This window comes from Vibrio sp. 1978, assembly GCF_033344345.1.
Window position 1 is genome coordinate 69,799 of sequence record NZ_JAWPOP010000004.1, and the last position, 115,343, is coordinate 185,141.

Here is a 115,343-nt window from a genome sequence, read left to right on the forward strand (position 1 = left end):
GCAACAATCGGTACCGTTCTTTACATCGTTGCGATGTGGATCTCTGGTGTAATGCAAGGTCTTATGTGGCGCGCGGTTAACTCTGACGGTACGCTAACTTACAGTTTTGTTGAATCTGTAGAAGCGTCTTATCCGTTCTACTTTGTACGTTTCCTAGGCGGATTTATCTTCCTATCTGGTATGTTCCTAATGGCATACAACACGTACAAAACGGTAAGTGCACCTAAAGAAAGCCTAAAAGCTATCCCACATCCGGCATAAGGAGATTTAAGAATGAGTAATAATTCTAATAATCGCCATGAAATCTTAGAACGTAATGTCGGTTTGTTGGCTATTTTTATCGTGTTTGCTATCAGTTGGGGTGCTCTTGTAGAGATCACTCCTCTGATTTTCCAAAAGCAAACGACTGAACCTGTAGAAAATCTGCGTGCTTACACTCCTTTGGAGATGGAAGGCCGTGATATCTACATCCGTGAAGGTTGTAACGTTTGTCACAGCCAGATGGTTCGTCCTTTCCGCTCAGAGACTGAACGTTACGGTCACTACTCTGTTGCTGGTGAGAGTGTTTGGGAACACCCATTCCTTTGGGGCTCTAAGCGTACAGGCCCGGATTTAGCTCGTGTTGGTGGTCGTTATTCTGACGAATGGCACCGTGTTCACCTGTTAGATCCTCGTGAGCTTGTACCTGAGTCAAACATGCCAGGTTTCCCGTGGCTAGCTGAAAACGTTTTAGACGGTAAGTTAACTCAGAAGAAACTTGAGCTATTTCGTGATCAGTTCGGCGTTCCATACACTGATGAAGAGATCGCGAATTCGGCTAAAGAAGTAGAAGGTAAAACAGAGATGGATGCAATCATCGCTTACCTTCAGTCTCTTGGTCATGCAATGAAGTAAGGGGATCATATGGATTTCGGTACAATTCATAGTATTTATACCGTTGTACTCTTCGCTAGTTTTATTGGCATCGTATGGTGGGCATTTAGTAAAAAGCGTAAAGCACGCTTTGAAGAAGATGCCAACTTGGTGTTTGCTGACGAAGAACAAAAGACCCCTAATAACCAAGGAGTGAAGAAGTAATGACTACATTCTGGAGTCTCTGGATTATCGTGATTACTGTCGGTACGCTAGTAGGCTGTGCGATTCTCCTGACTTGGTGCGCTAAAGATAAAATGGGCGTCGAGGAAGGGGAAGACATGGGCCACGAGTACGATGGTATTCGCGAGCTAAACAACCCTCTACCAAAGTGGTGGACTTACCTGTTTGTAAGCACATTTGTGTTCGCAGCAGTTTACCTTGCCCTATTCCCAGGTCTAGGTAGCTTCAAGGGCTTTTTAAACTGGCAGAGTTCGGCTCAAACCGTTCGCTCACTAGAAGAGTCAAAAGAAGCCATCGCTGCAGCACAAGAGAACAAGCAACTAAACCAATATGCAAAAGAACTGGATGATGCCGACGCTTACTTCGGCGAAGCATTCCGTAAACTTGCGCACAATGACAGTGGTCTACGCCCAATTCCTGAAATTGCGCAAGATCCTGAAGCATTAAAAGTTGGTCAGCGTTTGTTTTTGCAAAACTGTTCTCAATGCCATGGCTCTGATGCACGTGGTCAGAAAGGCTTCCCTAACCTGACTGATGATGCATGGCTATATGGTGGCGAGCCAGCAGCGATCGTTACAACCATCATGCACGGCCGTATTGGTCAAATGCCAGCATGGAAAGATGCCCTTGGTGAGCAAGGTGTTCAAGAAGTTGTAAGTTACACACTTAGTCTATCTGGTCGTAAAGTAAATGCTCGTGAAGCCGCGGCAGGTAAAGCACGCTTCGTAGTGTGTGCAGCTTGTCATGGTACCGATGGTAAGGGTAACCCTGCAGTCGGTGCGCCTGACCTTACAGACCAAGACTGGTTGTTTGGTGACTCTCGTGCAGCTGTAACAGAAACCGTAATGAACGGACGCTCAGGCGTAATGCCTGCGTGGAAAGACATTTTGGGTGAAGATAAAGTTCAGCTTGTTGCCTCATATGTCTGGAGTTTAAGTAACTCAGAGAGTAAGTAACTGAGATATTACGTAACATAGCAATAACAGCCCCTTTCATAGGGGCTGTCTTTCCTTTAAATTTAACGCCTTACATTTTTTCATTTAGCTGTTGAGAACTTTTTTATGGTAAAGCCTTGGTATAAACAATTTTGGCCGTGGTTCCTAATCATCCTTCCTCTTACTGTCGTAGTTTGGACTGTGATTACTGTGGTCGTTTTCTCGAACAACTCTGTTTCTTTAGTCGCCGAGGATTACTATAAAAAAGGCAAAGGCATTAATATCGACATTAGTAAAATGAATGTCGCTCGTGACCTAGGTCTTAACGCTGAGATTTCCTCTGAAAATAACAATGTTGTGATTGTTTTCGCTAAAGGGAAGCTACCTCATTACCCTGCTCTAACGGCCACTTTCACTCATCGTACTCTTCCTGATCGTGACTTCACAAAGCTTGTAACAGCGGATGCATCTGGTAATTACCGACTAAAAGCTGAGGAATCTATTCAAGGACCATGGTTTGTTGAACTACAACCACACGACAAGCAATGGATGATCCAAGGTAAAGTTGAGTTTCCTGCCTCTTCAACACCGTTAATGAAGTAAGCATATGTGTAAATCCTGTTATCACTGCGGTGAAGATGTACCAGCCAACACGGATTTCAAAGTAGAAATATTGGGTGAAATTCGCGACATGTGTTGTCCGGGCTGCGAAACTGTGGCGCAGACTATTGTCGATAGTGGTCTTGTATCATATTACCAATACCGCACTGCGCCTGCAGAAAAGGCAGATCTAATACCAGAGCAACTCCAAGCTTTAATTCATTATGACAATGCGGATGTACAATCTGAATTCGTACGAAATCGCGAAAATGTTTCTGAAGTAACCCTTTCTTTGGAAGGCGTTTCATGTGCCGCTTGTGCGTGGTTAATCGAAAAGCAAGTTTCTAATACGGCCGGGTTGGTATCTATCCGTGTTAATACAACCACCAATCGAGCGTTACTAGCCTGGGATAAAACTCAGGTACGGTTAAGCGAGCTCCTTTCCGTTATTCATAAACTTGGTTACAAAGCTGCACCTTTTGAAGCAGATAAGCAAGAAGCCTCTTACCATCGAATGATGAAGCAATATCTATATCGGCTAGGTATTGCAGGTTTAGCAACCATGCAGGTCATGATGCTCGCCGTTGCACTGTATCTCGAAGTCTTTGGTGATTTAGAGCCAGAGTTTAAAAGTTACTTTCGTTGGGTAAGTTTGATTTTTGCTACTCCTGTTTTGCTTTATTCCGCTCTTCCATTTTACTTAAACGCATGGCGCAGTATCAAAGGCCGAACCCTTGGTATGGATGTCCCGGTTTCTATCGCGTTGATCTTTGCCTATGTTGCAAGTTTAGTTGCAACAGTAACTGAACAAGGCGAAGTCTTCTTTGAATCTATCTCGATGTTTACCTTCTTTTTGTTAGTAGGTCGATTCTTAGAGATGCGCGCTCGTCGCAAAGCTGCTGCAGCGAGTGGTAACCTTCTTAAGTTGATTCCTGCAATTGCTACAACGCTGGACGGTGATCAGATACCCGTGAAGACGCTAAAAGTTGGCGATCGTATTCGCGTTCTACCTGGTGAACATATCCCCGCTGACGGTAAAGTTATTTCAGGCCGTATTCATATTGATGAATCCATGTTAACGGGTGAGTCAGTGCACGTTGTGAAACGAGAAGGCGATGTCGTCTATGCGGGAACGCTAAACGGAGACGAATCATTTGAACTTGAGGTAGTAAGCTCAAAGGCCGATTCAATGATTTCTAACATCGTGCGTTTACAAGATGAAGCTCAACACTCCAAACCTAAAATTGCGGAAATTGCAGACATTGTCGCCCGTTACTTTGTTGGTGTGATTCTTATTATCTCTGCTGGTACTTGGTTTTACTGGCATCAAACAAAACCAGATGATGCGTTTTGGATCATGCTGTCTGTGTTAGTCGCTACATGCCCATGTGCGCTATCTCTGGCTACTCCGACCGCTCTCACTTGTGCTACCTCTAGAATGGGTAATTTTGGCATTTTGCTTCGTAAAGGCCATGTGTTTGAGACACTATGTAAGATCAACCACTTAGTTGTAGATAAAACAGGCACTCTAACGAAAGGTGATATTGAGATCTGTGAAACAAAGGTACTTAGTGATCTCCCACAGAAAGATTGTCTATCACTAGCTGCAGCTTTAGAGGCTCATGCAAACCACCCTATCGCTCGTTCTTTTGCAACTTACACCAATGATGACTTTATCGTGTCTGACGTGCAAAACGTGATTGGTTCAGGGATTGAGGGTATGTGGAATGGCAAAATCGTTAAGATAGGTAGTGCTGCTTTTGTTCAAGGCAAAGAAAGTGGTGAAAGCCAGGCGGTCTATCTGTCGGTTGATGGCAAGCATGTCGCTAGCTTTTACTACCGCGACCCTATCCGAAAAGAAAGCAAAGCCTTTATTCAACGTTTTGCTGACGCTGGAATTAAGACAACCCTGCTAACTGGTGATTCTCTCTCAAACGCCCAACCAGTGGCGAATGAAATTGGTATCGATCACATCGTCGCGTCAGCAAAGCCAGAAGATAAGCTTGCATACCTTAATAGCTTGGACGAAAACAGTATCACTATGATGGTTGGTGATGGAATCAATGACGCGCCGACTCTCGCCGGAGCTCACCTTTCTGTCGCAATGGGCGGTGGTACAGATGTCGCTAAAGCTTCTGCAGATATGACGTTACTTGGGGATAATCTCGAAAAGCTACTAGAAGCACGTTTGCTTGCACTGCGTACAAGAAAGATTATTCGAGAAAACTTGGCTTGGTCTTTGGGTTACAACCTGTTAATTTTGCCTTTGGCGGTCGCAGGTTTAGTGGCTCCCTACATTGCAGTAGTTGGCATGTCTGCAAGCTCAATTATCGTTGTATCTAACTCTTTGCGCCTGCTCAAAGAGAAATAAGTAGAGAAAGCAAACATGGAAAGTCTTTATATATTGATTCCCATCGCTATCGTTCTCGTTTGTGTTGCTGTCGCCGTTTTTCTTTGGGCGGTAAGAAGCGATCAGTTTGAAGATCTTGAACGGCAAGGGCACAACATTCTTCTCGACGAAGAAGACCAACCTAATAGTGATAAAAAGTAGCGACCTTTATGACTCCTGATTTTATCGGTGCGTTGATGATCGGCTTAGTAGGAGCCGGTCATTGTATGGGTATGTGTGGTGGTATCGCGTCTCTACTTACCATGGGCTCTTCTGCTAAAAATAAAACTACCCCTCTTATCCCCCTCTTCTACAACCTCGGACGATTGATCAGTTATACCTTAATAGGTGCATTAGTGGGTGGTGCTATATCAGGTTTATCTGAGCTTAGTGGGTTAACGCACTCTCTTGCTTGGTTAAGGCTGATTGCTGCGTTATTCATGATCCTGGTCGCGCTGTATATTGCTAAATGGTGGCAAGGCTTACTTTTAATAGAAAAGCTAGGGCAGTATATCTGGCGCTTTATCTCGCCGGCAGGGAAGAATCTGTTGCCACTAAAGCATCCTCTTCACGCGTTGCCATTTGGCTTTATTTGGGGTTGGTTACCATGTGGCTTAGTTTATTCAGCGCTTACTTGGTCGGCGGTTTCTGGTAGTGCGATGAACGGCGGCCTAATTATGCTTGCGTTTGGGCTTGGAACGCTACCTGCAATGCTTATTATTGGATATGGTGCCAATCATTTTCAGAAATTACAAAAATCATTAATATTTAGAAATATTTCAGCATTAATCCTTATTGGGTATGGTACGTATACCGCTGTAGGAGCCTTAGCGTTACTCGGTTTCATATAACGTTAAACTCTATTGAGGTGACATTTTTGCTACCCTTTAGGATTAAGCGATGCTAAAATATTGATGTATATCAAATAGTGAAAGGTTGTTATGATTTCTGAAAAACCTGCAACAAAGCGTATCCAATCAGGCGGTTGCGCCATTCATTGCCAAGATTGTAGCATTAGTCAACTGTGTATCCCGTTCACTCTAAATGAGGCAGAACTTGATCAGCTTGACCAAATCATCGAACGTAAGAAGCCTATTCAAAAAGGACAAGAGCTTTTTAAGGCCGGTGATGAGCTAAAATCGCTATACGCTATCCGCTCTGGTACCATCAAGAGCTATACGATCACAGAGCAAGGTGATGAGCAAATCACAGCGTTTCACTTAGCTGGAGACTTAGTCGGTTTCGATGCTATCACTGGTGACTCCCACCCTAGCTTTGCTCAAGCACTCGAAACGTCGATGGTATGTGAAATCCCATACGAAATTTTAGACGATCTATCGGGTAAGATGCCTAAGCTTCGCCAGCAAATCATGCGTTTGATGAGTAACGAAATTAAAGGTGATCAGGAAATGATTTTGCTTCTTTCTAAAAAGAATGCAGAAGAGCGACTAGCTGCTTTCCTTTACAACCTATCAACGCGTTTTTCTCAGCGTGGCTTCAGCCCTAGAGAGTTTCGTTTAACTATGACTCGTGGTGATATTGGCAACTACCTTGGTCTTACAGTCGAAACGATCAGTCGTTTGTTAGGTCGTTTCCAGAAATCAGAGATCCTAAGCGTAAAAGGTAAATATATCACTATCTTAGACCACGATGCATTGATGGAACTTGCTGGTGTAACTAAAGAATAATACACCCTAATTATTGATGTAGCTCGAAAATGAGCTACATCATATTTCTCATAAATTCCTTTCGAAAGTCCTCAAAAAGTTCTCCAAACTAAGCTACAGTAAAAATGTACGGTGAGTACTCCAAAATACTGATTTAATTTACATTCAGTATCTGGTTTTGCAATAGAAGTGGGCTTAGTTATGAGTATATACAGTAAGATCCTTGTTGTCGCTGACATCAATAATGATGAGCAGCCCGCACTTGCAAGAGCTGTTCAATTAGCTCAGAAAAGTGTATCTAGAAGCCGAATCACTTTCTTTTTATCCATTTACGATTTCTCGTATGACATGACGTCAATGCTGTCAGTGGATGAAAGAGATGCTATGCGTCGAGGTGTCATTCATCAGCGTGAGCAGTGGATGCGTAAAATTGCTCAACCATACCTAAACGATGGCTTCGACTTTGATGTTTGTGTTGTCTGGCACAACCGCCCTTATGAGGCGATTATTGCTGAAGTCTATGCAGGCAATCATGACCTAGTCATCAAAGGCACACGTAAGCATGATGTTTTAGAGTCTGTCATTTTCACACCGACAGATTGGCACTTGTTGCGAAAATGCCCTATTCCAGTGCTTCTTATTAAGAATGCTGCTTGGCCGGAACAAGCAAGTATCCTTGCCTCAGTACATGTGGGCTCAGAAAACCCGACTCATATTGATCTCAACGATACGATGGTCGAGCGATTAAAAGAAATCACCACTCGGCTTGAGGCCAAGCCATATCTTGTTAACGCCTACCCCGTTACACCGGCGAACATTACGATTGAACTTCCTGAATTTGACCCAACGACTTATACCGATGCGGTGCGAGGTCATCATTTAACGGCTATGAAAGCACTACGCCAAAAACATGGTCTTGATGAAGAACAAACGATAGTTGAGCAAGGTTTACCTGAAGATGTCATTCCGGCAGCTGCAGAGCGCTTGAACGCAGCAATGGTTATTTTAGGTACCACAGGGCGAACAGGGCTTTCTGCTGTCTTTATTGGTAATACAGCGGAGCACGTAATTGATAAAATAAATTGCGATGTGTTGGCTCTAAAACCAAAAGGCTACATTAGTCCTCTAGATCCAAATACAGCAACCTAATCTCTCTTTAGTATTGTTATGTATTGAGCGCTTTCAAATAAGCGCTAATAAATCCCCCCAATACAGGGGGATTTTTGTTTGGGAACAGTTAAAGCATTGGGTACAAAAAAGGAGGTCTAATTGACCTCCTTTTTTACGAGTTAGATGTTCGTAACATCGATGAACATTGATTCATCAATATTCGTCGAAGAAACGACAGCCTCATTAAATTCATACTCTTCGCGGTTACCTTCACGATCTAGCGGTAAGTTAACAAAGTCGAACAATTCGCGGTCTGCTAGTTGGCTTGGGCTTACGTTTTGAATTGATTTAAAAATTGCTTCCACACGCCCTGGCGTCTTCTTATCCCATTCAATCAACATTGCTTTTATAGATTGACGCTGAAGGTTCTCTTGAGAGCCACAAAGGTTACACGGAATTATTGGGAAATCCTTGTGCTCAGCGTATTTGATCAAATCTTTTTCACGACAGTAAGTCAATGGACGAATGACCACGTTACGACCATCATCAGAGCGTAGCTTTGGTGGCATCGCTTTAAGGCGAGAGCCGTGGAACATATTCAAGAACATTGTTTCGACGATGTCATCCATGTGATGACCTAGCGCAAGCTTAGTTGCACCAATCTTCTCTGCAAATGAATACAGCGTACCACGTCGCAGGCGTGAACACAGACCACAAGTGGTTTTGCCTTCTGGTACCTTCTCTTTTACGACGGAATACGTGTCCTTATCGACGATATAGTAAGGGATATTCAGTGTTTCGAAATACTCTGGCAGAATGTGCTCAGGGAAGCCCGGTTGTTTTTGGTCTAGGTTTACCGCAACCACTTCAAATTTGATCGGTGCGGCTTTTTGAAGATTCAGCAGGATATCAAGCATCGCGAATGAATCTTTACCACCGCTAATACATGCCATTACAACATCGCCTTCTTCGATCATGTTGTAATCAGTAATGGCATTTCCAACATGTCTTCTTAGGCGTTTCTGAAGCTTGTTGAATTCTAGGGTTTCTTTTCTTGTATCTATTTGGTTCATTGCGGGCTCTCACATCGCCGATAAATCGACTAGGACTTCCTAACATGGGTTTCTTTGGGGCGTGGATTATACGAGCTTTTTACGCAGGATTAAATGTTTGTCTTATTGAGTCTTTAAGAAAAGAGTGTGAAAGATACTTTAGTTACGGTCAAAATTAAAAAAGAGCTGCGATTGCAGCCCTTTCTAAACGTTCAGTGTTCATTTCTTTGCGTTAGGTAGATAAGGTAACACTCGCATCGTCGGTTCTGGTAGTGTCATTGTGCCACCTTGCCCTATTTCACTTAGTGCGACTTGTATCTTGCCATTGACAATTGGCTTTTCGGTTCCGTTTGAGAAAATCACTTTATCATTCAGTTGATTTGCAAACTCCATCGTCACACCTTGAACCTCCGGTGTAAACCAACCCGCAAACATACCGCCTAAATCTTCCAGCATCGTCTGCATTTGAGGTAAAAGAGGCTTAAGTTGGTCGTAAGAAACGTTACCCTGTAATGGTTCTTTGGTCATCACAACAAGTGAGTAATCGCAACGTGTATCTTTTGGGGTATCGACAAAAACCAACGGATTCGCTGACTTTAAGTTTTTATCAACAGGTAAAGGCAACTCTTGTGAAGCAGGGATAACAAACTCTTCATAGTGCTCTTCTTTTTCCATCCAAGCTTTTTCTATCATACAAATTTGTTTAGTTTTTGCGTCCACAAAAAAGACACCAACTTTCACATCGTCATGCCCTTCTTTATTGTTGTTTTTTAGTTGAGTATATAACTTTGAGTACGTGAACATGTACTCTTGAGCTTGGGTTATCGGCGATGCAAGAATTAGCGCCGCACTTCCCAACAGACTTAGGCTTAACTTTTTCATTTTATCCGTTATTTTATTGCGTCCAGTAGGCGTTGTTATGACGAATCATAGCGCGAAGATCGTGTACATAGGCGATGCCACGTTCAGAATAGGCTAGCAACCCATGCGTTAACTCTGACGCGGTTGCGACCGTTAACAAGCCCTTGTTCTTTTCAGCCAGAGATGTTCTGATTTCACGCAGGTCTGCATACGCTGGGTTTCGATTAACGTTCATAAAGTAGCCATGAACAGACTGTTGTACAGAATCGAATTTTTCAACTTCATGAACTTTGTTAGCGCCACGTTGCGCTGGAACAATTCCACAGCCCTTTTTATAACACCATTGGCCGAACAAGTTGTTTGCTTGAGTAGCAAAACGAGAAGTGCCCCACGCAGATTCATTTGCCGCTTGAGTTAGAACCAAGGCTTCAGGTAAGACGTTCACTCGCACAAGCATCTCGTCTAGCCATGCTTGATCAATCTTATCGTTACTCAAGGGCAACGAATACAGAGATGATAACCGCTGAGCATACTCTTGTTGTTCTTGCGTCATTTGTCCCACCTTTAAAGAGGTAAGAAAGGCCCGCTCATGACGAATTCGTTGATTCTCAAGAGCAATTTTAGGCCTTAAAAAATCAAAAAAAGCAGCTTTTTTCTCTTTCGTATCTTTTATTGAATTGAAGTCTGGGATATCACCGATGTATGGCAAGTGTGATAAATCGACATGCTTAATCTTGCCAGAGAGTACGTCAGGATTTTCCACATATTTAAACTGTTTCTCGTAGTGTAAATATGGGCCTATAGAAATAAAAGTGGCGGCTATACAGGTTGCCGCCACTCGTAAACTTATTGATTTCAAAGAATTAGGCATCAAACACCTGTGAGTTACCATCGTGATCATTATCGTTTTTCTGTGTTGTAACGATCTTAAGCTTAATTCCAAACATTTCGCGGTAGAGTATGCCTTTCAAATGGAAGAAGAATGGCAGCACAAAAATCAAGCCAATACCGTAGAACATTGCTGCAATAATAAACATTAACATCACGCCTAAGTAAAGCCCCGCGACCACAAAAATCTTCTTGTTGATTGCGCGAAGTGATAACAGCAACGCTTGCATTGGTGGCACCCTTTTCTCACAAATCAACAAAATAGAGTGACTAAATGCCAAGGAAAGATACAGCGACAGTAAAGGAAAAATCATACCAACCACACCTTGTAGCATTAAGCTCATGAGCGTTGCTAGAATAACAGGAATGGTGAACTGCAACCCCTTTCCAACATGGCGCAACTTAGTCTTCAGGCCGGCGACATGGCTCATAGCCATCAAGCTGATCCCCGCATAAATTGGTGCGCTAATCACCTCATAACTGAAATTCGCGACATAAATAGAAGACACAATATCGTTTGTGAACGACTCTGGGTTCTCAAATGCATCAAGAATAACGCTCAAATCGCCCAACTGCAGTTTTAATGCAATATAGAAAATACCTAACTGGACAAAAAGCAATACAATAATGGCAGGAGAAAATGATAAAAAGTGCTGGATGGTTGCTCGCCAAGCTTCGTTAAAAACCGCGCCAGCTTTAAGCTCGTAGTTGCCAGACAAAGCTCGCTCTACACTCCCCCCAAGATTGAAATCTTTCTCAAAATCGTCGTTCATAGTTTATCCAAGACTAACTTGTAAAATTTTGACTGGAATTCCAGTCAATTAATGTAATCGTCATTATAAAGAAATCTTTCCACATCTAACATCACAACTCACCTACAATCCTTGCAATCTCAACTGTATGGTTGATAATTAACCACTTTCAAGGTCATGAAATTGAAACAATTGTTGAACAAAGTTTAGTGCTATCAAACTGTGTCTAGATGCCAATTAATCTCATAAAAACAGTATGGTAAGGAATGATGGCTTTTTCCTGCAAAATTATTTCTGTTTCAAGATAAGAAAATGCTTTAATTTCACACTTTTGGTGATTATGATGCGCGCCTCAAAAGTGAATGGTTAGTGTCACATCAGCTGGGATAATCCCGGCTTGAACGTGGGGGAAATACAGACGTTGAACGCAAAACCGCAAGCAGGAAAGCCAGTTATTCGTTTATCTGGTATTAGTAAAAGTTTCGATGGTAAGGAAATCATCGGTAATTTAAATCTGGATGTTAATCATGGTGAATTTCTGACGATTCTCGGGCCTTCTGGTTGTGGTAAGACAACAGTTTTACGCATGATTGCAGGTTTTGAAACGGCAGATAACGGTCAAATTATTTTGGATGACCAGGATGTAACACAGGTTCCTGCAGAGCAAAGGCACGTCAACACGGTATTTCAAAGTTACGCATTGTTTCCACACATGACCGTATATGAGAATGTCGCTTTTGGTCTTCGTATGCAGAAAACGCCTACTGCGGACATTGAACCACGAGTAATGGAAGCGCTACGCATGGTGCGCCTAGAAAAAATGGCTCAGCGTAAGCCTCATCAGCTTTCTGGCGGTCAGCAACAACGTATCGCCATTGCGCGTGCGGTTGTTAACAAACCAAAAGTACTGCTGCTAGATGAATCTCTATCTGCACTTGATTACAAACTGCGTAAGCAAATGCAAATCGAGCTTAAACAGCTTCAGCGTCAACTTGGTATTACCTTTATCTTCGTTACGCACGATCAGGAAGAGGCCCTATCGATGTCTGACCGCATTATTGTTATGCGCGACGGTGTTATCGAGCAGGATGGTTCTCCACGTGAGATTTACGAAGAGCCGAAGAACCTATTTGTTGCTCGCTTTATCGGTGAGATCAACGTATTCAACGCAACCATGCTAGAGCGTATCGACGAGAAACGTATCCGTGCAGAAATCGAAGGTGTCGAGTCTGTTGTTTACTACGATCAGGAAGCGCAAGCAGGTGAAAAACTGCAAGTACTACTTCGCCCAGAAGACTTACGTATCGAAGAGATCAAAGAGTCTGAAGAAAAAGGCATCGTAGGTCACGTAACAGAGCGTACCTATAAAGGTATGACGCTTGATTCCGTTATCCAATTGGATTCAGGCATGCGTGTAATGGTTAGCGAATTCTTTAACGAAGATGATCCTGATGTGGACCACTCACTTGGCCAGAAAGTCGCTATCACTTGGGTTGAGAGTTGGGAGGTAGTCCTCAATGATAAGCAAGAAGATTAATCTTCAAAACGCGATCATTACCTTAATCGTCGGTTGGTTAACACTTTTCGTGTTGGTACCAAATGTGATGATTATCGGTACGAGTTTCTTAACGCGTGATGAAGCAAACTTAATCGAAATGACATTTACTTTCGACAACTACTTACGTCTACTCGACCCCTTGTATGCGAAAGTGCTGATGCACTCGTTCTACATGGCGATTGTGGCGACGTTGTTGTGTTTAGTAATTGGTTACCCATTTGCTTACATCATAGCGAAAATGCCAGAGAAATGGCGCCCATTCATGTTGTTCTTAGTTATCGTACCTTTTTGGACAAACTCTCTTATCCGTACTTACGGCCTGAAGATTGTTCTGGGTACACAAGGTATTTTGAACAAATCATTAATGGCGATGGAAATCATCGATAAGCCATTACGTATTATGTACACCGAAACAGCAGTAATGATTGGTCTTGTGTACATCCTGCTTCCATTTATGATTCTGCCGCTTTACTCGGCAATCGAGAAGTTGGACAACACTTATATCGAGGCGGCGAAAGATCTTGGTGCGAACAAGTTCCAAACCATTACGAAAGTGATTCTACCTCTTACAATGCCTGGCATTATCGGTGGTTGTTTGTTGGTTCTGCTACCAGCACTAGGTATGTTCTACATCTCTGACCTTCTTGGTGGTGCGAAGAACCTACTGATTGGTAACGTTATTAAGAGCCAAGTATTGAACGCTCGTGACTGGCCATTTGGTGCTGCGACCAGTATCGCCCTCACCTTCGCAATGGCTGTGATGCTTTACGCTTACTACAGAGCAGGCAAACTATTGAATAAGAAAGTGGAGCTAGACTAATGGGACGCACAGTTAGATTTAGCTTTATGGCGCTGGTGTATGCATTTTTGTATCTGCCAATCATCGTCTTAATTGTTAACTCATTTAATGCCAACAAATTTGGTATGAAATGGGGTGGTTTCACCACGAAATGGTACGAAACCTTAGTAAATAACGACAGCCTAATGCAAGCTGCATGGCATTCATTGAACGTAGCGGTATTCTCAGCGACAGCAGCAACCATCATTGGTAGCTTAACGGCCGTTGCCCTATTCCGTTACTCGTTCAAAGGTAAAGGTGCGGTAAACGGCATGCTGTTTGTCGTGATGATGTCTCCAGATATTGTTATGGCGATTTCATTGCTTGCTCTGTTCCTAGTATTAGGCGCGCAGCTTGGCTTCTTTACTCTATTGATTGCTCACATCACCTTCTGTCTACCATTCGTTGTGGTAACAGTGTACAGCCGCTTAAATGGCTTTGATGTGAAAATGTTGGAAGCTGCAAAAGACCTTGGTGCAAGCGAATGGGTAATCTTGAAACAGATCATCCTTCCTCTTGCTAAACCAGCGGTTGCTGCAGGTTGGCTACTGAGCTTTACCCTGTCTTTGGACGATGTGATCATCAGCTCGTTTGTAACGGGTCCAACATACGAAATCTTACCATTGAAGATTTACTCCATGGTTAAGGTGGGCATTTCACCGGAAGTGAACGCCCTAGCAACGGTGATGTTGATTGTTTCTTTGGTCTTGGTAGTAATTTCTCAGTTGCTAGCAAGAGAAAAAGTGAAGTAGAATCCGCACCTGTTAACATCACGAAACAGAATGGTTACATGCCATTCTGTTTTTCTATCTATCGTCCAAAATTGGACAACGTTTGGTTTGGAGCTAACGTCAATGAAAAAATGGGCTACTCTATTAGCTGGTAGTGCATGTGCGCTTTCTCTGTTCTCTGGTACAGCGACAGCGGATGATAAAGAACTAGTATTTATGAACTGGGGTCCTTACATCAACAGTAATATCCTAGAGCAATTTACTAAAGAAACTGGCATCAAAGTGATCTACTCGACTTACGAGTCGAACGAAACTTTGTATGCAAAGCTAAAAACCCATAACCAAGGTTATGACCTAGTAGTACCTTCAACGTACTTCGTGGCGAAGATGCGTGACGAAGGCATGCTACAAAAGATCGATAAGACTAAGCTGAAAAACTTCGGCAACCTAGATAAAAACTACCTAGACAAGCCTTACGATCCAAGTAACGACTACTCTATCCCACACGTTGTTGCGATTACAGGCCTAGCGGTTAACGCAGATATGTACGATCCAAACGACTTCCAAAGCTGGGCTGACCTATGGAAGCCTGAGCTTGAAGGTCAAGTAATGTTGATGGACGACACTCGTGAAGTGTTCCATATCGCTCTGCGTAAACTTGGCTACTCAGGTAACTCAAAAGACCTTAAGCAAATCGATGAAGCGTACGCTGAGCTACAAAAGTTGATGCCTAACGTTTTAGTTTTCAACTCTGACAACCCTGGCGCACCTTACATGTCTGGTGAAGTGGGCGTTGGTATGCTTTGGAACGGTAGCGCCGCAGCGGCACAAAGTGAAGGCCTGAACCTTAAACTCGTTTTTCCTAAAGAAGGCGGTATCGGCTGGGTTGATAACTTCGCTATCTCTTCCGGTGCGAAGAACGTAGAAGCCGCTCACAAGATGATTGACTTCCTACTGCGCCCAGAAATCGCAGAGCAAATCTCTCGTGATACTGGCTACCTAACGGCGGTGGAAGAATCGAATGCTAAGTTTAAAGACGTTGCCCCACTGTTCCCTTCTCAAGAAGACCTTGACCGCGTTGAATGGCAAGATGCGGTTGGTGATCTAACCGTTAAGTACGAAGATTATTTCCTCAAGCTGAAAGCGGGACAATAATCTAGCTTGTGTAACAAGTCATCAACCATAGGAAAATAGGCAGCAATACGCTGCCTATTTTTGTCTTAGGCTGATATAATCGCGCGTTGCTAGGTTTATTTGTCTTGGTATCATAGATTTATCGTCTCATAACAAGGAGACAACGATATTCAAGCTAAATGAACATATTTGTGCTTACTGCGATTTGGCTCAAATTGATAACTCCAACTAGTATTGACTTGTCCAATCGCGAAACAAAACGGAAAACAAATGAAAAGTAAATTCTACGCAAGCGCTCTATGTGCAGCGACGCTCATCGCTACCCCTGCAATGGCTGCTGATCAAGAACTGTATTTCTACAACTGGTCGGAATACATTCCAAACGAAGTTCTTGAAGACTTTACAAAAGAAACTGGAATCAAAGTTATTTACTCTACATACGAATCTAACGAGAGTATGTATGCAAAACTAAAAACTCAAGGTTCTGGTTACGACTTGGTAGTACCGTCTACCTATTTCGTCTCTAAAATGCGTAAAGAAGGCATGCTACAACAGATCGACAAAGAGAAATTATCTCATTTTGCCGATCTTGATACTAACTTCCTAAACAAACCGTTCGATCCGAACAACAACTACTCTATCCCATACATTTGGGGGGCGACCGGTATTGGTATCAATGCTGACATGCTAGACAAGTCATCGGTTTCTAAATGGGATGATTTCTGGGATAGCAAGTGGGAAGGTCAACTAATGCTGATGGATGATTCTCGCGAAGTATTCCACATTGCATTGACTAAGCTTGGTTACTCACCAAACACGACTAACCCAGAAGAAATCAAAGCCGCTTACGAAGAACTGAAAAAGCTAATGCCAAACGTATTAGTATTTAACTCAGACTTTCCTGCAAACCCTTACCTTGCGGGTGAAGTTTCACTAGGCATGCTTTGGAACGGTTCTGCATACATGGCTCGTCAAGAAGGCGCGAACATCGACATCATCTGGCCAGAAAAAGGCACTATCTTCTGGATGGACAGCCTAGCAATTCCAACTGGCGCAAAGAACGTTGACGCCGCTCATAAGATGATCGATTTCCTACTACGTCCTGAGAATGCAGCTAAAATCGCACTAGAGATTGGTTACCCTACTCCAGTTAAAACGGCACACGATCTGCTACCGAAAGAATTTGCTAATGATCCAAGCATCTTCCCACCACAAGAAGTGATGGACAGCGGTACTTGGCAAGATGAAGTTGGCGAAGCGAGCGTAATGTACGATGAGTACTTCCAAAAGCTAAAAGTGAACAACTAATTCGTTAGTTTTAAAGATATGAAAAAGCGGCTCATGAGCCGCTTTTTTGCTCTTAATGACAAGACAAAAACTCTTCCTGTTGAAGTTATTACGCTCTTTCTTTTCCTTCTAGAGCCAGTATCTCGTCAACTAATTTTGGAACCTCAACGCTTGCTTTTCCGTAGCGTTTTTCCTCAAATTCACTTTCTACCGCACTAGGTTCTAGGTTAATTTCAATGGTATGTGCGCCGTGCATTTTTGCATCATGAACAAAACCTGCTGCGGGATACACAACGCCAGAAGTCCCAATCGAAATAAACAAATCTGCTTCTTCTAATGACGCGTAGATATCACCCATTCGCAGTGGCATTTCACCAAACCAAACAATATGTGGTCGCATTTGTGAAGGGATCTGACAACAATGACAAAGCTCGCCGGTCTTAATGTCCTCATTGTGCTCTACTACTTGGTTAGATTCACTACAGCGGGCCTTGAGCAACTCACCATGCATGTGAATCACATTCTGACTGCCTCCTCTTTCGTGAAGGTTGTCTATATTTTGAGTGATGACCGTCACTTTACCTTCTAACTCAGCCTCTAAACGACCCAATGCTTCATGCGCTGCATTAGGCTTTATCGCATTATCTTGAAGTTTCTTGCGGCGTTGGTTGTAAAAATCTTGAACAAGGTCCGGATCGCGAGCAAACCCTTCAGGCGTTGCTACATCTTCGATACGGTGATTCTCCCATAGGCCATCTTGCGCACGAAATGTTTGAATACCAGATTCGGCCGAGATACCTGCACCAGTAAGTACTACAATATTTCTATAAGGGAAATTCATAACTCATCCTTGCTGTTTTTTCATTAGCTTAACACTGAAAGAATAGCAACAGTAGTAATATGGATTAGACCATAGTCGTAATGGTCACTATTAGAATTACAATTTAAGAGGAACAGCAATGAGACAAGTATCTCTAGCGTTTATATTGCTTATGACTTTGGCAGGCTGTCAACTTACCAATGTTGAAGGCGAAGTCGATGATGTAAAGGTAAGAGTCAGCTCCAATGATGATGACCATCGAGGTAATGGTAATTTCTGTCCTCCAGGCCAAGCCAAGAAAGGCAATTGCTAAAAGAGCGGCTTTATGCCGCTCCCATATTGGCCTCAATCCTCGTTGGTCGAAGATATTTTATGAATGGCTAGGTCAGCGCCATTGAATTCGTCTTCTTCTGAAAGCCTTAGTCCCATACTGGTATTAATCGCGCCGTAGACTGCAAGTGCCCCAAGCACAGCGATGGAAATGCCCAAAAGCGTTCCTAGAAACTGAACGATAATGCTCACGCCCCCTAGCCCACCCAACGAGCTTTGGCCAAAGATCCCCGCAGCAATACCACCCCAAGCGCCACATACACCGTGTAAAGGCCAGACACCCAGCACATCATCAATCTTGGTTTTGTTTTGTAGGTGGGTAAAAAGATAAACAAATAGCACGCCAGCAATCGCACCTGTCACTAAAGCACCGATAGGATGCATTAAGTCTGAGCCCGCACATACAGCAACTAAGCCAGCCAGTGGGCCGTTATGAATAAAGCCAGGGTCATTCTTACTAGCCAACAATGACGCAACAATGCCTCCGACCATTGCCATCAATGAGTTCATAGCCACCAAGCCACTTATGCCTGACACAGTTTGAGCTGACATGACGTTGAAGCCAAACCACCCCACACATAAGATCCAAGCTCCCAAGGCCAAAAAAGGAATATTCGAAGGTGCAAAGTTGGTGTGCTTTCCTGCTCGAACTCTGCCTTTTCTCATGCCCAAAAACACGACGGCAACAAGCGCTATCCAGCCGCCAACACCATGTACAACGACTGAACCTGCAAAATCGTGGAAGCCATAACCAAAGGTATTTTCAAACCAAGCTTGAACACCAAAGTTTCCGTTCCAGATCATTCCCTCAAATAACGGGTATACGATGCCGACAGTGAAAAATGTTGCGATTAGAATCGGATAAAAACGAGCTCGTTCTGCGATACCACCTGAAACAATAGCGGGAATCGCTGCAGCGAAGGTCAGCAAGAAAAAGAACTTCACTAACTCGTAACCATTGCCTTGAGATAATGTCTCAGCATCAGCAAAGAAGGTGCCGCCATAAGCGACCCAGTATCCAATAAAAAAATACGCGATGGCGGATATACCGAAATCAACCAATATCTTAACTAAAGCATTAACTTGGTTCTTTTGGCGCACGGTTCCTACTTCAAGAAAAGCGAAACCAGCATGCATCAAAAAAACCATGATTGCGCCAAGTAGTAAGAAAAGTGTGTCGGAACTTTGCGTGAGAGTTTGTACAGCGCCGTGTACCTGATTGGCAGTTACACTCATTATAATTGTCTCCATTGATCTGTAGCGCACTTATCCTGTGCATCAAAGTTAGGCTCATCACCAATTTGGTGAACTTGATTTATAGAGCGTCTAACAGAGCAATTCTCATTCCATAATTTATATTTCTAACACTTACGCTTTAATTTATTGTTTTGTATGAACTTTAATAAAATTAGGTATTCTTGAAATGGTGTTTAACATGCTAATAAATGCACCAATGTGGTTTTAGTGCACCAACATAATGCGCACCATATAGCTCAACAAACAGCAAACTTTATACGATAAACGTAAAAGCCACCCCATGAGAGGTGGCTTATATACGGAATTGCTAACTAAAGGAGTTTATCGAGTGATCTTCCCTGCTTTTACTTCTTCTAACCAACGTCCTTCGACAAGATAGGGAGGGAGCCAACCAGTTTCAACAGATAAACGGTTACCTTTGTCATACCACATGCAAGCCATGCCAAGCAGAGGGAAAGAGATGAAAGTTTCTATAGAAATCAAGTCCTCTGACTTATCGAGCCTCATTTGGTATTTCTCTTGGAACTGAAGGTTCTTAATAAGTACTTCTTCAAAGTCATAACCGATGTCAGTTGTCAGGGCAGCAAAAGTTTCCAAAATACCCATGGCGATTTCTAACGCCCAATTATCACCCTGAGCAACTGCCGCGTCCATCGCGGCCACCAGTTTATCAGGGTAGTCCGATGTGCGGTTATGGAACGACTGGATGACATCTACTAGCATATAAGACAACTTACCCGCCCTAGTGGCACTTTGTTTCATCAGAGAAATGGGAAAGTTCGCCAATACATCCATACTTGGCCTGTCACGCACAATTGCCGATATAAAATAAGCATCCAGCCACATTGAAGGACAAATGAAGCCCATTTCTAAGATACCTTCACCATCCCATGTTACTTCTGGATAATCTAGTATCTGAACAGTTAATGGCTCATTAGGAAACATAGCCAGCCGATGATAACAAGCCCCCATTAATGAAGTTTCATAAAGGCGTAATGTACAAATTTGTTCGTCTTCATGTGAGGTTTGAAACCATGTATACCAGCGAACCTGGTCGATGGCAAAATCACCAAGACTGACTAGGTTTTCCCGCCTGACTTTAAGACCTTCTTTTCTGTTATCTAGGACTCTATTTATAAATTTTTTTTTACTCACAATTGCTTGTGTGTCAAGTTCAGGATTTGCTTTGCGTTCTACAACCTTGCTCGATTCATTACTTTGCATTTTTACTTTAATCCTTTGGAATTAATTTTAAACTCTGCCACTTCTAGCTTTAAGTCCGAGGCCTTTCCACTTTCAGGGATGCTTGCTTGCGTATGTATATATCGAATAGGTCTACCGGATAAAGCGGCGTATTGAATTTCGTCGGCAGCTACTTTTTCTGTTGTTCCTTCTAAATTTTTCGACATTAGCTTAACTATTTCCGCCGTATATTTACTTGTCCCTTGCTGATACGCCTCGTTTCCAATCTTACGGCTGCCCAGCGGGCTGCTACCCCCTTTGGCCTCAACAATTATAATTTCACCTGGTGGCGGCTCTTCCACCTCGTAAACCATATCAAAATCGCCCGGCTTCGAAATTGAGGTTCCAATATCTTTGGGATGAAGCAGCTTAGCATTAGGACGTTTACTCCGGACAAAGTCATCCGCGGCTAACTCACCAATTTTTGCGGACTGTTGGTTAATATTGCCAATTTGAGCGTTATATCCCTCTTCGCCAGTTCGAGCGTCCATTGCCTCTTGACGCTCTTTCAAGCATTCGTCAATTTTTGCTTTGTTTCTTTCTGTTAGCTCATAATCACTCGTATTGAGTTCAGAGTTTTCTTTATACTCTGCTTTATTCAGCACAAGATCTTCAGTGAAGATCGTACAACCTTCCTCTCCACCAACTTTCTCTGAGTCAAAAACATGCGCATTTACAAACTCCTCAATCCCAACAACATACTGCACTTCGTGTCTGGTGCCATCTGAGTGATTGATATGACGGTAAAAAGTAATCTCGTTTCTCTCGCAATCAATATGGTCTAAATCGTATTCATATCGAATATGATTTTTACCTTTGGGTTTGCGGATTTTGACTTGCGAGCGAACGCCATCTTCTCCGACGGATGACTCTTTTGCTGCTTCTAAAATCTGATCGCAAACCTCTTGGGGAACATCGCTTTGCGCCTGATACTCTGCCAACATTTGACCCAAGCGTTTTAGCCCTTCTTCACATAGGAAACCTGTTGGGTCAATCCATTGGATAGGGTTGACTGCATATTGGTAATGATTAATACCACCAGCAATAGATATCGGATCTTGTTGGATAAAACGTCCTAGCTTAGGGTCGTAATACCGAGCGAGGTTGTAATGTAAGTTGGTTTCTTGATCGAAATACTGTCCTTGAAAACGCAATGGATTTACTACTTTTTCAATATGTACATGAGCAAAGCCGTGAGCATCGTAGCTGGCACTCCATACAACATTCCCTTCGCAATCGATCAGTCGCTCTGGTTTACCAACTTGATCGCACTGGTACCAATAAATAACGTCATTTTCTAGCAGTGCCACTGGCGTGTAGGTTTCTGGTTGATATAGGTACCAACGGAAAGCACCTGAAGAACGTTCACCAATTAAACGTTCACCTTCCCACAGGAACTCTGTAACGCCTTGTTGTGTAATTTTCTTCGTTCTGCGCCCTAATGCATCATATTCATATTGACTGATACCATCGTCGGTGTGAACTTCAATGAGCTGATTTAACGCATCAAATACGCGAGTCTGAACGTGTCCTTGCCCTTCACGTTTTGTCTGGTTTCCTTGCGCGTCATATTTGAACCGGACATCATCGTGTACTTCAATACGATCAGCGAATACCTCTGAAGATGGCAAAGTAGGATTGCCAAAACTATCGTATTCAAACTTAGTCACTTCTCCGGAAGCATTGACTCGTTTCAGTTGCCCTAAGGTATCGTACTGATAGTGCGTTGCTCCTGCCATATTATTAATGATTGATGAAATACGGTTTTGCGCATTGTAAACGTACTTTTTCTCTCTATCCGGCCAATGTTGTTCGACCAAACGACCAACACCATCATAAATGATGCGCTCATTAAAATGTGCCGTTTCAATTTGGGAAACTCGTCCCATTTCATCGTAATGAAATTTGATTTGAGGTAAATCTAGGTTTCCAAACCGAATCGCTGAAAAACGCCCATATCGATCATAAGAGAAGTTCAGCTCCGTATTATCTGGCAGTACCTGAGATACGCGTTGGCCAACTCTGTTAAACTCCTGCGCTATCTCAAACTGGCCTTGAATGCGCTTTGTTAAATGCCCGAATGAAGAGTATTGGTATTGCAATGTGTGATGGCGATTGGATGCGAAAGTAAGTCGCCCACCAAGCGTATAATTGAAGTGGTTCTCTACAATACTGCTACCATTTCCTGCTTTGACGTGCTTGAGATAACCCGCAGCGTCATAGCGATACAGCACCGTCCTATCTGCGACTTGCTTACGATGGATTCGCCCCATATGATCATAATCAAATTGGCTTTGTAGATTATCAAACCCGACAGTTCCTGACAGCTGGCCTTCATCGTCATACAGGAATTCGAATTCTAAGCCGTCACTCCGAACTAATTTAGTCAGGTTACGTTGTTGATCGTATTCGTAAGAAATATGGCTGCCATCGGGAAAGATGACTGCTTCTTGTTGCGCGAGTGCTCCCCATTGATACGAGGTAATGCCTGCTGGCGTTCGAATCTGAGCAACACGGCTGTGCTCATCGTAAGAATATTCTTCGCTATAACCGACTTTGTCTTCGTCGTTAAAATAACGAACTGATGTACGCCTGCCAAATTGATCATAAGCGAGTTGAGCAATACACCCATCGGGATAAGCAACGCCATTCACTAAATCTTCTTCATTGTAGCTATAACGAAGTAATGTACCGTCTATTTCATTCGCGATAAGTCTTTGTTGTTCATCCCACCACCACTGACTTTTCTTACCATCTTCAGACTCTTTTTTGACGACTTGACCGTGTTTATCGTAATCATATTCCGTGACACAGCCGAACTGATCGGTATCCCAAACTCTTTGACCGAGGCTATTGTAGTAAGCCTTCTCGATATCCCCGTCAGGTGAAACCGTTTTAACTAACTTACCTAAGCCGTCATAACCATATTGAATTTCTTTGCCAGAGGAATGAAACTTAGAAACTAATTGACCATGCTGATTATATTGATAATTGACCGTTGACTGATCAGGATAGATAGCTTGCGCTTTTCGCCCTAATTCATCATATTGCCATCGCCAAGTTCTACCTGTGGGGCTTATTTTCTCGAGTAAGTTACCCTGCTCGTCATGCAAGAAAGACCATTGATGATCTAACGAGTCAGAATAAGAAGAGTGATTTCCTTGATAATGGAAGCGATAGTCATAAATTCCTGCGTCCCCAACGTTTCTGATGCATTTCGCTTTTGCACCTTCGCCATCCCATTCAAAATAATGAGTAAAGCCAGTTGGTCGTACACGTTTAACAATTAAATGGCCGCGGTATTGATACTGTTCCTTTAAGCCTAAATGATTAGTTGCACTGACCAAATCATCGTGCTCATCATAGGTATAAGTTTTCAGAACTTTTTGGGACTTTGCATTAAGCAGTTCTACAAGGCGTCCTTGCTTATCATATTGACATTCAAGAACCGGACGCTTGTTATATGCGATCTCGATCAATCGATGGTTTCGAGAATACTGCAATTGAAACGTTGAAAACGTGCCATTTCTAACTTGTTTAACAAGCCAGCGATCATCTTTTTGCTCAAACCGATATTGATGCCCATTAGCGAGCGTTACAATCCGAGTTGTTGAGCTCAGGAAATAACAGCTCGCACCAGCGTATATTTGATAACTTGTTGCTCCAATATCTACTGGCTCAAATTCTGTGATATCGGCCTTATCGTCAACAAACTCCCAAGCGATAACATTGTCTTTCTCGTTCGTCTTTTCGCGTAATTCAAACTGAAATGCATGTCGCCAACCAAAGCCCATTCCATGATTTACATCCGACTGCGAAGAGCGGTAAGTACGCTGCCAAGTAGTACCTTGTTGTAGCTCGATATCATAGAGTTCGAGAATTTCTTCACCCGTCACAAGTGATACAGGATCACCGGCTTTCTCATGTTTTTCGCTGCTTTGTTGCTGAGGCTTGGCGGATGCGGCACTTCTGCCACTCTTTTTATTCGACTTCCCCTTTCCCTTCGATGGTTTTGAATTGACGGTATTTTGAGTCGGTGGAGGCGTAACCGCCGACGAGAGTGCGTAGTTTTCGCCGGTAGGTACAATTCGAGCGACATGCAAGTCACCGTTCACCAAAGCATTGGCAAACGTTGAATTATAGTGTTGGGAAGTAAGCTCACCGTCAGGTATGTTTGGCTTGAATTGACCAATCGCATAGAACAAATCCTCGACATAGCGAAGGTCAAGCTCACCAAAGCTCTCAAGAAACTCTATTGCCTCTTGTTTGGTCACGAATGTTTTAGGTTCGCCGCTAGTAAGTAACTGACCAGAGAAGTGATAACTTTCGCCAAAGCGATTCGTGATAGGAATGACGAATTGAGGGATCATAGCCGTAACGTGTTTGTCCTTTTCTTACCTTGCCGCATCATTTAATGCTCGTTTCGCTCTTTTTATTTGTGAGAGCAAGATGCCTTAATCAAACATCCTCCGATAGAGATTCCTCTGTATGCGTAGACTGAATGTATTGATGGCAATTTTCACGTATGCAACTCTTTGAATTTCTGAGCGCAGCGTACTTTAACGGGACGATGAATCCTGAGTAAATGAACAATAGCGTGAGTGAGACTAATGTCTCATCGTGACGCGATTTTTTTACATGTTTCTTACTTAACTATGATTTTCTGCCCAGTTACGTAAATTCACTCAATAAGTTGCATCAAGTATCACCACTGCGACTCAACGCTTCATATTTGAGACAAAACAGCAACAAAAAAACCGCCTATTACGGCGGTTTTGCTTAAAGAATACTGATTAAAGGTTTGGACCTGTCGATGGTCTGTGTGGTTGGTTATTGAGCAGTTGCTGCATCCCTTGAAACATTCGCATAAACCACACCAAGATGGCTAATGCAGCAAACACCATCCCTACCCAAGGAATAAAGTAAGCGATGGTTTCAAGCAAAGTACTATGCAACCAATAATCACTCACGCCAACGAGTACACCGTTAGAAGTCGCGACGGTGACGATCAACACAACAAAAAACGTCAGGTAGAGAAAGAAGGTGCGAATTAAACCGTAGTAATGAGAAATCACTACGTCGCTGTCTTCTCCCTTATCTAATCGGTAACCCGCATAGATAATTGCGATAACGCCTGAGATCAGAAACGTAAACGGGGTCAGACAGCTCAGGATGTACGCAACCCAAATCCCGTTATGAGGTTTGTTCATTCGCTTTCGCTCCTTTTACTTCCGTTTGTGCCGTATCTGTTTCACCCATCGCTTCTTTGGACTTCACTTCCTCATACCAAAGATCGTGATGCTCTTTCGCCCATGTTTCATCAACTTCACCTGTCACCATGCCTTCTAGCGCACCTTCCATACCGAATAGACCAATATAGATGTGGAAGATAAAGCCACAGATTAGAATCAGCGCCGAAATCGCATGAACTAAGTTAGAAAGCTCCATGTCACGGCGAGTTTGGCCAAAGATAGGAAAGTCCAGAACTAAGCCACTCACTGCCGCGATAGCACCAAAGAAGATTAACAACCAATAGATTGCCTTCTCACCACCGTTTGAGAAACCAGCTGACGGATGTGTGCCTTTGTGTTTACCAACCATGCCGCCCATTTTCATAAACCAACGAACATCTGTCATGTTTGGAATCGACTTGCGCCACCATTTAAAGAGCACGAGCATCAGTAAAATGAAGAACAATGGTCCCATGTAATTGTGGTACTGCTTCGCCAACATGACGATAAAGCCCCAGAACTCAGTAGGAACGTACGGTTTTAAGAAGTGCTTACCGTAAACCAGCATCAAACCACTGAATGCCAGCGTTAAGAATGTAAACGCCATACTCCAGTGAAGCGCGCGGTCTAAACGAGACCAACGCTTCATTTTTTTACCAGTACGCGGCTTGCTAAGCATCAAAGGACCAACGAATACGTAAGCCATGATTACCATTGCAATACTGCCGAAAATCGCGACAGCACCCGCTGGAGACATCCATTTCTCTTTTAGAATGTACCAAGTCTCACCAGGTTTACTGATCAATACGCCATGTTCTGGCGATTGAGACGTGGTGTAGCCTTCTTGCCCCTCTCTGACTTCGCGCCAATAGTCTGCCCCGGCGAGTTGCGTGATCTCCTGTTGAATAACTTTAGAAGATTGTTCCTCTGCTGAAGCAGGCATTGCGAAAGTCAGCAGCAATGCTGTCATCATTGACAGCATTGCTAAAGATGCACGTTTAAGCGTGTTTAACATGTACCTCTCCTTACTTAGCTTTTCGTCGCATCGTAAGAAAGATCGTTTCCGTCTGTCCAACCTGCGTTTTTCGCGCCGCGTTCTACCACACGTTGACGGAAAATGTCAGATACTTTCTCTGCGTCACCCGCAAGCAGCGCTTTAGTTGAACAAAGCGATGCACACATCGGTAACTTGCCTTCTGCGATACGGTTCGCACCGTATTTTTGACGTTCTTCCTCAGAGCCAGGCTCTGTTTCTGGGCCGCCCGCGCAGAAAGTACATTTATCCATTTTGCCACGTTCACCAAACGCTTCTTGTTTAGGAAATTGAGGTGCGCCAAACGGACAAGCAAACAAACAGTAACCACAACCGATACACAGATCTTTATTGTGAAGAACGATGCCGTCTTCGGTATGTTCGAAACAGTCTGCTGGACAAACTGCCATACAAGGTGCATCGGTACAGTGCATACAAGCAACAGAGATAGAGTTTTCACCAGCTTCACCGTCGTTTAGTGTTACCACGCGGCGACGTTGAATGCCCCATTCAAGCGCATCGTCGTTTTCGTTCTTACATGCAGTAACACAGCCGTTACACTCGATACAGCGTTTGGTGTCACATAGAAATTTCATTCGTGCCATTGTCAGACTCCTTACGCTTTACGAATGTTACATAGGGTTACTTTGGTTTCCTGCATCAAGGTAACCGGGTCGTAACCGTAAGTGGTTGCCGTGTTAGCCGATTCGCCAACAACGTAAGGTTGTGTACCTTCTGGGTATTTAGGGCGTAGGTCTTCACCTTCGAACTTACCGCCAAAGTGGAACGGAATGAACGCCAAACCAGGTTTCACACGACGTGTTACCATCGCTTTCACCTTGATTCGTCCTTTCTCTGCACCTTCAACCCAAACATCATCACCATCTCTAAAGCCAAGATCGTTCGCGTCTTTCGGGTTCACTTCAACAAACATTTCTTGTTGAAGCTCGGCAAGCCAAGGGTTTGAACGCGTCTCTTCACCACCACCTTCGTATTCAACCAGACGGCCAGAAGTCAGAACGATTGGGTACTCGCCCGATTTGTCTTGCTCTTGAATGGATTTATACAACGTAGGAACACGGAAGATTGCATCTTTGTCTTCCCAAGTTGGGTAATCCGTTACAAGGTCACGACGTGGTGTGTAAAGTGGTTCACGATGCAGTGGCACACGGTCTGGGAACGTCCAAACAATCGCACGCGCTTTCGCGTTACCAAATGGAATACAACCGTGCTTGATCGCGACACGCTGAATACCGCCAGAAAGGTCAGTCTTCCAGTTTTTACCCTCTGCTGCCACTTTCTCTTCAGCAGTTAAGTCGTCCCACCAACCAAGTTGTTTCAACAACTTGTCAGTGAACTCTGGGTAACCGTCTTTGATTTCACAGCCTTTCGAATAACTGTCTTCTGCAAGAAGGCTCTTGCCTTCAAATTCCACACCAAAGCGCGTACGGAAGTTACCGCCACCTTCTGCAACCGTCTTAGACGTATCGTACAGAATGTGTGTACCTGGGTGTTTCATTTCTGGTGTGCCCCAGCATGGCCAAGGTAGACCATAGGTTTCACCGTTGACAGGGCCACCTTCCGCTTCCAATGTGGTTTTGTGGAACGTATGCCAGTTTTGTTGGTGCGCTTTCAAACGCTCTGGGCTTTGGCCTGTGTAACCAATCGTCCACATGCCTTTGTTGAATTCACGCGTTAGGTCTTCAATCACCGGCTGGTTGTTTTCAACACGGATGTTTTTGAACAGAAGATCGGAATAGCCCAGTTTCTTCGAAAGCAGGTACATGATTTCGTGGTCTGGTTTTGATTCAAACAAAGGTTCAATCACCTGATCACGCCATTGTAGAGAGCGGTTAGATGCGGTAACGCTGCCGTGTGTTTCAAACTGTGTTGTTGCAGGAAGCAGGTAAACGCCGTCGGTACGGTCGTTCATTACCGCAGCAACCGTTGGGTATGGGTCCACAATCACCATCATGTCCAACTTCTGCATCGCTTTTTTCATCTCAACACCACGTGTTTGAGAGTTCACTGCGTGTCCCCAGTAGAACATTGCACGGATGTTTTCGCGTTGACGAATGTTGTCTTTGTTTTCCAGTACACCATCAACCCAACGAGATACAGGAATACCTGCACTGTGCATTGGTTTCTGACCGCTATAAGCGTTGTCATCGAAACGACCTTTGATCCATTCGTAATCGATTTCCCACACTTTTGACCAATGACGCCAAGCGCCTTCAGAAAGGCCGTAGTAGCCCGGTAGCGTGTCAGAGAGCACGCCAAGGTCGGTTGCGCCTTGTACGTTATCGTGACCACGGAAGATGTTTGCACCGCCGCCTGATTTACCAATGTTTCCAAGCGCTAGCTCAAGCACACAGTAAGCACGTGTGTTGTTGTTACCAGTAGTATGCTGAGTACCACCCATACACCAAACAATACAGCCCGGGCGATTTTCAGAAAGCAGTTTTGCTGTTTGGTAAACGTCTTCTTCGCTTACGCCTGTTACGCGCTCAACTTCTGCTGGCGTCCATTTCGCCACTTCAGCACGGATCTCATCCATACCGAATACACGTTGACGGATGAACTCTTTATCTTCCCATTGGTTTTCGAAGATGTGCCACAACACACCCCAAATGAATGCTACGTCAGAACCAGGACGAAGTGAGACATAGTGATCCGATTTTGCTGCCGTACGTGTACGACGAGGATCCGCTACGACGATCTTACAGTTGTTCTTCTCTTTTGCGATCAGAATGTGCTGCATCGCTACTGGGTGTGCTTCAGCTGGGTTTGAACCAATGAATAGCATCGACTTACAGTTGTGCATGTCATTGAAAGAGTTGGTCATCGCACCGTAACCCCAAGTATTCGCTACACCCGCCACGGTTGTTGAGTGACAAATACGCGCTTGGTGGTCAACGTTGTTCGTACCCCAAAGTGATGCCATTTTTCGGAACAAATACGCTTGTTCGTTGCTGTGCTTTGCGCTTCCCAAGAAGTAAACCGAATCAGGGCCGGACTCTTTACGGATGTCCATCACCTTGTTACCGATTTCTTCGATCGCTTGATCCCAAGAAAGCTTTTTCCACTTACCGTTTTCAAGCTTCATTGGGTATTTAAGACGGCGCTCACCGTGGCCATGTTCACGCAGTGCTGCACCTTTTGCACAGTGACCACCGGCGTTAAATGGGTGGTCGAATGCAGGCTCTTGACCCGTCCAAACACCATTTTGAACTTCTGCGTAAATACCACAACCCACTGAACAGTGAGAACAGATAGTACGTTTTACTTCTGTTTTCGCTTCTGGATCGACTGATTTTGCTTGCGCTTTTTTCATCATTCCCGGTGCGAATAGACTAGCACCAACCACTGCGCCACCAGCGGCAAGCGAAGTGTTTTTCATGAATGCACGACGAGATACGCCAAGCTGGTTCGTTTCTTTGCTCACACTGTCGGAGCGTTTGACAAGTTTCATCCGTTATCTCCTAAAGTGTGTCGTAGTAATCGCGAATGTGTTGAGTTTCACGATACCCTTTCTTCTTCACGTCGTTTTCAGAAGGCTCAACCGTTTCTGAAGCAACGGCCACTTTCGTGGTTCCCGCAACAACAGCACCGGCAACGGCAGCGGTTGTGAAGCCTTTTAGGAGATCCCTACGGCTTGTGTTTATTTCTTTATTATCTTTCATCATTGCTTCCTTACCTTACGGTAGATCTTTGGAGACTCATGCCTCTCTATCGATATGACCAAGTACTGCTCGATTACTCGTAATCAGTGACGTTTTTCACATCAATTTTTAATTTGTTCTTACTGCTTTTGGTGTTCACGCTAAAGCGGACTTGCTCTAACGTTAAAAATGCATCGCAAAGCTGTGCAGCTGGCTTGTAGAAGTTCACGCTTTCGGCGCTCTCTAGTTGGCGCGTAAAAGATTGGAACCAAGGAGCAATGTGTTTGTTAAACACCGCTTGTTGAAGTTCTTCCTCTTCACCTGTCAGCATTGCCATCACTTCGCACAGTGCAGAAATATGGTCTTCAGGCTCTTTCACGTTCTCTTCTCGTTCGATGCCTAAAAGATCCAAATCGCGACGAATTTCCGCTAACGGTTTTTCCATCATCGAGCCAGTGCGATGCCAAGATCCGAATGGCACAACTTCACCACGTCCAATGCCAATAAACAGATCTTGATATTCTTCTTCTAACGCTTCTCGCTGCGCTTCGTTCGCGGCTTGTTGCAGTGCGAGCCAAGCTTTTTGCATCGCGCTCTCAGACGGTTCAATTTCTAGCGATTTCAGGAACGCCAGCATTTCATCACTAGGCGCACTACGAAAAAGTGCAGATAGAACGAGATAAATGTCTGTTCTCAGTGTTTGTTCTTGTTGTGTGTCCACTGCGAGCTCCTAGTATTTTAATTGTTTCATTGGGTCTTCTGCCATCGACTCAAACATGTCGATCACACGGCAGTCTTCACACATCGCGATACGATTGATCGCCGCTTCATCAGAGAAATGAGAGTGACCGCGTAACTTGTTTTGTAGCATGTCGATCATCGATTGCGGAGCAAAGGGCTTGTGACAACGAATGCACTCGGCTGCCTTTTCTTCATGAATCACAACCGCTTTCTGGCGTTCTTCTTTCACCCAGTTCATACGAGGAGTAAGCGTCAGCACTTTCTCTGGACACGCTTTCTCGCACAGCCCACATTGAATGCAGTCTTGCTCGACGAATTTAAGCGACGGAGATCGACCGTCCGTATGCAATGCACGTGTTGGACACACCGCCACACAGCTCATACACAACGTACAACCTTTACTTTCACAAGAGACTGTGCCGTAAGGTGCGTTCGCTGGAAGTTCAACAATGTTCTCAACTGGAATACGTGATGCGGACAACGCATCCAACGCCGTAAATAGACGCTGACGTTTGTTGCCTTGCAAGTCTCCTAATGCCAAATCAAAAGACTCGGTACAAAGTGTCGGAGCACCTTCACGTAGTGACTCTAGATACAGAATGTCGATGGTTTCTTTGGCGATACCAAGCTGACCGAGCAGCTCTTGAGCAATACCTACTTCGCTATTAAGCACACGAATAATGGTTTGAGGCATAAAACGTGAAGCCGCAAACAGCACCTGAGTAGCACCATTCACAAGCGCGGCGAACCAAGTATCAATACCAACCGAAGGCAGTTCTTCCACCACAATTGGAATCACATTATCTGGCAGTGCTTTTAGTGCCATCACGTTGTAGCTCTCGTGGCGAGAACTGCAAATCAATACGATAGGATCTAAACCACCCGCTTGCTCATAGTTGGCGAGCGTACGTTCAATAAACTTTTGCGTATCTTCAGGGTTTGGCAGTGCGTAATGAATCGCTTCTGTCGGACACGCTGTAGCACAAGTACCCACGCCTTGACATAGGTATGGGTTGATCTCGATGCGATGGCCCGTTTTGTCGCTGCCTTCACTCGATAGTGCCCCTGCCGGACAAGCATCCACACACCGTTCGCAACCTTTTACGCCACGAGAGCTGTGTGCACATAAATCGGTATCTAAACGGAAGAATTTCGGTTTATCGAACGTCCCCATTAAGGTTGGAATCTCTTCCAACGCTTCAGCCAGTTTCGGATAGCCACGACCTACTGGGTAGTAGCCCGGTACTGGGACTTCTTCCGACATGCAGCTGTTAAGGCAAAGATCGAGTACGATATCGAAACAATCGCTATTGATCGCGACCTTGGCAAGATTGTTTGTCGAACCATGATTTTCAATCAGAACTTCAAACGTACCTAAGAACCCTGAAACCTGAACCGAATTGGCGTAATAAAGCTCGGGATTTGTGCCCTTTTCGCCATCGGTAGAAAGCAGCGTTAGGCTGTTCATTTGCGACAATTGCGCTGCCGCACTTTCGATGATTGCTGTTGGGCCCACAATCAAAGTATTACCACCGCTTTCATAGCTTACGGTTGGTGGAATAAGATTGGTCAACTCTACGGTATTTTCGAAAGCGTACAGCCTCGCTTTACCGTTATTGGAAGTTGCTTGTTCTAATAATTGTTTCAGCATTGCTCAATTCCATTTATGAACATGGATAGTCTTTTCCATCTCTTAGTGTAGTTAGCGCCGGAGATTCTGCTGATTAACTTATCAATGAGCATTCTTATTCCGCCATCTATAGGCGATGAATACTACGCAGTGCGTCCGTACTAACTTCAACCAGATTGGTATTGAGCAACAGATAGCAAGTGTCATGCCAATAAAATATCAACTAAAAATCAATAGGTTATCAATTTTACTGACAAATAGTAGGGATAAAAAAACCGGTTGAGACATTTTGTCTCAGCCGGCTCATTGAGTGTTTAGTCAAAATGTACCTATTCTTTGTGTGGTATATTTTGTCTCACCTCGTTAGGCTGTGATTCTTCAGCAAAAGTATCACTTTCGCCAGGAACTGTATTTATATACAGTTCATTTTCATATTGAGTAATTTGGCCACTTTTGTCGGTGTTTGACTCTGCGTCTTCAACTACCCCAGATGCGATATCGTTAACGTTAAGCTCAGACCCTTGCGCAGTTTCAGCGTCTGGTTCGTCTTCCACTTTGTCTTTAACCCAATCACGCAGCGTCTCAGCGACGTCTTGAGAAAGTGACTTTAAGTTACTGTAATCATCATCGTAATCGTCTAGGCCGTCACGCACGTTAAATTCTTCGGACAAGAACATTTTGCGCAGCGCAGCTTTCTTGACGCTTTCTGAGGCTTCAGAAACCAGCAGTTGCGCCACAGACATTTCTTCGGTTTTTTCAGTCTCTACACTCGCGGTAATGTCTGGAGCCTGACTATCCTCATTGACGTTCAAAGCATCTGAGCTTTCGTCAGCGTTTGAAAGCGCTGTGACACTATCTTCGGATTGCGCCGTCTCTGCTATCGGCGTGATCTCTTCATCATGTTGGGAAGATTCTTCTAACTTACGTTTCGACCAACGGCTTAAAAAACTAGTTGCCATTTGCTCTGCCCGCTCCTTTGCGTTTCTTACGTCTTACTTCTAACAACTCACCGTGGCGACCGATAAAGGCTTCCATCCAAGCCTGAACGGCTAACGGCATATCGTTAGAAAGTACAAGGTTATCACCATCCATATATTGCGCCGCAACAGATTGTGAAGCCGTCAGTAACTGTATCGCTGGTTTTTCACCAGACTCGACGTTATCCATCACTAAAAAGAGTTTAGGTTGCAGAGAGCTTAAGTTAAAGCGGTAGTCTGTACGTTCATCTTTATGTAATTGCAACGTACAAACATCTGGAGTCTCTTCCGTCGGATTCAGCGCAAATCCTGTCAACTGCCATTGGGTTGTCACCCAAATCCCTGTACTGATCTCATGCTCAACAAGCTCTACGCCGATTGGCCATGTATCCTCAGTCTTTTCGTAATTTTTTTCGAAATCTTTCTTATCCGACATAACTCACCCAGTCTTTCTATTTTTGGTCTGAAAACACACAGGACATTTTGCCCCCGTTTTCGACCATTTTTATTGTCTTCGAAGCAATAAACGCGCCAAGCTGATATAACTTAGTCTATATACTCCCTCAGGCTATAAGTACCAAACTAGACGAAACTCAAATGTATTGATGTGTCATTACTGCGAACTCGCAGTTTTAATGCATTGTTGACATAAAACCTCGCAATTTCTGTGGGAACCGCTATTTTGGAATGAGATTTGCTAGCCACTTAACAAGCTAAAATGCGTAGCAACCTAACGCTCTTAATCACTAGGACACGACTGTGCTGAAACCAAACATTATTAAAACCAGTGAAAATCCCCTGCAAACCATTGAAGTCGATGTGTACGACGAGTACGGCGAAAAACTGACAAAGCAAATCGCGTGCGAGCGTCCTCTTACGGTCATGCTGAACTGGAAAGAAGTGGTCACGCTCATGACGCTAGGTTCGCGTCCAGAAGCACTAGTACTGGGTTATTTAAAAAACCAAAGCTTCCTGTCCGACCCAGCCGCGATTGAATCCGTTATTATTGACTGGGAAACGCATTCCGCAGCGGTGATTACTAAAGAAAACACTGAACACTTAGAAGGCGCCCTGAAAAAGAAAACCGTCACCTCAGGTTGTGGCCAAGGCACTATGTATGGCAACGTGATGAAGCAGCTTGAAAATTATCAAGTGCCTCAAGTTCCTCTTAAGCAGTCAGAAATTTATTCTGCGCTGGAAGCGTTAACTCATTACAACGACACCTACAAAAAAGCGGGCGCAGTACACGGCTGTGCGGTTTGCAAAGGTAATGAAGTGTTGTCATTTGTGGAAGATGTCGGCCGTCACAACGCAGTGGATACACTTGCAGGTGAGATGTGGCTCAAAGAAGAAACAGGTGAAGATAGAATTTTCTACACAACTGGTCGCCTTACATCAGAGATGGTGATTAAAGTGGCTCAAATGGGCATTCCTGTTCTGCTTTCTCGCTCTGGCGTTACTCAAATGGGGTTAGATCTAGCGAAGCAATTTGGTATTACAACCATTGCGCGTGCGAAAGGTTTGCGCTTCCAAGTGTTTACAGGAGCCGACAAGGTTGAATTTGATGTAAAAGGCAACCAATAACACCTTTTCAGTGTAAACTAAAACCAATAATGCGGATTCACAGAGGATGTGGACTATGAATAATGACCAATTGTGGAATTTTCTGCTTACGCCCAGCGGTATCATGCTTTCTATGATTATTACCTTTGGCGTGGTCGGGCTCTATGCGTATATAACCGGTCAGTTTAAGGATTAAGGCCAAATATCAAAAAAGCCTCGCTAAATAGCGAGGCTTTTGCTTTTTAAACGCTTTGCGAGTAATTACGCGTCAACACCACGAGATTTTAGGAACTCAGAGTAAGTGCCTTTAAAGTCTGTGATTTTACCATCGCGGATTTCGATAATACGCGTTGCTAGTGAGTCTACGAATACACGGTCGTGAGATACGAAGAACAACGTGCCTTTGTATTGCTCAAGCGCAGTGTTCAAAGATTCGATCGATTCCATATCCATGTGGTTGGTTGGTTCGTCCATTAGCAACATGTTTGGCTTGTGCATCATCAGCTTGCCAAGCAGCATACGACCTTGTTCACCACCAGACAGTACTTTTACTGACTTCTTAATGTCGTCTTGGCCAAACAGCATACGACCTAGGAAACCACGAACGACTTGCTCGTCATCACCTTCTTGACGCCATTGACCCATCCAATCCGTTAGGTTCATGTCTTCTGCAAAGTCATGCGCGTGGTCTTGCGCGTAGTAACCGATGTTTGAGTTTTCAGACCATTTGTACTCACCCGCACGCGGTTCAAGCACACCAGCAAGCGTGTTTAGAAGTGTTGTTTTACCCACACCGTTCTCACCGATGATCGCAACGCGCTCACCCACTTCAAAAATTGCATTGAAGTCTGAGAACAAGTCCTCTTCGAATCCTTGGCTTAGGTTTTCAACAATCAGAGCGTTACGGAACAGCTCTTTCGACTGTTCGAAACGAATGAATGGGTTTTGACGGCTAGACGCTTTAACTTCATCCAGTTTGATCTTGTCGATTTGCTTAGCACGAGATGTCGCTTGTTTTGCTTTCGATGCGTTTGCAGAGAAACGAGCAACGAACGTTTGTAGCTCAGCGATTTGTGCTTTCTTCTTCGCGTTGTCGTTTAGTAGACGTTCGCGAGCTTGAGAAGCCGCAGTCATGTACTCATCGTAGTTACCTGGGTAAACACGTAGCTCACCGTAATCCAAATCAGCCATGTGCGTACATACTGAGTTTAGGAAGTGACGGTCGTGCGAGATGATGATCATTGTGCAGTTACGTGCGTTTAGCGTGTCTTCCAACCAACGGATAGTGTCCATATCCAAGTTGTTGGTTGGTTCGTCAAGAAGCATCACATCTGGGTCTGCGAATAGAACCTGCGCTAGAAGCACACGAAGTTTCCAGCCTGGTGCTACTTCACTCATTAGACCGAAGTGCTGCTCCATTGGAATACCCACCGCAAGAAGAAGTTCGCCCGCTTTGGCTTCTGCCATGTAGCCGTCCATTTCCGCAAACTGAACTTCTAGGTCAGCCACTTTCATGCCGTCTTCTTCACTCATTTCAGCAAGTGAGTAGATACGGTCACGCTCTTTCTTCACTTCCCATAGCTCTTTATGACCCATGATAACGGTATCGATTACCGTAAATTCTTCGTAAGCGAACTGGTCCTGGTTCAGTTTTGCAACGCGCTCGTTTGGATCGTAGCTTACGTTACCACTGGTTTGCTCAAGCTCGCCGCTGAGGATCTTCATAAAGGTTGATTTACCACAACCGTTAGCTCCAATTAAGCCATAGCGATTGCCTTCGCCGAACTTAACTGAAATGTTTTCGAATAGCGGCTTAGCGCCGAATTGTTGAGTAATATTCGCTGTGGAGATCAAAACCTTTACCTTAGCAATTGGGGTGTATTTAGAAAAACCGGGCAACGGTACTTGTTCATGCTACATACTGCAAGTGTTGTTTTTATTAATTCACTCCAAGTAAAATCATTGTAAGGTTTCTAAGAAGCAAAAGCGCAAACATAAATGCGTCATTAAATACAAAAAAGAGCCACTATCGTCAGTGGCTCTTTTTCCATTAATACTTCAAAAAAGTGACTAAGCGATGTTCGTCACCTCTAGGATCAGTTCGGCTTTTTTAGGTAAATAAATACTGAATTTACTGCCTTTTCCCCATTCAGACTCTGCTTTTAACTCACCACCCGTTTGGCTGAGAATACTTTGGGAGACCGATAGCCCTAACCCTGTGCCTTCTCGTTTCGTTGTGTAAAATGGCGAGAAGATTCGACTCAAGTTTTCTGGTTTAATACCGCAGCCCTCATCGATAACATGAATCGCGGCTCCTTTCACTTCTCCCTCGTCAATCCAGTCTTCACTGACTACTGTTAACATGCCTTTACCGCTCATTGCGTGAATGGCGTTCATTTGCAAATTAACTAAGATTTGTAGCAAGTGGTGACGGTTTATCTCAACGGACGTATGCGCTTGTAGGTCAGTCACAAACTCAACGTCGCGTTTCTTGGTGCCAGTTTTAACCAAGGTGATGCTTTCATCAATGATAGGATTGACATGTTGCCAAGTGATTTCATCTTGAACACCGCCTTGGCGACTGTATTGCAATAAACTGCGTGTGATATTGCGGATACGATCAATTTGCGCGTGAATCGCATCAATTTCTTCTTGTACTCGACTTGCATCGTCACCCAATTCAAAATGGATCAATTCTACGTTGCCAAGAATCACGGCGGTTGGGTTATTAATTTCGTGAGCAATCCCCGCGGTGAGTTCTCCCAATGCTGCCAGTTTTTCATGAACAACGAGTTTGTCGCGAGTTTGGTTAAGCAATTGAATATGCAGCTCAAGATCTTGGGTTTTTTCTCTCAGGCTTGCCGTACGCTCTTGAACTTTGCATTCAAGTTGAGCTGCGGAGTTTTTCAGTTCAATTTTGCGCTCTTCTAGCGCGTCTAACATATCATCAAACTGTCTGGCTAACTGCGCAAGTTCATGATCGGCATCTAATCCTAACGGGCCAATCCGTTTTTCTTTACCTTGTTGGACCTGCTTCACCACTTTGTGAATGCGTTCGATCGGTCGAAACAGATCATAAGAACCGCGATATACCATCACGCCAGAAACCAGCAATAACATAACCGTAATCAAGCTGATTTCGGCAATGTTGGTCATGTAGGCTTTAACGAATGGCCACATTAGGTAACCGGTATAAAGCATACCAATGACGTTGTCGTATTGGTCTTTGATCGGTTGATACGCCGTAATATACCAAGCGTCATACACATATGCTCGGTCAACCCACTGTTCACCCTTCGAAAGTACTTGGTTATACACTTCTGCGCTCACGCGAGTGCCTATGGCGCGCCCTAGTCTATGATCGCTGTCTAGAGGAACGTTGGTGCTCACACGCAAATCATCGAGAAATACCGTCAACGTACCCACAGGGCGAAGGCGGTCATTATCACTTAAGTAAATGAGATCGCGGATTTGATCCACCAGCACTGTGCTGTTGTTAAGGAGCAAACCACCATCAAGAAAGCCGATCAAATCGTTCGCTTGGCTGTATACCGGAATCACGGTTCGACTGACTAACCCACGCACTTCCCTGTCACCATCAGCAAGAATAGGCACTTCAGCTCGTTTGGCGAGTTCAGGATCGAGGCGTTCGAGTTCTTCTTTATTGAGTACATCAAAAAACGATTCGCGCTTGGTGAGATCCATAAAGCGGAATTTGTTTTCCATGGAATTAACGCGTTGGAAAGAGAGAAAATCTAAAGCATATCTTTTCTTCTGCTCTGTGACCCACTTTTGCAGGTCACCTTGTGGCGTTCCTTGATTAATGCGAATACGGAAATCGTACGAATCGGCAAACGCCCGCACGTAATTGGCTTGCTTTTGCTGTAACAACGTTACGCTGTTATTTGCAACACCAAGACGCTCCGAGACATCAAGCAGCGCATTTTGCCACGTGTAATGAATAGACCAATAAATGGTAATGCCGATCAGAGCTAACAATGTGAGGAAAATCGGCGCAGAGGTTAAGAATAACAAGCGATAACGCACCATGGTTTTAAAACGGTGCGTCCATTTTGACAATCCTTTGTACTGTGGGCCGTTAGTCGGCATATTCCTCATCCTCAGAATCCCATTCTTTGTATTTACGTTCTAAGGTCTTGCGAGCTACGCCCAAGTCACGAGCAGCAGCAGACTTATTGCCTTCATGCAAGTTAACGACTTGTTTAATATGTGCTTTCTCGACTTCTTTTAACGTCCAGCTGTTTGGATAGCCTTCGCCAGTAAATTCTTTGCCTTCTCTAAAGGTTGGTAACTCAGCAGAGTGAGAAACAGTAATCGATACATTAGGCAGTGAATGCCCGCCATTCAGCTCTCGCCAATAGTGTGCAGGTGGTTTGCCAAGCAAGATACAACGCTCAATCAAGTTTTTCAGCTCACGAATGTTTCCCGGCCAATCGTACTCACTCATGGCTTCCATGTCCTCGTGCGCCCATTTGGGCGCAGGCATACCGAGCTCGCGCGTCAGCATGTTGCTGAAAAATGGCACCAACTCAAATAAGTCGGTTTTGCGCTCTCGCAGCGGACACACTTCAATTTTCAGAACGTTTAAACGGTAATAGAGGTCACTGCGGAAATTACCTTGATTGACCTCTTCTTGCAGGTTTCGGTTGGTTGCCGCTACGATACGGACATCAATACTGATCTCTCTTTCTGAACCGACAGGGCGAATCGTACGCTGCTCTAACACACGTAATAATGATGCCTGCATTGCAAGTGGCATCTCCCCGATTTCGTCAAGAAATAAGGTGCCACCGTTAGCAACACGGAACAAACCTTCACGCGATTTTTTTGCACCGGTAAACGCGCCCGATGTATGACCAAACAACTCACTCTCTAAAAGCTCAGGTGCAATCGCGCCGCAGTTGATTGGCACAAACGGGCCCGTTCTCCCACTCGCCTGGTGGATACCTCGTGCAACTAGCTCTTTACCCGTACCCGACTCACCTTCCACCAAAACAGAAGCGCGTGATGGTGCAAATTGGTTAATAAGTTGCTTAAGCAGGCGCGTTTTTTCTGAGCCGCCGATGATCTCTGAGGTATTGTGACGTTGGTAATCGCGTGTCATGGCGTACTGCATGCGTTCGTTCAAACGGCGATCCATACAGCGACTGACCGCTTTTAACATCTGCTCAAGGTTGAATGGTTTGAGGATAAAGTCGGAAGCACCGAGCTGTAGCGCTCGAATGGCAATTTCTAAATCCGCATAACCCGTCATAAAAATCACATCGGCACGTTTGTCATCATCTTCAAACGCTTCTTCCCACTCAATTCCAGAACGCCCTGGCAGATTAATATCCAGTAAGATCAGATCATAATGTCGAGAATTACGCAGTTGTTCTGCTTCTTCGATGCTACCAGCTGTATCGACATGTGAAAAAAGCTTACCCAATGCCTTTTTCAAGATGGCTTGCATGCCTAATTCATCATCGACGACCAGTACGGAAAAGGCGCTATATTGTTGGTTTGTACTAAGATGGGATTGAGTAGACATATTTACCCCAGATGGATTTCGATGGGACAGAGTGTACCAAGTTTAAACAGAGATACCCTACAAAAAGTGCGACATTTTGTACCAACGCAAACTTTTATGCAAATAACCCCATGATTTAGTGCATAAACCAAGCACTTTAAGCTTGTAAAAGGTTGGCATCTTGTTTGCTATAAGGTGGATACGGAGCGCATTTAAGTGATCTCAGGATGTTGATGTTTGCTTATTCCAACACCCTGAGACAACTTGCGTATTACGCTAATCGCTCTCGTCCAAAAAGGCTTCTCCCTAAAACCTGGAGAGATTCCAAAGAATCATTGGAAAGGAACACATAAAAATGAAAAAAATTGCGCTAACTCTGGCTGCAACGTCAATCACGCTTGTAAGTTACTCTGCGTTTTCTGCTCAAGACGGAGAACACGTTCGCCTTGCAACCACAACCAGTACTTACCATTCAGGTTTACTTGATTACCTGCTTCCACAATTTGAAAAAGACACGGGCTACAAAGTCGATGTTATTGCTGCAGGTACTGGTAAAGCCTTAAAAATGGGCGAAAACGGTGACGTAGATTTGGTGATGACACATGCACCAAAAGCTGAAGGCGCATTTGTTGAGAAAGGCTACGGCGTTTTACCTCGCAAGCTAATGTACAACGACTTTGTGATTGTAGGCCCGAAAGCTGACCCAGCAACAATCAAAAATGACGAAGGCGTGTTAGATGTATTCAAAGAGATCGCAAACAAAAACGCAACGTTCATCTCTCGCGGCGATGATTCTGGTACACACAAAAAAGAAATGGGCTTCTGGGCTCAAACTAAAATCGAACCGAACTTTGGTGGCTACCGTAGCGTAGGTCAAGGTATGGGCCCAACTCTAAACATGGCGTCTGAAATGCAAGGCTACACCATGACGGATCGCGGCACATGGCTGGCTTACCAAAACAAATTGGATCTAGAAATTCTGTTCCAAGGCGATGAAAAACTGTTTAACCCGTACCAAGTTATTCTTGTTAACCCTGAGCGTTACCCAACGATTAACTACCAAGGTGCGAAGGCATTCAGTGATTGGTTGGTAAACCCTCGCGGACAGGAACTTATCAATGGTTTCCGCCTAAACGGTAAACAACTGTTTGTTGCGAATGCTGAGAGCAAATAACGCAATATGAATCTTGCTGATACAACACTGGAAGCGCTTCGCTTACTGGTGAATTTTGATGCAGACCTATGGGAGATCGTTGCGGTCTCCTTTAGTGTTTCTATCACGGCAATATCCCTAGTGGTATTGCCGGCTATTTTGATGTCCTTTGTACTGGCGTATACCGACTTTAGCGGTAAATGGTTTTTGTTGTCGATCGTAAATACGCTGCAAGCGGTCCCTACCGTGGTGATTGGCCTGTTGCTGTACATGTTGCTGTCGCGTGCTGGCCCTTGGGGAGACTGGCAAATGCTGTTCACTCAGAAGGCAATGATCTTCGGCCAAATGGTGATCTGCTTCCCTGTTTTGGTATCGATGATGCATGGTGCATTACAATCTAGCGACCGTCGTGCAGTGGAAACTGCCATCACGCTGGGCGTCTCCATTCCGCGCTTGGCAGCTACGATGATTTGGGAAACCCGCTTTCCTCTACTTGCGGCTATCATTGCAGGGTTTTCACGTATCGTGACCGAGGTGGGCTGCTCAATGATGGTTGGTGGGAACATTATGGGCGTGACGCGAAATATTCCCACGGCTATCGCAATGGAAAGCAGTAAAGGTGCTTTTGCGCAAGGAGTTGCATTAGGAATTGTATTACTATCTTTAGCGTTGGCTCTAAACTTCTTCTTATCAAGCATGAGAGGCAAAGGCTACCTCAGAACATAGAACATGAAGCAAACAAACGACTCACCATTAACCCCATGTCGAGGCGAATTATGACTATAAAAATCACCGCCGAACAGTTATCCATGCGCTTTAAAGAGCGTGTGCTTTTCCACATCCCTGAGTTAGCCATCGGCCCAAATGATGCCATTTATCTCAAGGGTGACAATGGTGTGGGCAAAACTACCCTACTCAAAATCCTTGCTGGCTTGCTCAAACCCTCTACTGGTGATGTTGTTGCGCCAAAAGATACGTGGCTAAAAAGACTGACGCGTCGCAATGGTCGTGTCGATGTGATTTATCTCCACCAATCCCCTTACCTTTTTGACGGCACTGTATATGAAAACGTAGTCTATGGAGTGAAATATCAACAAGACACGCAAAAAGATAAGCGAGCTCAAGTTATTCACGCGCTGCGCATGGTAGGTTTAGAAACCTTAGCGGACGAACATATTTCCGTGTTGTCCGGCGGTGAAAAACAGCGCGTTGCCATGGCAAGGGCTTGGATCTTAAAACCGTCGATTTTGTTGATGGATGAGCCAAGTGCGTCTTTAGACCAAGAATCCATTGAACGATTGGTGGTGATGGCGAAAGATCTTTTGGATCGTGGTTCCAGTATCGTGGTGACAAGCCATCAGGCCAACGCACTGACCGACTTATGTAAAAAACAGTGGTGGATTAAAGACAAGACTTTGATAGAGTCTCCTCTGTTGTATGTCATACCAAAAGAAACATCCCAAGAGAATGCATATGCTTCAACCAACACAAACTAGTTGGGTCATTTTGGCTGGTGGCCAAGCCAGCCGTATGGGTGGAAAAGATAAAGGTCTGATTGAGTTAAATCAGAAGCCACTCATCGAGCACGTTATTGAACGTTTATCTCCACAAACTCCACGCATTTTAATTAATGCCAACCGAAACCAAGATGCGTACAGCAAATTTGGTTTCGTATTTAGTGATCAATTCAAAGATTTCCCTGGGCCTATGGGCGGTATTCACGCGGGTTTGATGCATTCTGAAACCGACTGGGTCGGATTTGTACCTTGCGATAGTCCACAAATTAACACCGACCTTGTCGAGCGTTTCTGCCAGGCCGTCAAAGAAGACAGCGATATTTTGGTCGCGCATGATGGTGACCATCAGCAACCTGTTTTTACGCTCTACCACAAGCGCGTACTGCCAAAACTCACCGCGTTTTTAGAACGTGGCGACCGCAAAATCATTCTGCTCTACAAAGAGTGCAACACCAGTTACGTTGACTTTAGCGACTCACCAAACTGTTTCGTCAACTTGAACACTCCGGAAGAACTGGCGCAATTTGGACAATTAGAATCATGAAACACACGCTAAACATTCCTATTCTTGGTTTTGCAGCTTATTCAGGCACAGGCAAAACCACGCTACTTGAAGCCCTATTGCCAAAGCTGACAGAAGCAGGTTTACGCATTGGCATGCTAAAACATGCGCACCACAACTTCGATGTCGATAAGCCGGGTAAAGACAGCTACCGTTTACGCAAAGCTGGCGCGTCTCAAATGCTGATTGCTTCTCGCAACCGTTTTGCGTTAATGACAGAAACGCCAGAAGCCGAAGCGGAGTTTGAATACCTCTTAACTCGTTTTGATGAAGACAAGCTCGATGTGGTTTTGGTTGAAGGCTGTAAAAACATCGCGTTTCCTAAAATTGAATTGCACCGTGAAGAAGTGGGTAAACCTTGGCTTTACCCTCACGATGAAAACATCATCGCTATCGCGTCAGACAGCGGCGAGTTGGACTCTGAACTGCCTCAAATGAACATCAATGATTTGGATGCCATCGCTCAATTTGTTCTTCAATACGTTCAAGATGCAAAAGCACCAAAATCTAAAGAGAAAGACGCCGCATGTTGCGACACACTTTCTCCGGCGTTCCTTTCTGTGATTCAAGGCCAAGAAAAAATCCTTTCTTTGGTGAACACGGTCTCGGAAATAGAAGCATGCAAGATTGAAAACGCCTATGGCCGTGTTCTCGCGGAAGATATCATTTCACCAGTAAACGTGCCGCAATACACCAACTCCGCGATGGACGGTTACGCTATCCGCAGTGATGATGTTGACCGCGATAGCTACCAAGTGGTTGTTGAAGTGATGGCGGGTCATGCTTACGATCAACCTCTGGACGTTGGTCAAGCGGTGAAGATCATGACTGGCGCACCAACACCACGTAACGGCGACACAGTGGTCATGCGTGAGCAAGCCTCTCAAGAAGGTGACAAGGTCACCTTTAACGGTGCGAATATCAAAGCAGGCCAAAACGTTCGTCAAGCAGGTGAAGATCTCGCTATCGGCAGTGACGTCTTTACCGCAGGCACTCGCCTAGCCTCTCCAGAAATGGGCATGATCGCTTCGCTTGGTTTTGGTGAAGCGAATGTGTTCCGCAAAGTGAAAGTTGCCGTGTTCTCCACCGGTGACGAAGTACAAGCGCCGGGAACAGAGCAAAATGCGAATTCTATCTACGATTCCAACCGTTTTACCATCATGGGCATGCTTGAAAAGCTCGGCTGCGAGATCTTGGACTTCGGTATTCTGGAAGACAACGAAAAGTTAATGATTGAAGCGTTGGAAAACGCATCGGCGCAAGCGGACGTGGTTATGACTTCTGGTGGCGTATCTGTTGGTGATGCGGATTACATCAAACTTGCCTTGGATAAACTTGGTCAAATAGATTTTTGGCGAATCAACATGCGTCCGGGACGTCCATTAGCGTTTGGTCAAATCAACAACAAGCCGTTCTTTGGTCTGCCGGGCAACCCTGTTGCCGTGATGGTTTCATTCATCAACTTTGTCGAGCCTGCACTGCGTAAGATGCAAGGCGAACAAGGCTGGAAGCCTCTGAAAGTGAATGCCATCGCGACTGAAAACCTTCGCTCTCGACAAGGTCGTACCGAGTTTAGCCGTGGCGTCTATGAACTGGATGCAACTGGCCGTTTAACCGTTCGTACAACAGGCAAGCAAGGCTCTGGTATTTTGCGCTCAATGAGTGAGGCAAACTGTTTGATCGAAATCTCCCCAGCTATTGATACAGTAAAAGCGGGAGAAAGCGTGACAATTATCCCACTTCAAGGCAGAATCTAGCTCAAACTAGAAATTCAAAGGTCAGCGAGTCTGGCCTTTTTGTTTAATACAGAAACCTTTTCAGAGAGACAGCTATGGCTCGCACCATTCTTTACACTTACAAAGACCAAGACAAAGAACTGACGTTCTCATACCAGCAACACCGCAACATTCAAGAAGCAGTTGCCGAGGCAGAAGGTATCGATATCACTGAGTTCCTAAAGATGGAGCAACAAATCGAAGCAGTGTCTGACACTAAAGCAGTGCGCAACTACCGCGACAACTACTTCAGAAAATTAGGCTTTAGTAAAATCACCCTAGCTCAAAAAGAAAACCTAGGCGTAGGCAAAAAGAACAAATAAGCTTATCTGCAAACAGAAAACTCGCGATTCGTCGCGAGTTTTTTATGCATGCTATTTTTTTTTCGTGCTCTATACCCAAGCATATAGAAGTTACTTGGGTATATAAGTTACTTCGATATACAAGTAAAAGCCCCGTTTTACCTTGATGGTCTAAACGGGGCTTTAAATTTCTTCTTACTTTGTATCGAGTAAGGTTTCAGTCACTACTTGATGTTTAAGAACGCAGCGCCGCGTACACCACCTGAATCACCGTGTTTTGCTTTGATGATCTTAGGACACTTAGCTACAGACAATAAGTGTTTAGGGATGCGTTTTGGCATCTCTTCGTAAATCAATTCGAAGTTAGATAAGCCTCCACCAAGTACAACGGTGTGTGGGTCTGTTGCAGTAAACAGGTTTGCAAAGCAGATTGCTAGCAGCTCCATAAAGCGCTCGACGTGCTCTACTGCTTTCTCTTCACCCTCTGCGTGCGCTTTAATAATGTCGATCGCTTTCTTCTCTTCGCCGTAGTAATGCGCGTAAAGAAGCTCGAAACCACGACCAGATAGGTAACTATCTAAACAGCCTTTGTTGCCACAGCCACAGCCAAGTAATGGTGCGTTTTCACCCAGGTGGAACCATGCGTCGATAGGAAGACGTGTGTGACCCACCTCACCCGCTACGTGGTTGCGGCCAGAGAATACTTTACCTTCGTAGATAAAGCCACCGCCAAAACCAGTACCAAGGATCAAACCTAGTACAGATGGTTCATCTTGAAGATCTTCGTCCCACGCTTCAGAAAGCGCGAAACAGTTTGCATCGTTTTCAATTTTTACGCTGCGACCGATTTTAGCTTCCAGATCAGCACGAAGTGGTTTGCCTTTTGCCGCAGGAACGTTAACTGTTAGTACCGTTGCATCATCGGCGTCTTCCATACCTGGCAAGCCAAGACCAATCGTACCTTCGCAGCCAAACTCTGTATCGTATTTATTCACCAATTCCGCAATGGTATCAACCAGCAGCTCGTAGTTGTCTGTTGGTGTAGGTACACGTTCCGTCGCTACACGCTCAAGCTTCTCGTTAAATGCACCAAATTCAATTTTAGTGCCACCGACATCAAAGCCGTAATACATGTATTTCTCTCCTAAAAAATGCTTCAAACGACTCTCAAAAATGGCTAGAGTCAAAAGTATAAACTGATGGCATTATCCATATCTGTACGCCTGCAAACCGTGACCGAATGCAGATTTATCCCCTCACCGAAGCCAGTTGAACAACATACCATCAACAAAAGCTCATTCCTTAGAGTCAGCTCTCGGTTTTCATCCACTCTTTGAAACGTTTCAAGTGTGGCTGGTTAGGGTCGTTTTTGACTCGAGTCTTGCTCAGCATGTAAGTTTCTCTGAAGGCTTCAAACCACAATTGAAGGCATTCCGCAGCTTTAGGCTCACCAGCTTGTTTTAAAACTAATGTCGCGACTTCGGCGGTTGAAAGATGCTGATCATTCTCGGAGCGGCGCATGATGTATTCAGACAGAGATTCCGGCTCAATGGAAAGCACAGGCAAAGATTTAAGAAAATCAGAACGACGGAATATCTTTCGTGCCTCACGCCAGCTACCATCAATAAAGATCAGCAACCATTTTTTGTTCTCGACATCTTCTTTTACCAATCGCCCTGGCTCTAGATCTTCAATTAAACGAGAGGGATCATCCACATAGTCTGCAGGAAATACAATCACCGGTTGGTAACTGTCATCCTGTAGTAGCGCTAGCATCTCTTCAGACGGTTCTGTTCGGTTCCATTGATACACGTAAGTCTCTTGAATCGTATCAGCGATTAGACGACCGGTATTACTTGGCTTAAATACTTCGTTTTCAGAAACAATCAACATACATGCAATATTAGCCTTAATGTTTGGCTGAAGGTCGCACAAACAGTGTTGCTCAGAAACCTGGCAATATTGGCAACGAACCACTTTACATCCACGCGCGTTGAAAGGCTTGGTTGAGATAGATTGTCGGTACTGATATAAACGGTGGAAAGCGTGAATTCTCATGGTAAGTAATGCCAAGTAAAAAGTAGAGCGCGATTCTACTGATATTATGGTTTCGCCTCAAGATAAGCCCATCAGCAGTGTGTTGAAATAATTTCACACTTATCTCGGTCATAGATAAAGAAATAAATAAGGGAATGACAGTGACAGAAACGACATTTCAAGAACCCTCATGGCTCAGATTAGGCTTTTTCCTTGGCGTATTATTGCTTTGTGCCATTTGGGAGAACAAATTGCCTAGAAAAACACTGACCGCTTCGCGCAGGTTTCGCTGGGTCAATAACTTGTCATTGGTTGCTTTTAACAGCCTAGTTATTGCTTTAATCATGCCTATCGCCGCCTTTCAAGCTGCGGTCATAGCTCAGGAGCAACAATGGGGGCTGCTGAATATTCTGTCCCTCCCCGATTGGTTAAACATTTTCCTAACCGTCATTTTGCTTGATTTCGTCATTTACGCTCAGCATGTTGTCTTTCATCATGTAAAACCGCTGTGGAAGATTCACCGAATGCATCACGCCGATCTCGACATAGACGTCACTACAGGCGCACGCTTTCATCCCTTCGAAATAATCATTTCAATGGGAGTAAAAATTGCAGCCGTGTTTATCTTAGGTGTTTCACCTATCGGAATTGTGGTATTTGAAATTGTGCTTAATGCGAGCGCGATGTTTAATCACAGTAATGCAAAACTGGCTTTATCTATGGACCAAAAACTGCGAAACGTCATCGTTACACCAGACATGCATCGCGTGCACCATTCAGTGATAGTAAAAGAGACCCACTCAAACTTTGGTTTTTTCCTTTCAGTTTGGGACCGCTTTTTTGGGACATACCGAGCTCAGCCTAAGTTGGGTCATGAAGATGTTGTTATTGGTGTGCCGGAAATTAGAGACGAAGAAGAGCAAAGATTAGATAAGCTGTTAACGCAGCCCTTTCGCTACAATAAAGAGAAGAAGTAATGGTTGAAAAAATATTGTTGGATGAAGTATGTCAACAAAACGAATAGACCAAGCCTAAACCCCAGTTAAACACTACTTCATCCTCATGATGTGTAAGAGCAGATTAGTTTTCTGCTAGCTGACGCTTTTTGTTTAGCTGAGTAATACCAACAAATAAACCAACAACACCAAGCACTGCACATGCCAAAGCATTGGTGTTCATTACTTGCTGTGCCTCTATTGAGCTGTATAGAAAAGCAAGGCTGAAGAAAGTGGTGGCAAAGCTCAAACCTGTCAGTACGCTGAAACCAGCAAAACTGGCCAAGTCTTTAAAATCGTTCATAACGAGTCCCTGTTTACAATCCTTAATCGAGTGTTGTGAAAATAATAATTAACGAAATATTTGGCGCGATTGACTATGTTTTCGCGCATTCCATAACCAGATAGATACCCCAAATGAGAACCCTAAAAACAGTGTCTTCATTTGTAGGGCGACGTTGTTATCTAATATTTCTAATGTATAGTGAGCGTGGGAACTAAAGATAACATTGGTTATAAGAATCAATAACATAACGACTATGCCAGAGCGGTGATGCTTGACCAATAGATACGCTGCTAATAAGTCCAATAGTCCCAAAGCGCTCCAATACATATTCAACCAGCGTGGCGCAAAATCGTAAGGTAAAAAGCCACCAACAATGTTGTCATAAAGATGAACCACTCCGCCAACTGTCATAAAAAGGCATAAGAGAAACAAGACGAATTTATCCATTACCGTTTCCTTATCTGAATGAATGAGCAAAGCATATAGAAGTCACTTAAACATTTGTAATCTCATCGCCATTTTTGAGATCGACAGTGCCATTATCAACACGATGAGAACAGTAACGGCTACTCTACCTTCTTTATTTGCTTCTAGTAGAAGCATAGTGTTTGCTTTGTCATTGTCCCAAATCCGCCAATGCAACGACAGAATCCTCCTTTAAATCACGCCTTGGTTTAGCAACTCTCGTACCTTTTCCAGCCCGCGCTGAAACACAGTATGTGCATTCGCGGGAAGGCCGCTCTCGACATCGTGCCAGAAGAACGCGAAATCATGTCCACCATCGTCTTGCGTATGAAACAGCCATGAATTAGCGAGATCAGCACACTCACACAAAACAAAATGCCATGCTTGATTTTGAAAGCCACTGTCCCATGAGCATAAATATCGTGCGGAACGAACATGTGTGATACCAGACTCCTCAGCGAGCTCCCGCTTGGCCGCTATGATGTAACTTTCATCAAACACTTCAACAGTACCCTTGACGAGCTGAACACCCGCCAACGGATGTTTAAAAAGTAGGATCTCTTGATTTTGATTACGTAGAACGACGGGGCAAACTTTATCGATCACAAAACCACTCCTTATGGTTCAAGCAAAAGGCTTTAGCTTTCTCTGGATATAAAGAAATCGAGTGAAGCTGCATGATTCGTTCCTTTGAATTCTGGCGACATTCTAGTCAACGAGTCCCTCGAACAAAGCATTAACATCACGTTGTGATAGCTAAACCCTTTAGAAATGAACGAGATGAGATGTAACTCACTCTTGCAATGCAAATAGGAGCCATTGAATGGGTAGCCGTAACAAAAAAGCAGAACCGAGGTTCTGCTTTTAGTCGGTGGAAACATCTCATTTACTTGGTCTGATGAAGCTCATACTTGTGCAGCATTGCTTGCTGGTGCCCGGCAATTTCCGCCACTTGCTCAGAACTCTCAACCATAGACTCAAGCTGCAGCTTTGTGCGTTCGCCAAGATCAGAAATATGCGTGATGGATTGAGATACATCTGCCGTCGCTCGTTCTTGTTCTTCTGTAGCAACTGAGATTTGCTCAACACGTTCTTGAATGTGCTTAACCGCGAGGTTGATATCAGAGAATGTCGATTTCACTTCATTACTGGACTTTAGCGCGTGGGTCATTTCTTCTCTTGAATCATTAACTGCTTGGCGCGAACGCTCTGCGGCAGTAATAAGCTCGCTCATCATTTCTCGGATGTTCGTAGTTTGTTGAGAGGTATCACTTGCAAGTTTGCGAACTTCATCAGCGACAACCGCAAATCCACGCCCTTGCTCACCAGCACGGGCAGCCTCTATTGCCGCGTTGAGAGCAAGCAAGTTGGTGTTGTCCGCGATCCCACTGATCATATCCACCATTTCACGAATCTGTTTAACACGCTGGTCTAGCTCTAACATTGACTGTTCATTTACATCCAAAGAGCTTTCTAATGACTCCAAACGTTCGCGGTTTTGTTCCACGACTTGAACCCCTTTTTCAGTGTGTTGGGTTGCAAGGAGCGAGTCCTGTGAAGATGCATTTGTCACCATTGCTATTTCACGAATAGAGGCTTCAAGCTGCGTTATGGTCGTGATCATACTAGACAACGCTTCATTTTGTGTTGCCAACCCATCACTTGTTTGTTCGGCTGCACTGTGACTTACTTCTGCCGTCTGATAAAGCGTTTCACAATTGCGCGTCACCGTTTGAATGGAGTCATGTGTGGAATCGATTACTTGATTCAACTTTCGTGCTACTTCTTTCAGCTCATAGGGGCCGACTTCTTCTGCCTTGTCACGAAAATCATGTTCGGTAAGTGCTGAAAGACGCGTTAGTACATTCCTTAACCCTCGGTTTGTCCATGACTTGAGACTAAACCAAGTAACCAGAATAATAAAAGAAATCACACACGCCGCAAACACGAGCACAACGCTCACCGATTCAATGGTCTCGTTGACCACCCGCTCTTTTTCATCGATCAACTGACCAGCGGTTTGGGAGATTTGATCAAGTAACCGCATGGTTTCATCCGCAAGCATCGAAGCCTGTTTAAACTCTGAACGTTGCAATTCCCCTTGTTCTAGTTTGGCGAGGATCAAACGCAGCACGCCCTTTTCACTAAAGCCTTGTTTCACCATCTCATATGGTGCGGTTAAGCTTGCATATTCACTTACTTCAGGATGGAAAGATTGGAAGTCTTCATAGGCGAGTTTAATACCTGCTATGCGATTTCGCATTTCTCGGTATTCTTTTTCGGCTTTGTTTAATTCTGAGTGCATCATCATGACTAAGAACGTACTTTCCATTGAGCTTGCAGAAGCAATGAAACGGTTAGCGGCATCGCTCGACTCAGGATTATCAGCACTAAGGAACGAACTGATTCGATTCATTTCCGGGCCGATAGAGCTAAGCCCATAGCGAAACCCACCTACAGCGGCATCAATATCCATTTGAATTTGTATCACCGAAGATTGCTTCAACAAAATGGACTGCGTGATGTTATGTAAACGCGCTAGTTTGGTGTCTAACTCCTCCGAGAGTTGCTGAGCTACACCAGACGCTTCCACAACCAAAGTTGTGCTTTGAGTTGCAAGAGAGTCGATTTGCTCTTTTATGAGAGGCAACTCTTTCGGCTCAGTAATCTGCATACCATGGTTGAGTAGCTTAACCATCTCCAATACATTCCTGGTTAACTTTGCGTTTGCCATCGCGATTGGTAATGCTTTTTGCGACAAGTCTTCAAATTGTTCCCCTACCTGTTCCATTCCTTTGAAACTTGAGACAGAAAGGGCTATAACAAGAACAATGATAGTTAAAAATGTTGCACTGACAGCCTGAATCAGTGAAAGTGATGTGCGTGAGCGTTTTCGCTTTGCCATAATCAATTTTTATTCTTTCTTAAGGTTGAATCGGTTCTGCAGTGATTCCGTCACATTTGTGAGACAAAACCGTGATTTGCAGCCCATACTATGGATTGGTTATGACACTAATATTTCAGTTGTGAGTCATAGAGATGACAGGTGGTGATTTGCGTCGAGTATATTTTCCTTTGATAATCAGTGTGCTACTAAGCGCCTGCTCTTCTGGGCCTGAGCCTAGTGAGCAAGCACAGGTGACAACACCTACAAATCAGCTATTGTCGGACAACCCTGACTTGTTCGACTTTTACTCAGAGTGGCACGGCACGCCTTATCGCTTAGGCGGGACACAGAAATCTGGAATTGATTGCTCAGCATTTGTACAAAAAGCGTTTATTGAGGCTTATCAGCTCTCGTTACCAAGGACAACGAAGCAGCAATCAAAGCAAGGTGTGGAGTTAAGTTGGACGGATGCCAAGCAAGGGGATCTAGTGTTTTTTAAAACAAGACGTACAACTTATCATGTCGGAATTTACTTGGGTAACAAGCAGTTCATGCATGCATCGACGTCTAGAGGTGTGATTATTTCAAGAATCGACAACCCATACTGGGCATCTAAGTTTTGGCAAATAAGAAGAGTTACAATGTAACTCCTCTCACTCTTTAACCGGACATTGCTGTAAGTTAAAACAATATCAGTCGTAAGTCGCAACAGCATTATCGAACAGATTTTTGACCAGAGCGATGTATTCATCAAGGAACGTGATCTGTTCATTGGTCGCTTTTTTATGCCATACCCCAGCCAATATCTCACCAAGATCTTCAACAACTGCATCAGCCTCTTTCAATAATTTGAAGCGTACGCTCGAGTGAAGTTCTGGATTTTGCTCAAAAATCGCCATGATGTTTGAAGCCACCATATCGGTGACAACATCTTCGATGCTTTCGGATCCAGTGTCGCCAATTTCGGTCGTAAAAATATCTAGATTTAGAGACAAGTGCTCGATAAGAGCGAGATATCCATCGGTTTCTAAAACCACTGTTTTTCTCCGTTTATTGCAAGCCTTCGAAGCTGAAAGCAGAATAGTTTCAATAGTAAGACATGCCGAGAAAATTTCATTAACTTATTTCATATTAACAAACATTCACGAACCAACTGGATGATTTTCAAACAATTGAGCTTTGCTTCACTGAATTCGGATACAGGGTTTCTTCAAACCTTTTTATATTTCAGTCATTTTCATGCAAACAGGTTTGGTTACGACCATTTTCTTTTGCACGATACAGCGCAGCATCGGCACTCTTTAACCATTGAGTGTGAGTTTCAAAATAAGGCTTATACTCGCAAACACCAATACTTATCGTGTAATTAATCAAAAAATCTTCCACTTTCACGATCTCTTGCTCAATTCTTTTGCGCAAACGCTCTGCGAAATAGCAAGCTTGCTCCTGGTTTGTGTGAGGAAGTAGTACGGTAAACTCTTCACCACCAAAACGACCGCAGATGTCACTGCTCCTTGCTGTTTTTCTCAACAAGGCAGAGGTTCGACGAATGACTTCGTCCCCTGTCGGGTGACCATAAGTATCATTCACCTTCTTAAAGTGGTCGATATCGAATATTACTAATGAGCATGGTCCGTCGATAACTTTTAAGTGAGCAAACTCATCTTTCAATGATTGCTCCCAATAAGCGCGATTAAATAAACCTGTTAAACCATCTTTGCGACTGATTTCCGACAAATGTTGATTTGTTTCTTTCAAATGAATGCGATTTCTCGCAGTTTCAGAAACATCATTGACTTGAATCGCTATGTGGCTGACCTCTCCTGAAAGCCCAATTAACGGCGTGATCACGATATCTTGATACATAAAATCACTGCTGTTTGAAACCGGAGAAAAATTGTTGAACTTAAAAAGGTACGGTCGGTTTTCCCAGCTAGAAAAAGAACGAGTTTCCAGATCGGCGGCAGCTTTTATCTTGGTTTCTAGCCAAGTTCTTGGCAGCTCTTCAAAATGCTCAAATAAACATTCACCAAGAATTTCTTGTGATAGAACGCCACTGTATGACTGCATAAAACTGTTCCACACACACACTTTATACTCTTGATCCAAAACAATAAGCCCTGAATCCATCGTATCGAGAATTTGTGTGACCCAATGAAAGTCTGCTATGTCCAGCGTGATATCGGACATTAGATTAGCTCCATGATTTCATAGATTATTTCTACGGATGGCTTATCAATTAAAAACAGTACCTCGCACTCGAAATCGAGCGCTTCTGCCATGTAGGTGTATTCGATAGTAAAGAGCTCACCCAACTCGCCTTGCTCTTCACAATAAGGTGTTAAGGTATCCACAATGCCTGGCTGACGAAGTGAGAACTGCTTGTCGAGTTGATCGCCCAATGATGTGAGAAATGACGAGACCAGTAGGTTAGAGATATTCAAGATGATTTCATTATGAGGCGTAAACTCAAGGAGGTAACCTAATTTTTCCCCAATCTGATTGATATCCCTACCACGTAAGCACACCAGTGCCTCTCCGTGAATACCACCACCGACAAACCTCTGCGCTACCGCAACGGAACTGTCACGCCCAACCACATCAACCAGTGTCATATGAAGCTCGCCGTAGGACAACGGTCCAACATGAGGAACAGGAAGTTGGATGAACTCATGTAAATGGTCAGCCATAATCGCAGCCCCTTTACCAAGGGCAATGTTCGCAATTTCACGGAATTTGGCTAGTAAGGAAAGCTCTTCGCAACCCTGGTTTTTAGAATCAACCGAATGACTAGGTTTGAACGCATAATGCAGCCCTAATTGTTCGTATAGTGGGAGCACCTGCTCTTCTGTCAGAGGCTTAGCGATAAAAGCTTGAGCACCAAGATCGAGACAGCGCTGTTTTGCCTCTTGTTGAACATCTCCAGAAATAATGACGATTTTGGTCGGGTACTGACTAACAGGTAATGATTCGAGGACCTCAAAACCATCCATTATGGGCATCGTTAAATCGAGAAACAAAATATCGATATTTTGCTCAGCAAGAATATTAAGCGCCTCATAACCATCTTGCGCTTCAATAAGATGCAATGATGTATCTTGTACGATAGAACGCGCAATAAGCTTTCTTGCAACAGCTGAGTCATCACATATCAGTATTTTCATGCCACCAATGGAACTAACGTCAAAAAAATCATAATACCTGTTGTAAACGTCCATCTCCATATGCTAAGCCAACAAATCAGAGGCTTATAAGCGATTTGATTCACATTTATACAAATTGACTACACTAAGAGGAAGGTTTCTTTACTAAGTATGCTCAACATAGCGCCAACTCCCTGCTATTTATCCTAAACTATTGGTGGTCAAATAGATTCGCGAGGTTTTGTATGTGGCAAGCAATATCGCAACAGCTTTCTGATACTTTATTGTTCGATTACCAGATCACGGAAAAAGTAAGGCTGTCTGGTGGGGATATCAGTGAAAGCTACATGATCAATGATGGCGAGCAACGTTATTTTGTGAAAATTAACGATCGCGAGTTTTTGTCGAAATTTGAGGTAGAAGCTGAAAGCCTGCATCTTTTGCGTGAAACATCCACCCTATTTGTACCTGAGGTGGTATTGGTTGGTAAAACCAAAAATGCCTCATTCTTAATTCTTAACTACCTTCCAACGAAACCATTAGAAGATGGTCCCAACAGCTTTAAATTTGGGCAGCAATTAGCTCACCTACACCAGTGGGGCGAGCAAAAAGAGTTTGGTTTTGATACCGACAACTATCTCGGTTCGACTCTACAGCCCAACAAATGGCACAAGAAATGGTGTGTATTCTTTGCTGAGCAACGTATAGGATGGCAATTACAGCTCCTTAAAGAAAAAGGCGTCACCTTGGTTGATATCGATGACTTTATCGATGTCGTAAAACAGCGGCTAGCAAACCATGCTCCGGAACCTTCTTTGTTGCATGGCGATTTATGGAATGGAAATGCGGCACTCACTGCATTCGGTCCTATCTGTTACGATCCTGCGTGCTATTGGGGGGACAGGGAGTGTGATATTGCGATGACGGAGCTTTTTGGTGGATTTCAACCAGAATTTTATCAAGGCTACGAATCGGTTATGCCACTTTCTTCAAGCTATGAAGAGCGTAAAGATATCTATAACCTTTACCATGTTCTCAACCATTGTAATTTGTTTGGCGGCCATTACTTGGAACAGGCTCAACTGGTTATTAATAAAATCATTTCTTATTAATTTGGAAGCCACTGCATATTTCAATATGTAAAATCTCGAGGCACATCACTACAGAAGATCACCCTAAGCTCAAGGTTGAGTTTGGGGTCAAGTTTTGTACTTATTTCGACTCAATTAGCAACAACTCGACCTAATATCAAAGGAGACTTAACTTTGGATTGTGCCTATTTTCCTTGTAGGCAAAGTAAGTAAAGGGCTGTACTTCCTTGATGAATAGTGTGTTTAAAAGCCCTGCGAGATTAGGAGTTGTTGTATGAAAAATTATACCGAAAGGTATGTAAAGTGCTCGCATTGCGGACACTCTATCGGCATTACATTGGATGCAAGTAATGGTGACCAAGAGTTTTATGATGATTGCCCAGCTTGTTGCCACGCTATCCACCTAAATATGCGAGTGGATGAGTTACAAGATAAGGTCGAACTAATTATCGATGACAATTACGAATAACAGCTCGAGCATGTGAACATCAGAAATATAAAAACGCTTAAATGAAAAAGGAGCATTAGGCTCCTTTTTCTCATTCTAAAGCTGTTTTGCTGCAAGAACGCGCTCAACAGTATCAACAATTGCTTGAGTCTGAGGATCAAACTCAATATTAACACGCTCCCCTACTTGTCTCACTCCGAAAAGCGTTCGCTGCAAGGTTTCTGGAATTAGGTGTACCGAAAAACGACACGCTTCAACTTCACCAATAGTTAGCGAGCAGCCATCTAAACCAATGTAACCTTTCGCTAATACATATTTCATTGATTCTTGCGGCAGTTGAAACCAAATCGTGCGGTTATTGGGCGTATCGATGATATCGACAATATCTGCCGTCAAACTAATATGACCAGACATGCTATGCCCGCCTATTTCGTCACCAAACTTAGCCGCGCGCTCAATGTTTACGCTATCCCCTTCCACCAGCCGACCTAAATTAGTAAGAGCCAATGTCGCTTGCATTAAATCAAAACTGATAAGGTTGCCTTCGATCTTAGTCACAGTTAGACAACATCCGTTGTGTGCAACGGATGCACCAATTTCTAACCCTTTACAAAGTTCATCGCTTAACTCGACAACGTGCGTTTGAAAGCGTTCTTTTTTATCAATTTTAACGACCTTCGCCGTACCCTGAACTATTCCTGTAAACATTTCTTTTTACCTATTGATTTCATACCAACTGTAGTTGAAGACTAAGCCTTAAACACTGCGCTACGGGCCGGAAATAAAGACCGCAGACGATAAAGCAACGGCTTAATGAACACTGGTCTGCTCTCATGCATGTTTCAACATTACCATGATTCGCTGCTGTTCTCAGTAAAAGCGTATCCTTAGCGTGGAGAGCGTCCAGTCAGTGTTATCGACTATTCACTACCTAGCTATGGAATATAAACATACAATTGTTTATCATTTGCGCGGAGTTTCTCCGAGGCATTTTTTCACCTTATCGTGACTAAAATCAACCATCAGATCCGTTCACCACATCTTTTGCCCTCGAGTACTCTCATTCTTTCAACTTATTGTTCCGCTCTGGAGTATTTTTCGTGCATCGCTATAAAGAAGAAGCATCAAGTCTTATCAAATTGGCGACCCCGGTATTGATCGCATCTGTCGCTCAAACTGGTATGGGGTTTGTTGATACCGTAATGGCTGGCGGCGTTAGCGCCACCGACATGGCTGCGGTTTCTGTCGCTTCAAGTATTTGGCTACCATCCATTTTGTTTGGGGTGGGTTTATTAATGGCATTGGTCCCTGTTGTCGCACAGTTAAATGGCTCTGGTCGTCGAGTGAAAATACCGTTTGAAATTCAGCAAGGCGTCGTTTTGGCATTGCTGATCAGTGTGCCGATAATTGCAGTCCTGCTCCAAACCCAGTTTATTCTCGGGCTGATGGATGTTGAAGCACTGATGGCTGAAAAAACGGTGGGATACATTCATGCCGTTATATTAGCAGTACCCGCTTTTTTACTTTTCCAAACGCTTAGAAGCTTTACGGATGGTATGTCATTGACGAAACCGGCAATGGTTATTGGCTTTATCGGTTTGCTGCTCAACATTCCTCTAAACTGGATTTTCGTGTACGGCAAGTTTGGTGCACCTGAATTAGGCGGTGTTGGCTGTGGTGTAGCAACCACGATTGTTTACTGGGTCATGTTTGCCATGCTATTGCTGTATGTGATGACATCAGAGCGATTGAAAAGCATCAACCTATTTGGAGAATGGCATCGCCCACAATGGAAAGCGCAAGTTCGTCTATTCAAGCTCGGCTTTCCTGTTGCAGCAGCGCTGTTTTTTGAAGTGACATTGTTTGCTGTTGTTGCACTGCTCGTTTCACCACTGGGTCCTATCATTGTGGCAGCGCATCAAGTCGCGATTAACTTCTCCTCGTTGGTATTTATGCTACCAATGAGTATTGGTGCAGCAGTAAGCATTCGTGTCGGCCATCGACTTGGTGAAGAAAACGTAGATGGCGCGCGCGTAGCGTCACGAGTCGGCATTATGGTTGGTCTAGCATTGTCCGTTCTCACAGCGATTTTAACCGTCTTGTCTCGTGAGTGGATCGCCGAGCTTTATACTAGCAACCCAGAGGTAATCACTCTAGCGATGCACCTGCTCGTGTTTGCCGCTGTTTATCAATGTACGGATGCGGTTCAAGTGATCGCAGCTGGTGCATTACGCGGCTATAAAGACATGCGAGCCATCTTCAACCGTACTTTTATTGCTTATTGGATTCTTGGGCTCCCAATTGGTTACGTCCTTGGCCGTACAGACTGGATTGTTGAGCCAATGGGAGCACAAGGCTTCTGGCTTGGTTTTATCATCGGCCTATCTTCTGCTGCCTTTATGTTAGGCGTCAGAATGCGTTGGATGCATCGCCAAGAGCCAGAAGTGCAATTGAACTTTTCAGTTCAATAAAAAGTAAAAAAGCCAGCTTCCGCTGGCTTTTTTGATCGAATAATCACACGGTTGAGTATACTTATAACAAGATTACGAAGCGGTTGATTTTGCTCTCTAGACAACGGATACGAAGTTATAAAAAAGGATATTTGTGCGGTCTATTTTATTGTTCTTAATCTTGATTCTTAATGGTTGTGATAACTGGTTCAATCCAGAGAACGCCATGTTTGATAAGTATCATCAACGTGTAGCCAATGTATTGGAAGCTCCTGCTATTCCAATAACATTACAGTCTACGGTAACGATTCCTGCGAAACGCGTTTTGTTCGAGCCATTGCCAAGGCTATCTATTGGCCTGCTAGAGAGCTATCAATTACGACAGTGCGGACTCTTCAATTTACTTGCTGAGAAAAACTCGCAACTTGGAAAGGTGCAGGATGCCTTTCATGATTTTGATTATCAAACTGCCCTTTTAAGAGTCATGCATCGATGTTTATCCGAATTTCCACTTAGCGATGAAGAACGCGCGACATTGGCAGAGCTTTACTCAACCAAGTGGCAACATTTAGACATTCATCTCGACAACTTACTACTCGTAAGTGATGCCATGCAGAAGCAACTAACTGCCTCTGATTGGCTATCTCAAGACACGACGAATGATATTGCACGCATTAACGATGTCTATCGTATTTTCAGCGAAATGTATGATTTACCCCACCGCGCGGTCTCACGTCTACCCGATGTGGAAGTTACGCAATATCAAGAAGAGTTAGAGAAATCTCGTTTACTCGGACGACTTTACTATTCAATGGTAAACACATCCCTTTGGTTAAAAGCGACAACTCAGCTACTTGAGCAGAACCAGAGCAATGTATTGTGCGGGCCGAACAGAGACACCACCCAGTTCCGCTACTTAAGAAATGTCTTTCAATCCATTTACGTTGAAGAAGTGCAACCTTATTTGGCTTATTTAGACAGTACCTATCAACAACTTAATGATGGTGCCACTTTGGTGGAGAACCGTATGCAACTCCATGGTCACCAGTATGGCATAATTGAGGCACATAGGACATTTAGGCAAGAAACCCTAAACCACGTTCAGTTTTGGCAGGGTCTCTTCAAACGATGTGGCGTAACCGTTGGCAACTAGTAAGTGCAGAGCGTTCTATTCCTTCAGCCTTTCACGCAAGAATCGAGCAAAACGTGGTTTACCAGTATGTGTAAAACCGTTATATCTAAATGTAATGGTTGAACCAATTTTCGGAGGCTGGCGACGCACTTCATCGGTAAATCCGCTACCGATGTAAAACTCAATGCCATTTGGTAAGCGAACTAACATTGCTCCCATCATACCTAATAAGCGCCCTGTTCCTGGCTTATAACCCACAACTAACGCTTCATCATCTGCGTATCGTTTTAGTTTAAGCAAATCACTACCGCGTCCAGCCTGATAGCGGCTTGATACCTTCCGCAACATCACCCCTTCACCGTCGGATATTGAAATTTTATCCAACTGTGTAAACAGATGAGCTTCATTTTGAATGGCTCGGTGCTCGACATATTTGATATGAGGCTGGTCGACTTCAAGCACTAAGGCTTTGATGTTGTAATAACGCTTCCGATAATCACCAGCGGAATATGGCATATCAAAGATCATAAAGTCGATATGTCGCCAAGCAGACTCTACAGGAGTTTTATCTAATACCGTTTGCTGAACAAGATGGAAGTTACCTCTCCCAGCCCAAAGTTCACCGTCCAACGGATAATCAGGCAAAGGTCCTGTAAACCAATCTGGGGCGTAGATTCGATTACCATTTCTCGTCACGAGATGTTGCCCAGTCCAATAAGCGCGAACACCATCAAGTTTTTCGCTATACCAATATTCAGACACATCAATGCCATCCTGATAGCTTTGTGCAAGAGAAACTGGTGGTGCGAGAGAAGTATCCGCTTGAGGCTGTGAAGACGCAGCCATAACAGCCAACGCAATTAATGTCATTTTTAATGGCATAAGAAGACCTTGTACAAAAAATCGCCTTTATTGAAACGTAAGTCCTCTCGATGACCTATTTATTACTAGTTATTCTTCGACTCATAACAATCAACATTAGTAATAATTTGCAAAGGTAATCATAAACTTTATGACAGGTTTTGCATTTAGTCGTTACACGTTATTCACGTAAGGCGGATGGTTCGTCAATCGAGGTGGAATCTAATTATGATGCCCCCGCTCTAACGACTTCTTTCGGCTCAACACCTCTTATAAGCAAACCATTTCTGTGTGCGTTTTTGATTCTCAATTTGAGAATCAGTCCTTTCTCAAATTGAACAATATCATTAACAATATTTAACTATTTGATTTTTAATTAATTTCAAATTGGCACGTTACCTGCTCTATATCCAATTAGAAAAACAAACGGAGACAGAGTCATGGAATTACGCAAACTAGAAATCAATCAAGACAAGTTAGCCATTGAGTTTTTTGGTGACTTAGACGCAAGTGGCTGTCGACAAGCACAACATCACATTGATGAAGTAATTCACAACAATCATCACAAAGAAGTCGAAATTAACCTACAGCACGTCCAATTTCTTGATTCTTCAGGGATTGGTGCCATTGTTTACTTATATAAGCGTCTAGTTGAACGTGAAAGAAGCATGAGTATTGAAAACGTATCAGGCCAACCTTTAGAAATCATGAGCTTGCTTCGTATCAACCATGCCATTCCCGTTAACTCAAAAGGACACTAAAAATACCGGTTTAAACGGAGGTTGGCATGGTAAATCTTATACGACGATATGCAGTAAGCGGTCTTGTTGTCGGCATGTTTGGTTGTTCGTCGTTTGACTACCCAGAACACGGGAAAGGTGGCTTGGCGGAAAGCTATCAAGATATCTCGATCGAGAATTATCAGTTTTCCCCAGTGATGCCTGACGAGCCTTTAGGTCCAGAACATGGGTTAAGGTTTGATTGGCAACTGACCAAGTTACATCTAGACGCACTAATCCAAGAGGGCGCGCGCTGGTGTTTTCCTGCGGCAGTTGTTCAGGCCCTTGAAAAACAAAATAGAATTGCGCGCGAGTTAGAAGGTGGGCTTTTACTCGACGCTGCCAACGACCTTGTGATTCAGCGTCGACGCTTAAACCAGCTCGAACAACAACTCGACTACGTACTGAGCCAAACCACTTGCACACCGCCCGATGATATTGAAGCTCTACGTAGCGACCTAAACATAGTCTCGGATATCTATGCACTACTTAATATCGACAACCAGTTTGCTGTCGATTCAGCAGAAATCAACCCGAAGTACATGGGACATTTGGCAGAAGCAGCCTACATTTTACGTGACCACCCCAACCTATCTCTTGTAGTAACGGGGCATGCGGATGCAACTGGAACACCCGATTACAACCAGAAACTTGCTCAAGCGCGTGCGGAACAAGTAAAGCGTTACCTAACCGTATTTGGTATCACTTCAGAGAGAGTCACTACCAAATCTGTCGGAGATAACCTGCCACTCTATGAAGGTGAAACATCCGCCGTGCGTTTAACTAATCGTCGAGTAAGCATCGAGGTTATTAGCCCTAATTCAGATAGCGATAGCTCAATAAACCGCAACCCAACGGCAGGAGGCGCGCTATGAACACGATGAAACCATTTATCCTCTTAATGTTGTTGTGTCTGGTCGCGTGGGTACCTTCTTCCATAGCGGATGAGAGCAATACTGTTAAGGTCGGTGATTTAATACAGATTAACTTACCTGGAGAGGCGTCGTTAAACCAAGGGTTTCAGGTTGATCGTCGTGGACGAATTAATTTACCAGAAGTCGGCCCTGTATTAGTGGCCGGCTACAATGAAAAACAACTCCAAGACGTGATTATCGACAGGCTAAAGACCGTGTATCGTGACGTTAACAACGCTCGAGTTTTTATTAAACAGCAACAGTTGTTAGTGTCCGTTCAAGGCTACGTGGTCAAACCCGGTGAATATACCTTACCTTCTGGGTCCAACATTCAAATGTTTGTGTACGAAGCTGGCGGCCTGCGCGCTGGGGCTCAGCTTGATAAAATGATCGTGAAACGTGGAAATAAAAACATTGAATTTGACTACAAACGCTTCCTTGATACGGGTGACAATAGCCAACTGCCAAAACTAGAATCACTGGATGTCTTATTTGTCCCCGCTTCCCCACTCGTAGGGAATATTGAGCAAGAGTTTGATGCAGCAAAACTCGCGAATTCAGGTGACAGCGCAGATTCCGCTCGTGCAATCAAAGTCTTTGGTGAAGTCAACGCACCTGGCTCGTTCTCATACAAGCCAAACACCACGCTAGTTGATGTCGTAATGCGAGCTGGCGGCGTGACACGATATGCCAGTGTTGAGCAAATTCGCGTGATAACAAACAATAACCCAACCATGTTTAACCTGAAAAAGTACCTTGATACTGGAGACCAAAGCCTACTGCCAGAGATCCTGCCAGGTGCCACCATCTTTGTCCCAAAACAGGAAGAAGAAATCAAAGCAGGTGCAAATGTGGTTTACGTGATGGGTGAAGTCGCCCATCCTGGGGCATACGAAGGCAAGCAAGGCGCTAGCTTCATGGATATCCTCGCCAACGCTGGCGGGCCCACTCGCTACGCAGAATCTCGCCAAATTCGCGTTATAAAAGCCGATGGCAAAGTCATCAAATTCGATCTTACCGCGCATACAGAAGGACTATCTTCAGCCAGACCACCAAATGTTGGACCAGGAGATGCGATTTTCGTGCCGGAGAAAACCGATTTCAATGAGAAGTCTTGGTTAAAAGTAGCACCTAGTCGAGCGGTCGCAGTGATGGGAGAAGTTGTTCGCCCTGGACGCATCGAGTGGTCAGACGAAATGGATTTGATTGATCTGCTTGCACACGTTGGTGGCCCAACTCGACGAGCTGATACCACCAAAATTGAAGTCGCCAATAACGGTCAAATGACACAATTTGACTTAGACCAATACATTCTGGATGGCTCACCAACATCAAGCCTACCTCGAGTTTCCGCTGGTACAGTCGTAAGGGTACATGCATTGCCTGACGACCCATCCGATAATAAGTCGCAATGGGTAAGCCAAAGCTCTGACGCATCGATATACGTTTTCGGGCAAATCAATGCACCTGGGCGCTATCGTTTCACCGAAGATATGCATTTTCTGGATATTTTGTCTGCCGCCGATGGACCGACAATGGATGCAGATATTCACAACATTCGTGTCACACACCGAGGCCTAGGTTATGCCAAAGTGAGTAAATTGAATTTATCGATGTACTTTGAAACAGGCGATGAGTCAATTCTGCCCCACGTTCGTCCTGGTGATACCATTTACATTCCAGAAAAAAACAAAAACTGGTTAGATCGTTCAAAAGAATCCACGGTACGCGTATTAGGTGAAGTAAGAGACCCGGGGCGGTACGTATTCAATGACAACATGACTGTGCTTGATCTCTTAGCGGAAGCAGGAGGACCAACTGATAATGCCTACCTTGAAAAGATCAGTGTGGTCAATATGTCTTGCTGCCAGGGCCAAGCCCGAACATTTGATTTGGTGAACTTTAGTAAAACAGCCAACATTTATGAACTGCCAGTCATTCGCGCAGGCGACACGATTTACATTCCCCATAAAGACGAAAGCTTTGTTGAAAAAGCGAGGGCCGGATTAAGAGATATTTTACAAATCACCACAACCATCGTGTTAATAGGAGCGTTGTAATGACTATTCCTGCAACTCACGCTGAGATTGAGCAAATTTATCTTCAGAGTGAACAGAAAGGCCACAAAACGATTTGTGTTGTGGGTTGTAAATCTGAAGATGGTGTCACTTCCGTGGCGTCATCTCTTGCAGAGCGCTTGGTTTTAGCAGGCCACAATACTTTGTATGTAGACCTTAACTTATTCAAACCCGCTTATCACACTGTTCACGAATTTGATGATGACGAGAAGGTTGGCCATTTGATCACACGAGAGAATACACATCAAACTTTAGTCGGCCTCCCTGCTCCGTCTCTCGCCAGCACTCAGTTAGCGTACCGAGACCCAACAACGCTGAAACAAAACATTGCACAATGGTTAACGCAGTACGAGCGCGTCGTGATAGATACATCGCCACTTCTTAGTGTCAACCGAAGCAATATTGCGCCTCAAGTGATTGCTGGCGTATGTGATGCTACTTTGTTAGTAGCGCATTATGGCTCTACGACTGCAACCCAGCTCGAGCAAGCCAAAAAGCTACTCGATGCTAGCGATGCGAACTTGATTGGTTCTGTACTGAACATGAAGCACACTCCAAGCCTGAAAGATGAGTTAATCCGCCAAGTTTCCAAGCTGCGTTTCTTACCAAAAAAGTGGAAAGAAAAACTGTCTCAGCAAATTAAAAAAAGCGAACTGTTTATGTTATAGGGAGCGCTATTATGACGATAAATAACACATTGACTATCGAGCAAGAATTAGTGGATGAGCATATTCTTCAGCAAATGATCAAAGATACGTGCGCCGAAATCATCCCTACCTTGATTGATCACTATGTCGAAGAGTCACGCGATCGCATGGAGAAAATAGAGCAAGCATTAAGCACAAAAGACCTTCAAACATTAGAGTTCGAGGTTCACACACTGGGCAGTTCTGCTCTCGCTCTAGGCAATCGAACGCTTTCAAGACAAGCAAGAATGATTGAGAAGTACTGTGTCGAAGGAAAAATACCAAAAGCATTGGAGCTTTGTGAAACACTTCCTCAACTCGCCAATGAATCGTTTGATGCGTTAGAAAAGCGAAAAGCTCAAGGGTTTGAGTAGTATCAGTGTCTTACTCCCTAGCAAAGCATCGCGTTTGATAAAGCGCGATGCCGACATCATCTCAGAAATTTAGGCTCCAAATTCAGTCACCCTCGCCAAGCCACACACCTTGAAATTATTTGGGTATAACTTAATCAATTAAAAAGTATGGATTTTTCGCAAATTTCCTACCTTGTGCTAATACTTAAATAACGCTTTTCTCAAATTGAGAATTTTCAGCACTAGAGAGCTATAAACCACTCATAATGCCAAATAGTAGTGCTGACAAAAATCATAAAAAATGAAACAAACTACGTTGGGATGGGACTATGAGACCAAGGGTGTTACTGGTAGAGGACTCTACTTCACTAGCCATACTTTATAAGCAGTATGTGAAAGACGAACCTTATGACATTTTTCATGTCGAGACAGGTCGCGAAGCGATTCAATTTATTGAAAGAAGCAAACCTCAGCTCATCATTCTCGATTTGAAACTGCCCGACATGTCTGGCGAAGACGTGTTGGATTGGATCAACCAGAATGACATTCCTACGTCCGTTATTATTGCTACGGCACACGGCAGCGTCGACTTAGCCGTTAATCTAATTCAAAAAGGTGCGGAAGATTTCTTAGAAAAGCCCATAAACGCTGATCGCCTAAAAACATCAGTCGCATTGCACCTTAAACGCGCCAAATTGGAAGATTTGGTGGAAAATATTCAGTCCAAGTTTGATCGCCACAACTATCACGGATTCATCGGTTCAAGCCTCCCGATGCAGGCGGTATACAAGACCATTGATGCTGTTGCGCCAACTTCTGCCAGTGTGTTTATTGTGGGAGAAAGCGGCACAGGTAAAGAAGTTTGTGCTGAAGCCGTCCACCGCCAGAGCGACCGTAAAGACAAGCCTTTTATTGCAATTAACTGTGGGGCTATTCCACGAGATTTGATGGAAAGTGAGATTTTTGGTCACGTTAAAGGGGCCTTTACTGGAGCAACAACAGATCGAAAAGGTGCGGCGACGCTGGCACATGGTGGTACGCTTTTTCTTGATGAGCTGTGTGAAATGGAACTTGAGATGCAAAAGAAGTTGCTCCGTTTTCTACAAACGGGCACTTACACCCCTCTTGGTGGCACTAGAGAAATGAAAGTAGATGTGAGAATCATTTGTGCCACTAACCGAGATCCATTAACAGAAGTAGAAGAAGGTCGTTTTCGTGAAGACTTATACTACCGTGTGCACGTTATACCTATCGATATGCCCCCATTACGTGAACGAGGAAGTGACATCGTCACGCTTGCCAAGCACTTCTTGACCACTTACGCCAAACAGGACAAAAAGAAATTCTCAACAATCGACAGTGAAGCTCAACATATCATCAAGCATTACGAATGGCCGGGTAATGTAAGGCAACTACAAAACATCATACGTAACATTGTGGTGCTTAATAACGACGAAAAAGTCACGGTGAGCCACCTACCCGCTCAACTTACTAAAAAGTCTAAAGTGACGAAAACAACGACGCCTGCGCATGTTGCTCAAGAGTCAACAAACATTGCACCAATCACACCACCACCTGTTTATACTGAGGAACCTTCACCTTCTGCGGTCGAACCGTCGATTACCGCAGCAGAGCAGCCTGGTACACCGGCCTCTGCTGCTACCTCACCGTACTTTAACTCTGATGGAACCATTCGCCCTATGTGGCAAGTAGAGCGTGAAGCAATTCAAAACGCAATTGCGTACTGTGATGGCAACGTCCTCAACGCCGCTGTCATGCTGGAGTTAAGCCCATCTACGGTTTACCGAAAAAAACAAGCGTGGGAAGCGGATGAAATTAATCTCGAACAATCTTGATAAACCTGCCATTGGTGAAATTTGGATCTTGCTTGATAGCCGTCTATTCGGCGGCATTGAAAGTCACGTTATCGAGCTAGCTCGGGGATTAATCGCCTTTGGAAACAAAGCTCGAGTTGTGCTAACCACTGAGTATTCGCCAGCCGCTCAAATTGTACAGAAGGCAAAAGAAGCCGCGATCCCTGTGAGTTACTTAAACTATTTGTCTGGCGAGCCCAATAAAGCTTTAAAAATTAAACACCTAACAAGCGCTGTCGCCAATCACCAACCCTCAGTGGTTCACTCCCATGGTTATAAAGCGTCGATTTTGTCGCGCTGCGCCAAACTGCTCACCCGTACGTTTCCTCGTTTGATTTCAACTTATCATGCTGGTGAATCGTCCTCAGGGAAGCTATGGCTATACGATTGGCTTGATAGAAGCTCAGGCAGCCTATCTGACTATTGCTTTGCTGTCAGTCCAAGTATTCAGCGCAAAGTTTTTTGTTCTTCAGAACTGCTGAATAACTTTGTTTCGATTCCCAACAGTCAACTCAACTATCAGGAGATCGCTTTTGTCGGCCGATTGAGTCAGGAAAAAGGCGCCGATCAATTTATTGAGGTAGCGAGGCTCTGTCCAACATTACAGTTTAGTGTGTACGGTGATGGCCCAGAAAAAGAATCGCTTAATCAAACTGCCCCTCCAAATGTGACTTTCTTCGGCCATCAAACCGATATGGAAGGTGTTTGGGAAAATATCAGCGTACTTATCATCTCTTCTCGTTATGAGGGTCTTCCAATGGCGGCGCTTGAAGCCATGTCGAGAGGCATTGCCGTGATGAGCTTACGTGTAGGTCGTCTTCCAGATATTATCCAAACGGGTAAAAATGGTTTTATCGTCGAAGACATTCCCTCTCTTGCTAAATGTCTTCATGACTGGATGTCGATTGGTGAAGCGCAACAATCACTCATTCGCCAGAATGCTCGACAAACCATCATTGATGATTTCTCAGCGCAAAGTGTGATTCCCGTATTGCTACAAAAATATCAAATTGAAACGGATCACTAATCCATATTGGTTCTCAATATGAGAATGATGAGTTCCAAACATAAATATCACATAAGATTCAATCACATAAACTAATGGCATATTTTGGCATCTCTATTGCAGCTCAGCAGTTAACGCAGATTAATGATGAGACAGAGGTGACTTATGACTACGCCAAAACGCATTCTATATGTTCATTATGGTGATAATTGGATTCGCGGCAGTGAAGTGGTGCTTCTGGATCTCATTTCAGGAATCGACCGCGATAAGTTTGAGCCATTCGTATGGTCCAACTGCCAACCATTAATCGATAAGTGCCAATCGCTCGGAATTGAAGCGGAACATTCAGCCTTCAATTTGGTGGGTGGTTGGAGCGCTCCGCGCTGGGATATTAGCGGGTGGAATAGCCTTATCAAACAAGGCTCAGCATTGATCGAAAAGCACAACATCGACTTGGTACACGTCAATAGCGGCGGCCCTTGTCAATGGATGTGTTTGGCTGCTCGCATGAATCATATACCACTTGTCACGCAACTTCATTGCCATTATACATTGCGCGATCGCTTCTCTCTCGGACTTCACCTCTCTCCAAAATTGATTTGCGTTAGCAAAGATGTTGGACGCGAAATTCTTCAGGACGGCTACCCACAAAACCAACTTCATGTCGTACACAACGGCGTGTCACTTCAAGGCGTGGATACACCCATCGACATTAAAGATCGCCTCGGAATCCCATCACAGGCCTTTACCTTTCTGTCGGTGGGTTCGCTGATTAAGCGCAAAGGGTTCGACCGCCTTATTCGCGCAATGCGCATGCACAACTACCACCACAACAACCCTCACCTTGTTATTGTTGGTGACGGCGAAGAAAGAGAAGCATTGCAACAGCTTGCATCGGATCTTGGTATCCAAGAGCGAGTGCACTTTGTCGGGGAGCAACACAATGCCGGAGAGTGGATGTGTGGTAATGCAGACGCTTTTATTAGCGGCGCCTATGAAGAGGCCTTTGGTCTCGTGCTCGGGGAAGCGGCTTTAGCTCAACTGCCTATCGTGGCTCCTAAAACGGGAGGCATTCCTGAGTTGTTCGAGCATAATCACTCTGCATTGCTGTACCAGAACAGTGGAATGGCGAGCCTGTTAAACGCGATTCAACAAGTCATGCAAGACGCGGCATTAAGAAACAAGCTGGCGGAAAACGCTTACCTACATGCTAGCCAGCACTTAACGACGACTGCATCTATCAACGCTATTGAACGTATTTACGAAGGTGAACTTAATAATAACGCCATTACACCAATGCCAATGACTCACTGCATGAAGCCTCTTTCACGCTGGTTGAGCATCAATTGAGGAGCCCGGTCATGAAACGTGTATTGATGTTCGACGCCATCCCAATGCAAGGTGGATCCAAAATCGCGAATGCAGAGCTCCTTAAGCAGTGCGATAAGCTGAACGTGATTGGTTATCTACTCACTACAAATCCAGAGCATTGGGCGTCACTGCTTAGTGATACACCGCGTGTGCAAGTTATAAAAATAAAACCATCACCATTTAACTCGACTCATGGCCTGACCTACTGGTTGATGAACGCTTACTACTTTCTCCAACTTCTCTACGCGTGCATGAAGCTGCCAAAAATAGATAGCTTTTTGGGCCTATCTTGCCCAAGTAATGATATGCCTTTGTACTTACTACGATTAATTAGCAAAAAGCCTGTGGTACAGATGGTTCATGGCCCTATCGGACGATCGAGATCTGCTGGCTACTGCTTAGTAAAAGCATCGGCAATTTACTACTTGGCAAACACCCGCGAATCAATGGTAGAAGCATTACAGGCCTACCTCAAAACAGAGAAGCCAGCCACCGAACGCTATTGGTGTGGTTTGAATACATCTACGTTTGTTAATGGATTATCGAAAGATCGCTGGCCAAAACAAGCGAATCCGATTTCAAGCCGCGTTTTCTGGGCAGCTAGCTTACTAAAATGGAAGAACATCGATCTTTTGCTTGATGCTTTAACACTTGATGAGTCGAAAAAGATCAAATCCACCGTGTGTTACATCAAACCTAACGTGGCAGGTGTGGAATATTCAACACCGGACTTCAACACACAAGGTGTTGAATGGCATGAGTGCCCAAACAACTTAGATGAATTGCGTTCACAGTGTGGTGTGTTTGTTTCCACCAGTCTCAACGAACCTTTTGGGTTATCTATTTTGGAAGCGCTCGCTGCAGGTATGTGTGTCGTCATTCCACATGATGATAGTTATTGGGACCGCGTGTTAACTCACGGCCGAAATTGTATTAAATACTCGCCTAACAATGTGGCTTCGTTACACAACGCAATTCGCCTTTTGAATGAATCGCCGTGGATGAAAGTAACGATGGGTATCGAAGCACTCAATGTTTCTCAACTATACACAGCCGAACGTTGTTATTTGCCAATCGCCCAGCACCTTGCTGCCGAAATTGCTACCAACAATGATTGCACACTCAAGACACCGCGAGACATCAAAGGATATGATCATGTCTAAAGCAATGACCAACATGACGCTATTTGCTATCGCCTTAGTGATCAATAAAAGCATCAGCCTAATCATGCTGCCTGTATTGCCCCACTTTCTCTCACCAGAACAAATGGGCAAGCTTGAGCTTCTAACAACCTTTGGTGTTGTTACGACCTTGTTTGTCAGTTTCGCTTTGCATGAAGCGCTTTATCGATTCGTCGGCGTTGAAAAGGATAAAAATACGCGCACAAGCCTACTAAACCAGCTGTACTCACTTGCTTTACTCATCGCTGGCGTCGTCGCTCTTAGCTTGCTCACTATCATTTTAATCGCCCCCATTCCCGCGCCTTTTACGCGAGTCGAATTTGCTATTGTTATGTTTGCCATCGTTCTAGAAGGCAGTATTGCAATCGGCACTGCCTGGTTAAGAACACAAGACGACAAAGCAAGAACTCTGCTTAACGTCATGGTCACTACCACCATTTTTCAGGTCATTTTTATCGTCGCGGCGCTGTCTGTTCATCCCCATGTTATTTCTGTTTTGTGGGGTGGCTTGTTGGCTGCTATTACTCAATTTGTTTGGCTGCACATCGTTAACCGTTACAATGTCACCCTGCCTAAGCTGACATTGGCAAAACAATACCTAAACTACTGCCTACCAATGATGATGGCCGGTTTAGTAGCATTTTGTCTCAATGGCGCTGAACGCTGGTTCATTGGTGCCAACACTTCTCTTGCGACGTTAGGGATTTACGCGATAGCGGTAAAATTTGCAGTGGGCATGTGTATTTTAGTGCAGCCGTTTGGCATGTGGTGGATGCCACGTCGATTTAACTACTTAGAAGGGCGCAAGAACACTGAAGCAGTGCGCATCACACACTTAGGTATGATTTACATTACAGGTTTGAGTGTAGTGGTCGGTACATTAGCAATGGTGATGATCACCTACTTACTGCCAGAAACCTATCATGAGGCGGTACTATTCAGCTTATTCTTGCTACCTATCGCCATGTTAAAAGAATGGAGTGAGTTGATTAACATCTCCATTTTGTACAAGCGTCGTACTCGCTGGCTACTGGGTATAAATGTCGTCTCTGCGTGCGTTGCGATTGCTTTGCTGTTTGGCTTATCTTCTCTGGGTATTTATGGTGTGTTCATTGCGCTTTATTACGCACAACTGTGTAAGCTGGGCCTGACTTATGTAGTAGGCCAACAATGTATGACGTTGCCTTTTCACCTAAGTCTGATGGTTTTATTACAGATTATATCCGGTGTGGCACTGTTCCTGCTTCACTCTTCACAATCAATAGGAATCGCCATCGCAATTTGCATTTTGACATGCAGTTTGCTGGCAGGGATAGCCACTCGCTACATGACTAAAGAGACGCTCAATGCTCTCACTCGATACATAGTGAAACGGCGTGGACAGGTGAAGAGATACTCGTTATGAATGAAACCAAGGTGAGAACAAAACAGTCCATCGCAGCACTGACGATCACTGTCGGTATCGGCCTGCTTTGGGTTGTTATGCCTCATCCCATTTTGATTGTTGCGTTGTGTTTCGCACCACTCGCGTTACTGTTTGTTCTCAATCAAACGTTTTGGCTTGTCACACTGTTCGTTATTTTTTCATTCTTTCGTATTCACGAAGCCTTTCCTGTTATCTATAACTTCAAGATCCCATTACTGTTATCATTGGGGGCACTCGCCGCACTCGCTTTTCACCTTCTTATAAGCCGCCAGATTACAGCTTTTTGGCACCCTTCATTAAAGTGGCTGTGTATATTTTGGGGTCTGGTGATCATCGGAATCATATTCGCTTCCAGTCGTGATATCGCAATAACGGTGTTCAAAAACACCTATTGGAAAATCATCATTATGACGTTGGCCATCACCTGGCTTATTACTAAACCTTCACAGCTCGCTCAGATGTCAAAAGCAATTATTTTCGCCGGATTATTGATTGGTCTAGTGGCATTACAAAACGCTGCGAATGGCATTGATCTGGTTGAAGGGACGCGCGTGTCGATAGGACGATCCATAGGTTCCGTACTTGGTGATCCTAACGATTTGGCACTAGTGCTGATGTTTCCCCTTGCCTTTACCGTTAGTCAATTGATGGAGAAACATTCCCCCAAGCATCTCAGACTCTTTGCCCTTATCACCTGTTTGGTTTTGTTCTTTGCGATCATCGAGACGCAGAGCCGCGGGGGGTTACTAGGTTCACTGTCTGTATTTGCCTACTTTGCTTTTAAACACATCAAAAGCAAAACATTAGTCTTGGTATTAGGCGCTATCGCAGCGATCGTACTCTACGCATTCGCTGGTATTTCAGGACGAGAATCGGGGGGAGCCGCTGAGGATGGTATAGATGCCTCTGCGATGGGGCGACTTTATGCGTGGGAAGCGGCATTTAAAATGGCGCTGCATCACCCGTTGACTGGCGTAGGTCTAGATAACTTCTACTTTAATTACTATTTCTATAGCCCACACTGGGATGGTATCAACCACGCCGTCCATAGTACTTGGTTTGGCGTGTTAGCAGAAACGGGTTTTGTCGGGCTCGCGGTGTTCATTACTTTAATTGTGTCATTGATCCGCACCTCTTTGCATTCCATCTCATTGCTGACACCAAAATCAGATTACACCCTCTCTGTAGGAGCAAACGCCGTGTTAAGTGGGCTTATCGGTACCATCGTATCAGGTACGTTTCTGACTCAAGGTTTCACTTGGCCAATTTACATTCTAGCGGCGTTAACGGTTGTCGTTAGCCGAATCGTTCAAAGTGATTGTCAAAATGAGAAATCCTAGTTTCAAACATAAACAAAACCCATAACTCATTGTTTTAAAATGGCTAATTCCTTGGCACGCATTGTGATTACTCACTTAATTAGTAATCAAATAACCAAGACTCAAGGAGAGCCACATGACGGACATCGTAGTATTTGGAGAAGATTTTGGTGGGTTACCCTCTTCCACTCAGCATATTGTCAAGCAACTAGCAGCGAACCATCGAATCCTTTGGGTGAACTCCATTGGCCTTCGTCAACCTAAGCTGGATTCTAAAGACATACAGCGTGCGTTAAACAAACTCACTCGTGTATTTCATAACGTAGGCTCACACAAGCCAACATTGGACTCTGAAACAAACCCAAACATTCACATCATCAACTTGCTCACCATTCCTGCCCCTAGTTCTGCATTAGCAAGAAAAGTGGCCGCTAAGATGATGAAACACCAACTCAATAAACAATTACAAGCTCTTGGTTTTGATAAGCCTGTATTTTGGACGTCGCTCCCGACTGCTGCCGATCTTTGTGCAGAAATGAACCCACGTGGACTGATTTACTATTGTGGCGATGACTTTAGCGCTTTAGCTGGTGTTGACCACGACACGGTGGCCAAGCACGAACGTACTCTTGTTAATGCGGCCAGCGTTATCTTTACGGCAAGCGAAACACTCTCCACCAGATTTCCATCTGGTAAAACCGTCACTTTGCCTCACGGTGTCGACTTTAGTCTGTTTTCTGAGCCAGCACCTAAGGCTGAAGATTTTCCTAATAATGGTCGCAAAGTGCTGGGCTTTTATGGCAGTTTGTCTGAATGGTTAGACTACGACTTAATTGCCCAAGTCGCAGACCAAGCGCCTGACTGGGATCTCGTGTTCATCGGCCCTAACGAGTTCAGTGATAATCCACTTCCACAAAGATGCAACGTATACTACCTGGGCCCGAGAGCGCATCACACTCTGCCACGTTACTCCCAACACTGGGATGCCAGTTGGTTGCCCTTTGTTGATAACGCTCAAATCAAGGCATGTAATCCGCTTAAACTTCTTGAGTACTTGGCAACAGGAACCCCTGTTATCAGCACACCGTTTCCTGCATTAATGCCCTACAAGCATATGCTCCATGTAGTTCAAAATTTAGAAGACGTATGTGCCAGTCTCGATCACTTGCTCCCACCCCCAGCAAACTCAAAGCAATATGTTCAACAGCAAAGCTGGGAAGCAAGAGCCAACCAAGTTGAGAAATTAGTGAGGACGCTATGAACGATTTGAGAGAGAACCTTAGTGTATTACTACATGGCGCTTGGCGACGTCGTTACATGATCGTTATCCCTATGCTTGTCTTGCCGGTGCTGGGTTTCATCGTAAGTAAGCTGGTTCCGACGACTTATGTTGCTCACACCAGCATGCTTATTCAAGAAACAGCGAAAATGAACCCGTTCCTTCAAGACCTTGCCGTCTCAACAATGCTTAAAGACCGATTGAGCGCACTCAGTACTCTGCTAAAAAGCCGACACGTTTTGTATTCTGTCGCAAAAGAACAATCGCTGATCAATGACGAGATGAGTGCAAAAGAGCAAGAGTTCATCATAAAAGATCTTGCGTCGCGCCTGTCTGTTCAGCCACTCGGTAAAGACTTCATTCAAATTCAATTGCAAAGTGGTAAATCAGAAGGAATGGAGTCGATGCTGCTCTCTGTCAGAGAGCATTTTGTCGAACAGCTTTTGGCTCCTGAGCGTTCTTCGATTAAAGATTCGAGTCATTTTTTGACTATCCATATCAACAAACGCAGGGAAGAACTAGACAAGGCTGAACAAGCTTTTGCAGAGTATAAAAATACTTACTCAGACGCGACGCCCGAAATGCAAGCTCAAAGCCTTACTCGCCTTGCTAGCCTCAAACAAACGCTAGCCGAAAAGGAGGCGGAGCTTGCTGGTGTTTCACGAAGTCTAGGCAGTTTGGATCAACAACTATCCAAAACGAACCCGGTTATCGGTAAACTGGAAGAGCAAATCATCGACATTCGTAGTGAACTTACCCTGCTTCGCGCTAAATACACAGAGGCGCATAGTTTGGTGCAAGGTAAGTTGCGAGAATTAAACCGGTTGGAGCAGGAACGCTCGGTACTCTTGAACTCTAAACAACCAGAACTAAACAGTGCTCAACTATGGGATATCGCGAGCAATACCACAGTAAACAGTCTTGGCGAAGCACAGCCTCTACTTGTCTCCCAACTACATCAATTACAAATGATGCGCGGACGTTTTGAAGCACTTACGGAAGAAACCAACAGCTTGCGAGACATGATCCAAGAATTAGAGCGAAATGCGCACCAATTTGGGAGCACAGCAACAGAAATCAACCGCTTAGCTCGTGACGTCGCAGTGAAGAGAGAAATGTATGATGAACTCGTCGAACGCTATGAGATGGCCCAACTAACGGGTTCTTTGGGAGAGTTTGAAGAGAATAAGCGCGTAAAAATCATTGATGAACCGTTCACGCCAACGATTCCAACTAACTTACCTAGTTTTGTATTTGTCATTTTAGGATTTATTGGTGGCGCTGGTTTAGGCATTGGATTAGCGACGATACTTGAGTTAGCCGATAACTCTATCCGCTCAAAAAGAGCATTAGAAAAACACCTTGGTGTTCCTGTCATCACCACTTTACCTAACGTAGTGTACGGAAACTAACCGCCATAAGAACTCATTTACAAGCACTCGGTCGGCGAGTGCTTTTCTTTTACTACTGCCTTATACAGCCTCATAGCATGTCCACTAATATGAATCTCAAATTGAGAATAAACATAGAACCTCACAAGAACTGAAGCTAACTTATTGTTTTTAAATGTTTAATTTCTTGGCACGTTGTCTGCAATTCCTAAATAAACAAAGAACTCAACGAGGGTTTGAAAATGGAAGTCAGACAAAAGCACAATAACACTAAGCACAGCAAAAAAGTGATATTACACGTCGTGCAGCACTTAGCTCCTGGCGGCTTAGAAACGCTCGTACTAGAAATGCTTCGTTTTGCGCAGCCAAACCATTCCGTTTTTGTCGTAAGTTTAGAGGGAAGCAAAGCGCAAGCACTGCAATGCTGGCAAAAACTATTGCCCTACCAAGGCCAACTGCACTTTCTTAATAAAAGACCTGGATTCAGCGGGAAGACCATCGCTACACTGACTTCAATGATAAAAAGAATGCGACCAGACGTGGTCCACACTCACCATATCGGCCCACTTCTGTATGGTGGTATTGCTGCACGTTTAGCGCACGTACCTGTAGTGATTCATACCGAGCACGACGCATGGCACCTTAATAACAAAAAATCAGCTCAACTACAGTCCCTTTTGCTAACGATGATTCGCCCGCAAGTGGTTGCCGATGCTAACTTCGTCGCCCATCAAATACAGACCAAGTTAAAGTATCGCAAAGTTTGTACTATCCATAACGGGATTGACTGTCAGAAGTTTAAAAGCGGTGACCAAACGGCAACAAGACACTTGTTTGAACTTCCAACCGACAAAATCGTGATTGGCGTTGCCGGGCGTCTAGAAGCAGTTAAAGGCCATAAAGTGCTTATCGAAGCATTCTCTCATCTTACGCCAAACACACACCTAGCCATTGCTGGAGATGGTTCTCAGCGAGCTCAATTGGAAGCACAAGTTAGAACGTTAAAACTTGAAGATCGAGTAACCTTTTTAGGCTTGGTCGACGATATGCCCAGCTTTTACCAAAGCCTAGACTTGTTTTGCTTACCATCACTTCAAGAGGGATTTCCTCTCTCAACCCTCGAGGCTCAAGCATGTGACATTCCTTGCGTCGCGACGGATGTTGGCGGCGTGAAAGAGACGCTCTGTCCGAACAACAGCACACTGGTTGAAGCAAATCGCGTGTTTTCGTTGGCCGAAGCGTTATCACAGCAACTGGAATCATCACACCATTCTCCTCGAACTTTTATTCTCAAACACTTTGATATCAGAGACATGGTGAGTCGCTACTCACGTTTGGCCAAGGAGGCTAGCTATGAATGATTTACTTTGGATTATAGGGTTTGGTTTATCCGCGTTTTTGATTGTCTATCATCACGTTGGGTATCCACTGCTCCTTAAGTGGCTTCCTTTAAAACAGCAAGACGAAACCAAAGCACCATTTGTAGAGCGAGCTTACAAAGCCTCCAAAACAGACAGCCAGCTACCCTCTATTACTGTCATCGTGCCCGCCTACAATGAAGAACAATGGATAGCAGAGAAGATCCGTAACCTTGCGAGCCTAGATTACCCAAGGGATAAGTTAAGAGTAGTGATCGCATGTGATGGCTGCACAGATAACACAGCCGAGATTGCTCAAGCGACAATTCAAGAAGCAATCTGCTCTGATACTCTGTTCATTATTAATGATCACCAAATCAATAGCGGTAAAGTTGCCCTACTCAACGAAGAAATGCGTCATGTTAGCTCGGACATTACCGCACTGAGTGACACGTCGGCATTGATTTCTTGCGATTCTCTGTTGCTAGCTAGTCAGCATTATCAAAATGAGAACGTTGGAGTGGTTAACGCAACATATCAAATAATGAGCACTAATAACCAAGGTGAAGCGGCGTATTGGCAATACCAGTCTCGAGTAAAGCACCAAGAATCCTTGTTAGGTTCAACGATTGGTTCCCACGGTGCGTTTTACACTTTCAGAACTCACTTATTTGAACCACTGGAAGTTAGCACCATTAATGACGACTTTATTCTCCCTATGAGAATCGTTTTGCGAGGCTATAGCGCTATTTACGAGCCAAACATGCTGGCTCTTGAGCTCGAACAAAGCTCAGACGACGCAGATTTCAAACGACGCCTAAGAATTTCAGCGGGTAACATGCAGCAGCTCATGCAATTAAAGAAATTACTGCTACCTCGTTATCGTGGCACTGCCTTTGCATTTCTATCGGGAAAGGTTCTGCGCTTAGCAACACCCTATTTGATGATTGTTTGCTTTATTTGCTCACTACTACTGGCACACAGTCCGCTGTTTCAAGTAATGCTGTTCGCACAAGTTGGTATTTACAGCATCGCGCTTATTACTTACTTAATGCCAGCACTTAACACTATTAAACCTTTTAAGCTGATTAGCTACATCGTCATTGGTCATCTCGCCAACTTTATCGGCGGTATGAAGTATTTGCTCGGAATGGAAAATGGACGTTGGAAACGCGTCAACCAATAAGGAAAGCATCATGAAAAACTCACGCTACGATTCAAATGTATGCCACGCAAAAAGAACGTTTGATGTACTGGTTGCAATGCTTATTTTGGTCGTCACTGCACCACTATTCCCATTTATCGCGCTAGCGATCAAAACCACATCGAAAGGCCCTGTGATTTATCGCCAATTGCGAGTAGGACGCTGCACACCAGAAAAAATGGATCTTTTTCAAATCATGAAGTTTCGCACCATGTATATTGATGCAGAGCAACGCTCTGGCGCAGTATGGGCAACTGAAAATGATCCCCGCATCACGCCAGTAGGACGCTTTTTACGCAAAACGCGTTTAGATGAACTACCTCAACTGTTTAATGTGTTGAGAGGTGAAATGTCGATGATTGGGCCGCGCCCAGAACGCCCAGCTTTCTACCAGAAATTAGAAGATGAAATCCCCTATTTTGTAGAGCGCACATATGGCGTGTTACCGGGTATCACAGGCTTAGCTCAGGTTAACCAAGGCTATGATGCATGCATTGAAGATGTAAGACGCAAAGTTGGGTTTGACCACAGTTACGCACTAAGCTTAGGTTCGTTTTACTCTTGGATTTCAATGGACCTTTCAATCATGAGCAAAACATTCGTTGTGATGATTGACGGACGAGGTCAATAACTTCCGGTTCTGGTAACGGTCACTCTTGCCACTGGCGGCGCATCTTTTCTATCGTCGCTGGTGGCACGTCATGAATGCTTTGATACGCTCCGTGACACACTTTAATTTCCACCTCGATGCGCTTCTTCATGCAGTAGTCCATGTAACGCTTCATCTCCCAATGTCGAACAAACGTATTGCTCACAATCACGACTCTCCCTTTGTTCAACCACTTTCTAGTTTGCTGAAAACACCACTCATGCGCTTGAGGTAATTGAACCGGTTCAAAGTGATAATCACCTTCATCATTTTCAAAATACATGTCAGCTTCAAAATGCTTAGCACCAAGCTCTATTGCCAGTTGTTTTGCTAAGGTTGTTTTACCTGAACCCGGAAGTCCACGAATAAGAATGAGTTTAGCCAGTGACATAATGCAGTTTAATGAGGTGGAAATAAGCCTAAACTGTAACGAAATTATTGGAAAAGAAAAGTAGAAATAAAAAATGCCGAGCACATTAGGCTCGGCATTTAAACTCAATCATGGATCGCGTTGTATTTATTTGTAAGCTGGCAGTTCAGTTCTTAACCCTTTCACCAAACTGACACACATCAACAGCAGAACAAAAGTAAACGGTAATCCTGTTGCAACAACGCCTGATTGCAATGCTTGCAGGGCTTCTTTACCACCAACCCAAAGCATTACGGCTGCAATTGCACCTTCAATACACGCCCAGAAAATGCGTTGCGGTACTGGTGCATCAATCTTACCACCGGCGGTAATACTATCGATAACCAGCGAGCCAGAGTCTGACGATGTAATAAAGAATACCAGAATCAGCACGATAGAAAGCATTGAAATCACTGAGCTGTACGGAAGCGCATCGTAAACATGGAACAGAGTCAATGAAATATCAGTTAGGCCATTTGCACCTAGCTCACCAACTTTATTCACCACTTGGTCAAGCGCGATACCACCAAACACAGACATCCAAATCAAAGTAACAACTGTAGGAATAACGATGACTGCGAATAAGAATTCTCGAACCGTACGACCTTTAGACACACGCGCGATAAACATACCAACAAACGGTGACCAAGATACCCACCAAGCCCAGTAGAATACCGTCCAGCCGTGCATCCAAGTTTCATCTTCACGACCGTGAGGGTTACTCAATGGAATAATATTTTCAATGTAAGCCATTGTTGTGTCGCGTAGCGAGCTCCACGCCGTATCAAACGTGATGAAGGTAATGAAAATAAGCAGCGCAAACGCAACCACCATATTGACGTTACTCAGTAGCTTAACACCACCATCAATGCCACGAATCACTGATAACACCGCGATAAAGGTAACGAAGGTGATCACAATCATTTGTGTACCAATGCCGCCTTCTAGACCAAAGACATGGTTAATACCACTGGTCGCCTGCTGAGCACCTAGACCTAGCGACGTTGCAAGACCAAATAGCGTCGACAAAACGGCAAGGATATCAATAACGTGACCTAACCAACCCCATGCACGGTCACCAAAAATTGGATAGAACGCCGCGCGCAATGAAAGTGGTAAACCTTTGTTAAAGGCAAAAAACGCTAATGCTAGTGCAACGAGTGCGTAAATACTCCAACCATGCACACCCCAGTGGAACATAGTGGCACCCATCGCAAGGGATTTTGCTTCTTCGGTGTATGGTACTGCGTTAAGTGGCATTCCCCACCAATCAGTGAAATACGCGGTCGGCTCAGCCACACTCCAGAACAGAAGACCAATACCCATACCCGCGGCGAAAAGCATCGACAACCAAGAAACGGTTGAGTGATCCGGCGTTGCTTCTTTGCCACCTAAGCGGATTTTACCTAGCGGAGAAAAAAGAAGAGCAACGGCGAACAATAAGAAGAAGTTTGTCGACCACATAAAAAACGCATCAAACTGTTCGATAATTCCGTTTTTTAGACCGTTTAATACGTCACGAGCAGTGGTTGGCTCAACAAGAAGAAGTGAAATCAGACAGAAAACAACGAGCCCCGCACTAATGCCAAAAACCGGGTTATGTATATCGAATCCCCACTTTTGAACGTTATCCTGTCCAACCTGATAATCGGTTGTATCAATACTATATTTTTTAAATGCATTATCCATAAATACAAATTTAACGTGAATTTGAAACGCCCCTCAGGTGAGAAGAACTCCAATACCGCCCTCCATTAATTTGAACTCTAAAGTTTTAAAGCGGGACAAATTTTAGCAGCAATCACATATTTTTGCAAAAAGTCGTGATTTATTGCATTTTAAGCTCAATTCGAGACAGATGAAGGGGAAATAATATCAACACAAAAATTATGAGGTCTAACGATTGATTTTGTCGTAGGTTGTAGACTAGAAAAGACACAAGAAAGACTTAAGTTCATAGCCAGTCACAGCGCAAATAGAGAAGACCTGCGCTGATTTGGTTTCACAATTAACGACGAAACCAAATCAGCAAACCTTTCATCCAGCGAGCGTTATAAGAAATGGAAGGTGATGTTCCCTGTTACGCTGCTAACGGTATCGCTATCGCCTTCAATATCCACGCCAAACGCTTGATAACTCGCGCCCACAGACACATTGTCAAGCAAGAAGTATTCGGCACCAACACCATACATGTAAGAGACGCCATCATCTTTGTCTAAGTTTCTCAGTCCGCCGTCATAATCAACGTTGAATGCATTGATGCCGCCTTTTGCGTAAACGTGTAACGGGCCGAAGTCGATACTAGGTTTCGCCGCTAAATAGAATGAATCAAAATCAGCACTACCCCTGCTGCCACTCAAAGATAAATCCACTTTGCCGTGGTTAAAGTAGCCTGCTTCAATGCCAATGAATGGCAAAATACCAGTACCGACATGAATACCATAAGTTGTATCATTTTCGCTGTCGATATCGGACTGACCAATTTGACCACCAGCGTAAATCCAAGAGTCAGCCATTGCTGACGTTGAGCACAACGTTAGAGCGAATAACGAGAGTGTTTTTTTCATACTATCCCTTCCTGATCGATTCCTAAGCGAAACATTACGCAAATATGCGCATTTAATCGCCACTATATATTGGAAAGCATAGGCATTTTAAGACTCTAAAAGTGAATAATTTATGTTCAACTTTTGTTTTGTGACTTCCAGACAAAAAAACACCGACATAAAGCCGGTGTGTTTCATATGGTGTTAGAAAGCTTGACGCTTATAGGAAATGTAGTGTTGCGTTAACAGAGAACGTGCTGATATCGTCTTTACCAGCAGTGTAGTTCATGTAGCTAGCACCAACAGACATTGGGCCAAAAATGAAGTACTCAGCACCCACACCGTACATTAGGTCCAAATCGTCATCGTCTTTGCCGCCTTTCACTTTTTTGTCCCACTGATGGAAACCACCTTTTGCGTACACGTGTAGCGGACCGAAGTCGATGCTTGGCTTAAGTGCTGCGTAGTAAGAAGTTAGCTTAGTGTCTTGACCATTTACGTTGAACTCACCGTGTTGTGTTACACCAGCTTCAACACCAATGATAGGTAGAATGCCTGTACCAACGTGAACAGAGTATGATGTGTCCGTTTCACCTTTGTAGTCAGACTGACCTACTGTTGCACCACCGTAAATCCAAGAATCCGCCATTGCCGCAGAAGATGCGCCAAGTAGCGCCACTGCTAATAGAGTTTTTTTCATCATCTACCTTTACTCTTTATTATTCCCACGTCTGCATAACTCAGTCGTTGGTACTACAAATAAAGGGAGGCGAACTATTGCCTCCCGGAACTAAAAAATAATGCTTATTGAGTTACTAGCAATTAGTGTACCAGCAACTTCTTAAGCGATAATTACAAATCTGACACTATTTTACTGGTTGATTAGCAAGCATCAATCGCGTTTTTGACTCGTTTATCAGAAACAGGATAAGGAGTGCCTAATTGTTGAGCAAAGTAACTCACGCGAAGTTCTTCAATCATCCAACGCACTTCTTTTACATTTTCAGGAATGGCCACACCTTTCGGGATCTTGTTCAGCAACTCTTTATAGTCTTGAGTCACAGATTCAATCTTCAGCATATGTAAACGATCTTTGTTTGGATCGATTGGCAACTTCTCCATACGGCGCTCTATCGCGCGCATGTAGCGAAGAATATCCGGCAAGCGCTTCCAGCCACATTCCGTTGCAAAGCCTTTGAAGATCAAGCCTTCAATTTGTGCTTTGATATCGGACAGAGCAAACGCCATTGTGAAGTCGATCTTGCCTTTTAGCTTCTTATTGATGCTAAACGCCGTGGTCAGAATAGTCTCAACCTGTTGAGCGATCTCTACAACGGTGTCACCCAATTCAGCACGAACGTGTTCTTTCAACGCTTCGAACTTCTCTGGCTCCCAAACTAAACCACCCTGCTCTTCAATAAGCTTATCGACACCGCAGGCAATGCAGTCATCTATCAGATCAAGCACCTTGCCGTAAGGGTTAAAATACAACCCCAACTTCGATTTGTTCGGTAAGTTAGCGTGCAAATATTTAATTGGAGACGGTACATTCAACAAAATCAAACGACGCTGGCCAGCGCGCATTGCGGTGATCTGCTCAAATTCGGTTTCGTAGAGTTTGATTTCAACGCTGTCTTTGCTATCAACAAGCGCCGGATACGCTTTTACATCGTAGCCGCCACGTTTTTGTTGATACACTTTCGGCAATTCGCCAAAACTCCACGTATGCAGACCTTGCTGTTCGATATCGTCATCCGCAACTTTGGAAAGCGTTTCTTGAACTTTGTCTTTCAAACTTTCTTTCAGTTCATGAAGGTCTTTATGTTCCTTCAGTTTACGATTTCGATGATCAACCGCGCGGAACGTGACTTTCAAGTGCTCAGGTACTTGTTCCAAGTTCCAGTCTTCACGCAGTACCTCTACGCCCGTCATGCGTCGCAACTCTTTCTCTAATGAATCTAGCAGCGGCGCTTCCATTGGCGTGACACGTGCTAAGAATGCATCGGCATAGTTTGGCGCAGGCACAAAGTTCTTACGAATTGTCTTTGGCAACGATTTAATCAAGCTAACCACAAGCTCATGGCGTAAACCTGGGATCTGCCAATCAAAACCCGCTGGTTCAACTTGGTTTAAAATCGGCAACGGCAAATGCACTGTGACACCGTCACTATCATCGCCTGGTTCAAATTGGTAACTCAATTTGAGCTTCAAACCATTTTGATGCCAGAAGTTCGGGTAATCCAAATCGGTCACATGGCTAGCATCACCCTTGAACAGCATCTCTTTTTCAAAGTTCAGCAGTTCCGGATTTTCTTTAGATGCCTTTTTCCACCACGTATCGAAGTGTTTGCCAGAAACGACTTCAGTACCAACACGTTGGTCATAGAAATCAAACAGCTCATCATCATCCACCAAGATGTCACGACGACGAGATTTATGCTCAAGCTCTTCCACTTCTTGCAGAAGCTTACGGTTTTGCTTAAAGAACGCGTGTTTGGTTTCCCATTCCCCCTCAACCAATGCACTACGAATGAAGATTTCGCGACTTACGGTCGAATCGATACTGCCGTAGTTGACCAAGCGTTTCGGTACGATTGGTACGCCGTAAAGCATCACTTTTTCGTGCGCCATCACCGCAGCGCGTTTCTTCGACCAATGTGGTTCGCTGTAACTACGTTTAATAAGGTGTTTAGCTAACGGTTCAATCCATTCTGGCTGAATCTTTGCGATGATACGACCCCAAAGTTTTGAGGTTTCCACCAACTCAGCAGACATGATCCACTTAGGCTGTTTCTTGAATAGACCTGATGCAGGGAAGATATGGAAACGAGCATTACGCGCGCCTTGATATTCATTCTTTTCTTGGTCTTTCATGCCGATGTGCGACAGCAAACCAACCAAAATGGCACTGTGTACGCCATGGTAAGAAGCGGGCTCATCGTTAAGCTTGAACTCCATCTCACGCATCGACTGATGAATTTGGAAGTACACGTCTTGCCACTCGCGAACGCGCAAGTAGTTCAAATAGTCTTGCTTACACTGTTTGCGGAACTGATTGCTAGACAAGGCTTTTTGCTGCTTTTGGATGTATTCCCACAAATTCACAAATGTCAGGAAGTCCGACTCTTCATGGAAGAAGCGACGATGTTTATCGTCTGACGATTGTTGTTTGTCGGAAGGACGCTCGCGTGGATCTTGAATCGACAAGGCCGCTGCAATGATCATCACTTCTTTAAGCGCACCATATTTTGGTGCTTCCAATACCATACGCGCCAAGCGCGGATCGATTGGCAAACGCGCTAATTGGCGACCAATGGAAGTCAGGCGTTTTTTCGGGTCTTTTACCTCAGAGTTAATCGCACCAAGCTCTTCCAGCAAACGTACGCCGTCTTGGATGTTACGTTTATCCGGTGCTTCCACAAATGGAAACGCTTGAATATCACCCAAACCAAGTGCCGTCATTTGCAAGATAACCGACGCTAGGTTGGTACGCAGGATTTCAGGATCAGTAAACTCTGGGCGCGACTCAAAATCTTCCTCTGAGTACAGACGAATACAGATACCCTCTTCCACACGACCACAACGACCTTTACGCTGGTTCGCACTCGCCTGAGAAACTGGCTCGATTGGAAGACGCTGAACCTTAGTACGGTAACTGTATCGACTGATACGCGCCGTACCCGGGTCGATAACGTATTTAATGCCCGGAACAGTTAGCGAGGTTTCTGCCACGTTGGTTGCCAGTACAATTCGGCGACCAGTGTGAGGTTGGAAAATCTTATTCTGCTCACCTGCCGACAAACGTGCGTAAAGCGGCACAATTTCCGTGCTCTTCAGATTACGTTTGGACAATGCATCTGCGGTATCACGGATTTCACGTTCACCGTTCATGAAAATCAGGATGTCACCTAAACCTTCATCGCACAGTTCATCTACCGCTTCGAAGATGCCTTCAAGCTGGTCACGATCATTGTCGTCATCACCGCTTAGTGGGCGGTAACGTGTTTCTACTGGGTAAGTACGACCCGATACTTCAATGATTGGTGCATTGTTGAAGTGTTTTGAGAAGCGTTCTGGGTCGATGGTTGCCGACGTGATGATCACTTTCAAATCAGGACGACGTGGCAGCAACTCTTTCAAGTAACCCAAGATGAAATCGATGTTGAGGCTGCGCTCGTGCGCTTCATCGATAATGATGGTGTCGTATTGATTCAAGAAACGGTCATGCTGAATTTCAGCTAGCAAGATACCGTCCGTCATCAATTTGATTTGGGTATTTTCAGAGATCTGATCGTTGAATCGAACCTTGTAACCAACAAACTCACCAAGCTTGGTTTCCATCTCTTCGGCAATACGGTTAGCAACCGAACGCGCTGCAAGACGACGAGGCTGAGTATGACCAATCAGACCAAATTTACCGCGACCAAGCTCAGCACAGATTTTGGGTAGCTGAGTGGTTTTACCTGAACCGGTTTCACCCGCGACGATAACCACTTGGTTTTCTTCGATCGCTTTCGCAATATCGTCGCGTTTTTGGCTGACTGGAAGAATTTCAGGGTATTCAATCGTTGGTTTGTAGCTACTACGTTGCTCCACAACCATCATGGATTGGGCGATGTCTAATGCGATTTCGTCGAACACAGCATTACGCGCTGCGTCCTTCTTAATTTTGCTTGCACCAGAAATACGTTTACTCAAGCGGAAACGGTCGCGCATCATGCACTGATTCAGCGCTTTACGCAGAGATGCAGCACTATTCACTTGAGCCTGAGGTGTTTGAGCTTGTTTCGCTGTCGCTTTTTGCGCACCATTTGACGGTGTCGCTTGCTCTTCAGCTAGATTCTTTTTTGGGGGCTGTGACGAAGTCAAAGCGTTTCCTATTCTTTTCATTACAAAAACTGCGCGGATTGTATCACACAAGATCTGTAACAAGATAACCGAAAGCTCATTCAATTTTTTCGAACATGTTCAGCGAATCGCTAGGCTTTTGAACTCACTTACGTTGCTTATAATAGCTCCCATAGTCGAAAGCACTTATTTAAGGAATAACCATTATGTCTCGTGTACTAGCTCTAAAATCAAGCATCCTTGGCGATTACTCTCAATCAAACAAATTGGTTGAAAACTTCATCAAAAATGTAGACCAAGACAAGCTTACTGTTCGTGATTTGGCTGCAAACCCTCTACCTGTTTTGGACTTCGCCGTTGCGACTGCACTGCGCGCTACGGAAGATCTTTCACAAGAACAGCAAGCGGTGGTCGACTTGTCTGACACCCTTATTGAAGAAGTAAAGGCCGCAGACACTTTGGTTATTGCCGCTCCAATGTACAACTTCACCATCCCGACTCAGCTTAAAAACTGGATTGATTTGATTGCTCGTGCAGGCGTGACATTCAAATACACAGAAAACGGCGTTCAAGGTTTGATTGAAGGTAAAAAGGCGATTGTAGTAACGACTCGCGGTGGTATCCATAAAGATTCACCAACTGACAACGTTACGCCATACCTACGCACTGTGCTGGGTTTTGTAGGAATCACTGATGTGGAATTTGTTTACGCAGAAGCGCTAAACATGGGTGAAGATGCGGCTGCAAAAGGCATTTCAGAAGCGCAAAGCCAACTTGCAACAATGGCGTAAGTTAGAATAAACCAGAATACAAAAGGGATTGGTTCGCGCCAATCCCTTTTTGGATCCTGATGCCTTAATCGTATTTATAGGGTCTCTTACATCGTCAAAAACGATTCACTTTCTCCAAGTTGCGTATTGCATCAAGGTAGACTTTTTCTAAAGACCGCTCAGCTTCGCTTATCATATTCTCGATCATCGCATTAAACGCGACATCGCTACGGATTTCTATATTGTCTCCCGCCTTAACGTCAAGAGAGTTGACGTACAACACCAACCATTCATCGCCCTCCAAGTGCCCTTCTCCGTGAATGGCAAAAAAGCGTTTGGCAAATTCAGCGTTGGTACAATTTATCGCTTCAATTTGAAGATTGAATGAGGAGTCGATACTCATGGTGCTCATCCCATCCGATTCATCAGATGCATCACAAACAGCCTTAACTCTGGCACGATATACGAAATTTCTCGTTGAAAGCAGCATAGTATTATTCATCATTACTCATAATGGGCGATAAATAAGTCAGTTGCAAATCCGACTTATATGCATCTCGCGATGCGCTAAAACTCGAACTGGAAATAAATAGTATTGTAGTTACTCCCACCTTTAATTCGCCCAAACTGGGAAGCGCTTTCAAAAATCGCCGAGCGGTGATGCAATGAATAGCCCACCCACATATTGTTCCAGCTCTTTTGGTTGAAGAGATCGCCTACATTGACATCAAACGAGAAATCTAAGTAGTTGAGCAACTTGCTTGGTGTATAACCCTTGTCTTCCATTTCTGTGCCTTCAATATAGGTAATGCTATCAATGTATGACACACCTTCCGCTACACCAAATCGCCAAGTCGTAGGCCAATTAACCGTATAATAAGCCTTAATCGCCATGACGTATTCTGTGCTCGCAGACTGAACACTGGACGACCAGTGATGAACCAACCCTGGCGTTAAATAAATATCAAGAGGAAAACCAAACAGCTCATCCGTTAATGGATGCCCATAAAACAATGAAGTAAGTTGATTGTCGTATGGGTCTTTTTCTCTCTCAAAGCTAAATATTTCACCGATGTTCGAAGGCGTCGCCCAACCATGCGCAATACGTAGATATGCTTTATTGCTCAGTGTCGGTTTCGGAGCTTTGCTTTTATCGTTGAAAAAGCCAAAACCGACAAACACTTCTCCCTGATATCGATCTTCTACAAGCTGACTGTTGTAGGCGTTATCATCTAAGCGAGTAACACTCGTCTCACCCAATAAATACAAATTTGAAGTTACATGGTAACGCGCTTTAATACCAAGATTGGTGTCAAGCCCAGCTCCAATTCTCTCGCCAGTAATATCCTTAAAGGAATAATATTCACTATTGAAATCAGCGTCTTTGTATCGAATCGTAATCGATGGCTCTAATTCCCAATCACCAAATACATAATTGGCAGCAAGGCGGTAATTAGAGTGAAACTGGAGTTCGTCGTCCGTCATCAACTCTACTTCTGCGCGCCAAGTGTCGTTAATGCTATAACGCACTTGCCCACCGAAATCGACTCTGTCCCCTTCATTAGCATTTTGTAGCGACATGGGAATATCGACAAATCTCAATCGCATGAGTGCGCTCGCGCGCCAGTCGGAATCACTCTCGTTATACAAAAAAGCGCCACCTTCAATGCCATTGATATACACATGTTCGTTTTCAAAGAACATCATTGGTACAAATGTACTCACCGTAGAGTCATTATCGGCGGTGTAAAACGGAATCGATGCTGTGCGATACATCGCAGCAATCCCCCACGTTTGTTCGTCTGCACCATGCGCAGAAGAAACTGCCGCAGCTAAAGGTAAAGCGAGTGTTGTTAGAATTAATCTCTTCATGAGTTCGAAAAATGTTGGTTGAGAAGCAGGCAAACATCAATGATTTGCCATTAAAAGCTTATGTTCTGCTGATGATAGCCGTTACAATGGCAAATGTTGTCATCCTCGTGACAGTTTGAGTCCCAAGATCATATTAATATTGCACGACTAGGTGAGCTTGTTTGCGAATATTTTACCATTACAACAAGCGCTTAAACTCTAGCTTAGTTCTAAATCAAACATAATGAAGTAAAAAGTGAAAGCATCAGAACTCATCTCTACCTTGAATCATTTACCCGCAGACACAGACCCAGACATTGTGATGGGAGAAGCATGGCTGCCAGAGAGGTTGATAGGGACTCAACTCGATGGTGACATGTTGTTTTTGCACTTTGATAATGCACCAGAAGATGGTCAAGGTGACGAAGAAGGGCGTGGCTTCGTCGAACACGAAATCGACCTAATTAGAACTCGGCTTCAGCAAATTTTGGATGAAGACAGTAATAACGCGTCAAAAGCCGATGCGATGCTTGGTTTGTTCCTTATGGGACATGAACTTAGTAGCTCGCAAGTTATCGAAATATTAGAAGAAGAAGCTGACACATAAGGAGCCGTTTTGCCAGCATTGATGAACACGACTGAAATTTCTTCACTTCCTCTTGTCGTTGCAGGTCCGATCCTACGTAAAGTGACCGCAACTGAAATCAATATTTGGCTAGTCACCACCCAACGCTTGGAGGGTATGGTGCAAATTACGGATGAAAATGCCTCCATCCTTTATCAAGCCCCTTTAAGTGAACAAAAAGAACAGCTTCAAATCGGCCTCAATGCGTGGTGTTGCTTACTTAAATTAGAAGGCGAGTTTCCAACCCATCAAGCGTTACGCTATCAAATAAAAACGCAATATGGATTAGTGACGGAACTGCTCCCTCACCTGACTTATGAGCGAGATAATACGCCAAACTTGGGTATTGAGTTCCTCGTTAGTGAAAAAGCGGATTATCTCCTACATGGCTCTTGCCGTAATCCCCATCACTTCAGTGATGATACATTGGTCGCTGCGGATCATAAAATCGCGTCTCAATCCATTGAAGAAAGACCGGATATGCTCATCATGAGTGGTGATCAAATCTATGCAGACCATGTTGCAGGCCCCACTCTCGATGCCATTGAGCAAGTCATAGCTTTATTGGGTTTGCCAGGCGAAGAATTCGATCAAGCTCCGATAAAAAATACCAATGAGCTCTACCAACACCCTGCTTGCTATTATGGTCGAGATAAATTGTTGCCTCATTATGTGAGTGATGACAGTTTACTAAGTAAGTTTTTTCCACACCGAGGGACACCAATATTCAGCGCCAAAGAGTGTGAGAATCACCTAATAAGCTTTGCTGAGTGCTTTGCAATGTACTTATTGGTTTGGTCTCCGACCTTGTGGAAGCTTGTTCGAACGGATCGTTTGTTAGAAAACGAATTTACTGTCGGCGGAGAAGTTCTTGAACCCAAATGGCAGCAGCAATGGCGCGAAGAAAAAAAGCAAATTGATAAATTCGTCGCAGGTCTGGACAAGGTTCAACGCTTACTCGCTCACATTCCAACCTATATGATTTTTGATGATCACGATGTCACCGACGATTGGAATCTCACCATAGGCTGGGAACAAGCCGCATACAGCAACACGTTTGCAAAACGCATTATCGGTAATAGCTTGATTGCTTACTGGCTTTGCCAAGGTTGGGGAAATGCGCCAGAAAAATTCAATGATGAATTTATGAGCCTCGCTCAACGCTTTATCGATGAGCGAACCTCGCAAACCCAAGATGCATTTATTCAATATTTGTATCGCTTTGAGAATTGGCACTACACCATTCCTACGACACCAAAAGTTGTCGTGCTAGATACACGAACCAGACGCTGGCGTTCTGAGTCTAAAATGAACAAACCTTCTGGCTTAATGGACTGGGAAGCGATGATTGAGTTCCACCAAGAACTCGTGCACCAAGACAAAGTTGTTATTGTTTCTGCCGCGCCAATGTTTGGTGTGAAATTTATCGAAGCACTACAACGTGTGGTGACCATGCTTGGTAAACCATTGATGGTTGATGCTGAAAACTGGATGGCTCACCCCGGAAGTGCGAATACTCTTATTAGTATTTTCACACACACAAAGACACCAACTAACTTTGTTATTCTCTCTGGCGACGTACACTACTCTTTTGCATACGATATTAAGCTCCGCTATCGAAAAAACAGTCCGAATATCTATCAAATCACCTGTAGTGGAATTAAAAATCAGTTCCCTACACAACTGCTCAATATTTGTGATGGCCTAGATAGACTGCTATACAGCCCTCGCTCACCTTTAAACTGGTTCACAAAACGTAAACGACTCAAGATTTACAAACGCGCACCAAGTACGCACAACTTTTATCGCTTGGTTAACCATAGTGCCATTGGTGAGCTACGTCTTGATGATGAAGGCAAACCAAGTCAAATTAGTATTCTGACGAGTGATGGTGACGAAGTTCATTTTCCACCGACACGTGCTGAAAGCTGAGTATCAATCCCAAAATGACTTGCCCTTTGTAAGAGGCAAGTCACCTTGAACTAACTCAGGAGTTTAGGTTTTTTGGGGAGAAAGTGGCCGTGCTTAAATGTCAACGGCGTGCTAAATTTGGTATCGCACCTTGAGATCTTCCGTATTTATTACCATGTTAACCAAATAAACAATAGCTCGGTGTTCATTATGTTTAATTCTCTCACATCATTATTTAAACAACTCATTGATGGCTCTGATTTAAGCCAAACCAACACACTTTCCCCTAACATGGCTATCGCGTGTTTGCTTTGTGAAGTTTCTGGTGCAGACCATAGTGTCGATGATAGAGAACAAGAAACAAAGCGCTCTTTATTGATGAAACTGCTTTCGTTAAATGAAGAAGAATCAAATACTTTGTTAGAGCAAGCGCAACAGAAAATAAAAGATTCCGCTTCGCTGTACGACTTTACCTCTCAACTAAGAGAACTGACTCAAGAAACTCGTTACAACTTAATCAAAAGCATGTGGGAAGTCGCTTACGCAGACGGCGAAATTGACCCGCTAGAAGACGCGGTGATCCGTAAAACAGCAGAGCTACTCTATGTTGATCACAGCGAGTTCATTCGAGCGAAGTTACAGTCTCAGTAAAGTGACGAGATGAGTATATAAGTCGCTGGCTAACTCTAAGCTACCCCTAGGATGACAACAGATATCGCTTCTGTAGCCATAAAAAAACGCGCACTCTGCGCGTTTTTCAATAAGCCAACGACATTGTTATTAAAATACTGGTCAAGGTATGTGTTTAGCTCTTTCCACACTAAACAGACTGCATGACAAAACAACAATGGTTGGATGATAATTTAATTACAAGCTAGCTAGGTTCGAATAACTAAAACATGGTCAAAGCAAGCTTAGCTAAGTTGTATGCATCTACATAGCCAGAGTGTTGACGCCCTTCCCAGTCTATTCCTTTTGCTTCTTGAGCGGCTCGATGGCCTATACGTTTATCTTTAAGACGATTTTGAATACGGTAGAGTGTCGCTAAGTTGATGAACTCTGTGAACGGTGCTTCAATACCTTTTTGCTTACACTCTTCTAGAAGAATGAGGTCATCTCGCCCCCAAGATGCAAAGATTTTGTTGCGACCACCGAAGTTCTTAACCATGGATTTAAGCACTTCTTCTAGTGGGCGTCCTTGTTTTTCAATCTTACGTGGTGTGATGCCCGTTAACTCAGCGCAGAACAGAGACACTTCATCGTGTTCTGGTTTCACGTAGTATTGAGCACGCTTGACTATCTCACCTTTAGACAAATCTATTTCAGCTAACCCCACTTCGATAATTTCACCCGTGCTGCCGACGCCATTTTCGTTCCAGCAACACATTTCTAAATCGAAGCATACAATACGGTTATGGTTCATAGTTTGCCTTGGTTCCTAACATAAAAATTTAAAGCGTGCGATTCTATCGTAACACGGCGTAAAACTCGAATTTGTGCGCCCATTTAATCGCCGATCGACACATTATTACGGCCGTTTTTTTTACTCAAATAGAGTTGACTGTCCATTTTGTGATACAAGCTCTCAGGATCTTCTTCTTTATGGATAACCGCACCGATACTCAACGTACAGATGATTGACGCATCACCATAATCAAAAGCCGTACTTGCCACAACACTCCGTAATTTTTCTAGGTAAGCTTCTAGCACTGCTCTATCAATGACTTTAGAAATAATACAAAACTCGTCACCACCAGCTCGGTAAAACTTATCTCCCGGTTTTAAATTAGCACTGACCAGCTTAGTGACATGTTGTAACGCTTCATCTCCACCTAAATGGCCGTGTTTGTCATTAATCACTTTGAAGTGGTCGATATCAAAACCAACCAAGGCGAAGTTAACACCTTTGTTTATCTGATTAAGCAAATGATCGTTGAATGCTCGGCGATTCAGTAGTTGAGTTAGAGGGTCTCGCTCTGCCATTCTTTTTAATTCAACGGTTTTGAGCTCCAACATGACCGCTAAGCGCTCTTTTTCTCGAGACTGTAAATTCACAATCCAACTGATCAAAAAGGCGATTACCAATCCGGCTAGCGTCGTGCCCGCTAAAATAGAACGCTCCCAAGCTGAGACTGCGTCAGAAAGCTTAAAGTCAATACGCCATTCACGGTTAGGCAGTTGAATGGTTCGGCTTATAACGGTTCCTCGAATGTTATCCCAGCTAGCACTTTGAAAGAGAACAGGGTCATCTGCTGCGTCGAATCCCAAGTCTTCTACGCGCACCGACATATCGAGCTCCGTCGCGGTTTTCGTAATCAAATCCTCAAAGTAAACCGTACTTCGGATAACGCCGGTCACTACTCCTAATAAATATTTGTTCTCGAAGTCGAACACTGGATGGAACACCAGCAACCCAGTCTTAGGTATGGACTTGTCATAACCATCTTGCAGTAAGCGAACTTTATCCGAGACATTCGCTCGCCCATTTTCGGAAATATCATCCAAGATTAAATCGAAGCGTTTGCGCGAAAAATAGAAACCCAATAGAGAAAGGTTTTCCGGTGTTCTTGGGTAGATATCCGACGCGATAAAAATTGGCTCATTGTGTTCAAAAATGTACCCGTAGGTTTTGGGACCATCTTTAGGAACGGTAAACGGTTGGAAGTTTGGAAATTTTTGACGGGTCTTTAAAATATGTTCATCAAGATCTTCGAATTCGACCTTTTGCATCCATTGAAGTCCAATAAGACTTCGTGAGCTATTAATCACTTGTTCCGCATACATGGGAAACGATGGCCAATAGCTTCGCTCAATCGAATGGAAAAAGTTTGCGCCCGCACCAATGAACTTTAGATCATTCTCGACGTTTGCTTTAAGTGATTCTGCTTGTCGGTCGGCTAAAGTATCAAACGTCGTCTGTGTATACCGTTGCTGCATTGTATAAGCAGCACCAACTACACCAGCAGTGACACATAAAGTCGCCAAAAAAGCTAAAATAGAGTCTGAATGTCGTTTTATAAAGCTCTTATGAGCGGTGCTTTGTGTCATATCGTAATTTTTGATACTTCCGTAAGTTAAACTTCGGGATCTATTGAAATACTGCGTTAGCAATGCACAAACATCAAGCAACAACCTATATTGGGGAGTCTGATCGTCGATTTTTCACGCTGTTCGTACGGTATAGTCACGAATTATTACAGCCTTAAGCCTTGAATATGCTACCATCCGTCATCATTTTAATGTCTAAACTTGGTGCAAGATCGCAAAGACGATCGTTTTAGTGAACAAATATGAGCCAATACTGAGCACCAATAAATCAATAGAAAGAGAAAAAACGTCATGAACATTGATTTGAACCTAATTCCTCAAACGTTCGATATGCTTCACGCTGGCCTAACCGCATCGAGCGTTTTGCTTCTTCTAGTTGCAGTGTCGCGCAAATCAAAAGTGGTCGAGAAAGTGGTAGAAAAACCAGTCGAGAAAATCGTCGAGGTTGAGAAACCAGTTGAGAAGATCGTTGAAGTAGAAAAAGTAGTGGAAGTAGAGAAAGTCGTAGAGCGTGTTGTAGAAGTTGAATCAAAACTTGCAACCGCATCAACAGACTCTGCAATGCAGCTGCTTTCTATCATGCAACAAGAAGCTCGTCTGATTGACTTCTTAAAAGAAGACCTAACGTCATTCTCTGATGAAGAAGTAGGCGCAGCCGCTCGCGTAATCCACACTGGTGGTCAGAAAGTACTGAACGACTACGTGACGCTAGCGCACGTTCGTAACGAAGACGAAGAAACTCGCATTACGGTTGAAGAAGGCTTCAACCCACAAGAAATCCGCCTAACTGGCAACGTAACAGGCAGCGCGCCATTCAACGGCACACTAGTTCATAAAGGCTGGAAAGCAACATCAATGACGTTGCCTAAACTGGCTGAGAACTACGATGCATCTGTGATCGCTCCAGCTGAGGTTGAGCTGTAATGGAACACATGAACCAAGAAAACCATTCTCAAGAAGCGTCTGTTGAAACTCAACAGACACCTAAATTCAGTGTTGGTATCGACTTAGGTACAACACACTGTGTCATGTCTTTTGTTGATACACACAACGAAGACGCTCGCGTTGAAGTGATGCCAATCCCGCAGTTAACTGCGCCAGGTACGGTAGAGACTCGTAGCCAATTAGGCTCTTTCCTTTACCAGCCGCACGAACACGAAATGAACCCGCAATCACGCGTTCTTCCGTGGTCGAGCGAGCCAAAAGCTCTAGTTGGTGCAATTGCACGTAACCTAGGCTCAAAAACACCAATTCGTCTTGTTGCAAGTGCGAAATCTTGGCTTTGCCACGCAGGTGTGAACCGTCGTGATGCTTTCCTGCCAGCAGGTAGCCCAGAAGAAGTGGAAAAAGTCTCCCCTCTTCGTGCGACAGAGCTTTACCTAGAGCACCTAAAAGACGCTTGGAATCACGCGAACCCAAATCACAACCTTGCCGATCAAGACGTAACCATTACGGTTCCTGCTTCTTTTGATCCTGCTGCTCGCGATCTAACTGCAGAAGCAGCACGCAACGTTGGTTTTGTGCACCTAACACTTCTAGAAGAGCCACAAGCTGCACTTTACAACTGGATCGATAACAGCAACGACAAATGGCGCGACGAAGTTGAAGTTGGCGACATCGTGCTTGTGGTCGATATCGGTGGTGGTACAACCGACCTTTCTTTGGTTGAAGTAACTGAAGACGACGGCAACCTAACTCTGAACCGCATCGCGGTAGGTGAACACATCCTACTTGGCGGTGACAACATGGATCTTGCACTTGCGTACCGCTTGAAGATGAAGCTAGCCCAAGAAGGTAAAGAGCTACAGCCATGGCAAGTTCAGGCAATGACACACGCATGTCGCGACGCGAAAGAAGCGCTATTGAACGACAGCGAACTTCAGTCAGTGCCAATCGTAGTACCAAGCCGTGGTTCTAAACTGCTTGGCGCAACGCTGAAAACAGAACTGACTCAAGAAGAAGTACAACAAACACTGGTTGACGGCTTCTTCCCTCAAGTTGCGATTACTGACCACCCTGTTCAACGTAACCGTGGTGCACTAACGCAAATGGGTCTGCCTTACGCGCAAGATGCAGGTATTACTCGTCACATCGCAGCGTTCTTGTCTAAGCAAGCTAATGCCCTTTCTGCTTCAGGAAATGGCGGCGAAGCAGCAGCTCAAGATTTCAACCCATTCGCTAACATGCCTAGTATGCCAGGTGCGGATGCGGCGCAATCAGCTGACTTCATCAAGCCAACCACAATCCTATTCAACGGTGGTGTTCTGAAATCGAAACTTCTAGCATCTCGTCTAGAAGACACGATCAACGAATGGCTAATTGAAGCAGATGCGGAAATGGCTAAACGCCTAACAGGTGTAGACCTAGACCTTGCGGTTGCTAGCGGTGCGGCTTACTACGGCTCTGTTCGTCGTGGTCAAGGTGTTCGTATCCGTGGTGGTATTGCTTCTGCGTACTACGTGGGTATCGAAAGTGCGATGCCAGCGATTCCGGGCATGGCGCCTCCAATGGAAGCACTTTGTGTTGCACCATTTGGTATGGAAGAAGGTTCAAGCGTTGACGTACCAAGCCAAGAGTTTGGTTTGATCATCGGTCAGCCGGTTAACTTCCAATTCTTCGGCTCAACGGTTCGTCGTGATGACCTAGCAGGTACTCACCTAGACTACTGGGCACCAGAAGAGCTCGAAGAGCTACCAGAAATTCAAGTAACGCTGCCTGTATCTGAAGGTCGTCGTGAAGGTGAAGTGGTTCCGGTAACCCTAGCCTCTCGCGTCACAGAGCTTGGTACGCTTTACTTAGAAGCCATTGCCGCTGATAACGGTCAAAAATGGCATGTTGAGTTCGATGTGCGCGAAGACGCGAAAAGCAACTCAAACGAAGAAGAATAAATAGAAATCAAACGGCATCCAATCGGGTGCCGTTTTTAAATACGCGAAGGTTTGTATGGCATCTCCTCGTTTTCTTGTTGGTATTGACCTTGGCACCACAAACACTGTGGTGGCGTACTGTGAAATCACCGACAACCTTGAACAATCCGAAGTATCCCTATTCGACATCGACCAATTGATTGGCCCGGGTGAAGTGGTTCGTAAGCCATTGTTGCCCTCTTTCCGCTATCACCCAGCGGTTGGTCAAATCTCCCCTTCTGACCTAACACTTCCTTGGGAAAACGAACCTGTATCTGGCGACATTAGTAATGTGATCGTGGGTGAATGGGCTCGTGAATTAGGCGCTAAGGTGGAAGGACGTCAAGTATCCAGTGCTAAAAGCTGGCTATCGCACCAAGCAGTGGATCGTAGTTCAGACATTCTTCCTTGGGCTGGTGCGCAAGACGTAGATAAAGTCTCTCCCGTCATTGCCAGCGCAAGCTACCTCAACCACATTCGCCAAGCATGGAACTACCGTCATCCTAGCAATAAGTTAGAAGACCAAGATGTGGTTGTGACCGTTCCAGCGTCGTTCGATGAAACCGCTCGTAAACTCACGCTTGAAGCGGCACAGCTAGCTGGTTTAAAGAAAATCGTCCTGCTCGAAGAACCACAAGCCGTATGTTACGACTGGTACGCACGCCACCAGCAAACCGCAGCTGATAAACTCAAAGAGTTACCGCTGATTCTGGTGTGTGATGTGGGCGGTGGTACTACCGACTTGAGCTTGATTGAAGCCAGTTTCTCTTCTCAAGATGAGCTAGCCCTTGACCGCATTGGCGTTGGCGAACACTTGATGCTTGGTGGTGATAACCTCGATTTAGCATTAGCACACCTTGCAGAAAGCCGCTTCAACCAAAGTAAGAAGCTCACTGCCGCAAGCCTGACTAAGTTGATTCAGCAAACGCGTAAAGCGAAAGAAAACCTGCTTTCAGCGAATGCACCTGAAGAAGTGAAAATCACCATGCTGGGCAGCGGCTCGAAACTTCTTGGCGGAACAAAGAGTATTGGGCTGAGTAAACAAGAAGTGCACCAAATCGCTTTAGATGGCTTCTTCCCGCTTTCTGATTTCAGTGAAGTACCAGATAAACGCCGCAGCGCGGTTGTCGAGTTTGGTCTTCCATACGTTGCCGACCCAGCAGTGAGCAAACACGTTGCCGAGTTCTTAACGACGCATCAGCAAGTCTCTCGTGCCGCACTTGGCATTGAAGACGACAAACAAAATGCCATTCCAGTCGGTTTGCTACTCAATGGTGGTGTGTTCAACAGTGAGCTTGTGACTGAGCGTGTCACTACCCTACTTTCCGATTGGCGCGGCGCACCAGTTACGGTATTAGACAACCCACATCCAGATTGGTCGGTTGCACTGGGTGCTGTTGCATTTGGTAAAGCGCGTCGTGGCGCACAACTTAAAATTGGTGGTGGCGCAGCGCGTTCTTACTTCTTGCATCTTCAAGAAAAGAACAAGATGGGCAAAGCGCTCTGTTTGCTTGCAAAAGGCACAGAAGAAGGACACGAGATCCGATTAAGTGGTCGCCGCTTCTCGCTTACCCTAGGTGAGCCCGTTCGCTTTAACCTGCTGACTTCTACCCACGACACCTTAACCAATAACACCGCCATTCAAAACGGTGTAATGGTTGACGTTGATCCGGACTTGTTTGCTCCCCTGCCGCCTTATATCACCACCCTTGAAGGTGAAGGTGCCGAACTGCAAGCCAACCAGAAAGAGCGCGTAGAAGTGCAACTGGCGTGTCAGTTGACTGAAGTCGGCACGCTTAAGATGGAATGTGTCAGCGCAGAAGACGACAACAAACGTTGGGAGCTAGAATTCGAAGTTCGTAACAAGCAAACCGATGACAGCGAGCAAGTTAAACTTCACCCTAAGTTGAACGAATGTAAGGAGCTGATCGCTCGCCTTTACAGCGGTAATAAGAAAAGCGCGGAAAGCAAAGAGATCAAAACCTTAGCCAAAGATCTTGAGAAGAAACTTGGCAAACGCGATGAATGGGATTTCACGACCCTACGTCAACTGTTCGATACCTTTGCACAAGGTCGTAAGCGTCGCCGCCGTTCAGAACAACACGAGAAAAACTGGCTTCGTTTGGCTGGCTTTGCACTGCGTCCGGGCTTTGGCGATCCAACCGACTCATGGCGTATTGAGCAAGTTTGGGGTCTCTACCAACAAAACATTCAGTTTAAGAACCATCAAGGTTGGACCGACTGGTGGGTGTTCTGGCGTCGTATTGCCGGTGGTTTAAGCCAAGAGCAACAAGAGACCATCTTGGCGGACATCGCGAAATACCTACATCCTGGTGCGATGAAAAACCCACAATCCGCCAAAGCGGCACAAGATATGGGTTACGAGTCGATGGTGCGCTTGTCTGCCTCTCTGGAGCATTTAGAAGTCGAAGACAAAGTTCTATTGGCAACGTGGTTCTTGAGCAAAGCCATCAACCATAACCAGTTCGAACAAGCACACTGGTGGGCAATGGGTCGCTTGGCATCACGTACGCCTTTATATGGCAGTCAGCATAACGTCGTTCCTCGTGAACAAGCGGAACAGTGGTTGCCTAAGCTGCTAGAGCAGAACTGGCAGAAAGAGCCAATGATCGCTTTCGCAGCCGTAATGATTTGTCGTAAGACGGGCGACCGCCTATTCGATATCTCAGACGACTACCGTGAGCAGGTACTGGCTAAGTTGAAGCAAAGCAAGGTACCTGAATCTTGGGTATCACTGGTTGAAGAAGTCAAAGAGCTATCTGAGAGCGAATCGAAACGTATCTTCGGTGATGCACTCCCAAGCGGTCTGACACTGGTAAATAACTAGGCTCTCACGCTTATAAACGCAACAAAGCCCTTCTCGTGAAGGGCTTTGTTTTATCTGATTCTAATAGCTGACGAAAAACGACTCGTTAGTTCATTTCCGTATTGATCACCACATCACGCGTTTCATTATCCATATCACTAATGCCGACAACTGAGATTTCACGGTCAGATAAATTCTCAATCATGCTGTCTTCTAACCCACCGTCCGTCATCCACGCATAGAATTTTTCTGCAATACGATCCGAACCTTCCCCGACAAACGTTAATGTGACCTTCTTCATTTGTGACACTCCATCAATTTACGATTCAGCCACTTAAGCGTAGTATGTTTCACAAATATCGACATAAACTAGGACTAACTTCTTTTATGAGTATCGAAAAATTTGACGCGATTTATCAGCGCGCTGCCGAGCGTAAAGGTGGTGAAGATCAACTTGAAGCGCTTTTGTCTCATCCACTAAGCAAAGAAGAATTGGCAGCGATTCCCGACGACCGTTGGCTAGCCGCTTTTTCGATGAAGGTATTCCAAAGTGGGATTTCGTGGAGCGTGGTTCGCAACAAGTGGCCGAACTTCGAAGAAGTGTTCTTTGGGTTTAAGATTGAGCCGCTATTGATGCTGTCAGATGAGCAATGGGAAACCAAAGCAACCGACAAACGCATCATTCGCCACCTCACTAAAGTCATGTCGATTCCTGCCAACGCTCGTATGATCCACGAAGCAAAAATCGAATATGGCTCGTTTGGCAAAATGGTTGCCGATTGGCCGCAAGAGAAAATCACCGACCTATGGGCGTATTTGAAGAAACGCGGCAATCGCCTAGGCGGAAATACTGGCCCTTACACACTTCGTCAAATGGGCGTTGATACCTTTATCTTGTCTAGCGACGTGGAAGCTTACCTGCGTAATTGCAAGATCATTGAAGGTGGCAAAGATACGAAAAAATCGCTCGATGCAACCAACAAAGCGTTTGTTCAATGGCAGCAAGAAAGTGGCAGAAGCCTGTCTGAAATCAGCCAAATCATTGCGTTCAGTACCGGCGATAATCGCATTTAATCCAGACTGAACCCAAAATACAAACGGCGCACTGATCATTGGATTTAGTGCACCGTTTTTATGTTCATTGGTTCAAGTACACACTTACTTTAAAGCCAGTGATTCCCACTCAGTCAGTAGCTGCATAATACGGTGAGAGTCTTCCCATGTTGCACAAGGGTTTTCTAACGAGGTACGCCCCTCTTCAACCGCTTGGCGAATATTGCGCACTTGATAGAAGAAAGCGTCCCCAGTTGCCGGTACAGACACTTCCCGCTTCGACGTCTCGTAAATTTCCACACTAAACTGGTTATCTTGCGTTGGTAGCCATGGGTTTGAATCTAAGGTAATACAGCCTTTGCTACCCAGAATGGTGAACTGGTGTTTCAATCCATGATCTTCGGCAGTATGTACGCTCACCGTTTGTTGCTCACCAAATTGCATCATCAAGCTCGACTCGCAGATATTCCCATCATTACCTCGTCGGCTAATCGCTTTCATTGAACGGTTCTCAAAGGTTTGTTCACCCAACATGGTTTTAACCACCAAATGCACTAATGACATTGGATAGCAACCTAAGTTATACAAAGCACCTTTGCTGTCTGGATTAACAAACTGCGCAATCGACGCAATATAAGACGTATGGATGGAGCGAAGTTCACCAATCTCTCCCGATTTAAGCACCGAAACCAACTCACTGATCAATGGGTGATGCAAGTACATTAAGCCTTCAGCAAAGAATACCTTGTGCGCTTCTACGGCTTGAAGTGCCAGCTCGGTTTTTTCCATATCTACCGAAAGTGACTTTTCACACAGGATCGCTTTGCCCTGCTCAGCCGCTTTGACGATAAAGTCATGATGAAGGTGATTTGGCAATGCGATATAAATAATGTCGACTTGCTCATCAGCAATCAACGCATCGTAATCGTTGAACGTATTCTCGATGCCATATTGCTCAGCGAATGCCTGTAAGTTCTGCTCCGAACGCCCAGCAACCGCGTACAGTTCACTCTTGTCATCGCCTTGGATTGCCTCAGCCATGACTCCTGAGATAAAGCTTGTGCCTAAAATGCCCCATTTCATGTTCACGTCTCCTATTGAGCTTGGGTTTCGAATGCTTGAACTAACTCTGCCATTTCAGCCGCAATAAACGCTTGTGTATGCGGCATAGCAAAATGCGCTTCAATCGCGGCGCGGTTTTCATATCGCTCCCAAAGAATCACACGTTGTGGAGCTTTAGAATCGTAGGTCGCATTCGCTTGCAAGCACCCCGCTTCGCTTTGCATATCAAGGCAAAATTGTTCAATGGCTTCAACCACTTGTTGTCTTGGCTTATCGGCATTCATTTTCAGTTCGGCGGTAACAAAAATCGTCTCGCTCATGATGGCTCTCTTTCTCCATTCTTAATCATACGCCCACTGTAATTAACCTCATTTGATTGATAAACTCTGCTTTAGTTATTTCTTTATCAACTCTGGGTGTGCAATGGATAAATTAACAAGCATGAAAGTTTTCGCTTACGTGGTCGAACACGGCAGCTTTCGTAATGCAGCACACCACTTTGATATTTCACCGACCATGGTTGGCAAGCACATGAGCTTTCTTGAGCAAAGCTTAGGTACGCAGCTGATTCATCGCACCACGCGCAAACAGTCCTTGACCGAAGCTGGCAGACTCTACTATCAAGAGTGCCACCGCATTATTGAAGACATCACCAACGCAGAGAACCTAATCCAGACGCTGATCAACCGCCCAACTGGAACAGTAAAAGTTAACTGCCCAGTTACCTATGGTAAAAAGGTGATTGCGCCCATCGTGGCTGACTTCTTAGCAGAATTTCCCGAACTGAACGTTGAGTTAATGTTGGATAACAGTTTGATTGACCCATATCGAAGCGAAGCAGACGTGATTATTCGTATTGGTGAGTTGGTCGATTCATCGTTAGTTGCAAGAAAACTCGGGCAATACGACATGACTTACTGCGCCTCACCCTCTTATCTTAAGCTGCATGCCCCTATCCAATCGCTTGATGACCTTGAACATCATCATTGTTTGGGATTTCAGTACCACCAAGGGGAAAGCCAACAGGTGTTGAACATGCCATCTAATACCTTTGGAAACAGCAACACCCGATTAACGTCTAATAATGGTGATGTGCTTAAGTTTGCCGCGTTAAAAGGCTCTGGTGTTCTTCTTCAACCAAAGATCTTAGTTGAACAGGAAATTCAATCTGGTGCCTTGGTAGAAATTCTCCAGCAACATACTCCCAAGCCAAAACCGATCCACCTGCTTTACCGTTCAAAACAGCTTTCCCTTAAAAACCGCACCTTGGTTGATTTTGTTCTTTCGCATGTGAATCCGTAACACCACCTCATAAAGCGGCGGCAATTTAACCATTTAATTAACTTTTATTGTCGATATGACAAATATTATTACTTGTTAATTGTCTTTATTTTTCATGTTGTTAGTCAGAGATACCCATTAACTAGGCATAATTTATTGATTCACACCAATTGCATTGCTCTGACAAAGTGACTAGGATTGCCGCCTTTCCTGAGTGAACTATCAAAAAAATATCGAGAAATTTAATCTAATTTCTCTTCCTGTTCGTGTGCAATCACAACATTTACACTCATTTCAAATTGCATAAGCACATTCCTTTGCTTATGAAAACGACATTGATTTCTCAACGCTTTTAGTCACGTATGTGACTTTTTGGCTTGAGAGAGATTTTTATTCAAGGTAGGTCACAAGGACGCTACCCCTTGACTGCATTTACTGGAGGATAAGATGCCTAAAGGTCTAATGCTGACTGACTTAGCCATCGCTGGCTTACTATTGATTTTGGCAAAAGTCATTCGCGTTCACGCGCCATTACTACAGCGTATGTACATTCCATCGGCGGTTCTCGCAGGATTATTCGGTCTAATTTTTGGACCAGCCCTGTTAGACGTACTGCCTTGGACCGATACGTTTACCGCTAACGCAAGCCTATTAACTGCTGCACTTTTTTCTGCGTTAGGTCTGGCAACGGATGTTCCATCACCTAAAACCGTCGCACAGCGTGCTGGCTCATTGTGGGCGTTTAACCAAATCGCTTCTGTTTCTCAGTGGTTGTTTGCGGCAATGTTTGGTCTAGTTCTCACAACCTTCTTCTGGCCAGAGATTAATCCCGGCTTTGGTGTGACAATGTCTGCGGGCTTTATGGGCGGACATGGCTCTGCATCTGTTGTTGGTGAAATCTTCACGGGGCTTGGTTGGGAAGATGGCTTCACACTTGGCTTAACGTTCGCAACCGTGGGTATTTTCATTTCAATTTCTGTCGGCATGCTCATGCTGCAATTCGCATTGAAGATGGGTTGGATTCGTAGCTTTACGACCTTCGACAGCATGGATGAACACGAACGCAAAGGCCTTGTTAAGCCTGTTGATCAAGAACCGGTAATGAAAGACACCATGTCTTCCCTGTCAGTCGATTCTTTCGCGATTCACGCGGCGTTGGTTGTAGTGGTAACGGCTTTCTCGTATGTAGCGGCTAACTACTTATCCTCTTTCCACGATAAGGTACAAATTCCTACGTTCGTAACTGGCTTCCTTGGCGGCATGCTCGTGCGAATCGTCGCGAAACAAACGAAAGCTTCACGCTATCTTTGTGACGGTGCATTCAAACATGCTGCGGGCATCAGTACCGATTATTTGATTATCTTTGGTATCTCAGCCATCAAGATTACCGTCTTAGCCCAGTTTTTAATGCCGATGGTCGTGCTTGCAATCGGCGGTATCGCCTTCACACTATGGCTAATCTTCTGGGTTGCCCCACGTATCATGGGAGAAGATTGGTTCGAGAAAGGCATTTTCTCTTGGGGTTGGTTAACCGGTACAGTTGCCATGGGTATTGCGTTGCTTCGCATTGTTGATCCAAAAATGCGTAGCAAGGTGCTTGATGATTACGCCATCGCTTATGTCCCTGGCTCAATCACTGACATCTTCATCATCTCTTTGATGCCAATCGCGATGTATAACGGCATGCACTGGCAAGCGCTTGGTGTAGGATTAGGTTACATCGCAATTGTCTTATTTATTTGGCGATTCATTTTTAAACGTAACAGCAGTGCTCTGACACACGAATCTTAGTCGCTTTACTCGGGAGGATTTTATCCTCTCGAGTTCATTCCTTGGTTTTTATCAAAATCACTCCTCATCTCGAAAGCAAGCAACTTGTTTTATATTTGAGATTTGCAATCCCGATCTCTTACTATCATCCTTTTTTAATACTTGACCTGAAAGTTTCTATATCAGAATAGCCGCCTATTCGTTTCTAAAACATGGAGAAAGGCTGTGCGTCGCTCTCAAGGATTTACTCTTATTGAACTCATTGTGTGCATCATCATTCTTGGTATTGTAAGCGTCGTTGCATTTCCTAAATTTCTTGGCTTACAAAAAGATGCCAGAGTGGCGGTTCTATATGGAGCCAGAGAAGCACTCATGACCGCCAACAACTTTGTCTACACCAAAGCAGTGATTCAATCTCAAGAGACAGTAGATGGCGGCATACAATATAACATTGATCTAGATAATGACGGCCATAACGACCTAATTGGTTACTTTGGATTTATCAAAAATGTTATTCCAGCAAAAGAGCTAGCAGGCTTTGATCCGCAACTCACTATCAACACTTGGTATGGGGTAGATAGCCCAGACGAGCCCTACTTCCTTATTGGTTTTGCAAACAAGCCTGTTGGTCCAGAACATATGTGTTATGTCGAAGTTTACTACCCAGAAACTCCTGGTGGCCAAGTGAAATACAAAATACAAACTGACGATTGCTAATTCCCATAGAGAGTGGCAGTAACACTTTTACTTTTGGTGTCTTCATCGTTATTGCAAGGTCATGGCTCCAAAACCACCATTAACAACTATTTCACATAATGTCGTCGCACAGTTAGCTCATAGAGATAAAACCAGTAATTTGCGCCGACACATGGTTATAATTGAAACAATCTATCGTTTTTAAACCCGCCTATAACTTGTGCTTGTAAACTCATCATTTCGCTCAATAATAGTTCTATAACAAATTCAACAATTTAAAGCGGGAGGCGTAATGAGAATATTCTGGCAGCTACGTTGGTATTTCCAACAAAAGTGGAGGCACTATGTCGGATCCATTCTGCTTTTCGCTGTGATATCAGCACTACAGCTTGTTCCGCCCAAAGCAGTTGGCATCATAGTTGATGGCGTCGTAGACAACACTTTAGATACAAATACGCTGATTCTATGGCTCTCAGGGTTAACTGTACTGATCTTTACTATTTATGGGTGTCGCATCTTATGGCGAATTTGGCTTTTCGGCGCAAGCTGGGAACTCGGGACCATTCTACGTAACCGTCTATATAGGCACTTATCGACACAGCCACCTCGTTTTTTTGAACGTTACAAGACGGGGGATCTGATGGCTCGTGGCACTAATGATGTGCGTAATATCGTTATGACAGCCGGCGAAGGGGTTTTAACCGCCGCAGACTCTTTGATCACTGGTATTGCGGTTTTAATCATTATGGTAACGCAAGTAAGCTGGAAGCTCACCGTAATGGCGCTTCTTCCAATGCCATTTCTTGCCATCATCATCTTCTTTATTGTGCGTATCCTACATCAACGCTTTCGTGTCGCTCAGGAAGCCTTTTCTACCATGTCAGACATGACACAAGAGTCACTTAATGGCGTGCGAATGCTGCGTGCTTTCGGATTAGAAAACCAAGAGCAGCAACGTTTTGAAGAGGTTGTGGATGATACTGGCGAAAAGAACATCGCTGTCGCAAGAGTCGATGCTAGATTTGACCCGGCAATTCAGTTAACCATCGGTCTTTCTTTCCTTCTTAGTGTCGCTGCTGGTGCTTACCTTGTTGATAAAGGTGAGATCACGCTTGGTGATCTGACCGCATTTACGATGTATTTAGGGTTGATGATATGGCCGATGTTGGCATTCGCATTCCTATTTAACATTTTAGAAAGAGGCTCTGCTGCATGGAACCGATTACAAGAGATCTTTGATGAAAAGCCAGAAATTATCAGTGGCAATAAGCCAATAGAAAATAAACCACTTCCGTTAAAAATTGATATCGACGATTTCCATTGGTCTAGTGATTTACCGCCCGCTTTGACGGAAGTAAACATCGAACTGGAACCCGGAAAAATGTTGGGAGTTGCAGGGCCGGTAGGAAGCGGAAAATCGACCCTGTTAACACTACTTTTGCGTCAACATGATTTAGAAAACGGCTCAATTAAATTCGGGGATGTCGAGATCAAGAATGCCCTACTACCGCAGTGGCGCAACCGTTTTGCTGTCGTTAACCAAAGTCCGTTTCTATTCTCCAAATCTATCTTCGAAAATATTGCCTTAGGCAACCCTAATGCAGAGAAAGAAGAAGTCTATAGAGCAGCAAAGTTAGCCTGTATACATGACGATATTGAAAAGTTTCCTGAAGGCTATCAAACAGAAGTTGGTGAAAAAGGCATTACACTCTCCGGCGGGCAAAAACAACGTATTGCGATAGCACGCGCTATGCTGATGAATGCCCAAGTGTTGGTTTTGGACGATGCACTTTCCGCTGTTGATGGACGGACCGAACATCAAATCCTTAAGAATTTGGAAACATACTACCGTAATCAGGCCCTAATCGTTATTGCGCACCGCCTCACCGCTTTGGAAGCAGCAGACGAGATCATTGTATTGAATCACGGACACATTACTGAACGTGGGCAACATAGCGCGTTATTAGCGCATAAAGGCTGGTACGCCGAAATGTTCGAGTACCAAAAACTAGAACAGGCGATGGAGGAATAATGAATGAACCAGACCAGCACGTTTAAACGGTTAATGTCTTACCCATTATCTCAACCAAAGCCAATGATTAAAGGACTCGCCTTGCTGTTTATTGCTGCGTTAGCCAGCGCCGGCGGCCCTTGGTTGATTCAATATTTCATTGATGAGCACATCGCTAAAGGTGACTATTCACAAAATGTTCTGATTTCGCTAGCAGTATGTTATATCGCTCTTCAGATCGTATCGGCAACATTCCAGTATTTTCAGTCATTGCAATTTAGCATTGTCGCGGCTAACACGATCAAAGCGATTCGTAAGCAAGTATTTTCTGGCGTGATTAAGCAGCCGTTATCTGCGTTTGATTACACTCCTGCTGGAAAATTGGTGTCGCGAATCACCAACGATACGGAATCTTTACAGCAATTTTATGAGCTTTTGATCGCGACCGTGGTGAAAAACGTGGTCATGATTGTCGTAATGCTTGGCGTTATGTTTTTCATGAGTTGGAAGCTCACACTCGTTGTGCTTGTATTGCTGCCGATCGTCATCGGCTTTATGTACTTGTTTAAGCAGCTAAGTACAGAAAGCTACCGAAAGATGCGTGACCTATTGACCGATATAAATGCGAATCTGAGTGAATCCATTCAAGGGATGAGTGTCATCCAATTAATGCAACAAGAAGAGCGTTTTAATAAACAGTTCAACGAGCTAACCGCAGAGCATCTGGTGGCATCTAAACGAGTGATTCGGCTAAACGGCTATCTGCTAAGACCATTAATGGACTTACTCGCTGGTCTTGCGTTGCTTTGCTTGGTTGCGATCTTTGGTTTTAATGGTATTGAGTTGATTGGTGTGGGGGTACTGTATGCATTTATCAGTTATCTTGCGCGAGTTACTGAACCACTAATTGAGATGACTCAGCAACTTGCTCTACTTCAGCAGGCGTTAGTATCAAGCGAACGTGTTTTTGAATTGATTGATGCGAAAGAACAAACTTACGGGGGCGATCATCAACCATTAAGGTCAGGTGCTATCGAACTTAAAGACCTCTCATTTAGCTATGATGGTAAACAGGACGTCCTAAAAGACATTTCGTTGAAGGCCAACCACCAAGACTTTATCGCGCTTGTCGGGCATACAGGAAGCGGTAAAAGCACATTAGCGTCACTGTTAATGGGCTTTTATCCAACGCAATATGGTGAACTGCTCATAGATGGTCGTCCACTTAAAACATTAGGGAAAGACGTACTTCGCAAAGATGTGGCAATGGTTCAACAAGATCCACATATTCTCCCTGCTTCAGTCAGAGAAAACATCTCTCTCAGTCGGGCGGTTGATGACAATCAAATATGGGATGCGTTAGACAAGGTAGGTTTGGCAGAACAAATTCATCGTTACCCTAACGGGCTAGACACGCAGTTAGGTCAAGGCGAAACTAATTTATCTGCAGGTCAGAAACAGCTTTTGGCGTTAGCACGTGTGCTTGTGGTAAAACCTAAGATATTGATATTAGATGAAGCAACCGCAAATATTGACTCAGGAACAGAGGCTTTAATCCAAAAGAGCTTGGCGGTCCTCAGACAAGACATGACGCTCGTTGTTATTGCTCATCGGCTTTCAACTATCTTAGATGCAGACCAAATCATTGTTCTTCATCATGGGGAGTTAGTCGAGAAAGGCACACACAAAGCACTCTTAACGCAAAATGGTCGTTATGCTCAAATGTATCAGTTACAGCAAGCAAACCGACACCTACAACAGATTGAAGAAGACACCAAGCAACTCGAAGAAGCGGTGTGATTTTATGCCCGTGCCTTCTTTTTATTTAGTCGGCATGGGCATAATTGGTGTAACTTCAAAATTTAACCTGTTAGCTTCCAATTTCTTCATAATGTGAACTAATTTTCTATTTCTTACCTATTATTGACATAACCCCTCGCTATATCGCGCAAGGTCGTTGTAAAATCGTACGGTACTTAAGTCTACTGCCTGTGGCATTGGACTGAATTCCGCTTTCTAATTATGCACATTAATCTCATGACACAAGTCCATGGACAAAGATAAGTTTACTAACATCTATCGCTTGCCTGGTTCGATTCAAATTCGTATCGGTAAATGGCAAAAGACGTTCCGCGGCACCTCTGATTTAGTTTTACATCAGGCGCTAATGGAACGTAATAAGCAATTTAAGAAGCCAGACTTTTTACCTAAAGGCTGGTGTGTCACTCCTATTGATGAAAACGACATTACCATTACGCATCACGGTAAATATATCCAAACCGTTATGCGCACAATGCTGGACAGAAAGGTCTCATACAAGCGACTGTTCCTATCTCGAATGGCTCTCGAAGAAGGTGAAAAAGTGCTCCACAATTACAAGCTGGAGTGGGTAAGAAAACATAACCAGATCGCCAAAAAGTACAATCAAATTAAAAAGAAACAATATATGAACTTTGCAAGAGAAGAAGAGGAAACCCTCTACCCTTCGATTCCAAAGGGTGAGTTTGACAAAACATTATGGAACAAACTTGTCATATCATCGTTTGGCCCGCAGAAAAAGTACAAAAACCCGCACTTTGTCCGTAAAGCCGATTTCTAAATAAACACCCCTAAAGTGAGGGGTGTTTATTTATACGTTAACTCACCAGTCGTAAGTTAAACTTGCAATAACATTTTGTCGGTCGCCATACCAACAAAAGCCATCACATGTCGCTATGTACTTTTTATCCGCGATGTTTTTAGCTGCGACTTGTAGCTTGTAATCGCCGATTCGATAACTGACCGTCGCATCCATTAAGAAATAACTTGGTACTTTTAGTCTCTCTTCGTTGTCTCCGTATGACTCACCTGTATAGCGCGCGCCCAAGCCAACAGCAAAGCCATCAAGAGGTCCATCAAAGAAACGATATTGTGCCCAAGCTGATGATACGGTATTCGCCACTTGGGAAGGTGTTTTGCCAACCCATGCCTTATTGATGTCTTCTTTTATCTCTGCATCAACGTACGCAATGTTCCCGATCAATGTTAAGGATGGTGTCACATTAGCTACAGCTTCAAACTCAACGCCGTTATTTTCTATTTTTCCTATTTGCGTTAATTCACTCAAGTAGATACGAGCCAAGTTTTCTTTTGTTGCTCGATACGTTGCAATATTGAAATAACCATCAAATGAATCCGGTTGGTATTTCATACCGATTTCAAATTGATCACCGCTTTCAGGCTTCGCTGGCTTACCATTGCTGTCTTCTTGAATAATTGGATCAAAGTACTGAGAGTAACTAAAGTATGGCGTGAAGCCAGAATCAGAAATATAAGCCGTTCCCACGCTAAACGTCCACTCTCCATGATCGACTTTCGTGCGAGCCCCCGTGGTAACATTATGTACTTCATTACTTGTATCGTCGTAACGTGCGCCCAATAACATCGCCCATTTATCGTTGATCAGCATATGATCTTGAAAGTAGACGCCGAGCTGCTGATTATCGATTTTCGTTCTTTGTTTATCGGTTTCGCTCAATGGTTGTAGCGTATTCGGATCGAGTAACATTATGTTATCCGAATAAGTAGGATTAAATACATTAAACCTAGGATCGGGCAAAGCTCCCATTGGTGTGTTTAATAATGCATTACCATTAGCAACGATAGGGTCATTGGCAAAATCTTTACCATCGATACTGATCATTTGAAAATCTATGCCCAACATCAAGTTATGCTCAACACTTCGCCAATTTACTTGGTGCATCAAACGATTATCGATATTAAAAGCATCAGATGACCCATCTTCTGTTGAAGCACCCCGAAGTATGGTTTTGCGTTCATTTGATGGGTCCAAAACCGGCCCCAACGCAGGCACGTCAGCCGAGTAAACGTACGAATACATTTGTCTTAGCTTAACATCCATTTCGCTGTAACGAGCTGCTTGAACAAATGAAGTGGTATCATTAAATGCATGAGAAAACTCATAGCCTAAAGACACCTGCTCACGCTCAAACGTCTCCCAGTTAGGATTGCCTATCGCTAAACTATCACTGATCTTTCCATTTTTGTTTGGCGTTAACGTTCCTTCAACTGGCAAAAATTGCAGATAAGGATCTGAGTCGTCTTTTTGATAGCTCGTTAGAAAGGTAATTTCAGACGTCTCATTAAATTTGTACGTTATCGATGGAGAGAGAAGAATGCGCTCTGCTTCTACCCCACTAATTCTCGTCCCATTTTTTCTCGCTAACCCTTGAAAGCGGAAAGCTAGCTGCTCACTCACCTCAGAGTTTACGTCAAGAGAAAGTTGTTTACGGTCTTCAGAACCGTACTCCAAAGATACAAGTCCTGACCCCCCATCAAATTGAGGTCGCTTACTGACAACATTGATAACCCCACCTGGAGGGTTTTGCCCATAAAGAACAGACGTTGCACCACGTAAAACTTCAACCCTCTCTAACGCAAACGGATCTATTTGCCAACTATAGAAGCCAGAAGAATATAAACGGGTACCATCTTGATACAACCCACTGTTCGCTTGTTTAAAACCACGAATAATAAACCAATCTTGCTTGTTATCTTCGCCGAAATAATTAGTTTGAATGCTTGGTGTGTACTGTAGTGCGTCAGAAATGCTAATAGAGGCACGATCATCCATTTGCTCTCGCGTAACAACAGACACCGCTCTTGGAGTCTCATTGATAGCAATATCAGTTTTCGTCGCTGCCCGACTCTTCGCTCCGAGATAACTAAAATCTGGACCAACTGCACTGTCTTGCTGCTGTCCAATCACAACTATATTTTCATCTTCCTGAGCCAAGACATTTGGCGTTGATACAGCTAATACAACCGCCATCGACGTTGGTGTC

General features: G+C 44.3%; 103 protein-coding genes (2 of these 103 only partly in view). 59 read left to right on the forward strand and 44 right to left on the reverse strand.

Annotated features, from left to right (window positions below; genetic code table 11):
* The 10 genes from ccoN to uspE all read left to right on the forward strand — a co-directional run.
* Positions 1–261 carry the 3' portion of a cytochrome-c oxidase, cbb3-type subunit I gene (gene ccoN, locus R8N49_RS05560; protein ID WP_005396488.1) on the forward strand. Its footprint begins 1,167 nt before the window's first position, so only the last 261 of its 1,428 coding nucleotides appear in the window; its start codon lies beyond the left edge, outside the window; the stop codon is at positions 259–261.
* A 12-nt stretch (positions 262–273) separates the two neighbouring features.
* A complete protein-coding gene (gene ccoO / locus R8N49_RS05565; RefSeq protein WP_005377475.1) occupies positions 274–894 on the forward strand; it encodes a cytochrome-c oxidase, cbb3-type subunit II in 621 nt (206 codons plus the stop codon).
* Between the two features lie 9 nt (positions 895–903).
* Positions 904–1,077 (forward strand): cbb3-type cytochrome oxidase subunit 3, encoded by a 174-nt coding sequence (locus R8N49_RS05570; RefSeq protein ID WP_005377485.1) that lies wholly within the window; start codon positions 904–906, stop codon positions 1,075–1,077.
* A complete protein-coding gene (gene ccoP, locus R8N49_RS05575; protein WP_005377487.1) occupies positions 1,077–2,051 on the forward strand; it encodes a cytochrome-c oxidase, cbb3-type subunit III in 975 nt (324 codons plus the stop codon). The genes R8N49_RS05570 and ccoP overlap by 1 nt, the downstream gene beginning before the upstream one ends.
* 105 nt (positions 2,052–2,156) lie before the next feature.
* Entirely contained in the window at positions 2,157–2,633 is a 477-nt protein-coding gene (locus tag R8N49_RS05580) for a FixH family protein (protein ID WP_005377489.1), read from the forward strand.
* A 4-nt stretch (positions 2,634–2,637) separates the two neighbouring features.
* Positions 2,638–5,001: a heavy metal translocating P-type ATPase gene (locus R8N49_RS05585; RefSeq protein ID WP_186584252.1), complete on the forward strand. Its 2,364-nt coding sequence runs from the start codon at positions 2,638–2,640 to the stop codon at positions 4,999–5,001.
* Positions 5,002–5,016: 15 nt separating this feature from the next.
* A complete protein-coding gene (gene ccoS, locus R8N49_RS05590) occupies positions 5,017–5,181 on the forward strand; it encodes a cbb3-type cytochrome oxidase assembly protein CcoS (RefSeq protein ID WP_186584254.1) in 165 nt (54 codons plus the stop codon).
* 8 nt (positions 5,182–5,189) lie between these two features.
* Positions 5,190–5,870 carry a sulfite exporter TauE/SafE family protein gene (locus tag R8N49_RS05595; RefSeq protein ID WP_017634899.1) on the forward strand — a complete coding sequence of 227 codons (681 nt, stop codon included), beginning with the start codon at positions 5,190–5,192 and terminating at the stop codon, positions 5,868–5,870.
* Positions 5,871–5,960: 90 nt separating this feature from the next.
* On the forward strand, positions 5,961–6,707 hold the full coding sequence (locus tag R8N49_RS05600) for an FNR family transcription factor (protein ID WP_005377497.1): 747 nt from the start codon (positions 5,961–5,963) through the stop codon (positions 6,705–6,707).
* A gap of 180 nt (positions 6,708–6,887) precedes the next feature.
* Positions 6,888–7,835 (forward strand): universal stress protein UspE, encoded by a 948-nt coding sequence (uspE, locus tag R8N49_RS05605; protein WP_005377500.1) that lies wholly within the window; start codon positions 6,888–6,890, stop codon positions 7,833–7,835.
* A gap of 140 nt (positions 7,836–7,975) precedes the next feature.
* Here uspE and ttcA read toward each other — a convergent pair whose 3' ends face one another.
* The 4 genes from ttcA to R8N49_RS05625 all read right to left on the reverse strand — a co-directional run bounded on the left by ttcA (position 7,976) and on the right by R8N49_RS05625 (position 11,370).
* Positions 7,976–8,869, reverse strand: a complete 894-nt coding sequence (gene ttcA / locus R8N49_RS05610; RefSeq protein WP_005377502.1) for a tRNA 2-thiocytidine(32) synthetase TtcA — start codon at positions 8,867–8,869, stop codon at positions 7,976–7,978.
* A 198-nt stretch (positions 8,870–9,067) separates the two neighbouring features.
* Positions 9,068–9,730: a DUF2987 domain-containing protein gene (locus R8N49_RS05615; RefSeq protein WP_025766641.1), complete on the reverse strand. Its 663-nt coding sequence runs from the start codon at positions 9,728–9,730 to the stop codon at positions 9,068–9,070.
* 13 nt (positions 9,731–9,743) lie between these two features.
* Positions 9,744–10,580: a glucosaminidase domain-containing protein gene (locus R8N49_RS05620; protein WP_186585044.1), complete on the reverse strand. Its 837-nt coding sequence runs from the start codon at positions 10,578–10,580 to the stop codon at positions 9,744–9,746.
* Entirely contained in the window at positions 10,573–11,370 is a 798-nt protein-coding gene (locus R8N49_RS05625; RefSeq protein WP_005389175.1) for a hypothetical protein, read from the reverse strand. The genes R8N49_RS05620 and R8N49_RS05625 overlap by 8 nt, the downstream gene beginning before the upstream one ends.
* Positions 11,371–11,770: 400 nt before the next feature.
* On the opposite strand from R8N49_RS05625, the gene potA reads away from it, so the two are divergent.
* From potA to R8N49_RS05650, 5 genes are all read left to right on the forward strand, one after another.
* Positions 11,771–12,886 carry a spermidine/putrescine ABC transporter ATP-binding protein PotA gene (potA, locus tag R8N49_RS05630; RefSeq protein ID WP_017634901.1) on the forward strand — a complete coding sequence of 372 codons (1,116 nt, stop codon included), beginning with the start codon at positions 11,771–11,773 and terminating at the stop codon, positions 12,884–12,886.
* Positions 12,867–13,727 carry a spermidine/putrescine ABC transporter permease PotB gene (potB, locus tag R8N49_RS05635; protein ID WP_005377512.1) on the forward strand — a complete coding sequence of 287 codons (861 nt, stop codon included), beginning with the start codon at positions 12,867–12,869 and terminating at the stop codon, positions 13,725–13,727. The genes potA and potB overlap by 20 nt, the downstream gene beginning before the upstream one ends.
* Entirely contained in the window at positions 13,727–14,497 is a 771-nt protein-coding gene (potC, locus tag R8N49_RS05640) for a spermidine/putrescine ABC transporter permease PotC (protein WP_005389180.1), read from the forward strand. Before potB ends, potC begins: the two co-directional genes overlap by 1 nt.
* A 102-nt stretch (positions 14,498–14,599) precedes the next feature.
* Positions 14,600–15,631 carry an extracellular solute-binding protein gene (locus tag R8N49_RS05645; RefSeq protein ID WP_186584256.1) on the forward strand — a complete coding sequence of 344 codons (1,032 nt, stop codon included), beginning with the start codon at positions 14,600–14,602 and terminating at the stop codon, positions 15,629–15,631.
* Positions 15,632–15,880: 249 nt separating this feature from the next.
* Positions 15,881–16,918, forward strand: coding sequence for an extracellular solute-binding protein (locus R8N49_RS05650; protein WP_033905298.1), 1,038 nt, complete (start codon positions 15,881–15,883; stop codon positions 16,916–16,918).
* An 88-nt stretch (positions 16,919–17,006) separates the two neighbouring features.
* Here the strand turns inward: R8N49_RS05650 and cobB are convergent, their stop codons facing one another.
* Positions 17,007–17,738, reverse strand: a complete 732-nt coding sequence (gene cobB, locus R8N49_RS05655; protein ID WP_005377522.1) for a Sir2 family NAD+-dependent deacetylase — start codon at positions 17,736–17,738, stop codon at positions 17,007–17,009.
* A gap of 118 nt (positions 17,739–17,856) precedes the next feature.
* Here cobB and R8N49_RS05660 point away from each other — a divergent pair, with 118 nt between their 5' ends.
* Complete coding sequence (locus R8N49_RS05660; protein ID WP_169628679.1) at positions 17,857–18,030, forward strand: hypothetical protein; 174 nt, start codon at positions 17,857–17,859, stop codon at positions 18,028–18,030.
* A 32-nt stretch (positions 18,031–18,062) separates the two neighbouring features.
* Here R8N49_RS05660 and R8N49_RS05665 read toward each other — a convergent pair whose 3' ends face one another.
* The 12 genes from R8N49_RS05665 to R8N49_RS05720 form a co-directional block, all read right to left on the reverse strand.
* The gene (locus R8N49_RS05665; protein ID WP_033905297.1) at positions 18,063–19,283 is read right to left on the reverse strand and encodes an ammonium transporter; all 1,221 of its coding nucleotides are present in this window, start codon (positions 19,281–19,283) and stop codon (positions 18,063–18,065) included.
* Between the two features lie 342 nt (positions 19,284–19,625).
* Entirely contained in the window at positions 19,626–20,528 is a 903-nt protein-coding gene (locus R8N49_RS05670; RefSeq protein ID WP_042522968.1) for an immunity 49 family protein, read from the reverse strand.
* Positions 20,529–20,530: 2 nt separating this feature from the next.
* Positions 20,531–24,916 carry an RHS repeat-associated core domain-containing protein gene (locus R8N49_RS05675; protein ID WP_318189876.1) on the reverse strand — a complete coding sequence of 1,462 codons (4,386 nt, stop codon included), beginning with the start codon at positions 24,914–24,916 and terminating at the stop codon, positions 20,531–20,533.
* A 423-nt stretch (positions 24,917–25,339) separates the two neighbouring features.
* Complete coding sequence (locus tag R8N49_RS05680; RefSeq protein ID WP_005377532.1) at positions 25,340–25,756, reverse strand: membrane protein; 417 nt, start codon at positions 25,754–25,756, stop codon at positions 25,340–25,342.
* The gene (locus tag R8N49_RS05685; RefSeq protein ID WP_005377534.1) at positions 25,740–26,792 is read right to left on the reverse strand and encodes a formate dehydrogenase subunit gamma; all 1,053 of its coding nucleotides are present in this window, start codon (positions 26,790–26,792) and stop codon (positions 25,740–25,742) included. The genes R8N49_RS05680 and R8N49_RS05685 overlap by 17 nt, the downstream gene beginning before the upstream one ends.
* Before the next feature lie 14 nt (positions 26,793–26,806).
* Complete coding sequence (gene fdh3B / locus R8N49_RS05690) at positions 26,807–27,415, reverse strand: formate dehydrogenase FDH3 subunit beta (RefSeq protein ID WP_005377536.1); 609 nt, start codon at positions 27,413–27,415, stop codon at positions 26,807–26,809.
* 11 nt (positions 27,416–27,426) lie between these two features.
* On the reverse strand, positions 27,427–30,282 hold the full coding sequence (locus R8N49_RS05695; RefSeq protein ID WP_005377539.1) for a formate dehydrogenase subunit alpha: 2,856 nt from the start codon (positions 30,280–30,282) through the stop codon (positions 27,427–27,429).
* Positions 30,283–30,292: 10 nt separating this feature from the next.
* On the reverse strand, positions 30,293–30,493 hold the full coding sequence (locus R8N49_RS05700) for a twin-arginine translocation signal domain-containing protein (protein WP_005377542.1): 201 nt from the start codon (positions 30,491–30,493) through the stop codon (positions 30,293–30,295).
* 73 nt (positions 30,494–30,566) lie between these two features.
* Positions 30,567–31,193 carry a molecular chaperone gene (locus tag R8N49_RS05705; protein WP_017820684.1) on the reverse strand — a complete coding sequence of 209 codons (627 nt, stop codon included), beginning with the start codon at positions 31,191–31,193 and terminating at the stop codon, positions 30,567–30,569.
* A 9-nt stretch (positions 31,194–31,202) separates the two neighbouring features.
* Positions 31,203–32,864, reverse strand: coding sequence for a 4Fe-4S dicluster domain-containing protein (locus R8N49_RS05710; RefSeq protein ID WP_017634908.1), 1,662 nt, complete (start codon positions 32,862–32,864; stop codon positions 31,203–31,205).
* A gap of 308 nt (positions 32,865–33,172) precedes the next feature.
* Positions 33,173–33,802 (reverse strand): DUF3306 domain-containing protein, encoded by a 630-nt coding sequence (locus R8N49_RS05715; protein WP_053307092.1) that lies wholly within the window; start codon positions 33,800–33,802, stop codon positions 33,173–33,175.
* Positions 33,792–34,256, reverse strand: coding sequence for a DUF3305 domain-containing protein (locus R8N49_RS05720; protein WP_186584262.1), 465 nt, complete (start codon positions 34,254–34,256; stop codon positions 33,792–33,794). The genes R8N49_RS05715 and R8N49_RS05720 overlap by 11 nt, the downstream gene beginning before the upstream one ends.
* Before the next feature lie 323 nt (positions 34,257–34,579).
* On the opposite strand from R8N49_RS05720, the gene R8N49_RS05725 reads away from it, so the two are divergent.
* Positions 34,580–35,404 (forward strand): formate dehydrogenase accessory sulfurtransferase FdhD, encoded by an 825-nt coding sequence (locus R8N49_RS05725; RefSeq protein WP_186584264.1) that lies wholly within the window; start codon positions 34,580–34,582, stop codon positions 35,402–35,404.
* 240 nt (positions 35,405–35,644) lie between these two features.
* Here the strand turns inward: R8N49_RS05725 and R8N49_RS05730 are convergent, their stop codons facing one another.
* From R8N49_RS05730 to R8N49_RS05740, 3 genes are all read right to left on the reverse strand, one after another.
* Positions 35,645–37,237 carry an ABC-F family ATPase gene (locus tag R8N49_RS05730; RefSeq protein ID WP_017634911.1) on the reverse strand — a complete coding sequence of 531 codons (1,593 nt, stop codon included), beginning with the start codon at positions 37,235–37,237 and terminating at the stop codon, positions 35,645–35,647.
* A gap of 216 nt (positions 37,238–37,453) precedes the next feature.
* Positions 37,454–39,493, reverse strand: a complete 2,040-nt coding sequence (locus tag R8N49_RS05735; RefSeq protein ID WP_047102277.1) for a cache domain-containing protein — start codon at positions 39,491–39,493, stop codon at positions 37,454–37,456.
* The gene (locus R8N49_RS05740; RefSeq protein WP_017820677.1) at positions 39,483–40,934 is read right to left on the reverse strand and encodes a sigma-54-dependent transcriptional regulator; all 1,452 of its coding nucleotides are present in this window, start codon (positions 40,932–40,934) and stop codon (positions 39,483–39,485) included. Before R8N49_RS05740 ends, R8N49_RS05735 begins: the two co-directional genes overlap by 11 nt.
* 334 nt (positions 40,935–41,268) lie before the next feature.
* Here R8N49_RS05740 and R8N49_RS05745 point away from each other — a divergent pair, with 334 nt between their 5' ends.
* The 6 genes from R8N49_RS05745 to R8N49_RS05770 all read left to right on the forward strand — a co-directional run bounded on the left by R8N49_RS05745 (position 41,269) and on the right by R8N49_RS05770 (position 46,243).
* Positions 41,269–42,087 (forward strand): substrate-binding domain-containing protein, encoded by an 819-nt coding sequence (locus tag R8N49_RS05745; protein ID WP_005389522.1) that lies wholly within the window; start codon positions 41,269–41,271, stop codon positions 42,085–42,087.
* Between the two features lie 6 nt (positions 42,088–42,093).
* A complete protein-coding gene (locus R8N49_RS05750; protein ID WP_154204594.1) occupies positions 42,094–42,792 on the forward strand; it encodes an ABC transporter permease in 699 nt (232 codons plus the stop codon).
* A gap of 50 nt (positions 42,793–42,842) precedes the next feature.
* Positions 42,843–43,562 carry an energy-coupling factor ABC transporter ATP-binding protein gene (locus R8N49_RS05755; protein ID WP_025766658.1) on the forward strand — a complete coding sequence of 240 codons (720 nt, stop codon included), beginning with the start codon at positions 42,843–42,845 and terminating at the stop codon, positions 43,560–43,562.
* Positions 43,540–44,127, forward strand: a complete 588-nt coding sequence (gene mobA, locus R8N49_RS05760) for a molybdenum cofactor guanylyltransferase MobA (RefSeq protein ID WP_005389527.1) — start codon at positions 43,540–43,542, stop codon at positions 44,125–44,127. Before R8N49_RS05755 ends, mobA begins: the two co-directional genes overlap by 23 nt.
* Positions 44,124–45,902 (forward strand): bifunctional molybdopterin-guanine dinucleotide biosynthesis adaptor protein MobB/molybdopterin molybdotransferase MoeA, encoded by a 1,779-nt coding sequence (locus R8N49_RS05765; protein ID WP_186584265.1) that lies wholly within the window; start codon positions 44,124–44,126, stop codon positions 45,900–45,902. Before mobA ends, R8N49_RS05765 begins: the two co-directional genes overlap by 4 nt.
* Before the next feature lie 74 nt (positions 45,903–45,976).
* Positions 45,977–46,243 (forward strand): DUF2960 domain-containing protein, encoded by a 267-nt coding sequence (locus R8N49_RS05770; protein WP_005377584.1) that lies wholly within the window; start codon positions 45,977–45,979, stop codon positions 46,241–46,243.
* 203 nt (positions 46,244–46,446) lie between these two features.
* Here R8N49_RS05770 and nagK read toward each other — a convergent pair whose 3' ends face one another.
* The gene (nagK, locus tag R8N49_RS05775) at positions 46,447–47,355 is read right to left on the reverse strand and encodes an N-acetylglucosamine kinase (RefSeq protein ID WP_005377586.1); all 909 of its coding nucleotides are present in this window, start codon (positions 47,353–47,355) and stop codon (positions 46,447–46,449) included.
* A 175-nt stretch (positions 47,356–47,530) separates the two neighbouring features.
* On the reverse strand, positions 47,531–48,280 hold the full coding sequence (locus tag R8N49_RS05780) for a tRNA-uridine aminocarboxypropyltransferase (protein WP_053350551.1): 750 nt from the start codon (positions 48,278–48,280) through the stop codon (positions 47,531–47,533).
* A gap of 140 nt (positions 48,281–48,420) precedes the next feature.
* On the opposite strand from R8N49_RS05780, the gene R8N49_RS05785 reads away from it, so the two are divergent.
* On the forward strand, positions 48,421–49,236 hold the full coding sequence (locus R8N49_RS05785) for a sterol desaturase family protein (RefSeq protein WP_025766660.1): 816 nt from the start codon (positions 48,421–48,423) through the stop codon (positions 49,234–49,236).
* A gap of 103 nt (positions 49,237–49,339) precedes the next feature.
* Here R8N49_RS05785 and R8N49_RS05790 read toward each other — a convergent pair whose 3' ends face one another.
* From R8N49_RS05790 to R8N49_RS05805, 4 genes are all read right to left on the reverse strand, one after another.
* Positions 49,340–49,558, reverse strand: a complete 219-nt coding sequence (locus tag R8N49_RS05790) for a hypothetical protein (protein ID WP_005389537.1) — start codon at positions 49,556–49,558, stop codon at positions 49,340–49,342.
* 48 nt (positions 49,559–49,606) lie between these two features.
* Positions 49,607–49,987 (reverse strand): hypothetical protein, encoded by a 381-nt coding sequence (locus tag R8N49_RS05795; RefSeq protein WP_053303078.1) that lies wholly within the window; start codon positions 49,985–49,987, stop codon positions 49,607–49,609.
* 210 nt (positions 49,988–50,197) lie between these two features.
* Positions 50,198–50,611, reverse strand: coding sequence for an NUDIX hydrolase (locus tag R8N49_RS05800; RefSeq protein WP_025766662.1), 414 nt, complete (start codon positions 50,609–50,611; stop codon positions 50,198–50,200).
* 280 nt (positions 50,612–50,891) lie between these two features.
* The gene (locus R8N49_RS05805; RefSeq protein WP_186584266.1) at positions 50,892–52,910 is read right to left on the reverse strand and encodes a methyl-accepting chemotaxis protein; all 2,019 of its coding nucleotides are present in this window, start codon (positions 52,908–52,910) and stop codon (positions 50,892–50,894) included.
* A 134-nt stretch (positions 52,911–53,044) separates the two neighbouring features.
* Between R8N49_RS05805 and R8N49_RS05810 the strand changes: the two genes are divergently transcribed.
* A complete protein-coding gene (locus R8N49_RS05810) occupies positions 53,045–53,539 on the forward strand; it encodes an NlpC/P60 family protein (RefSeq protein WP_186584267.1) in 495 nt (164 codons plus the stop codon).
* 45 nt (positions 53,540–53,584) lie between these two features.
* Here R8N49_RS05810 and R8N49_RS05815 read toward each other — a convergent pair whose 3' ends face one another.
* The 3 genes from R8N49_RS05815 to R8N49_RS05825 form a co-directional block, all read right to left on the reverse strand.
* Complete coding sequence (locus tag R8N49_RS05815) at positions 53,585–53,929, reverse strand: DUF3802 family protein (RefSeq protein ID WP_005377620.1); 345 nt, start codon at positions 53,927–53,929, stop codon at positions 53,585–53,587.
* A 190-nt stretch (positions 53,930–54,119) separates the two neighbouring features.
* Complete coding sequence (locus R8N49_RS05820; protein WP_025766666.1) at positions 54,120–55,082, reverse strand: GGDEF domain-containing protein; 963 nt, start codon at positions 55,080–55,082, stop codon at positions 54,120–54,122.
* Positions 55,082–56,056: a response regulator gene (locus R8N49_RS05825; RefSeq protein WP_021033872.1), complete on the reverse strand. Its 975-nt coding sequence runs from the start codon at positions 56,054–56,056 to the stop codon at positions 55,082–55,084. The genes R8N49_RS05820 and R8N49_RS05825 overlap by 1 nt, the downstream gene beginning before the upstream one ends.
* Positions 56,057–56,280: 224 nt before the next feature.
* Between R8N49_RS05825 and R8N49_RS05830 the strand changes: the two genes are divergently transcribed.
* The gene (locus R8N49_RS05830; protein WP_005377623.1) at positions 56,281–57,147 is read left to right on the forward strand and encodes a fructosamine kinase family protein; all 867 of its coding nucleotides are present in this window, start codon (positions 56,281–56,283) and stop codon (positions 57,145–57,147) included.
* Positions 57,148–57,400: 253 nt separating this feature from the next.
* On the forward strand, positions 57,401–57,595 hold the full coding sequence (locus R8N49_RS05835) for a CPXCG motif-containing cysteine-rich protein (RefSeq protein ID WP_318189877.1): 195 nt from the start codon (positions 57,401–57,403) through the stop codon (positions 57,593–57,595).
* 75 nt (positions 57,596–57,670) lie between these two features.
* Here the strand turns inward: R8N49_RS05835 and R8N49_RS05840 are convergent, their stop codons facing one another.
* Positions 57,671–58,282: a riboflavin synthase gene (locus R8N49_RS05840; RefSeq protein ID WP_005377625.1), complete on the reverse strand. Its 612-nt coding sequence runs from the start codon at positions 58,280–58,282 to the stop codon at positions 57,671–57,673.
* A 392-nt stretch (positions 58,283–58,674) separates the two neighbouring features.
* On the opposite strand from R8N49_RS05840, the gene R8N49_RS05845 reads away from it, so the two are divergent.
* Together R8N49_RS05845 and R8N49_RS05850 are read left to right on the forward strand one after the other, a co-directional pair.
* The gene (locus R8N49_RS05845) at positions 58,675–60,045 is read left to right on the forward strand and encodes an MATE family efflux transporter (protein WP_005377626.1); all 1,371 of its coding nucleotides are present in this window, start codon (positions 58,675–58,677) and stop codon (positions 60,043–60,045) included.
* Between the two features lie 133 nt (positions 60,046–60,178).
* Positions 60,179–61,177, forward strand: a complete 999-nt coding sequence (locus R8N49_RS05850) for a DUF3080 domain-containing protein (RefSeq protein WP_132936654.1) — start codon at positions 60,179–60,181, stop codon at positions 61,175–61,177.
* 15 nt (positions 61,178–61,192) lie between these two features.
* Here R8N49_RS05850 and R8N49_RS05855 read toward each other — a convergent pair whose 3' ends face one another.
* Positions 61,193–62,038: a DNA ligase gene (locus R8N49_RS05855; protein WP_191116136.1), complete on the reverse strand. Its 846-nt coding sequence runs from the start codon at positions 62,036–62,038 to the stop codon at positions 61,193–61,195.
* Between the two features lie 419 nt (positions 62,039–62,457).
* Here R8N49_RS05855 and R8N49_RS05860 point away from each other — a divergent pair, with 419 nt between their 5' ends.
* The 16 genes from R8N49_RS05860 (at position 62,458) to R8N49_RS05935 (ending at position 80,867) form a co-directional block, all read left to right on the forward strand.
* Positions 62,458–62,778 (forward strand): STAS domain-containing protein, encoded by a 321-nt coding sequence (locus R8N49_RS05860; protein WP_017634929.1) that lies wholly within the window; start codon positions 62,458–62,460, stop codon positions 62,776–62,778.
* A gap of 26 nt (positions 62,779–62,804) precedes the next feature.
* Positions 62,805–63,671 carry an OmpA family protein gene (locus R8N49_RS05865; RefSeq protein ID WP_065274524.1) on the forward strand — a complete coding sequence of 289 codons (867 nt, stop codon included), beginning with the start codon at positions 62,805–62,807 and terminating at the stop codon, positions 63,669–63,671.
* Positions 63,668–65,770 carry an SLBB domain-containing protein gene (locus tag R8N49_RS05870; protein ID WP_186584268.1) on the forward strand — a complete coding sequence of 701 codons (2,103 nt, stop codon included), beginning with the start codon at positions 63,668–63,670 and terminating at the stop codon, positions 65,768–65,770. Before R8N49_RS05865 ends, R8N49_RS05870 begins: the two co-directional genes overlap by 4 nt.
* Entirely contained in the window at positions 65,770–66,456 is a 687-nt protein-coding gene (locus tag R8N49_RS05875; protein WP_005377635.1) for an AAA family ATPase, read from the forward strand. Before R8N49_RS05870 ends, R8N49_RS05875 begins: the two co-directional genes overlap by 1 nt.
* 11 nt (positions 66,457–66,467) lie before the next feature.
* Positions 66,468–66,848 carry an Hpt domain-containing protein gene (locus R8N49_RS05880; RefSeq protein WP_005377636.1) on the forward strand — a complete coding sequence of 127 codons (381 nt, stop codon included), beginning with the start codon at positions 66,468–66,470 and terminating at the stop codon, positions 66,846–66,848.
* Positions 66,849–67,156: 308 nt separating this feature from the next.
* Positions 67,157–68,683: a sigma-54-dependent transcriptional regulator gene (locus R8N49_RS05885; RefSeq protein WP_186584269.1), complete on the forward strand. Its 1,527-nt coding sequence runs from the start codon at positions 67,157–67,159 to the stop codon at positions 68,681–68,683.
* On the forward strand, positions 68,658–69,728 hold the full coding sequence (locus R8N49_RS05890) for a glycosyltransferase family 4 protein (RefSeq protein WP_053307083.1): 1,071 nt from the start codon (positions 68,658–68,660) through the stop codon (positions 69,726–69,728). The genes R8N49_RS05885 and R8N49_RS05890 overlap by 26 nt, the downstream gene beginning before the upstream one ends.
* A gap of 144 nt (positions 69,729–69,872) precedes the next feature.
* Positions 69,873–71,057 carry a glycosyltransferase gene (locus R8N49_RS05895; protein ID WP_186584270.1) on the forward strand — a complete coding sequence of 395 codons (1,185 nt, stop codon included), beginning with the start codon at positions 69,873–69,875 and terminating at the stop codon, positions 71,055–71,057.
* 11 nt (positions 71,058–71,068) lie between these two features.
* Positions 71,069–72,241, forward strand: a complete 1,173-nt coding sequence (locus R8N49_RS05900; RefSeq protein WP_186584272.1) for a glycosyltransferase — start codon at positions 71,069–71,071, stop codon at positions 72,239–72,241.
* Positions 72,234–73,664 (forward strand): lipopolysaccharide biosynthesis protein, encoded by a 1,431-nt coding sequence (locus tag R8N49_RS05905; RefSeq protein WP_213986341.1) that lies wholly within the window; start codon positions 72,234–72,236, stop codon positions 73,662–73,664. Before R8N49_RS05900 ends, R8N49_RS05905 begins: the two co-directional genes overlap by 8 nt.
* Entirely contained in the window at positions 73,661–75,025 is a 1,365-nt protein-coding gene (locus tag R8N49_RS05910) for an O-antigen ligase family protein (RefSeq protein ID WP_162497020.1), read from the forward strand. Before R8N49_RS05905 ends, R8N49_RS05910 begins: the two co-directional genes overlap by 4 nt.
* A gap of 115 nt (positions 75,026–75,140) precedes the next feature.
* The gene (locus tag R8N49_RS05915) at positions 75,141–76,265 is read left to right on the forward strand and encodes a glycosyltransferase (protein WP_258489955.1); all 1,125 of its coding nucleotides are present in this window, start codon (positions 75,141–75,143) and stop codon (positions 76,263–76,265) included.
* Entirely contained in the window at positions 76,262–77,695 is a 1,434-nt protein-coding gene (locus R8N49_RS05920; RefSeq protein WP_005377649.1) for a GumC family protein, read from the forward strand. The genes R8N49_RS05915 and R8N49_RS05920 overlap by 4 nt, the downstream gene beginning before the upstream one ends.
* A gap of 221 nt (positions 77,696–77,916) precedes the next feature.
* Positions 77,917–79,035, forward strand: a complete 1,119-nt coding sequence (locus R8N49_RS05925) for a glycosyltransferase (RefSeq protein ID WP_005377651.1) — start codon at positions 77,917–77,919, stop codon at positions 79,033–79,035.
* Complete coding sequence (locus R8N49_RS05930; protein ID WP_258489953.1) at positions 79,028–80,218, forward strand: glycosyltransferase family 2 protein; 1,191 nt, start codon at positions 79,028–79,030, stop codon at positions 80,216–80,218. Before R8N49_RS05925 ends, R8N49_RS05930 begins: the two co-directional genes overlap by 8 nt.
* A gap of 10 nt (positions 80,219–80,228) precedes the next feature.
* Positions 80,229–80,867: a sugar transferase gene (locus R8N49_RS05935; RefSeq protein WP_005377654.1), complete on the forward strand. Its 639-nt coding sequence runs from the start codon at positions 80,229–80,231 to the stop codon at positions 80,865–80,867.
* Between the two features lie 19 nt (positions 80,868–80,886).
* Here the strand turns inward: R8N49_RS05935 and R8N49_RS05940 are convergent, their stop codons facing one another.
* The 5 genes from R8N49_RS05940 to hrpA form a co-directional block, all read right to left on the reverse strand.
* The gene (locus R8N49_RS05940; RefSeq protein ID WP_005377656.1) at positions 80,887–81,276 is read right to left on the reverse strand and encodes an ATP-binding protein; all 390 of its coding nucleotides are present in this window, start codon (positions 81,274–81,276) and stop codon (positions 80,887–80,889) included.
* A 126-nt stretch (positions 81,277–81,402) separates the two neighbouring features.
* Positions 81,403–82,983: a BCCT family transporter gene (locus tag R8N49_RS05945; protein WP_005377659.1), complete on the reverse strand. Its 1,581-nt coding sequence runs from the start codon at positions 82,981–82,983 to the stop codon at positions 81,403–81,405.
* Between the two features lie 362 nt (positions 82,984–83,345).
* Positions 83,346–83,861, reverse strand: coding sequence for an outer membrane beta-barrel protein (locus R8N49_RS05950; RefSeq protein WP_005377661.1), 516 nt, complete (start codon positions 83,859–83,861; stop codon positions 83,346–83,348).
* Positions 83,862–84,060: 199 nt separating this feature from the next.
* Complete coding sequence (locus R8N49_RS05955) at positions 84,061–84,540, reverse strand: outer membrane beta-barrel protein (protein ID WP_021033871.1); 480 nt, start codon at positions 84,538–84,540, stop codon at positions 84,061–84,063.
* Between the two features lie 182 nt (positions 84,541–84,722).
* Complete coding sequence (gene hrpA / locus R8N49_RS05960) at positions 84,723–88,709, reverse strand: ATP-dependent RNA helicase HrpA (protein WP_005377665.1); 3,987 nt, start codon at positions 88,707–88,709, stop codon at positions 84,723–84,725.
* A 185-nt stretch (positions 88,710–88,894) separates the two neighbouring features.
* On the opposite strand from hrpA, the gene R8N49_RS05965 reads away from it, so the two are divergent.
* The gene (locus R8N49_RS05965; RefSeq protein ID WP_017820648.1) at positions 88,895–89,479 is read left to right on the forward strand and encodes an FMN-dependent NADH-azoreductase; all 585 of its coding nucleotides are present in this window, start codon (positions 88,895–88,897) and stop codon (positions 89,477–89,479) included.
* A gap of 94 nt (positions 89,480–89,573) precedes the next feature.
* Here R8N49_RS05965 and R8N49_RS05970 read toward each other — a convergent pair whose 3' ends face one another.
* Both R8N49_RS05970 and R8N49_RS05975 read right to left on the reverse strand, forming a co-directional pair.
* Entirely contained in the window at positions 89,574–89,963 is a 390-nt protein-coding gene (locus tag R8N49_RS05970; protein ID WP_236147214.1) for a hypothetical protein, read from the reverse strand.
* Between the two features lie 62 nt (positions 89,964–90,025).
* The gene (locus R8N49_RS05975) at positions 90,026–91,330 is read right to left on the reverse strand and encodes a MipA/OmpV family protein (RefSeq protein ID WP_033905356.1); all 1,305 of its coding nucleotides are present in this window, start codon (positions 91,328–91,330) and stop codon (positions 90,026–90,028) included.
* A 235-nt stretch (positions 91,331–91,565) separates the two neighbouring features.
* Between R8N49_RS05975 and R8N49_RS05980 the strand changes: the two genes are divergently transcribed.
* The 3 genes from R8N49_RS05980 (at position 91,566) to R8N49_RS05990 (ending at position 94,496) form a co-directional block, all read left to right on the forward strand.
* Positions 91,566–91,916: a hypothetical protein gene (locus tag R8N49_RS05980; protein WP_017634942.1), complete on the forward strand. Its 351-nt coding sequence runs from the start codon at positions 91,566–91,568 to the stop codon at positions 91,914–91,916.
* 9 nt (positions 91,917–91,925) lie between these two features.
* Entirely contained in the window at positions 91,926–93,866 is a 1,941-nt protein-coding gene (locus tag R8N49_RS05985; protein WP_033905249.1) for an alkaline phosphatase D family protein, read from the forward strand.
* 189 nt (positions 93,867–94,055) lie between these two features.
* A complete protein-coding gene (locus R8N49_RS05990; RefSeq protein WP_017820644.1) occupies positions 94,056–94,496 on the forward strand; it encodes a TerB family tellurite resistance protein in 441 nt (146 codons plus the stop codon).
* A 241-nt stretch (positions 94,497–94,737) separates the two neighbouring features.
* On the opposite strand, the gene R8N49_RS05995 is transcribed toward R8N49_RS05990, so the two are convergent.
* A complete protein-coding gene (locus R8N49_RS05995; RefSeq protein ID WP_005377684.1) occupies positions 94,738–95,268 on the reverse strand; it encodes a 3'-5' exonuclease in 531 nt (176 codons plus the stop codon).
* Between the two features lie 83 nt (positions 95,269–95,351).
* Positions 95,352–96,893, reverse strand: coding sequence for a sensor domain-containing diguanylate cyclase (locus R8N49_RS06000; protein WP_005377686.1), 1,542 nt, complete (start codon positions 96,891–96,893; stop codon positions 95,352–95,354).
* Positions 96,894–97,184: 291 nt separating this feature from the next.
* On the opposite strand from R8N49_RS06000, the gene R8N49_RS06005 reads away from it, so the two are divergent.
* Genes R8N49_RS06005 through R8N49_RS06015 form a run of 3 tightly spaced genes read left to right on the forward strand, consistent with a single transcriptional unit; the run spans position 97,185 to position 102,647 of the window.
* Positions 97,185–97,817 carry a DUF2760 domain-containing protein gene (locus R8N49_RS06005; protein ID WP_017634945.1) on the forward strand — a complete coding sequence of 211 codons (633 nt, stop codon included), beginning with the start codon at positions 97,185–97,187 and terminating at the stop codon, positions 97,815–97,817.
* The gene (locus R8N49_RS06010; RefSeq protein WP_186584284.1) at positions 97,817–99,781 is read left to right on the forward strand and encodes an Hsp70 family protein; all 1,965 of its coding nucleotides are present in this window, start codon (positions 97,817–97,819) and stop codon (positions 99,779–99,781) included. Before R8N49_RS06005 ends, R8N49_RS06010 begins: the two co-directional genes overlap by 1 nt.
* 55 nt (positions 99,782–99,836) lie before the next feature.
* Complete coding sequence (locus R8N49_RS06015; RefSeq protein WP_186584285.1) at positions 99,837–102,647, forward strand: Hsp70 family protein; 2,811 nt, start codon at positions 99,837–99,839, stop codon at positions 102,645–102,647.
* Between the two features lie 85 nt (positions 102,648–102,732).
* Here R8N49_RS06015 and R8N49_RS06020 read toward each other — a convergent pair whose 3' ends face one another.
* Positions 102,733–102,927: a hypothetical protein gene (locus R8N49_RS06020; RefSeq protein WP_005377692.1), complete on the reverse strand. Its 195-nt coding sequence runs from the start codon at positions 102,925–102,927 to the stop codon at positions 102,733–102,735.
* Positions 102,928–103,013: 86 nt separating this feature from the next.
* On the opposite strand from R8N49_RS06020, the gene R8N49_RS06025 reads away from it, so the two are divergent.
* Positions 103,014–103,700 carry a DNA-3-methyladenine glycosylase I gene (locus R8N49_RS06025; protein ID WP_005377694.1) on the forward strand — a complete coding sequence of 229 codons (687 nt, stop codon included), beginning with the start codon at positions 103,014–103,016 and terminating at the stop codon, positions 103,698–103,700.
* Between the two features lie 84 nt (positions 103,701–103,784).
* Here the strand turns inward: R8N49_RS06025 and R8N49_RS06030 are convergent, their stop codons facing one another.
* Positions 103,785–104,762 carry a Gfo/Idh/MocA family oxidoreductase gene (locus R8N49_RS06030; RefSeq protein WP_318189878.1) on the reverse strand — a complete coding sequence of 326 codons (978 nt, stop codon included), beginning with the start codon at positions 104,760–104,762 and terminating at the stop codon, positions 103,785–103,787.
* Between the two features lie 11 nt (positions 104,763–104,773).
* Positions 104,774–105,061 carry a putative quinol monooxygenase gene (locus R8N49_RS06035; RefSeq protein ID WP_025766691.1) on the reverse strand — a complete coding sequence of 96 codons (288 nt, stop codon included), beginning with the start codon at positions 105,059–105,061 and terminating at the stop codon, positions 104,774–104,776.
* A 103-nt stretch (positions 105,062–105,164) separates the two neighbouring features.
* On the opposite strand from R8N49_RS06035, the gene R8N49_RS06040 reads away from it, so the two are divergent.
* The 6 genes from R8N49_RS06040 (at position 105,165) to R8N49_RS06065 (ending at position 113,098) form a co-directional block, all read left to right on the forward strand.
* The gene (locus tag R8N49_RS06040; protein WP_186584287.1) at positions 105,165–106,043 is read left to right on the forward strand and encodes a LysR family transcriptional regulator; all 879 of its coding nucleotides are present in this window, start codon (positions 105,165–105,167) and stop codon (positions 106,041–106,043) included.
* Positions 106,044–106,469: 426 nt separating this feature from the next.
* Positions 106,470–107,813 (forward strand): sodium/glutamate symporter, encoded by a 1,344-nt coding sequence (locus R8N49_RS06045; protein ID WP_213986340.1) that lies wholly within the window; start codon positions 106,470–106,472, stop codon positions 107,811–107,813.
* A gap of 204 nt (positions 107,814–108,017) precedes the next feature.
* Positions 108,018–108,509, forward strand: a complete 492-nt coding sequence (locus R8N49_RS06050) for a type II secretion system protein (protein ID WP_005377704.1) — start codon at positions 108,018–108,020, stop codon at positions 108,507–108,509.
* 271 nt (positions 108,510–108,780) lie between these two features.
* Positions 108,781–110,520, forward strand: coding sequence for an ABC transporter transmembrane domain-containing protein (locus R8N49_RS06055; RefSeq protein WP_186584290.1), 1,740 nt, complete (start codon positions 108,781–108,783; stop codon positions 110,518–110,520).
* 3 nt (positions 110,521–110,523) lie between these two features.
* Entirely contained in the window at positions 110,524–112,299 is a 1,776-nt protein-coding gene (locus R8N49_RS06060; RefSeq protein ID WP_186584292.1) for an ABC transporter transmembrane domain-containing protein, read from the forward strand.
* A 250-nt stretch (positions 112,300–112,549) separates the two neighbouring features.
* Complete coding sequence (locus tag R8N49_RS06065; RefSeq protein WP_064353890.1) at positions 112,550–113,098, forward strand: hypothetical protein; 549 nt, start codon at positions 112,550–112,552, stop codon at positions 113,096–113,098.
* A 42-nt stretch (positions 113,099–113,140) separates the two neighbouring features.
* Here the strand turns inward: R8N49_RS06065 and R8N49_RS06070 are convergent, their stop codons facing one another.
* A protein-coding gene (locus R8N49_RS06070) for a TonB-dependent siderophore receptor (RefSeq protein ID WP_213986339.1) crosses the window boundary here: on the reverse strand, positions 113,141–115,343 show its 3' portion. 20 nt of this gene lie beyond the right edge of the window; the window shows 2,203 of its 2,223 coding nt (coding positions 21–2,223); its start codon lies off the right edge, out of view; it ends in the stop codon at positions 113,141–113,143.

Bases quoted from the DNA above. Each gene is read 5' to 3' on its own strand.
- R8N49_RS05595 (WP_017634899.1), top strand. From the start codon at position 5,190: ATGACTCCTGATTTTATCGGTGCGTTGATGATCGGCTTAGTAGGAGCC.
- R8N49_RS05620 (WP_186585044.1), bottom strand. From the start codon at position 10,580: ATGCCTAATTCTTTGAAATCAATAAGTTTACGAGTGGCGGCAACCTGT.
- R8N49_RS05805 (WP_186584266.1), bottom strand. From the start codon at position 52,910: ATGGCAAAGCGAAAACGCTCACGCACATCACTTTCACTGATTCAGGCT.
- R8N49_RS05990 (WP_017820644.1), top strand. From the start codon at position 94,056: ATGTTTAATTCTCTCACATCATTATTTAAACAACTCATTGATGGCTCT.
- mobA (WP_005389527.1), top strand. From the start codon at position 43,540: ATGCTTCAACCAACACAAACTAGTTGGGTCATTTTGGCTGGTGGCCAA.
- nagK (WP_005377586.1), bottom strand. From the start codon at position 47,355: ATGTATTACGGCTTTGATGTCGGTGGCACTAAAATTGAATTTGGTGCA.
- R8N49_RS05880 (WP_005377636.1), top strand. From the start codon at position 66,468: ATGACGATAAATAACACATTGACTATCGAGCAAGAATTAGTGGATGAG.
- R8N49_RS05950 (WP_005377661.1), bottom strand. From the start codon at position 83,861: ATGAAAAAAACACTCTCGTTATTCGCTCTAACGTTGTGCTCAACGTCA.
- R8N49_RS05835 (WP_318189877.1), top strand. From the start codon at position 57,401: ATGAAAAATTATACCGAAAGGTATGTAAAGTGCTCGCATTGCGGACAC.
- R8N49_RS05875 (WP_005377635.1), top strand. From the start codon at position 65,770: ATGACTATTCCTGCAACTCACGCTGAGATTGAGCAAATTTATCTTCAG.
- R8N49_RS05665 (WP_033905297.1), bottom strand. From the start codon at position 19,283: ATGAGTGTAACTGCCAATCAGGTACACGGCGCTGTACAAACTCTCACG.
- ccoP (WP_005377487.1), top strand. From the start codon at position 1,077: ATGACTACATTCTGGAGTCTCTGGATTATCGTGATTACTGTCGGTACG.
- cobB (WP_005377522.1), bottom strand. From the start codon at position 17,738: ATGAATTTCCCTTATAGAAATATTGTAGTACTTACTGGTGCAGGTATC.
- R8N49_RS05700 (WP_005377542.1), bottom strand. From the start codon at position 30,493: ATGAAAGATAATAAAGAAATAAACACAAGCCGTAGGGATCTCCTAAAA.
- ccoO (WP_005377475.1), top strand. From the start codon at position 274: ATGAGTAATAATTCTAATAATCGCCATGAAATCTTAGAACGTAATGTC.
- R8N49_RS05825 (WP_021033872.1), bottom strand. From the start codon at position 56,056: ATGAAAATACTGATATGTGATGACTCAGCTGTTGCAAGAAAGCTTATT.
- R8N49_RS05780 (WP_053350551.1), bottom strand. From the start codon at position 48,280: ATGAGAATTCACGCTTTCCACCGTTTATATCAGTACCGACAATCTATC.
- R8N49_RS06060 (WP_186584292.1), top strand. From the start codon at position 110,524: ATGAACCAGACCAGCACGTTTAAACGGTTAATGTCTTACCCATTATCT.
- R8N49_RS05670 (WP_042522968.1), bottom strand. From the start codon at position 20,528: ATGCAAAGTAATGAATCGAGCAAGGTTGTAGAACGCAAAGCAAATCCT.
- fdh3B (WP_005377536.1), bottom strand. From the start codon at position 27,415: ATGGCACGAATGAAATTTCTATGTGACACCAAACGCTGTATCGAGTGT.
- R8N49_RS05680 (WP_005377532.1), bottom strand. From the start codon at position 25,756: ATGAACAAACCTCATAACGGGATTTGGGTTGCGTACATCCTGAGCTGT.
- R8N49_RS05740 (WP_017820677.1), bottom strand. From the start codon at position 40,934: ATGTCTACTCAATCCCATCTTAGTACAAACCAACAATATAGCGCCTTT.
- R8N49_RS05940 (WP_005377656.1), bottom strand. From the start codon at position 81,276: ATGTCACTGGCTAAACTCATTCTTATTCGTGGACTTCCGGGTTCAGGT.
- R8N49_RS05820 (WP_025766666.1), bottom strand. From the start codon at position 55,082: ATGTCCGATATCACGCTGGACATAGCAGACTTTCATTGGGTCACACAA.
- R8N49_RS05770 (WP_005377584.1), top strand. From the start codon at position 45,977: ATGGCTCGCACCATTCTTTACACTTACAAAGACCAAGACAAAGAACTG.
- R8N49_RS05970 (WP_236147214.1), bottom strand. From the start codon at position 89,963: ATGATGAATAATACTATGCTGCTTTCAACGAGAAATTTCGTATATCGT.
- R8N49_RS05580 (WP_005377489.1), top strand. From the start codon at position 2,157: ATGGTAAAGCCTTGGTATAAACAATTTTGGCCGTGGTTCCTAATCATC.
- R8N49_RS05890 (WP_053307083.1), top strand. From the start codon at position 68,658: ATGAAATTAATCTCGAACAATCTTGATAAACCTGCCATTGGTGAAATT.
- R8N49_RS05720 (WP_186584262.1), bottom strand. From the start codon at position 34,256: ATGTCGGATAAGAAAGATTTCGAAAAAAATTACGAAAAGACTGAGGAT.
- R8N49_RS05695 (WP_005377539.1), bottom strand. From the start codon at position 30,282: ATGAAACTTGTCAAACGCTCCGACAGTGTGAGCAAAGAAACGAACCAG.
- R8N49_RS06020 (WP_005377692.1), bottom strand. From the start codon at position 102,927: ATGAAGAAGGTCACATTAACGTTTGTCGGGGAAGGTTCGGATCGTATT.
- R8N49_RS06000 (WP_005377686.1), bottom strand. From the start codon at position 96,893: ATGACACAAAGCACCGCTCATAAGAGCTTTATAAAACGACATTCAGAC.
- R8N49_RS05810 (WP_186584267.1), top strand. From the start codon at position 53,045: ATGACAGGTGGTGATTTGCGTCGAGTATATTTTCCTTTGATAATCAGT.
- R8N49_RS05965 (WP_017820648.1), top strand. From the start codon at position 88,895: ATGTCTCGTGTACTAGCTCTAAAATCAAGCATCCTTGGCGATTACTCT.
- R8N49_RS05615 (WP_025766641.1), bottom strand. From the start codon at position 9,730: ATGAAAAAGTTAAGCCTAAGTCTGTTGGGAAGTGCGGCGCTAATTCTT.
- R8N49_RS06005 (WP_017634945.1), top strand. From the start codon at position 97,185: ATGAACATTGATTTGAACCTAATTCCTCAAACGTTCGATATGCTTCAC.
- R8N49_RS05935 (WP_005377654.1), top strand. From the start codon at position 80,229: ATGAAAAACTCACGCTACGATTCAAATGTATGCCACGCAAAAAGAACG.
- R8N49_RS05735 (WP_047102277.1), bottom strand. From the start codon at position 39,493: ATGCCGACTAACGGCCCACAGTACAAAGGATTGTCAAAATGGACGCAC.
- ttcA (WP_005377502.1), bottom strand. From the start codon at position 8,869: ATGAACCAAATAGATACAAGAAAAGAAACCCTAGAATTCAACAAGCTT.
- R8N49_RS05885 (WP_186584269.1), top strand. From the start codon at position 67,157: ATGAGACCAAGGGTGTTACTGGTAGAGGACTCTACTTCACTAGCCATA.
- R8N49_RS05910 (WP_162497020.1), top strand. From the start codon at position 73,661: ATGAATGAAACCAAGGTGAGAACAAAACAGTCCATCGCAGCACTGACG.
- R8N49_RS05895 (WP_186584270.1), top strand. From the start codon at position 69,873: ATGACTACGCCAAAACGCATTCTATATGTTCATTATGGTGATAATTGG.
- R8N49_RS05860 (WP_017634929.1), top strand. From the start codon at position 62,458: ATGGAATTACGCAAACTAGAAATCAATCAAGACAAGTTAGCCATTGAG.
- uspE (WP_005377500.1), top strand. From the start codon at position 6,888: ATGAGTATATACAGTAAGATCCTTGTTGTCGCTGACATCAATAATGAT.
- R8N49_RS05600 (WP_005377497.1), top strand. From the start codon at position 5,961: ATGATTTCTGAAAAACCTGCAACAAAGCGTATCCAATCAGGCGGTTGC.
- R8N49_RS06065 (WP_064353890.1), top strand. From the start codon at position 112,550: ATGGACAAAGATAAGTTTACTAACATCTATCGCTTGCCTGGTTCGATT.
- R8N49_RS06045 (WP_213986340.1), top strand. From the start codon at position 106,470: ATGCCTAAAGGTCTAATGCTGACTGACTTAGCCATCGCTGGCTTACTA.
- R8N49_RS06055 (WP_186584290.1), top strand. From the start codon at position 108,781: ATGAGAATATTCTGGCAGCTACGTTGGTATTTCCAACAAAAGTGGAGG.
- potB (WP_005377512.1), top strand. From the start codon at position 12,867: ATGATAAGCAAGAAGATTAATCTTCAAAACGCGATCATTACCTTAATC.
- R8N49_RS05995 (WP_005377684.1), bottom strand. From the start codon at position 95,268: ATGAACCATAACCGTATTGTATGCTTCGATTTAGAAATGTGTTGCTGG.
- R8N49_RS05790 (WP_005389537.1), bottom strand. From the start codon at position 49,558: ATGAACGATTTTAAAGACTTGGCCAGTTTTGCTGGTTTCAGCGTACTG.
- R8N49_RS05765 (WP_186584265.1), top strand. From the start codon at position 44,124: ATGAAACACACGCTAAACATTCCTATTCTTGGTTTTGCAGCTTATTCA.
- R8N49_RS05905 (WP_213986341.1), top strand. From the start codon at position 72,234: ATGTCTAAAGCAATGACCAACATGACGCTATTTGCTATCGCCTTAGTG.
- potC (WP_005389180.1), top strand. From the start codon at position 13,727: ATGGGACGCACAGTTAGATTTAGCTTTATGGCGCTGGTGTATGCATTT.
- R8N49_RS05660 (WP_169628679.1), top strand. From the start codon at position 17,857: ATGAGACAAGTATCTCTAGCGTTTATATTGCTTATGACTTTGGCAGGC.
- R8N49_RS05955 (WP_021033871.1), bottom strand. From the start codon at position 84,540: ATGAAAAAAACTCTATTAGCAGTGGCGCTACTTGGCGCATCTTCTGCG.
- R8N49_RS05925 (WP_005377651.1), top strand. From the start codon at position 77,917: ATGGAAGTCAGACAAAAGCACAATAACACTAAGCACAGCAAAAAAGTG.
- R8N49_RS05920 (WP_005377649.1), top strand. From the start codon at position 76,262: ATGAACGATTTGAGAGAGAACCTTAGTGTATTACTACATGGCGCTTGG.
- R8N49_RS05585 (WP_186584252.1), top strand. From the start codon at position 2,638: ATGTGTAAATCCTGTTATCACTGCGGTGAAGATGTACCAGCCAACACG.
- R8N49_RS05855 (WP_191116136.1), bottom strand. From the start codon at position 62,038: ATGCCATTAAAAATGACATTAATTGCGTTGGCTGTTATGGCTGCGTCT.
- R8N49_RS05745 (WP_005389522.1), top strand. From the start codon at position 41,269: ATGAAAAAAATTGCGCTAACTCTGGCTGCAACGTCAATCACGCTTGTA.
- R8N49_RS05900 (WP_186584272.1), top strand. From the start codon at position 71,069: ATGAAACGTGTATTGATGTTCGACGCCATCCCAATGCAAGGTGGATCC.
- R8N49_RS05755 (WP_025766658.1), top strand. From the start codon at position 42,843: ATGACTATAAAAATCACCGCCGAACAGTTATCCATGCGCTTTAAAGAG.
- R8N49_RS06030 (WP_318189878.1), bottom strand. From the start codon at position 104,762: ATGAAATGGGGCATTTTAGGCACAAGCTTTATCTCAGGAGTCATGGCT.
- R8N49_RS05570 (WP_005377485.1), top strand. From the start codon at position 904: ATGGATTTCGGTACAATTCATAGTATTTATACCGTTGTACTCTTCGCT.
- R8N49_RS05915 (WP_258489955.1), top strand. From the start codon at position 75,141: ATGACGGACATCGTAGTATTTGGAGAAGATTTTGGTGGGTTACCCTCT.
- R8N49_RS05715 (WP_053307092.1), bottom strand. From the start codon at position 33,802: ATGGCAACTAGTTTTTTAAGCCGTTGGTCGAAACGTAAGTTAGAAGAA.
- R8N49_RS05870 (WP_186584268.1), top strand. From the start codon at position 63,668: ATGAACACGATGAAACCATTTATCCTCTTAATGTTGTTGTGTCTGGTC.
- R8N49_RS05750 (WP_154204594.1), top strand. From the start codon at position 42,094: ATGAATCTTGCTGATACAACACTGGAAGCGCTTCGCTTACTGGTGAAT.
- R8N49_RS05710 (WP_017634908.1), bottom strand. From the start codon at position 32,864: ATGCTGAAACAATTATTAGAACAAGCAACTTCCAATAACGGTAAAGCG.
- R8N49_RS05830 (WP_005377623.1), top strand. From the start codon at position 56,281: ATGTGGCAAGCAATATCGCAACAGCTTTCTGATACTTTATTGTTCGAT.
- R8N49_RS05650 (WP_033905298.1), top strand. From the start codon at position 15,881: ATGAAAAGTAAATTCTACGCAAGCGCTCTATGTGCAGCGACGCTCATC.
- R8N49_RS05930 (WP_258489953.1), top strand. From the start codon at position 79,028: ATGAATGATTTACTTTGGATTATAGGGTTTGGTTTATCCGCGTTTTTG.
- R8N49_RS06010 (WP_186584284.1), top strand. From the start codon at position 97,817: ATGGAACACATGAACCAAGAAAACCATTCTCAAGAAGCGTCTGTTGAA.
- R8N49_RS05840 (WP_005377625.1), bottom strand. From the start codon at position 58,282: ATGTTTACAGGAATAGTTCAGGGTACGGCGAAGGTCGTTAAAATTGAT.
- R8N49_RS06015 (WP_186584285.1), top strand. From the start codon at position 99,837: ATGGCATCTCCTCGTTTTCTTGTTGGTATTGACCTTGGCACCACAAAC.
- R8N49_RS05685 (WP_005377534.1), bottom strand. From the start codon at position 26,792: ATGTTAAACACGCTTAAACGTGCATCTTTAGCAATGCTGTCAATGATG.
- R8N49_RS06035 (WP_025766691.1), bottom strand. From the start codon at position 105,061: ATGAGCGAGACGATTTTTGTTACCGCCGAACTGAAAATGAATGCCGAT.
- ccoS (WP_186584254.1), top strand. From the start codon at position 5,017: ATGGAAAGTCTTTATATATTGATTCCCATCGCTATCGTTCTCGTTTGT.
- R8N49_RS05975 (WP_033905356.1), bottom strand. From the start codon at position 91,330: ATGAAGAGATTAATTCTAACAACACTCGCTTTACCTTTAGCTGCGGCA.
- R8N49_RS05625 (WP_005389175.1), bottom strand. From the start codon at position 11,370: ATGAACGACGATTTTGAGAAAGATTTCAATCTTGGGGGGAGTGTAGAG.
- R8N49_RS05795 (WP_053303078.1), bottom strand. From the start codon at position 49,987: ATGGATAAATTCGTCTTGTTTCTCTTATGCCTTTTTATGACAGTTGGC.
- R8N49_RS06025 (WP_005377694.1), top strand. From the start codon at position 103,014: ATGAGTATCGAAAAATTTGACGCGATTTATCAGCGCGCTGCCGAGCGT.
- R8N49_RS06040 (WP_186584287.1), top strand. From the start codon at position 105,165: ATGGATAAATTAACAAGCATGAAAGTTTTCGCTTACGTGGTCGAACAC.
- R8N49_RS05645 (WP_186584256.1), top strand. From the start codon at position 14,600: ATGAAAAAATGGGCTACTCTATTAGCTGGTAGTGCATGTGCGCTTTCT.
- R8N49_RS05865 (WP_065274524.1), top strand. From the start codon at position 62,805: ATGGTAAATCTTATACGACGATATGCAGTAAGCGGTCTTGTTGTCGGC.
- R8N49_RS05675 (WP_318189876.1), bottom strand. From the start codon at position 24,916: ATGATCCCTCAATTCGTCATTCCTATCACGAATCGCTTTGGCGAAAGT.
- R8N49_RS05945 (WP_005377659.1), bottom strand. From the start codon at position 82,983: ATGGATAATGCATTTAAAAAATATAGTATTGATACAACCGATTATCAG.